Below are 88,317 nucleotides of genomic sequence, written 5' to 3'. Positions count from 1 at the left end.
GCGGCCCCGCCGGCCGCCCCCGGGGGCCGCTTTATCACACTGGGTCCTCCTAACGCCGGGCCCGGGGGGGGGGGGCGGGGGGGGCGGGGCCGGGGGGTCCCCCCGCGGCCCCCCGCCCACTCGTTCGGGAAGGCCCGCTCAGTGGTTGACGGGGCGGCGGCCGGGGCGGAAGGCCTCGGCCGCGAGCAGCCCGGTGTCCGGGTTGTCCGTGAAGATGCCGTCGATGCCCTGTTCGAAGTACGTACGGAAGGCGCCGAAGGCGTCCCCGTACGCGGCCGGGTCCGTGCCCTTGCGGAAGTCGGCCGGCAGGAAGCTGTTCTCGTTGCGCGCGGTGTAGGGGTGCAGGACCAGCCCGCGGGCGTGGGCGTCCGCGACCAGCGTGGTGGGCGCGCCGAGCTTGCCGGCCGCGTCGCGCGGGAGGATCAGGTCCATGGTCGGGCCGATGCCCTGGGCGAAGCCGGCGATCCACTTCAGGCCCTCGGGCTTGACCAGGTCCGCGACCGTACGCGGGTCCTTGGCCTGTTCGAAGTCCCACGGACGGGTGTTCGCCGCGGAGAGCAGGACCACGCGGGGAGCCGAGACCAGCCGGGAGAGCCGCTGGATGCTGGAGGGCTCGAAGGACTGGAGGAAGAGGGCGGCACTCCGGCCGTCGCGCCCGTAGCGGCGCAGCAGCTTCGCGAGGGGCTCCTCCAGGCCGAGGCCGAGGGCGCGGAAGTAGCTGGGGTGCTTGGTCTCGACGTGCAGCCAGACCCGCTTGCCGCGCCGCTTGCCCTCGCGGTCGGCCCAGCGCAGCACCTCTTCGAAGGTGGGTACGGCCCACTGGCCGTCGTAGAGGGTGTTGCGCTGGCGGACGGCGGGGATACGTTCCTTCGCGCGCAGGGTCTTGATCTCGGCGAGGGTGAAGTCCTCGGTGAACCAGCCCGTGACGGAGACGCCGTCGACGGACTTGGTGGTACGGCGCGAGGCGAATTCGGGGTGGTCGGCGACGTTCGTGGTGCCGCCGATCTCGTTCTCGTGGCGGCACACCAGGTGCCCGTCCCTGGTCGGGACCAGGTCCTGCTCGATGACGTCGGCGCCCAGGTCGAGGGCGAGCTGGTAGGAGCCGAGCGTGTGTTCCGGGCGGTACCCGCTGGCGCCGCGGTGGCCGATCACCGTCGGGTACGGCAGGTCCCGGTAGCCGTCCGCGCCGTGGCCCGCGCCGGATGCGGCGGCCGTTCCCGCCGAGAGTGCCGTGATCCCGCTGCCGGCCGCCAGGACCGCCGCCCCCAGGACCGTGCGCCGTGCTGCCCCACCCTGTGTCATGAGTGCCACTCCTCGCTGCGAAAGGCCCGAATCGGCGTGCCGATCGTAGGCAAGGGGCGGTAGCGGCCGGGGGTGCGGAGGTGGAACATGGCGGAAACGTGCGTCAACACTGCGTATCCGACTCGTGAACCCGATGTGCGATCAGGCCCGACCCGCGAGTATCGTCCTCACCTGCACTACCGCCGTGTGGTGGGTGCGAGAACCGCTTTTCGATGCCGGAGGGCCCACGTTGTTCCGTACGCGCCTCATCAAAGCCACTGTCGGACCGGTCATGCGCCTGATGTTCCGCACCCGTGTGGAGGGCATCGAGAACATTCCGGGCGACGGGCCTGTGATCCTGGCGGGCAATCACCTCACCTTCATCGACTCCATGATCCTTCCGCTGGTGTGCGACCGTACGGTCCACTTCATCGGCAAGGACGAGTACGTGACGGGCAAGGGCATCAAGGGTCGCGCCATGGCCTGGTTCTTTTCCGGCTCCGGCATGATCCCCGTCGACCGCGACGGGGCCAACGGCGGAGTCGCCGCCCTGATGACCGGCCGCCGGATCCTCGAAGAGGGCAAGATCTTCGGCATTTACCCCGAGGGCACCCGCTCCCCCGACGGCCGGCTCTACCGCGGCCGCACCGGCATCGCCCGCCTGACCCTGATGACCGGCGCCCCGGTGGTCCCGTTCGCGATGATCGGCACCGACAAGCTGCAGCCCGGCGGCGCCGGCATGCCGCGCCCGGGCCGGGTCACGGTCCGCTTCGGCGAGCCGATGGAGTTCTCCCGCTACGAGGGCATGGACCGCGACCGCTACGTGCTGCGCGCCGTCACCGACTCGGTGATGGCCGAGGTCATGCGGCTGTCGGGCCAGGAGTACGTGGACATGTACGCCACGAAGGCCAAGGCCGCGTAGCGCTCACTGCCGTCTGAGTGACCGGCTGACGCCCGCCGCCGTGGTGGTGGCGAGGATCCAGCCGGTCACGATCAGCAGGTACGACAGCCACTGGTACCAGCCGCTCGGCGCGTAAGCGGACTCCTGCCCGAAGCCGATGATCGGCAGCATCAGGTCGATCGTGTAGAAGACGGCGTTGAAGTCCGGCGCCTCCCCCGCCTTCAGCGGCCGGGGCGGCGCGAGCGTGTAGGCGATCGTCCCGGTCAGCAGCAGCGCCAGCAGCCAGCCCGCCGCGCGCAGCGGCCGGAAGCCGTAGCCGACCGTGCCGTCCTGGAGCAGCCCCCACAGCCGGGTGTGCCGGGGCAGGGTGCGCCGGTGGCGGCGCAGTTTGGCGAGCTGGACGGTCCGCGCGGCCGCCTCGTCGCCGACCGTACGGTAGGCCGCGGCGAGCTGTTCGTAGGCGTACGGGAGGTAACCCGACTCCTCGCGCTCCAGTGCGGGCAGCCGCTCCTCGGCCGGCAGGTGCGGGGCGAGGGTGCGGTAGGTCAGGCCGTCTATGCGGATCTGCTGCGGCCAGGTCTCGGGCGGCATGTGCAGCAGGTCGAACTGGGAGCGCCGCAGGTTCACCCCGCCCTGGATGGTCTCGCAGGAGCGCAGCCACACCTCGCCGATCGTGCAGCTGGAGGCGCGCAGCGCGACGCCGCCGGGGTTCACGAACCGGGCATAGGCGAGGTTGAGCTGGCCCGGTATGCGGGATCCGGTGAGGTTGATCCGGCCGTGCAGCTGCGCGCGCATGGCCCGTACGTCGGTACCGACGGTGAGGGTCTCGGCGTGCAGGGCGGTGCCGCCGGGAGCCAGCAGGCGGGCGTCGTCCAGGTTGATCTGGCCGCCGACGGTGGTGCCGTTGATGCGGGTCTGGCCGTGGACGGTCAGTTCCATGGCGATGACGTCGGTGCCGATGTCGGCGTGGTTGATCTGGAGCGGCGGCTCCTGGGCCTCTTCGGGAGCGCCCTCGCCGGGCGGCGTCCCGATGACCGCCCTCCGCAGGAAGAGGCCTCCGGCTATCCGGGCCCCGGACAGCCGGACCGGTCCGGTGATGCGGCAACAGGACAGCTTGAGCCAGACGTCGACGCGGACGGAGTTGGCGGTCAGTCCGGGAAGCGTCGAGTCGTTGACCACGAAGGTCCGCAACTGGGCCCCGAAGAGCAGGGGTTTGCGCTCGAACCAGCAGGCGCGCACGCGGATCGGGTGCTCGATGACCGCGTACCGGAGGTTCAGCTTGCCGGTGATCCGGGCGCCCCTGATGTTGAGCCCGGGGACCTGTCCCACGATGCGGGGCCCGTTCAGCAGGAGCTCGGCGAGCACGTCGGCGCGCAGGGTCCGCTCGGGGCCCCAGGACTCGCCGCCTTCGCCGGTCTCGTCGGGATCCGTCCGGAAATCGACGCCCTCACCCCGCGGGAAGGCGTCCCATACGCGGCGCTCCGCCGGGGTCAGCTCGTTGATCTCCATCGCGGGGATGGTGTCCCGCGGTTCGACGAACTGTCAACTCCGCCTGGGACACCACCCGCTGGTGGGGCGTCAGTGTTCGATGCCGTCCTGGAGCTTCTGGCCCTTGAGCAGGAACCAGGCGGCCACGGCGGTGGCCAGCAGGACGGCCGCGCCGACGCCGGAGGCGAGCCTCAGGCCGTCCACGAAGGCCTCCTGGGCGGCGCCCACCATCTGCCCGGCGGTCTGCGGATCCAGCGTCTTGGCCGCTTCGACGGCGCCGCCGAGGGATTCGTGCGCGGCGTCGGCGACGGCGCCCCCGACGGACGCCGGGGCGGTGAAGCCCTGGTAGACGCCGGTGACGATGGAACCGAGCAGGGCGATGCCGAGGGCGGCGCCGAGTTCGTAGGCCGTCTCGGAGACGGCCGAGGCCGAACCGGCCTGCTCCTTGGGCACGCTGGAGAGGATCACGTCGGCGGTGACGGTGAAGGAGAAGCCGGCGCCGAGGCCGACGACGAGCAGGGCCGCGCCGAGCAGCGGGTAGCCGCTCTCCTTGTGGAGCACGGTCAGCGCGGCGAGGGCCAGGCCGATGGCGCCGAGGCCGCCGGCGACGATCGACCGGACCGAGTACCTGCGGGCGTACCTGCCCGCGACCAGACCGGTGGCCACCGCGCCGATGGCGGCGGGCAGTTCGGCGAGGCCGGCTTCCAGCGGCTCGCGGCCCTGGACGAGCTGGAGGAACTGGGAGAGGAAGAAGACCAGTCCGGACAGGCCGAAGACGGTGAGGAGGTCGGCGAGGACGGCGCCGGAGAAGCCGCGGTGGCGGAAGAGCCGCATGTCGAGCAGCGGGGACGGCAGGCTGAACTGGCGGCGGACGAAGGCGTAGAGCGCGCCCGCGCCGAGCCCCGCGGTCCCCGCGACCTCCCAGGTCAGGCCGTGGGTGGCGGCTTCCTTGACGGCGTAGACGACGCTGATGACACCGACGAGGGAGAGGCCGACGCTGACCAGGTCCCAGGGGCCGGCGACCGGGTTCTTGGACTCGGGCAGCAGCTTGATGCCGACGATGACGAGGGCGGCCATGACGGGCAGGTTGATGAGGAAGACCGAGCCCCACCAGAAGTGCTGGAGCAGGGCCCCGCCGACGACCGGGCCGACGGCCGCGCCGGCGGAGGCGGTGGCGCCCCAGATGCCGATGGCGAGGCTGCGCTCCTTGGGGTCGTGGAAGATGTTGCGGATCAGCGCGAGGGTGGACGGCATCAGGGTCGCGCCGGCCACGCCGAGCAGGGCCCGGGCGACGATCATCATCTCGGGGCTGGTCGCGTAGGCGTTGAGGACCGAGACGGCGCCGAAGGCGGTGGCGCCGACGAGGAGCAGCTTCTTGCGGCCGATGCGGTCGCCGAGGCTGCCCATGGAGACCAGGAGTCCGGCGATGACGAAGGAGTAGATGTCGCCGATCCACAGCAGCTGGGTGCCGGACGGCTTGAGGTCCTCGGAGAGGGAAGGGGTGGCGAGACCGAGTACGGTGGCGTCCACCGCGACCAGCAGCACGGCCAGCACGAGCACGGAGAGCGCCAGCCAGCGCCCGCGCCCGCCGCTCTTGACCCCCGTCTCCTCGATCGGGCTCGACTGCTTGGTACCGCTCATCACTCCACGCTCCGTCGTGCGCCACCGAGCAGCAGCTCGGTGATCATGTACTGGAAGTCCTTGGCCGCGACCCGGCCGTCCATGACGGCCCAGGCGCAGGTGCCGATGAGGCCGTAGAGGGCCTCGGTGAGCCAGGCGGGGCTCAGGTCGATCCGGATGTCGCCCTCTTCCTGGCCGCGCCGGAAGAGCGCCCCGACGCGGGCGTCGAGGCGGGCCCAGCCCTCGTTGACCTGGTCGCCCTCGAAGAGCTGGTTCTCGGTGACGAGGAAGGCCAGCAGCTCGGCGTTCGGCTCCGCCTCCGCGACGAGCCTGCGCAGCGCGTCGACCGCACTGCCCTCGTCGAGGCGGGCGTTGTCGAAGGCCACCTCGAACTCCCGGATGCCCATTTCTTCGAGGGCCCGTACGAGGGCGTCGCGCCCGGCGAAGTGCCGATGGAGGGTCGCGCGGCCGATTCCGGCGGCGCGGGCGACCTCGTCCATCGTGGCGGTCGATTTGCGGGAGAGCAGGGCGGCCGCGTCGCGCAGCACCTGGTCACGATCCATGGCCATGAGACAAGCATAACCCGAATGAGACGTCACTGTCTCATTCGATCGACAAAATGAGCTGCCGAACGGGCGGCCGAGAGGAATCCTGCCGAGATGAAGCCGACGAAACCCCTCCTGCTGATCGACGTCGACGGACCGCTGAATCCCTACGCGGCAAAGCCCCAGCGCCGCCCCGAGGGGTACACCACCCACCGGATGCGGCCCACGGGCTGGAGGGAGGCCGAGAGCGCCAAGCCCCTGCGGGTCTGGCTGAACCACGGCCACGGCGCGGAGCTGCTCGCGCTGGCGGACGCGTACGAGCTGGTCTGGGCCACCACCTGGAAGGACGAGGCCAACGACTGGATAGGGCCGCACCTGGGCCTGCCCCGGCTCCCCTTCATCGACTGGCCGGTGATGCACGGCCGGGCGCCGCGCGGCACGTTCTGGAAGACGCAGTACGTGCTGGAGTACGCGGGCGGCCGGCCCTTCGCGTGGATCGACGACGACATCACGGCCATGGACCGCGAGTACGTGGACCTGCACCACCCGGCGCACGCGCTGCTGCTGCGGATCGACGAGCAGATCGGGCTGACCGGGGAGGACTTCGGCGCTCTCGCAGCATGGTCTGACTCACTGTGATTCGATGACTACTACCCGTGTTCGCGCGGATGATGCGAAGTCGTCAACGGGCCGGGCCGAGAAATCCCCCATCGAACGAACGCTCCCCCTTTCGGCGGCTCTGATCATTTGGAGTGATCGTGCCCGCAAGGTCTTCCCCGGCCGGTGCGGGAAGCGGGAGGCTCCTCTCCAGTGGGCCCTTACCCGGGGCGGGTTCACCTGCACTGAGTCCATCTTTTCGGCAGGGAGAGAACCATGAACGGATCAAGGAAGCTGGCCCTCGGGGCCGCGGCGGTGGCACTGACGGTCGGCGGCGTCGTCGCCGTGTCCTCGGCGTCGGCAGAGCCGCACCAGGCGGCCCGGGCGGCGGCCACCACCACCGCCTGGGCCAAGATCGCCGCGAACGGACAGTTCCTGGGCGCGCAGGGCATCACCGGGACCGTCAACCACTTCGGCAACGGCCGCTACAACATCACCACCACGTCCAACATCAACAATTGCGCCCTGCTGGGCACCATCAACACCAACGGCGGCAGCGACCCCGGACCGGGCAGCTCCTCCATCCTGGTCGGCCAGGTGAACGCGAACACCCTCTTCGTCCGCACCGCGACGCCGTCCAGCGGCGGCAACGCCGCCGTGGACTCCGACCGGCCGTTCTCGATCACCATCGTCTGCTGATTCCCCGCAACGCCGGAGGGGCGGGGGAGCCGATCGGCTCCCCCGCCCCTCCGGGCAGGCGCAGGACAGGAACTACTGCTTGTGGGCCGCCCAGGCGTGTTGGATGACCAGGTCCGCCTTCAGCTCGGTGAGCTGGACGGCGACCGCCGAGGGGGCGGTGCCGCCGCGGCCGTTGCGCGAGGCCAGGGCGCCGGGGACGTTGAGGACGGTGCGGACCTCGGGGGTCAGGTGCTCCGAGATCTTCGCGAACTGCTCGTCCGTGAGCTCGTCCAGCTCGATGCCGAGCCCCTCGCACTCCTTGACGCACTCGCCGGCCACCTCGTGCGCCACCCGGAACGGAACGCCCTGCTTGACCAGCCACTCCGCGATGTCCGTCGCGAGCGAGAAGCCCGCCGGAGCCAGCTCCTCCATCCGCTCCCGGTTGACCGTGAGGGTGGCCATCATTCCGGTGAAGGCCGGCAGCAGGACCTCAAGGGTGTCGCAGGAGTCGAAGACCGGCTCCTTGTCCTCCTGGAGGTCCCGGTTGTAGGCCAGGGGCAGCGCCTTGAGCGTGGCCAGGAGCCCCGTCAGGTTGCCGATGAGGCGGCCCGACTTGCCGCGCGCCAGCTCGGCGATGTCCGGGTTCTTCTTCTGCGGCATGATCGACGACCCGGTCGAGAAGGCGTCGTGCAGGGTCACGAAGGAGAACTCCTTCGTGTTCCAGATGATGATCTCCTCCGCGATCCGGGACAGGTTGATCCCGATCATCGCGGTGATGAAGGCGAACTCGGCGACGAAGTCGCGCGAGGCCGTGCCGTCGATCGAGTTGCCGACCGAGCCGCGCTCGAAGCCCAGGTCGGCGGCGACCGCCTCCGGGTCCAGGCCCAGCGAGGAGCCGGCCAGGGCGCCCGAGCCGTACGGGGAGACCGCGGTCCGGGTGTCCCACTGGCGCAGCCGCTCGGCGTCCCGGGACAGGGACTGCACGTGGGCCAGTACGTGATGGGCGAAGAGCACGGGCTGCGCGTGCTGGAGGTGGGTCCGGCCCGGCATCGCCACGTCCGCGTGGCTCTCGGCGAGGCCGACCAGCGCGTCTTGGAGGTCGGCGATCAGGGCGCCGATGGTCCGGGCGTGGTCGCGCAGGTACATCCGGAAGAGGGTGGCGACCTGGTCGTTGCGGGACCGGCCGGCGCGCAGTTTGCCACCGAGGTCGGCGCCGAGCCGCTCCAGCAGGCCGCGCTCCAGGGCGGTGTGCACGTCCTCGTCGGCGACGGTGCCGGTGAAGGAGCCGTCGGCCACGTCGGCTTCGAGTCGGTCGAGGCCGGCGATCATGCGCTCCAGCTCTTCGGCCGTGAGCAGACCCGCCTTGTTCAGCACGCGCGCATGGGCGCGCGAGCCGGCGATGTCGTAGGGCGCGAGGCGCCAGTCGAAGTGGACCGACGCGGACAGCTTCGCGAGGGCCTCGGCGGGGCCGTCGGCGAAGCGGCCGCCCCAGAGCCGGACGTCACCGTTGTTGCTGCTCACAGCTACTGCTCCTCAAGACTGCATGGCTTCGGGTGTGCAACGGCCTCCCCGTCGCGGAGGTAACGGGGAGGCCGTCTCGGTACTGCGTGGGACGACTCAGGCGAGGTCGCGGCGGGCGGCGATCTTCGAGGACAGCTCGAAGATCTCGATCAAGCCTTGATAGGCATAACTATGCACTACTCCGTATGTTTCGTCAATCGAGGTCCTCGCCGCACCGCTGACCAGCCCTTATATCGAAGGCGCCGCCCATGGCGGCCACCTACGATCGGCGGACGAGCCATCCGGGGAGGGCACATGGGGGACACGCGACGGGACACGCATCGGGGGCAGGAGTCCGCGGCGGCGCTCCTGGGCGCGAACACCGGCCTCGTCGCCGGCCTCCACCCCTGGAACGGGCCGCAGGCCTGGATCGCCTACGACCAGGAGGTGCGACGGCGCCTGCGCTCCCGGTCGGACGGGGCCCCGCAGAGCAAGCGGACCGAGATCCGCCTGTGCGACCCCGACGGCCGGATCCGCGCGTCCGCGCTGGCCGCGTGGCGCCTCCCGACGCCGGAGCTCGTCGTCATCCGGTGCGCCGACTGGGTCCCGGCCGTACGGGAACGCGCCCGGCGGGTGCTCGGCCGGCTCGTGGCCAAGAACCCCGAAGAGGTCCTGGTCAGGCTCGCCCCGCTCGTCCTCCACCTCGGCCGGCGCGAGCACGGCGCCTGGGCGCGGGATCAGTTGGAAGCGGCCCTGAGCGGCCGCTACTCCCTCCTCGCCGCGTGGTGGCGCCCCGGGCGGGCCTCGACGACCTGGAGCCTGAACTCGCTGACCGCCCGCCGGCGTGACGCCGTCCTGGACCGCCTGCGCCTCGGGAACGACCTGCCGGCCCGGCGGTTCGCCGCCCGGCTGTCGGTGGAGGGCGGCCGGACCGGCGTACGGGAACTCGCCGCGCGCGCCCGCGTCGAACGGGACCGGGTGACGAGCCGGATCTGGACGGACGGCGCCCTGGCGGCCCTGGCCGCCGGCGGGCCGGACGACGCGGCGATCGACGAACTCCTCGCCGGGAAGCTGCCCCTGGTCCGGGCCTCCGGGCTCACCGCCCTGCGCGCGGCCGGGCGGGCCGCCGAGGCCGCGGACCACCTCGCCGACCGCTCCGGGCTCGTCCGCGCCCGCGCCCGCTCGCTGGTCCGGCAGGACGGCGGGGACCCGTACGCCCTCCACCGCGCGCTGGTCGAGGACCCGGCCCGCGTCACCCCGTACGCCGTCGCCGGCTTCGCCGAGTGCGCCCGCCGGGAGGACGCCCCGCTGCTGCGCACCCTGTCGGCGCACCCGGCGGGCGCGGTCCGGGCCGCCGCCGTGGCCGGGCTGTACCTCCTGGAGGCCACCGACGACGCGCTGCTCCTGCCGCTGCTGGACGACCCCTCGCCGGCCGTGGCCCGCGAGGCCGCCCGCGCCCTGCGCTTCTCGATCTACGCCCTGCCCACCGACCGGCTGCAGTCCCGCCTGGTACCCGGGTGGCCCGTCCACACCCGCCGGGCCGCCTACCGGCTGCTGCTCCCGCGCGGCGGCATCACCGCACTGCGGGCCGCCGTGGCGCTGGTGAGGGACGAGGACCCGGTCCTGCGGGAGGCCGCCGCCCGCCACGTCCAGCTGCTGTGCTCCCGGCGCGGTGCCTTCTTCCTGCCGAAGCGGGACCCGGAGGTCGCGGCCCTGCTGGACCGCTGCGAGGGCGTGTTCGACCGCTTCGTCATGGGCGGGATGCGCGGACGGGTCGGCATTCCCCGCGCGAAGTCCAAGCGCGGATAATGATCAGCATGGGAAAACTCCACGAACGCATAGACGGCCGGCTGCGCAAGTTCATCGAGGAGCAGCCGGTCTTCTTCACGGCGACCGCCCCGCTCGCGGGTGACGGTCACGTCAACCTGTCCCCCAAGGGCCGCGCCGGCACCCTCGTCGTCATCGACGAGCAGCGGCTCGCCTACCTGGACTTCGGCGGCAGCGGCGCCGAGACCATCGCCCACGTCCGCGAGAACGGCCGGATCACGCTCATGTGGTGCGCCTTCAGCGGGCCGCCGAACATCGTGCGCATCCACGGCGAGGGCGAGGCCGTCTTCCGCGACGACCCCCGCTGGGCCGAGCTGATCGGGCTGTTCGGGGAGGCCGACGGGCCCGCCGCGCGCGCCATCATCCTCGTCCACGCCCGGCGGATCGCCGATGTGTGCGGGTACGCCGTCCCCTTCATGGAGTACCAGGGCGAACGCACCCTCCACGCGGAGTACTTCGGCCGCAAGACGGACGAGGAGTTCGGGGAGTACTGCGAGAAGAAGGTCGCTACGAGCCTCGACGGCCTGCCTGCGCTGCCCATGCCCCTTCCCCCGCGTACCGTCTGACATGTGCTGCGTACCGCTCTTGTCACCGGCTCACTGATCGTCACCGCCCTGCTCCCGCAGGGCCCCTGGAGCCACGATCCGCTGCCCGCCCGCCTCGCCGACACCGGCGGCGGCAGCCAGCTCATCACCGCCGTCGCCCCCGCGCCGGGCTCCACGACCGGACGCCTGACGTGGTGGGACCGGCGGGCGGGGCTCTGGTTCGAGGCCGGGAGCGCGGAGGCCCGCTTCGGGGCGAAGGGCCTGACCGAGGGCGCGACCCGTACGCAGGGCACCAACACCACGCCGACCGGCCTGTACGACCTCCCGTACGCCTTCGGGATCCGGCGCGCGCCGGCCGGGACGGAGTACCGCTACCGGCGGGTGACCGGTGACTCGTGGTGGTGCCAGGACAACGCGTCCGCCGCCTACAACCGCTGGGTGGAGCCCCTGCCGGCGGACTGCGCGCCGGGCGAGGCGGAGCACCTGCTCGCCTACGAGTCCCAGTACGTGCACGCGCTGGTCATCGCCTTCAACTACGACGAGCCCGTACGCGGCCGGGGCGCGGGCATCTTCCTGCACGTCAACGGCAGGGGGGCGACGGCCGGTTGCGTGTCCGTCCCCAGGAGGGCCATGCGGGAGATCCTGCGCTGGGCGAACCCGCGCCGCCACCCCCACATCGCGATCGGCACCGAGTCCGGGGCCCTGGCAGTCACCCGCTACTAGCGGCCGCCGACCGCCGCTAGCCCTCCTTCTGCGCGAGGCGCAGGAGGTGGTCGGCCAGGGCCTGGCCGCCCGCCGGGTCGCGGCTGATCAGCATCAGCGTGTCGTCGCCCGCGATCGTGCCGAGGATCTCGCGGAGTTCGGCCTGGTCGATCGCCGAGGCGAGGAACTGCGCCGCGCCGGGCGGGGTGCGCAGGACCACGAGGTTCGCGGAGGCCTCCGCCGAGATCAGCAGTTCCCCGGAGAGGCGCCGCATGCGCTCCTCCTTCGCCGACTCCCCGAGCGGGGCCTGCGGGGTGCGGAAGCCGCCCTCGCTGGGCACCGCGTAGATCAGCTCGCCGCCGGTGTTGCGGATCTTCACCGCGCCCAGCTCGTCGAGGTCGCGCGAGAGCGTCGCCTGGGTGACGCTCAGCCCGTCGTCGGCGAGCAGCTTGGCCAGCTGGCTCTGGGAGCGGACCGGCTGCCGGTTGAGGATGTCCACGATCCGGCGGTGGCGGGCGGTGCGGGTCTGCGGGACGGCCTGTCCGCCGTGCTCGTTGTCCTGCGCCTGACTCATCGTCGTCTCATTCTCCGGATCGGTCCCCGTTGGCTGCGTCGAGGATGCCGGGCAGGGCCCGGAGGAACGCGTCCACCTCGGCCTCGGACAGTACGTAGGGGGGCATGAGCCGTACGACGTCGGGGGCGGGCGCGTTGACCAGGAAGCCGGCGTCCTGAGCCGCCTGCTGCACCTGGGGTGCGAGGGGCTCGGTCAGCACGATACCCAGCAGTAGACCGGCACCGCGGACGTGGGAGACCAGCCCGTGCCCGGAACCCTCGATTCCGGCGCGCAGCCGCTCGCCGCGCGCCTTGACCCGGTCGAGCAGGCCGTCGGCGGCGATGGTGTCGATCACGGCGAGGCCGGCGGCGCAGGCGACCGGGTTCCCGCCGAAGGTGGTGCCGTGCTGGCCGGGCTGGAGCAGGTCGGCCGCCGGTCCGAAGGCGGCCACGGCACCGATCGGCAGACCGCCGCCGAGCCCCTTGGCGAGCGTGACGAGGTCGGGTTCCACGCCCTCGTGGGCCTGGTGCTCGAACCACTGGCCGCAGCGCCCGATGCCGGTCTGCACCTCGTCGAGGACGAGCAGCGCGCCCTTGGCCCGGGTGATCTCGCGGGCGGCCGTCAGGTACCCGGCGGGCGGGACGACGACGCCGTTCTCGCCCTGGATCGGCTCGACGATCACGAAGGCCGTCTCCTCGGTGACGGCGGCCCGCAGGGCCTCCACGTCGCCGTACGGGACGTGCGTGACGTCGCCGGGCAGGGGCAGGAAGGGCTCCTGCTTCTTGGGCTGGCCGGTGAGCGCGAGGGCGCCCATGGTCCGGCCGTGGAAGCCGCCGGAGGTGGACACCATGTGGGTCCGCCCGGTCAGCCGGCCGATCTTGAACGCGGCCTCGACGGCCTCGGCGCCGGAGTTGCAGAAGAAGACCTTGCCGGGACGGCCGAAGAGCTGGAGCAGCCGCTCGCCGAGCGCGACGACCGGCTCGGAGGCGAAGAGGTTGGAGACGTGGCCGAGCGTGGAGATCTGGCCGGTCACGGCCTCGACGATCGCCGGGTGGGCGTGGCCGAGGGCGTTGACCGCGATGCCGCCGACGAAGTCGGTGTACTGCCGGCCGTCCGCGTCCCAGACCTGGGCGCCTTCGCCGCGTACGAGGGCCAGCGCCGGGGTGCCGTAGTTGTTGGTCAGCGCACCCTGCCAGCGGGCGCGGTACTCCTCGTTGCCATGGCCGGTGGTCACCGGGGCTCCCCTCCCTGTGCGTCGGGCACGACCATCGTGCCGATTCCCTCGTCCGTGAAGATCTCCAGCAGGATCGAGTGCTGGACCCGCCCGTCGATCACCCGGGCGGTGCTGACGCCGCCGCGCACGGCGTGCAGGCAGCCCTGCATCTTGGGCACCATGCCGCTGGACAGTTCCGGCAGCAGCTTCTCCAGCTCGCTGACGGTGAGCCGGCTGATGACCTCGTCGCTGTTGGGCCAGTCCGCGTAGAGGCCCTCGACGTCGGTGAGGACCATCAGCGTCTCGGCGCCGAGCGCGGCGGCCAGGGCCGCGGCCGCCGTGTCGGCGTTGACGTTGTAGACGTGGTGGTCGTCGGCGCTGCGCGCGATGGAGGAGATGACCGGGATCCGGCCGTCCGCCAGCAGCGCCTCGATCGCGCCGGTGTCGATGGCGGTGATCTCGCCGACCCGCCCGATGTCGACGAGCTCGCCCTCGATCTCGGGGGTGTGCCGGGTGGCGGTGATGGTGTGCGCGTCCTCGCCGGTCATGCCGACGGCGAGCGGCCCGTGCCGGTTGAGCAGCCCGACCAGCTCGCGCTGGACCTGGCCCGCCAGCACCATCCGTACGACGTCCATGGCCTCGGGGGTCGTGACGCGCAGGCCCGCCTTGAACTCGCTGACCAGGCCCTGCTTGTCGAGCTGGGCGTTGATCTGGGGGCCGCCGCCGTGCACGACGACGGGCTTGAGGCCGGCCTGGCGCAGGAAGGCCACGTCCTGGGCGAAAGCGGCCTTGAGGTCCTCGTCGATCATGGCGTTGCCGCCGAACTTGATGACGATGATCTTGCCGTTGTGGCGGGTGAGCCACGGCAGCGCCTCGATGAGGATCTCCGCCTTCGGGAGTGCGGTGTGCTTCCTCGCGGTGCTCATGAGCTGTAGGCGCTGTTCTCGTGGACGTACTCGGCGGTCAGGTCGTTGGCCCAGATGACGGCGGATGCGCTGCCGGTGGACAGGTCGGCGGTGATGCGGACCTCGCGGTCCTTCATGGAGACCAGGTCGCGGTCCTCGCCGACCGAGCCGTTCTTGCAGACCCACACGTCGTTGATGGCGACGTTGAGGCGGTCCGGGTCGAAGGCGGCCCGGGTGGTGCCGATGGCGGAGAGCACCCGGCCCCAGTTCGGGTCCTCGCCGTGGATGGCGCACTTGAGCAGGTTGTTCCGGGCGATGGAGCGGCCGACCTCGACCGCGTCGTCCTCGGTGAGCGCACCGATGACCTCGATGCGGATGTCCTTGCTCGCGCCCTCGGCGTCGCCGATCAGCTGGCGGGCGAGGTCGTCGCAGACGGCCCGTACGGCCTCCGCGAACTCCCCGTACGCCGGCACCTGGCCGGAGGCCCCGGAGGCGAGCAGCAGCACCGTGTCGTTGGTGGACATGCAGCCGTCGGAGTCCACCCGGTCGAAGGTGGTGCGGGTGGCCGCGCGCAGCGCCTGGTCGAGGGTGGCGCTGTCCAGGTCGGCGTCGGTGGTGAGGACGACGAGCATGGTGGCCAGGCCCGGGGCGAGCATGCCGGCGCCCTTGGCCATGCCGCCGACGGTCCAGCCTCCCCCACCCTCCGGGCGGGGGGACCCCCAGGAGACGGTGGCCGTCTTGTGCACGGTGTCGGTGGTCTTGATGGCGATGGCGGCGGCCTCGCCGCCGTCGGCGGACAGGGCGGCGGCAGCGGTCTCGATGCCGGGCAGCAGCTTGTCCATCGGGAGCAGGACGCCGATCAGCCCGGTGGAGGCGACCGCGATCTCGCCGGCGTTGAAGGGGTCGCCGAGGGCGTCGGCGACCTTCTCGGCGGTGGCGTGGGTGTCCTGGAAGCCCTTGGGGCCGGTGCAGGCGTTGGCGCCGCCGGAGTTCAGGACGACCGCGCTGACGGTGCCGCCGCGCAGGACCTGCTCGGACCAGTGCACGGGTGCGGCCTTGACGCGGTTGGAGGTGAAGACGCCCGCGGCGGCGAGACGCGGCCCGTTGTTGACCACGAGGGCCAGGTCGGGGTTGCCGTTTGCCTTGATTCCGGCGGCGATGCCCGCCGCCGTGAATCCCTGTGCTGCCGTGACGCTCACGGTGCCACTCCGATCGTGGAAAGCCCCAGGCTCTCGTGGAGCCCGAGGGCGATGTTCATGCTCTGTACCGCGCCGCCTGCAGTGCCCTTGGTCAGGTTGTCGATGGCGCTGATGGCGATGATCCGCCGGGCGGACTCGTCGTAGGCGACCTGGACCTGTACGGCGTTGGAACCCTGGACGGACTTGGTGGTCGGCCACCGGCCCTCGGGGAGGAGCTGGACGAAGGGCTCGTCCTCGTAGGCCTTCTCGTAGGCGGCGCGGAGCGATTCCGCGGTGGTGCCGGGGAGGGCCTTGGCGGAGCAGGTGGCGAGGATGCCGCGCGCCATGGGAACGAGGTTCGGGGTGAAGGAGACGGAGACCCGCTCCCCGGCGAGCGGGGTCAGGTTCTGCACCATCTCGGGGGTGTGCCGGTGCATGCCGCCCACCCCGTAGGGGGTGACCGTGCCCATGACCTCGGAGCCGAGCAGGTTCGCCTTGAGGGCCTTGCCCGCGCCGGAAGTGCCGGTGGCGGCGACGATCACGGCCTCGGGCTCGGCGAGCCGCGCCTGGTAGGCGGGGAACAGGGCGAGCGAGACGGCGGTGGGGAAGCAGCCGGGGACGGCGACGCGCTTGGCTCCCGCGAGGGCGGCGCGGCCGCCGGGGAGCTCGGGGAGGCCGTAGGGCCAGGTCCCGGCGTGGGTGCCGCCGTAGAACGCGGCCCAGTCGGCCGGGTCCTTGAGCCGGTGGTCGGCGCCCATGTCGATGACGAGGACGTCCTCGCCGAGCTGGGCGGCGACGGCGGCGGACTGGCCGTGCGGGAGCGCGAGGAACACGACATCATGTCCGGCGAGGACCTCGGGCGTGGTCGCCTCCAGGGTCCGCCCCGCGAGGGGCCCGAGGTGCGGTTGCAGGTTGCCGAAGAGTTCTCCGGCGTTGGAGTGGCCGGTCAGCGCGCCGATCTCGACCTCGGGGTGGGAGAGCAGCAGGCGCAGGACTTCACCGCCCGCGTATCCGCTCGCTCCGGCCACCGCTACACGTACCACCATCGGACCCTCCTCCTCGATGGCATGACTATACGTATCCCTGCAGGTTTATGCAAAGCCTCGGATTCTTCCTTTGCGCCCCGATGATCACCCGGATAAGGTCCCCGGGCACGTACCGGGGGAACAGGACAGGTGGGGGACATGGCCGAGGACAACGACGCGTCCAACAGGGGCGCACGCGCGTGGGGGCAGGCCCTCGCGGCGGTGGTGCTGATACCGGGCCTCGGTTTCGGGATGTGGGCGTGGGAGGAGTACAAGGAGTCGCTGCCCCCGGTCGACTGGGGCCTGGAGAAGCCCGCCGCCTGCTCGGGCGGGGAGCGCGAGAAGGGCTATCCCCACCCCTACCTCTCCGGCGCCGAGCTGTGCGAGGCGCTGAACCGTCCCGACCTCGCCGATCTGCTGGGCACTCCGGGGGAGCGCGCGAAGAGCGCCGGCGGCAGCGGCGGCTCCTTCAAGACCAGCGGCGGCCGGGAGATCGCCATGCCGTCCGCCCGGGTCGAGTTCGAGACCTACACCGTGACGCTGGGGGCCTCCTACGGCAACCTGCCGGTGGCCCGGTCGGCCACCCTGCTGGGGGACACCGCTCCCCCGCGCACCGTGCTGGGCCGCCCGGCGGCCCTCTACTCGGACCGCACCATCCAGCTCAGCTTCCGCCTCGACGGGAGCGACTCCAGCAGCGCCCCCGGCGTCCCGGCCCGTGTCCTGACCGTGGCCCGGGACGCGAGCGACAACGGGGACTCCTTCGATGTGACCCTGTGGCGCAAGGACGGCGCCCTGCCGGACGACGCGGTGGTGCTCCGCGTCGCGGAGACCCTCCTGCCGACCGTCCCGCGCTGGACGCCGGCGGGCTGACCCGTCCGCTGCCCCGTCCGCACTACGCGAGCCGGTGCCGGACCCATACGTTCGGCTCCACGTACACCGCGTAGCCCTGCTCCGGGTCGCAGTGGACCGGCGCGAGGGCGCCCGGGACGCGGACCGGGCCCGGGGTGGCGAAGGGGAGGCCGGTCCACCCGCGCCATTCGGCGAGCGAGGCGGTGACCGTCATCGAGAGCGGGGCGACCGAGTCGATCACCGCGCCCGCGCGGACGTGGACGCGCAGCCACGGGTCGTGCGGGAGGCCGTCCTCGCGGGTGCGGTACGCGTACTCGTGGATGGAGGTGTCCGGCTCGGCCGGTTTTCCGCTGGGCCGGACCGGGGCCACGACCTCGGCGAAGCCGCGGGCCCGGGCGTTGTCCCGCATCGCGGCGAGCATCCGCCCGGACAGGCCCTCGCCCTGCCGGTCGGTGGCGACGCTGATCTCGATCGCGCTCACCGTGTCGGGCCGCACCCCGCGCCGCAGGTCGGAGAAGGCCCACATCAGGACCCGGTCCCAGCCCTGCGCGGGCAGCGCCCCGTCGCGGCCGGCCGCGTGCTGCGCGAAGGGCACGCTGAATCCCCGGGCGACGACCGTGTCCCCGTCCGTGGCGACCAGCACGTACTCCGGCAGTTCCGCCACCATCCGCGGGTACAGCAGCCAGGCCAGCGCGTCGTGCTCGGCGAAGGCGGGCCACGAGTCCTTCATGTCCCAGAGCCGTCCGGCCAGTTCGGGCCGCTGTGCGATCGTGGTGATGATGATGCCGGTCATCTCCGCAGGCTAGGCACGGCGCGGCCCGGGTCTCAAACGGTTTACACCGGGGCCTGCAGGGAGAGGTGCCAGCGCCCGGACCAGCCCGTCAGGGTCATGGTCGACAGCGGCCGGACGTCCACGTTCCAGTAGGTCAGCGGCGGTGCCTTCAGCGCGTAGACCAGGGCGGCCCGGACCACGGAGGGCTCCGCCACCGCCACGATCGCGCCCCCGTCGTCGGCGGGCCTGGTGTCGAGCCAGCCGCCGATCCGGGAGATGAAGGCGAGCAGCGACTCGCCGCCGTGCGGGGCGGCGCGCGGGTCGGTGAGCCAGAGGTCCACCGCCCCCGGCTCGTACGCGGTCACCTCGGCCAGGGTCAGCCCCCGCCAGCGGCCCATGTCGCAGTCGCGGAGCGCGGGCTGGGCGAGGGGTGCGTACCCGAGGGCCTCGCCGGTGGCCCGGCTGCGCGGGGTGGGCGAGCAGTAGCGCAGTTCGGCCGCGCCCAGCGGGACGAGGCCGGGTGCGGCGGTCTCCACCGCCTGCCAACCGGCCCCGTCGAGCGGGCGGTCGTCGTCGAAGCGCTCGGCGAGCAGCGAGGAACTGCGGGCTGCGGCGACGAGCGAAAGCCGAACGTGCATGCGGTGATGGTGAGCCGCCCGACGCGCGGGGTCAAGCGTCGGGACCGACCCCGCCGACCAGGCCGGCCCGCATCCGCTGGACCGCCTCCACCAGCTCTCCGGGGCCCGACACCCCGGCGAAGCTCATCCGGACGTACGGCCCGGGCGGTTCCGCGCAGAAGTACGGGCGGCCGGGCGCGACGGCGACCCCGGCGCGCAGGGCCGCGGCGGCGAAGGCGGCGTCGTCTCCGCCGCCGGCCGGCCGCACCCACAACTGGTATCCGCCGGACGGCAGATGGGGCAGCTCCAGGGCGGGCAGCTCGCGCCGCAGGGCCCCCGCGAGCACGTCCCGCCGGTGCCGCAGTTCGGCGGCCACGGTCCGCAGGTGGCGCGGCCAGGCGGGTGCGCCGACCAGTTCCAGGGCGGCTTCCTGGAGTGGCCGGGGCACGAAGAAGCTGTCCACGACCTGGATGGCGCGCAGCCGGTCCACCACCGGGCCGCGGGCCGCCAGCGCGCCCACCCGCAGGCTGGGCGAGGTGGCCTTGGTCAGCGAGCGGACGTGCACCACCACCCCGTCGGGGTCTTCGGCTGCCAGCGTCGCGGGCAGCGGCCCCGCGTCCTCGTGGGCCAGCGCCCGGGCGTAGTCGTCCTCGACCACGAAGGCCCCGGCGGCCCGCGCGATCCGCAGGACCTCGGCCCGCCGCCCGGGAGCCAGCACCGCCCCGGTCGGGTTCTGGAACAGCGGCTGGCATACGAAGACCCGTGCCCCGGTGGCTTCGAAGGCGGCGGCGAGCAGCTCCGGCCGGACCCCCTCGGCGTCCACCGGGACCGGCACGGGCCGGCATCCGGAGGCGCGGGCGATGGCCAGCAGCCCGGGGTAGGTCGGCGACTCCACCAGGATCGGCGCCCCGGGCGGCGCGAGCGCCCGCAGGGCGGTGGCCAGCGCGCTCTGCCCGCCCGCGGTGATCAGCACGTCGGCGGCGCCGACGGCCAGTCCGGCGCCGCCGATCTCGCGGGCGAACCAGTCGCGCAGCTCGGGCAGCCCCTCGATGGGCGGCCGCCCCCAGGCTCCGGGCCGCCGCCCGGCCCGGGCCAGCGCGGCCGCCATGGCCCGCTCGGGCTGGAGGGAGGGGTGCAGGTAGCCGCCGTTGAGCTCGATGACCCCGGAGGGCGGCACGGCCAGCGAGCCGACCACGCCGGTGGCGTCGACGGAGCGCGGGACCACCTCCCCGACGGCCTCCGCGCTGAGGGCGACCTCCTGCCAGGAGGTGTCCCCGGAGGCGGGGGCCGAGGTGCGCGGGCGGGCGCGGAAGACCCCGGCGCCGGGCCGGGTGACGACGAGGCCTTCGGCGGCGAGCTGCGCGAGGGCTCGGGAGACGGTGACGGGGCTGACGCGGTAGCGCTCGACCAGGGCCCGGCTCGACGGGAGCTTTCCACCCACCGAGTAGCGGTTGAGTTCGGACCGGAGGGACTCGGCCAGTTCCGCCACACTGCTACGCTCATACATGACAGCACAGAATAGCGCTACTCGCCCGACATCGATAGCGGTTGGCGGATCCGCCACCGGGACCCGGCCCCAGACCCGGGGCACCCTCCTCGCCCTGCTCGGTGTCGTCGCCTTCTCGCTGACCTTCCCCGCCACCGCCTGGGGCCTGGAGAGCTTCGGCCCCTGGTCGCTCGTCGCCCTGCGCAGCGTTCTCGCGGCCGTCATCGCCGGCGGCTTCCTGCTGGCCGCGCGGGTGCCGCTGCCCGCCCGCGAGCACTGGGCGGGCCTGGCTGTCGTCGCGGGCGGTGTGGTCGTCGGCTTCCCGCTGCTCACCACCCTCGCGCTGACCACCTCCACCACCTCGCACGCCGCCGTCGTGGTCGGCCTGCTCCCGCTGACCACGGCCGCGCTCTCCGCGCTGCGCACCGGGGCCCGGCCCTCGCGCCGGTTCTGGGCCGCGGCCCTCGCCGGGGCCGCGGTGGTCCTCGCCTTCACCGTCGCGCAGAGCGGCGGCTCCCTCTCCGCCGGCGACGCCTACCTGTTCGCCGCCCTGCTGGTGTGCGCCGCCGGATACACCGAGGGCGGGCGCCTGGCCCGGGTGCTGCCCGGCTGGCAGGTGGTCGGCTGGGCGCTGGTGCTGTGCCTGCCGCTCACCGTCGCGGGCTCCGCGCTCGGGCTCGCGTACGAGCCGGTGCACCTGACCGGCCACGGGCTGGCCGGCCTGGTGTGGGCGGCGGCCGGCTCCACCTTCCTCGGCCTGTACGTCTGGTACCGCGGCATGGCCGAGATCGGCGCTCCGCGGGCCAGCCAGCTCCAGCTCGCCCAGCCGCTGCTGACCCTGGTCTGGTCGGTGGCCCTGCTCGGCGAGCACCTGTCGCCCGCCGCACCCGTGGCCGCCTGCGCGGTCCTCGTCTGCATCGCCGTGACCCAACGGGTCAAATAGCAGCGGAACGACCTAAACTGCTAGCACCGGATCGGACCGCCACCGAGGAGGTCAGTTATGCGCGCGACCGAGGGCGACCAGCTGGTGCAGCACGGCAGGATCGTCGGGCAGCACGACAAGGTGGGTGAGATCACCCAGGTGCTGGGCGAGAACGGAACTCCCCCGTACCGGGTCCGCTTCCAGGACGGCCACGAGGCCCTGATGGCTCCCGGACCCGACTGCACGGTCCGCCACCCCTCAGAGCCCGAGCACTGAGTCAGCGCGGGGGTACGACCGACCCGTAGTGGTCGGCGACGACCCTGGCCATGGCCCCGTTGGGGTCCGCGGCCACCTGCTTCGCCGAGAAGTAGGCATGGCCGCGGACCTCGGGGTACTGGCGGGCGAACCGCACGTGCCGGGAGAGCTCCGCCGGATCGCGCCAGGCCGCGGTCGGGCTGTCCGCGTCGCAGCGGTACAGCGCCTCCCCCACGTACAGGTCCACGCCCGTGCCCGCGACCGTCCGCGCCCACCACGGGACGATGTCGGCGTAGTCGGCGGTCGGGTGCCCGATCTGCCAGTAGGCCTGCGGCACGATGTAGTCGATCCAGCCCTCGGTGACCCACTTGCGGGTGTCCGCGTACAGGTCGTCGTAGGTGCCCAGGCCCGCCCGTGTGGGTGAACCGCTCGGGTCCTTGTCGGAGTTGCGCCAGACCGCGAACGGGCTGACCCCGAAGCGGGCCGCGGGCCGGACCTTGCGCAGCCGCTCCGACATCTCGCGGACCAGGGTGTCGGTGTTGTTGCGGCGCCAGGCCGCGCGGGTGGGGAAGTCGGCCCCGTACTCCTCGTAGGCCTCGTCGTCGTCGAAGTACTCGCCGTCCGCCGGGTACGGGTAGAAGTAGTCGTCCCAGTGCACCCCGTCCACCGGGTAGCGGGAGACGGCGTCGAACATGGCGTCCTGGACGAAGAGCCGCACCTCGGGCAGACCGGGGTTGTAGAAGAGCTTCCCGCCGTACTCGACGGTCCAGTCGGGGTTGAGCCGCGCCGGGTGCTCGGGCGCCAGCCGGTCGGGGTCGGTGTGGTTGGCCACCCGGTACGGGTTGAACCAGGCGTGCAGTTCCAGCCCGCGGGCGTGGGCTTCGGTGACGGCCGTGCCCAGCGGGTCCCAGCCGGGATCCACGCCCTGCTCCCCGGTCAGCCACTGCGACCAGGGCTCCAGCTTCGAGGGCCACAGCGCGTCCGCCGCCGGCCGGACCTGGAGGATCACGACGTTGAGCCGGCGCCGCACGGCACTGTCGAGGAGGCCGATCAGCTCCGCGCGCTGCTCCCGCGCCGACAGCCCGCTCTCGGAGGGCCAGTCCACGTTCGACACGGAGGCCACCCACATCCCCCGGAACTCGGCGGTCGCCGCCCCCCGGGCGGGCCCGGGCACGCCCCGCTCCCCGGCGGGCCCCGGCCGCTGCACCGCCCGCGCCGCGCCCGCCCGTCCCGCCGAGACCGCGGCCAGCGCTCCCGCGGCTCCCGCCAGCAACCCCCGACGTCCGATGTACGCCATGTGACGACTCCCTCTCTCTCCGTGACACAACCCCGCGAGTTGACAGCATGCCCGCCCCGGCCGGCCGGAGAGGTCAAGGTCGGGGGTAACGTCGGGGGGCGTGGCGGGCGCCGGAATCGCACGGGGGACCCGCCTACGGATGAGCAGCGAAAGGCACGAAGTGACTGACCTCCCTTCCGACATCACCCGAGTCGGCGTAGTGGGCTGCGGCCAGATGGGCGCCGGCATCGCGGAGGTGTGCGCCCGCAGCGGTCTTGAGGTGAAGGTCGCCGAGACCACGGGCGAGGCCCTGGAGATCGGGCGCACCCGGCTGCACAACTCCCTGACGAAGGCCGCCGAACGCGGCAAGATCACGGAGGAGGAGCGGGACGCCACCCTGGCCCGCCTCAGCTTCACCACCGACCTCGGCGAGTTCGCCGACCGCGACCTCGTCATCGAGGCGGTCGTCGAGAACGAGCAGGTCAAGACGGAGATCTTCCAGGTCCTCGACCAGGTGATCACCCGCCCGGACGCGATCCTCGCCTCCAACACCTCCTCGATCCCGCTGGTCAAGCTGGCCGTCGCGACCTCGCGGCCCGACCAGGTCATCGGCATCCACTTCTTCAACCCGGCCCCGGTGCAGAAGCTCGTCGAGCTGATCCCTGCGCTGACCACGGGCGAAGAGACCGTCAAGCGCGCCGAGGCCCTGGTGCGGAACGTGCTGGGCAAGCACGCGGTCCGCGCCCAGGACCGGTCCGGGTTCGTCGTCAACGCGCTCCTGGTCCCCTACCTGCTCTCGGCGATCCGGATGTTCGAGTCGGGCATCGCGAGCCGCGAGGACATCGACAACGGCATGGAGCTGGGCTGCGCCCACCCGATGGGCCCGCTGAAGCTGTCCGACCTGATCGGCCTGGACACCATCGCCTCGATCGCCGACTCGATGTACGCCGAGTACAAGGAGCCGCTGTACGCCGCTCCCCCGCTGCTCCAGCGGATGGTCGACGCGGGCCGCCTCGGCCGCAAGACGGGCTCGGGCTTCTACCCGTACGGCTGACCGCCGGCGGGTGTCCCGCTAGCCGAGCCGCAGGTGATGCAGCAGGAGCAGCCCGGCCGCCATGTTGGCGGCCGGGATCTCCCCGCGCGCGATCATGTCCGGTACGAGCTTCAGCGGGACCCATTCGCGGCGTGAGGACTCGAAATCGTCCTCGGGGTGGCCGATGTAGGTGGCCCCGTCCGCCCAGTAGAGGTGGTGGCGGGCATCGGTCAGCCCGTTGGACGGCTCCACGGTCATCAGGTGGTGGAGCGGCCCGGGCCGCCAGCCCGACTCCTCCTCCATCTCCCGCGCGGCGGCCGTCTCGACGGACTCCCCGTCCTCGACGACCCCGGCGGGCAGTTCCCAGCCCCAGCTGCCGGTGATGAAGCGGTGCCGCCACAGCAGCAGCACCTCGTTGGCCTCGTTGACGGCCGTGGCGACGGCGACCGGGCGCAGCCGGATCACGAAGTGGTCCAGGTGCCGGCCGTCGGGGAGTTCCACGTCGGCGAGATTCACGTCGAACCAGCGGTTCTTGTACACAGTCTGCTCACTCAGGTTCATCCACTGCACGGCTGTGCCACCTTCCGATCGGGTTGGTGGCAACATGGCAGCAGTTCGAGCCGTCACAGGGGAACGCGCAAAGCCCCGTCGATGAGCTGGGCGGTCTCCTCCGCACCCGAACAACCGCTGGTCAGCAGCTGTTCGCGGACCGCCCGCAACCGGTCGCGCAAGCGCAGCGACTCCATTCCCTTGGCCCGCTCGGCCATTTCGGCCGCGGCCGCCACCGCCCGGTCCGCCTCGCCCTGGCGCAGCTGGATCTCGCACAGCATCGCGAGCCGGTGCACCCGGCCGCGGTCGTGCGCGGGGGTGCCGACCGCGGCCGTCGCCTGCTCGTGGGCCGCCGTGAGGTACCCGAGGCTGAGCAGCGCCTCGGCGACCTGGACGTTGACCAGCCCGGGCTGGACGTAGCCGGTCTCGTCCGGTTCGGTGCCCGGGTGAATCCGCTCGGCGGCCTCCTCGGCGTGCCGGATGCAGGCCAACGCGGCGCGGGTGTCGCCGAGTTGGGCGTACGCCTTGGCCTGCATCGCGTACAGGTCGGCGGCCAGGGCCTGGGTGGTGTGCCGGCCGGCGGCGCGCAGCGCGGCCTCGGCGAAGGCGACGGCCTGGCGGTACTCGCGCAGGTGCAGGGACTGGTTGACGATCAGCGCGATGACGTACGCCCCGAGCCCGCGGTCCCCGCTCGCCTTGGCCAGGCGCAGGGCCTGGTGGAAGTAGCGCTGGGCGAGCCCGTGGGCATCCGAGTCGTACGCGCAGATCCCCGCCACCGCCACGAGGGACCCGGTGGCCCGGTGCAGCCGGCGGCCGAGCGCGTCGGGGTAGCTCCCGCGCAGCATGGGGGCCGTCTCGCTGCCCAGGAAGCGCACGATCCGGTCCCGGGTGGCCACCCCGCCGGCCCGGCGGTACATCAGCTCGTAGTGGGCGCGGGCGGCCCGCAGGATCTCGATGTGCTCGGGCCCGATCCGGTCCGGGCCCTCCCGGGAGACGTCGGCGTCCTCGGGCGGGTTCTCCCACTCCCAGACCGGGATGACGGCGGGCGTCCCGGTGACCGCCTGCGCGATGAGCAGCTGCGGCCTGGCCTGCCCGTCGGAACGCCACAGGGCGGCGGCCCGGTCCACGAAGCCGCTGAGCGGGGAGGCGTGCGGGGACACCGGCAGGCCGGGCACGCCGAGCCCGATGTCGTCCAGCCCCAGGGGCCGCCGCAGCCGGCCGCCGAGCACCTCGCAGATCAGGTCGGGGACCTGGCCGCGGGGGCGCTGGCCCTTCAACCACCGGGCGACGGCGGTGTGTTCGTAGCGCAGGGCGAGTCCGCGGGTGCGGCCCGCCTGGTTCACGTAGGCGGCGAGTCCGGCGTGTGACATGCCCGCCTCGGCGAGGAGGGCGTCGAGCAGGACATTGGGCTGCATGGGCCGCTCCAAGGGCTCGTCGGTCTCAGGCTAATGGGTGCGCGGTTCACACGGGGTGTGAACCGTGTACGCGCATAAATGCGATACGCACTCTGCCGCCGGGGCCCTCGCGAGCGCTTCACTTAAGGGCCTCGCCAAGAGGCAGCTCGGGTCGTCGGCTCCCCCTCGTACAGTGCGACGACCCGTCACCGCGCCGCCCGTTCTGCTGTCTGCCCGACACTCCACGGCAGGCGGGCGGCGTGTTCCGGCTCCGCCGGGGCCCGGTTGGTCGCCGGGCCCCGGCGGAGCCGGCCTGACGGAGCCGGCCTGACGGTCAGGACCGGTCGTCGCGGAGCACGAGGAGGGCGACATCGTCGGCGAGCCGCCCTCCGGTGTGCCGGAGCAGGGCCGCGTGCACGCCCGCCACCAGCCGCGCGGGCGTTCGCGGTGCCGGGGCCTCTGCGAGGACGCTCCGCAGGGGGAAGAACGCGCCGGCGGTGTCGCGGGCCTCCTCGGCGCCGTCGGTGTGCAGGAACAGCGTCTCGCCGGGCCCCAGTTCACCGACGTGCTGCGGCTGGACGTCCGTCGGCACGGGGACCACCCCGAGCGGGGGCAGCGTCTCGCCGTCCAGCGCCTGCACGTACGTGGGCCGCTGCGCGGGGCCTCCCCCACCCCGCCCCTTCCCGAAACTGGGGCTCCGCCCCACACCCCGTACGGCGCTACGCGCCCGCGCCTCAAACGCCGGCGAGGCTGGAAATGCCGCTGCACGGCAATCCAGCCCGCCAGGCGGCACCTTCGAGCCCAGCTCGGCCAAGTCCAGCCCCGCCGGCGTTTGAGGCGCGGGGTCTGGGGCGGAGCCCCGGCTGCGCGGAGCGCAGTGCTCTGGGCTCAGCAGGTACGGCCAGGGGTGGCCGCAGTTCAGGGCCAGCAGGGTGCCGTCCGGGGCGATCTGGAGGAGCAGCACCGTCACGAACTCCTCCGCCGCGGGCGACTCCGGCTCGGAGGGGCAGGACGCAGGGTGCTCGGACCGGGCCCGGTCACGGACATGGCGGTCCAGGGCCCGTTCCATCCGCCTCAGCACACCCCCCAGCGACGCCTCGTCGTACGCCGCTTCGCGGAAGGCTCCGAGGACCGCCGCCGCCGCGCCCAGCGCCGGCAGCCCGTGGCCCCGTACGTCCCCGATGACCACCCGCACCCCGTACCCCGTCGGCACGGCCTCGTACAGGTCCCCGCCCACCACCGCACCCCGGCTCGCGGAGAGCTGGGCCGCGGCCAGCGTCAGGCCGGCGATCCGGCCCGGCAGCGGCCGCAGCAGGGCCCGCTGAGCCGCGCCCGCGATCTCCTGCGAGCGGCGCAGCTCGGCCAGCAGCCCGTGCCGGATGTGCAGGGCGCAGCCGGTGGCCAGGATCAGGAAGGCGGCGCACGTCGCCAGGCTCGGCACCAGCCGCCCGGGGGTGGACAGCTCCCAGGACACCGCGGCGCCGCCCCAGGCCAGCACGCACACCCGGCGCACCTGGGGCATCTCCCCTCGCGTGAACATCCGTAGGACTCCCCTCCGGCCCCCACGATTGTTGCGACCGGCCCGTGCCCCCGACACGGGTCACCGGGGTTCTCACCCGAATGAGTGAGGGGCGCATCCGGTGGTCCGGATGCGCCCCTCAACTGGCCTTACTCGGGTGCGCTACGCGCCCCGGAGCACCGCCCCGGTCCGCTCGCCGGCCAGGGCCACCGCCGCGTCGCGCGCGGCCGTGGACTCCTCGGCGGTCAGCGTCCGGTCGGCCGCGCGGAAGCGCAGCGCGTACGCCAGGGACTTCTTGCCCTCGCCGACCTGCTCACCGGTGAACACGTCGAACAGCCGCAGCGATTCGAGGAGTTCGCCCGCGCCCTTGCGCAGCGCCGCCTCGACGGAAGCCGCCGGGACCGACGCGTCCACGATCAGCGCGACGTCCTGGGTCGCCACCGGGAAGGAGGAGATCCGGGGCGCCTGGAGGGCCTCGCCACCGGCCGCCGCGAGGCGGTCCAGGTCGAGCTCCATCGCGCTGGTGCGGGCCGGCAGGCCCATCGCCTTGACCACGCGGGGGTGCAGCTCGCCGGCGTGGCCGATGACCTGCTCGACGCCGTCGATGGTGACGACCAGCTCGGCGCAGCGGCCCGGGTGCCAGGGGCCGTACTGGCCCTGGCGCACCACGAGCTCGGTACCGGCCTCGACGGCCAGCGAGCGGGCGGCCTCGACCGCGTCCGCCCAGTCGGCCGGGCGGCCCTTGCCCCACCAGCCGGCCTGCTCGCGCGCACCGGCCAGCACGACCGCGGCGTACCGCGGCTGCGCGGGCAGGGCCGCGTTCAGGGTGGCGATCTCCTCGTCCGTGGGACGCCGGTCGACGGGCAGCCGTACGGCGACGCCCGGCTGCGCGGCGGCCCGGAAGACCGAACCGGTCTCGAAGAGCGCGAGGTCGTGGCTGCCCCGGCTGTCGTTGCGGCGCAGCGCGCCGAGCAGACCCGGCAGCAGCGTGGTGCGCAGTGCCGGCTCCTCGTCGGAGATCGGGTTGACCAGCTTGACGACCTGGCGGGCGGCGTCGTGGGCGGGGAGCTGGAGCTGGTCGAAGACCTGCTCGCCGATGAACGGGTAGCTCAGCGCCTCGACGTAGCCGGCGCCGGCCAGCGCGCGGCCGACCCGGCGGTGCAGCTGCTGCCGGGCGGTGAGGCCGCGGCCGGAGGGCACCTGCGGGAGGGTCGACGGGAGGTTCCCGTAGCCCTCCAGCCGGATGACCTCTTCGGCGAGGTCGTTGGGCGCGGCGAGGTCGGGCCGCCACGACGGGACGGTGACGACGAGCTCGTCCTGGCCGTAGACGTCGCAGCCGATCTCCTGGAGGCGGCGGACGACGGTCTCGCGGCCGTACTCCATGCCCGCGACCCGGTCGGGGTGGTCCGCGGCCATGGCGATGGTGCGCGGGGCGCCCGGGGCGATGACCTCGGTGACCCCGGCCTCGGCGGTGCCGCCCGCGAGGAGCACGAGCAGGTCGACGGTCCGCTGCGCGGCCGCGGCGGCGGCCTGCGGGTCGACGCCCCGCTCGAAGCGCTTGGAGGCCTCGGAGGAGAGCTTCAGGCGGCGGGCGGTGCGCGAGATCGACACGGCGTCGAAGTGCGCGGCCTCGATGACCACCTCGGTGGTCCCGGTGACGGCGCCGGTCTCCGGGTCGGTGACGGAGTCGGCGATCTCGGTGTTGGCGCCGCCCATGACACCGGCGAGCCCGATCGGGCCGCTGTTGTCGGTGATCACCAGGTCCTCGGCGTCGAGCGTGCGCTTGACGCCGTCGAGGGTGGTGAACTTCTCGCCCTGCTCGGCGCGGCGGACACCGATGGTGCCGTCGATGCTGGAGCGGTCGTAGGCGTGCAGCGGCTGGCCGAGTTCGAGCATCACGTAGTTGGTGATGTCGACGGCGAGCGAGATCGGGCGCATGCCGGCCTTCTGGAGGCGGCGGGTGAGCCAGATCGGGGAGCGCGCGTCGGGGTCGAGGCCGGTCACCGTGCGGGCGGTGAAGCGGTCGCAGCCGGCCGGGTCGTCGATCTTGACCGGGTAGCCGTACGAGTTCGGCTGGGGCACGTCGAGCAGCGCCGGGTCGCGCAGCGGCAGGCCGTAGGCGGTGGCCGCCTCGCGGGCGACACCGCGCATGGACATGCAGTAGCCGCGGTCCGGGGTGATGTCGATGTCGAGGACCTCGTCGACGAGCTGGAGCAGCTCGATCGCGTCGGTGCCGACCTCGTGCTCGTGCGGCAGCACGATGATGCCGTGCGTGCCGTCGTCGCCCATGCCCAGCTCGTCGCCGGAGCAGATCATGCCGTGCGAGGTGCGGCCGTACGTCTTGCGCGCGGCGATCGCGAAGTCGCCGGGCAGGACGGCGCCGGGGAGGACCACGACGACCTTGTCGCCGACGGCGAAGTTCCGGGCGCCGCAGACGATCTCCTGCGGCTCGCCGGTGCCGTTGGCCTGGCCGACGTCGACCGTGCAGAAGCGGATCGGCTTGCGGAAGCCCTCGAGCTCCTCGATGGTCAGCACCTGGCCGACGACGAGCGGGCCCTTGAGCCCGCCGCCGAGCTGCTCGACGGTCTCGACCTCGAGGCCGGCGTCGACCAGCTTGGCGGCCACGTCACGGCCGGTCTCACCCGCGGGGAGGTCGACGTACTCCCGCAGCCAGGAAAGCGGGACGCGCATCAGATCTCACTCCCGAACGGCCGGGTGAAACGGACGTCACCCTCGACCATGTCTCGCATGTCTTCAACGTTGTGGCGGAACATCAGCATCCGCTCGATGCCGAACCCGAAGGCGAACCCGCTGTACTTCTCCGGGTCCACACCGCAGGCGACGAGCACCTTCGGGTTGACCATGCCGCAGCCGCCCAGCTCGATCCAGCCCTCGCTGGAGCAGGTACGGCACGGGCGGTCGGGGTTGCCCACCGACGCGCCGCGGCACACGTAGCACTGCATGTCCATCTCGGCGGACGGCTCGGTGAAGGGGAAGAAGTGCGGGCGCAGGCGGGTGGTGGTGCCCTCGCCGAACAGCTCCTGGACCATGTGGTCCATGGTGCCCTTGAGGTCCGCCATGGTCAGGCCCTCGTCCACGGCGAGCAGCTCGACCTGGTGGAAGACCGGGGTGTGCGTCGCGTCGAGCTCGTCGGTGCGGTACACCCGGCCCGGGCACACGATGTAGACGGGGGGCTTGCGCTCCAGCAGCGAGCGCGCCTGCACCGGGGAGGTGTGGGTGCGCAGCACGACGCCGGACTCGTCGCCCTCGGTGCCCTCGGGCCCCTGGACGAAGAAGGTGTCCTGCATCTGGCGCGCCGGGTGGTCGGGCGTGAAGTTGAGGGCGTCGAAGTTGAACCACTCCGCCTCGACCTCGGGGCCCTCGGCGACCTCGTAGCCCATGGCCACGAAGATGTCCGCGATGCGGTCCATCAGCGTGGTCAGCGGGTGCCGGGCGCCGGCGGGGGTGCGGTCGTAGGGCAGCGTGACGTCCACCGCCTCCTCGACCAGCACCCGCTCGTCGCGCTCCGCCTCGAGCTCGACCGTGCGGGCCCCGAAGGCCTTGTTCACGGCGCCGCGGGCCTGGCCCACGCGCTTGCCCGCCTCGGCCTTGGCCTGCGGGGGCAGCGCGCCGATCTCGCGGTTGGCGAGCGCCAGGGGCGAGCGGTCGCCCATGTGCGCGGTCTTCGCCTCACGCAGCGCGTCGAGGTCGCCGGCGGACGCGAAGGCGGCGAGCGCCTCGTCCCGCATGCGCTCGATCTCTTCCGGTTTCAGTGCCTCGACCTCGACAGGGTCGTACGACTTGTTCGGTGCCGACATCTCTTCCCGTACTTCCGATGGCTGGCTGGTGGTCCCCGTACGGCACGATCAGACCGATCGACACAGAGACACAAAGGTGCCAAAGGACGAGTCTAAAGGTCGCCGGGGGTGAAGGAGCCCGTGGGCCGCCTGGCGAGACGCTCCGCAGTGCTACTGCGTGAGGTAGGCCGGGGCGCTCACGGGCAGGATAAATCGGAACTCGGCGCCGCCCCCGGGGCCGCGGCCGACCGTGATGGTGCCGCCGTGGGCCTCCACGATGCCCTTGACGATGTACAGGCCCAGGCCGGTGCCGCCGCGCTTGCTCCCCCGCCAGAAGCGGGTGAAGACGCGGCCCATCGACTCCTCGGGGATCCCGGGGCCTTCGTCGGACACGGTGACGGCGGTTCCCTTCTCATGCGGCGATACGTCGATGGTGACCGTTCCGTCTCCATGGCGCACCGCATTTTCGAGGAGGTTGCCGAGGATCTGGTCGATCTTGTCCGGGTCGGCCCAGCAGTCGGGGAGCGCGCGGCTCACTCGTACGAGGAACCGCTCGGGGGCCTGGCCGTTCGCGGTGAGCGCCTGGACGTGGCGGCCGACGGCGGTGGCGAGGTCGACGGGCTGGCGGCGCACCTCCAGGCGGCCGGAGTCGATGCGGGAGATGTCGAGGAGCTCGGCGATGAGGCGGGTGACGCGGTTGGCGTCGGCGTCGACGGTCTCCAGCATCAGCCGCTTCTGGTCGTCGGTGAACCGCTCCCACTTGGCGAGCAGGGTCGCGGTGAACCCCTTGACGGAGGTGAGCGGGGAGCGCAGCTCGTGCGCCACGGTGGCGATCAGCTCGGCGTGGCTGCGCTCGGTGCGGCGGCGGGCCTCGGTCCCGCGGAGCGTGACGACGAGCCGCCTCAGCGGGCCGGTGGGGTGGGTACGGACGTAGCTGGCGGAGACGAGCACCTCGCGCCCGCCGGGCAGCAGCAGGTTCCGCTCGGGCTGCCCGCGGCGCGTGGCCAGACCGCCGTACGGGTCGGTCAGCGCCCACCAGCGGCGGCCCTCCAGGTCCTCCAGCGGCAGTGCGCTGTCGATCCGGGTGCCGAGCGCCTGGCCGGCGGTGAGTGCGGTGATCCGTGCGGCGGCGGCGTTGAAACAGATCACCGTCCCGGTGTCGTCGGCGACGACGAGCCCGTCGGGCAGCTCGTCGGGGTCCACCCCGAAGCCGAAGCCTTCGCCGCAGGCGGGCGGTGCCGGGGCGCGGTCGCCGGCCGGGGCGGGCTGCGTCGGTGCGCGGTCGGCGCCCGCGGCGGGCGGAGCCGCCTGTGGCGGTACGCCGCGCAGCCCTGCGACGGGGGCCGGGGGTTCGGGGGCGCCCCGGAACCGCGCCTCGGCCGCGTGCGCGGCCTCCGCGGTCCCCGGTGAGCTGTTCGTACCGACGGTCATGTCCCCGTACCCCACATCTCCGAGTAGCGCAGTGGGCCCCCCGGGCCGCCACATTACTAGCTGGGGGTCACGGAGCGGCACCCTCCGGGCGCCCGCTGTGCACGCGCGGACGCGTAGAGGCACACCGCGGCGGCCGTCGCCAGGTTCAGGCTCTCCGCCTTGCCGTGGATGGGGACCCGTACGACGGCGTCCGCCAGCGCCCGCGTCTCCTCCGGCAGGCCCCAGGCCTCGTTGCCGAAGACCCACGCCGAGGGGCCGCCCATGGTGCCCGCGTCCAGCTCGGCGTCGAGGTCGTCCTCGCCGGCCCCGTCGGCCGCCAGGATCCGTACGCCCGCCGCCCGCAGCCCCTCGACGGCCTGCTCCACCGGGACGCCGACCGCGACCGGGAGGTGGAACAGGGAGCCCACGGAGGCCCGTACGGACTTGGGGTTGTAGAGGTCCACCGAGGCGTCGGTCAGCACGACCGCGTCCGCGCCCGCGGCGTCCGCGCAGCGCAGCACCGTACCGGCGTTGCCGGGGTCGCGGACGTGCGCGAGGACGGCGACCAGCTTGGGCCCGGCGGCCAGGATGTCCTCGAAGGGCGAGTCCAGGAAGTGGCAGACGCCGACGAGCCCCTGCGGGGTGACGGTCTGCGAGACCTCCGCCAGCACCTCGTCGGAGGCGTAGTGCACCCGGGCGCCCGCGTCCAGGGCGGCGTCGATGATCTCGGAGTAGCGCTCGGCGGCCTCGACGGTGGCGAACAGCTCGATCAGGGTCGACGCGCCGCCGGCCGCGCGGTGCTCGACGGCCTCGCGGACCGCCTGGGGGCCCTCGGCGATGAACCGGCGCTCCTTGGTGCGGAAGTTGCGCCGCGCCAGTCGCCTGGCGGCGGCCACCCGCGGGGATCGGGGGGAGATCAGCTCGGCGGGGGTGCCCATGTGTCTGCGGTTCTCTCTCGGGGTCCGGAGCGGTGCGACGGGAAAACGGGGAAGCGGGGAAGCGGGGAAGCGGGGAAGCGGGGAAGCGGGGAAAGCACACGGACCCGCAGGCGAGAGGCCTGCGGGTCCGTGGGGGCCGGCCGCGCGGAGCGGCCGGCTAGCCCTTAGGCAGCAACCTTGGGGGCGTTGACGTCGGCCGGGAGGGCCTTCTGCGCGACCTCGACCAGCGCGGCGAACGCGTTGGCGTCGTTGACGGCCAGCTCGGCGAGGATCTTGCGGTCCACCTCGATGTTGGCGGCCTTCAGACCCTGGATGAGGCGGTTGTACGTCATGCCGTTCTGGCGGGCAGCGGCGTTGATGCGCTGGATCCACAGCTGACGGAAGTCGCCCTTGCGCTTCTTGCGGTCGTTGAAGTTGTAGACCAGCGAGTGGGTGACCTGCTCCTTGGCCTTGCGGTACAGGCGCGAACGCTGACCGCGGTAGCCGGAGGCCGCCTCGAGGATCGCCCGGCGCTTCTTGTGGGCGTTTACTGCCCGCTTGACGCGTGCCACTTTTTAACTCCTTGTAGCGGGGCCGTGGTTGTCTTCACACGGCCCGAATTCGATGGGGTCCCGGTCTTGACGCTCATCCGCTCCCTGCGCGGGAGCGGAGAACATCACTTGCCGAGAAGCTTCTTGATCTTCGCGGCGTCGCCGGGGGCCATCTCCGCGGTGCCGGTGAGGCGGCGGGTGACACGGGACGACTTGTGCTCGAGCAGGTGGCGCTTGCCGGCGCGCTCGCGGAGCACCTTGCCGGAGCCGGTGATCTTGAAGCGCTTCTTGGTCCCGCTGTGCGTCTTGTTCTTCGGCATAGCGCCGTTATCTCCTCGTCGGTGGCGCTCCCACCGGTCCGGTTCGGGACCGGCTGACGGGAGCGTCATGTTGTGTCGGTGATTCGAGACAGGCTGCCTCGGAATCAGGCCTCGGCGTTCGCCTCGTCGGCGGCGGCCTCGGTGACGTCGGCATCCTCGGTGATCGTCGCCTCGACTGCGTCGGTCTCCTCGGAAGGAGCCTCCTCGTCGGTGGCGGCGACACCCTGGCGCTCCGCCTTGCGGGCGGCCTGCGCCTCGCGGGCTTCGGCCATCGCCTCGGTCTTCTTCTTGTGCGGACCGAGGACCATGATCATGTTTCGGCCGTCCTGCTTCGGGTTCGACTCGATGAACCCGAGGTCCTCGACGTCCGAAGCGAGACGCTGCAGCAGTCGGTAGCCGAGTTCCGGCCGGGACTGCTCGCGACCACGGAACATGATCGTGATCTTGACCTTGTCGCCCTGCTTGAGGAACCGAACGACGTGACCCTTCTTGGTGTCATAGTCGTGCGGGTCGATCTTCGGCCGGAGCTTCATTTCCTTGATGACCGTGTGCGCCTGGTTCTTGCGCGCCTCACGGGCCTTCATGGCCGACTCGTACTTGAACTTGCCGTAGTCCATGAGCTTGCAGACCGGCGGGCGTGCGGACGCCGCGACCTCGACCAGGTCGAGGTCGTACTCCTGCGCGAGCTCAAGCGCCTTGGCAAGCGGCACGATGCCGACCTGCTCGCCGCTGGGACCGACGAGTCGTACCTCGGGAACGCGAATCCGGTCGTTGATGCGGGGCTCGGTGCTGATGGATCCTCCTCGGTAGCACCACACGGCTGCCTGGCAGACAGCCGCTGACGTGTATTTCCGTCAGACCGACCACAGCGGGAGAATGAAAAAAGCCCCGCCGGGCACAGGCAGGGGCTCCAATACAACCGGAGCACCGCCGCGTGCGAACCGCGGGGCGCAGACTCGGGCAGCTTTCCATCGTCCGTACGGAACGATGGATGCCGCCTGACCGGTGACCCGCCGCCCCGGAGGGTGGTCGGGTGGGAGATCGGAGCCTCCACTTGTGGGCCGGGGACACAGGTCTCCGGCCGGTCGTAGCCCAATATAGCATTCCGCGCCAGAGCCGCTCACCCGGTGCTCCGGTCGGGGGCGACCCCCGACCGGCTTATCGTGTGGAGCATGACTGACGCGACCCTCCCCACCGACCCCGCCGCCGACGAGGCCCCCGATTACGACGCGATGACCCGCGACATCGCGGACGTCCCCGCCGTCGAGGTGATCACCACGGTGGCCGTGCACCTGCTGAGCGCCGCGGCGGTCAACCTGGGCCTGGACAAGCCGGACTCCGAGCACAAGGACCTCGACGAGGCCCGCAAGCTGATCACGGCCCTGGCGGGCCTGGTCACCGCGAGCGCCACCGAGATCAGCTCCTTCCACGCCGCCCCGCTGCGGGACGGCCTGAAGTCGCTGCAGCTGGCCTTCCGCGAGGCGTCGATCGTTCCGGACGAGCCGGGCCAGGGGCCGGGCGAGAAGTTCACGGGTCCCGTTTACGCCTGATCGCACGACGAAAACCCCTGAGGCGGGTCTCTCCGAAACGCTGCGAACGTTTCGGAGAGACCCGCCTCGTTTTTGTCGTTCAGCGGGTGAACAGCGCCTCGCCGGGCGGGGCCGGGGCCTCCGGCGGCAGCAGCGCCAGGTCCAGCCCGCGGACCAGCCGGGCCCGCAGGGTCGCGTCCGCCGCCAGGGCCTCGGCCACCCGGCGGGCCGCCGCCGGGGCCTGCTCGCCGGCGGCCAGCACGATCGCGAGGATGCCGTCGGCGTCGGCGCCGCCCGGGCCCAGGTGGGCACGGAGCACGGCCGGTTCCGCGGACACCGCGGCCCGTACGGCCTCCCGTACGGCGGGATCGGCCAGCGGGCCCGCGTCCGTGCGGCCCTCGGCCAGGGCGAGCAGCGCGGGGCCGGTCAGCTGGTAGGTGACGGGGCCGGCCAGGTCCAGGACCACGGTGTCGGCCTTCTCGTGCGCGGCGGCCGCCAGGGCCTGGTGCAGCGGGACCGCCACCGGCCGGGCCGCCGGGTCCCAGAGCGCCAGCGAGGCGATCGAGGTGAAGGCGGGCAGGGCCCGCCGGTCGCCCGCCCGCAGGGTCGGGACGGCCATGTCGCTGGTCTTCTCGCGCTTGAGGCCCGTCTCCGGATCGGTCTCCACCTCGCCGAGCACGGCGACGACCGGGACCAGCAGGCGGGCGTCCTTGAGGGCGGCCAGCACCTGCGGCTCGTTCGCCCGGTCCTTCGACCACGCGGCCAGGGCCGCGCTCAGCCGGGGATCGGCGGAGCCGTCGTCGTCGGAGAAGCCGGGGTCGGGAATGTTCTTGTTCGCCATGTTCGCCACAGTTACCCGACCCTACTGTGCCGGGCGCGACGGGATCGTGAGGGGTTGGCGCTCCCGCGCCCGGGTGCCCCGCCGCGGGCGCCGGGCCAGTACGGCGGCCAGTACGAGCAGCGCCGCCCCCGCGGCCGCGGCCTCCGGAGCGCCCAGCCGGGCCTCGCGCTCGGGCGGGCGCACCGGGTCGGGGCCGGGCCCGAAGTAGGGCTGCCCGGCCGCGGCAGGTACCGGAGCGGCCGCCTCCGGCTGGACGGCCCCCGCGACCTGGAGGGCCGCGACGGGATCCACCAGCCCGTGGCCGCGCGCGTCGTCGCGGCCTCCGGCGGGACTGTCGGAGGCGGTGTCCTCCAGCAGCTTCTTGATCTGGGCCGGGGACAGGTCCGGGTGGGCCGCCTTGACGAGGGCCACCGCGCCGGAGACGAAGGCCGCGGCGGCGCTGGTGCCCCAGCCCTCGTAGTACGAGCGGTCGGGGTCGGCGATGACGATGTCGACGCCGGGGGCGCTGACGGTGGCGTACCAGTTGCGGGTGGAGAAGCGCGCCTTCCTGCCCTTGCGGTCGACGGCGGTGACGGCGATGACCCCGGGGTAGGCCGCCGGGTAGGAGACGCGGTCGCCGCTCTGGCCGCCGTTGCCGGCGGAGGCGACGACGACCACGCCCTTGCCGAGGGCGTACTGGACGGCCTCGTCCTCCCCCGCCTCGTGGTGGGCGGAGTCGCTGTCGTCGCCGAGGGACAGGTTGATCACGTCGGCACCGTGGTCGGCGGCCCAGCGGATGCCCTCGGCGAGGGCGCCGCCCTTGCTGTCGCGGGCCTGGGCGCGGCCCGGGTCGCCCTCCTCCAGGATCACGCGGACCGGCAGGATGCGGGCCTGCGGGGCGACGCCGAGGACGCCCTGGCCGCGGCTGGAGCCGTGGCCGTGCCCGGCGATGATGCCGGCCATGGCGGTGCCGTGGCGGGCCCAGGCGCGGTCGCCGCGGCCGGCGCCCATGCCGACGAGGTCGGTGCCGTCGAGGACCTGCCCGGCGAGGTCGGGGTGGGAGGCGTCCACTCCGGTGTCGAGCACGGCGACCGTGACCCCGTCGCCGCGGGTGGTGCCCCAGGCCTCTTCGGCGCGCAGGGCCAGCAGTCCCCACTGGCGGTCGCGGATGGTGTCGGCGACCGCCGGGGGTGCGGCGGCGACCGCGAGGAGGGCGCCGACGGCCAGGGCGGCGGCGCCCCGGCCGAAGGCCCGTCGCAGGCGGGTCGGGCGGGGCCGGTGGGGCCCGGGGGACCGGCGGGGCGTCATCGGGCGGCCTCCGGGGTGGGCGTGACGGGCGGTGCGGCGAGGAGCGCCAGGCCGTTGCCGATGCGGTCGGCGACCGCCTTGGCCTCGTGTCCGAGGCCCGCCTGGGCCACGGCTCCCGTGGCGTCCTTCTTCATCGCGTCCTCCGCGGGGCGGGGAGCGTCGAGGGAGCGGCCGTCGGCGAAGGCGGAGACCGTGTAGACGACGACGGGGGCCTCGGCGCGCACGGAGGCGGTCCAGGCGGCGCGCTGGCCGTCGGCGAACCCGTAGGCGGGCGGGGCGGTGAGCCGGGCGGTGAGGGCGGCCGTCGCGGGGGCGTCGGCGGGGGTGAAGACCATGCCGACGGTGATCAGGGAGCTGCGGGTGGCGTCGGTGTAGGTGGCGCGGAGCACGCGGGTGCAGCCGGTGCCGGTGGCGGCCAGCAGTCCCTGCCAGTCGGGCGCGAGCGCGGCCGGGCAGTCGGCGTCGGGGGCGAGGGCGATGCGGGTCCAGACGCGGTTCGACCCGCCGGGGCCCGTCGCCTGGCCGGCGAGGACGGGCGGGAAGAGGCTGTCCACCGGGGCGGAGCGCCACAGCGAACCGGCCTTGCGGTAGACGGCGTCGGCGGGCAACGGCCGGTGCGCGGCGCGCTGTTCGACCCAGGTGCCGATGCCGGCTCCGCCGAGGAGACCGAGGCCGAGGAGGCCGCTGAGCACGGCGGCGAAGAGGCGGCCGCGGGGCCGGTGCGTCCCGACGGGCAGGGGCGGGGTCGGGGGCGGGGGCGGATCGGGCTCGCCCAGGACCGCGGTCCGCGGTGTCGTCGTGGTCATCCGGCGGCTCCGCCCCCCGTTCCGTACGGCTGCCTGCCCGTACTCTACGGGGTCCCTGGGCGGGGGCTGAGCTCAAGGCAGCGGCCTGCCGGCCGCCCCGGGGCTCCGCCCCGTACCCCGCGCCTCAAACGCCGGCGGGGCTGGATTTCGCTCCCGCCGTCCGCGAAGTGCGACTGGAGTGCCTGCCGGGCAAATTCAGCCTCGCCGGGCACCATCCAGCCTCGCCGGCGTTTGAGGCGCGGGCCCGCGCAGCGGGATCCGCGGCCGGGACCCCTACCCATCGGTACAACCGTCTGGCAGGCTCCCGCCATGAACTCCCCCGCCGCCGACCGCGCCCGGTACGACCGGGCGACCGCGCACCTGGACGCGCCGCTGGCCATCGTGGATCTCGACGCGTTCGACGCCAACGCCGACGACCTCGTGCGCCGCGCCGGCGGCAAGCCGGTCCGGGTGGCCAGCAAGTCCGTACGGTGCCGTGTGCTCCTCGAACGGGTCCTGGCCCGGCCCGGGTTCGCCGGGATCATGTCGTACACCCTCGCCGAGTCGCTGTGGCTGGCCCGCTCCGGGTTCGAGGACGTGCTGCTGGCCTACCCGTCCGCCGACCGGGCCGGCTTCGGCGAGCTGGCCGGCGATCCCAAGCTGGCCGCCGCCGTCACCGTCCTGGTGGACGACCCGGCCCAGCTGGAGCTGATCGACCGGGCCCGGGACGGCGGCACGCAGGAGATCCGCGTCTGCCTGGAGCTGGACACCGCGCTGCACCTGTTCGGCGGGCGGATGCGCGTCGGGGCGCGGCGCTCACCCCTGCGGGAGCCCGGGCAGCTGGCCGAGCTGGCCCGGACGATCGGTTCCCGGCCGGGGTTCCGGGTGGTGGGGCTGATGGCGTACGAGGGCCACGTCGCCGGTGTCGGGGACGCGCTGGCCGGGCGGCCGGTGCGGTCGCGGATGATCCGGCTCATGCAGAGCGCGGCCCGCAGGGAGCTGGCGGCGCGGCGGGCCGAGGTGGTGCGGGCCGTGCGGGAGGTGGTGCCGGACCTGGAGTTCGTCAACGGCGGCGGGACCGGGAGCGTGGCCGAGACGGCCGCCGAGGAGGCGGTCACGGAGATCGCCGCCGGGTCGGGGCTCTACGTGCCGCGGCTGTTCGACAACTACACCTCCTTCAGCGGGCGTCCGGCCGCGCTCTTCGCGCAGCCCGTGGTCCGGCGGCCCGGCGTGGGCGTGGTCACGGTGCTCGGCGGCGGCTATCCGGCCTCGGGCGCGGCGGGCGCCGACCGGCTTCCGGTGCCGTACCTGCCGCAGGGCCTGCGCTACGACCCCCGGGAGGGCGCCGGCGAGGTGCAGACCCCGCTGCTCGGCAGCCCGGCCGACGATCTGCTGATCGGCGACCGGGTCTGGTTCCGCCACGCGAAGGCGGGCGAACTGTGCGAGCGCTTCGACACCTTGCACCTCGTCGAAGGCGACCGGGTGACGGCCGCCGCCCCGACGTACCGGGGCGAGGGCCGCACCTTCCTCTAGGGGCTAGAAGACCGTGTCCGTCTGGTCCGGGATGACGCTCGTGTCACCCCGGCGGACGGGTCCCGCCGTGCCGTCGTGGTCGACGTAGCCCGTCGTGGAGCACGGGTAGGGGCCGCTCTTCTGCTTCTTGGGCTCGATGAACATCGGGTTCACGATCCACTTGCCGTCGCTGTTGTCGTAGGCGCGGCACATCAGCTCGTTCTTGTTGCGGTTGACCACCAGCCGCAGGGCGGTGGCGTCGCGCAGGAACGAGATGTCGGTGTCGGAGTCGCCCGCGGCGAACACCTGGCGGCGGGCGGCCGGCTGGACCTTCTCGGCGGCCGCGCCGCGCACGCCGAAGATCTCCTTGTTGATCCAGCAGCGCTTGCCGTCGATGTACGTGATCATCGTGTCGGCGCCGTCGGCGACGGATCCGCAGCCCTGGAGGTGCGGGGTGTACTTCCCGCCCCGGGTCGTGGTGTTGCGGATGCCGATCACGTGGTCCGCCGGGATGCCGACGCCCTGGGCCCAGACCTCGACGACCGGCTGCGGCGAGGCGGAGCTGATCCACACGTCGAAGCCGGCCTTCTGCAGGCCGCCGATGAGGTCCTTCTGCTGGTCGTAGTAGCGCACCCAGCCGGTGGCGGTGCCAGTGCCCACCTGCTGCTTGGTTCCGATGGGCGCGGCCAGGTTCTCGGTGCGGGCGGCGGCGGCGAAGCCGCGGATCTCGCGGGCGGTCCAGCCCTGCATCAGCTGGGGCAGCCAGGCGTACGCGGGCTCGGTCGTACGGCGGTCCCAGCCGGCGAAGGCCGCGGCGGCCGTGCGGGTCGCGCCGGTGCCGTAGACGGCGGCCAGTTCGTCGGCGCAGGCGGCGCCCTCGGGGGTGCCGGTGGGCAGCGGGGCGCCGGGGCGGGCGAGGGTGCCGCAGGCGGCGGCCAGGGCCTGGGCGGCGGCCGGGGTGAGGTGGCGGCTGGTGGTGGACCAGTCGCCGCCGGCGGGCCGGCGGATCTTTCCGTTGCGCAGCAGCCAGTACATGGTGGCGTCGCCGACGTCGTTCTTGACGACGGTGTTGTCCCAGTCGAAGACGGCGACGGGCTTGGTGCGGCTGGGCCGGTACGGGTTGCAGCTGCCGTACTGGTCGATGAGCTGCTGGAGCCGGGCCTGGTTGTCCCCGTACCAGCCGGCCTTGAGCTGCGGGGTCGCGCAGTGTCCGCCGGGGCGGGCCGCCTCGGCGGCGGGCGCGGTGGCGAGGAGGGTGCCGGCGGTTATCGCGGCGGCGGCTACGGCCCGGAGCCGTCGTGTGGTGCTGAGGCGGGTCACTGAGGTAGTCACTCCTGACTCTGATGAAGATCGTCGCGGACGGTAGAGCACGACAGCCGGGCGTCGTGCGACGCCCGGCTGTCGGGAAGGTGGAGCGGAGATGAACGCTTACAGGGGCGTCACGTACGCGCCGGAGATGCCGCCGTCGACGAGGAAGTCGGTGGCGTTGATGAAGGAGGAGTCGTCGCTGGCGAGGAAGGCGACCGCGGCGGCGATCTCGGTGGGCTCGGCGAAGCGGCCCAGCGGGATGTGCACGAGCCGGCGGGCGGCGCGCTCCGGGTCCTTGGCGAACAGCTCCTGGAGGAGCGGGGTGTTGACGGGCCCCGGGCAGAGGGCGTTGACGCGGATGCCCTCGCGGGCGAACTGGACGCCGAGTTCGCGGGACATGGCGAGGACGCCGCCCTTGGAGGCGGTGTAGGAGATCTGCGAGGTGGCGGCGCCCATGATGGCGACGAAGGACGCGGTGTTGATGATGGAGCCGCGGCCCTGGCGCTGCATGTAGGGCAGTGCGGCCTTGCAGCAGAGGTAGACGGAGGTGAGGTTGACGTCCTGGACCCGCTTCCAGGCCTCCAGGCCGGTGGTGAGGATCGAGTCGTCGTCCGGGGGCGAGATGCCGGCGTTGTTGAAGGCGATGTCGACGGAGCCGTAGGTGTCGAAGGCGGTCTTGAAGAGGGCCTCGACCTCCTCGGGGCTGGTGACGTCGACCTTCACGAAGGTCCCGCCGACCTCCTCGGCGGCGGCCTTGCCGGCCGTCTCGTCGATGTCGCCGCAGACGACGTTGGCGCCTTCGGAGGCGAGGCGGCGGGCGGTGGCGAGGCCGATGCCGCTGCCGGCTCCGGTGATGACGGCGGTGCGGCCGACCAGGCGGCGGCAGACGATCTCTTCAGGGGTCTGGCTGGTCATGTTCTTCAGGCCTCCGTGCTGATGAAGACGTTCTTGGTCTCGGTGAAAGCGGTGAGGGCGTCGGGTCCGAGCTCGCGGCCGAGTCCGGACTGCTTGTAGCCGCCGAAGGGGGTCCAGTAGCGGACGCTGCTGTGGGAGTTGACGGACAGGTTGCCGGCGGCGACGGCTCGCGAGACGCGCAGGGCGCGGCCGATGTCGCGGGTCCAGAGGGAGCCGGAGAGGCCGTATTCGGTGGCGTTGGCCAGGCGTACGGCGTCCTCCTCGTCCTCGAAGGGCAGGACGACGGCGACGGGGCCGAAGACCTCCTCGGCGGCCACGGGCGCGGTGGGGGCGACGTCCGTGACGAGGGTCGGCGGGTACCAGAAGCCGGGGCCTTCGGGGGCGGTGCCGCGGATCGCGGTGAGGTCGTCGGTGACGTAGGACCGTACGCGCTCCAGCTGCGTGCGCGAGATCAGCGGGCCCATCTGGGTCTTCTCGTCGGCGGGGTCGCCGACGACCACGCCCTCGATGCCCGGGGCGAGGAGGGAGAGGAAGCGGTCGTAGGCGGAGCGCTGGACGAGGATCCGGGTGCGGGCGCAGCAGTCCTGGCCGGTGTTGTCGAGGAAGGCCATCGGAGCGGCGGCCGCGGCGGCTTCGAGGTCGGCGTCGGCGAAGACGATGTTGGGGCTCTTGCCGCCGAGTTCGAGGGTGACGCGCTTCACCCGGTCGGCGCACTTGGCCATGATCTGCTTGCCGACGCGGGTGGAGCCGGTGAAGACGATCTTGGCTACGCCGGGGTGCTCGACGAGCGCGTCGCCCGCGACCGCCCCGTGGCCGGGGAGCACCTGGAAGAGGTGCTCGGGGATCCCGGCTTCGAGGGCGAGTTCGGCGAGGCGCAGGGCGGTGAGGGGGGTGGTCTCGGCGGGCTTGAGGATGACGGCGTTGCCGGCGGCGAGGGCCGGGGCCAGGCCCCAGGCGGCGATCGGCATGGGGAAGTTCCAGGGCGCGATCACGCCGATGACGCCGAGGGGTTCGAGGAAGGTGACGTCGATGCCGCCGGCGACGGGGATCTGGCGGCCGGAGAGGCGCTCCACTCCCCCGGCGGCGAATTCGAGCAGGTCGCGTACGTTGCCGGCTTCCCAGCGGGCGTTGCCGATGGTGTGGCCGGCCTCGCGGACCTCCAGCTGGGCCAGTTCCTCGATGTGGCCGTCGACGACCGCGGCGAAGCGGCGCAGCAGCCGGGCCCGGTCGGCGGGGGCGGCGGCGGCCCAGCCGCGCTGGGCGGCGGCGGCCCGGGCCACGGCGGCGTCGACGTCGTCCCGTGTGGCGGCCGGGACGACGGCGACGGTTTCCTCGGTGGCCGGATTCAGCACCTTCAGATCGAGGGGGGCCAGCTCATCGGACACGTGGTGCCTCACAGACTTTCGGTCGCATCGGTCGGATCGATCGGGATCGGTGGGAGCGGTGGGAGCGGTGGGAGTGCGGAAGGGGTTACAGGCGTTCGAAGGAGCGGCGCAGCTCCCAGTCCGTCACCGCGGAGTCGTACGCGTCCAGCTCGACGCGGGCCATGTTGCGGTAGTGGGCGACCACTTCGGGGCCGAAGGCGGCCTTGGCGATCTCGCTGTTCTCCCACAGCTCGGCAGCCTCGCGCAGGGTGGCGGGGACGTGGGCGTAGTCGCCGGTGTACGCGTTGCCGGCGCAGGCCTCGGGCAGTTCCAGGCGGTTCTCGATGCCGTAGAGACCGGCCGCGACCAGGCCGGCGACGGCGAGGTAGGGGTTGACGTCGCCGCCGGGGAGGCGGTTCTCGAAGCGCATGGAGCGGCCGTGCCCGACCACGCGGAGCGCACAGGTCCGGTTGTCCACGCCCCAGGCGACGGCGGTCGGGGCGAAGGATCCCGGCCGGAAACGCTTGTACGAGTTGATGTTGGGGGCGTAGAGAAGGGAGAAGTCGCGCAGTGCGGCCAGCTGGCCGGCCAGGAAGTGCCGCATCACCGCGGACATTCCGCCCGGCCCGTCCCCGGCCATCGCGTTGCGTCCGTCGGCGTCGTTGAGCGAGAGGTGGATGTGGCAGGAGTTGCCCTCGCGCTCGTCGTACTTGGCCATGAAGGTGAGCGAGACACCCTCCTGGGCGGCGATCTCCTTCGCCCCGGTCTTGTAGACGGCGTGCTGGTCGCAGGTGGTCAGCGCCTCGTCGTAGCGGAAGGCGATCTCGTGCTGGCCGAGGTTGCACTCCCCCTTCGCCGACTCGACGATCAGGCCCGCGGCCTGCATCTCGTTGCGGATGCGGCGCAGCAGGGGCTCGATGCGGCCGGTACCGAGGATGGAGTAGTCGATGTTGTACTGGTTGGCGGGGGTCAGGCCGCGGTAGTTGGCGTTCCAGGCCTGCTCGTAGGTGTCCTGGAAGACCATGAACTCCAGCTCGGTGCCGACCATCGCGGTGTAGCCGTGCTCGGCGAGGCGCTCCAGCTGGCGGCGCAGGATCTGCCGGGGCGCGGCGACGACGGGCGAGCCGTCGTTCCAGGCGAGGTCGGCGAGGAGGAAGGCGCTGCCGGGGTTCCAGGGGAGGCGGCGCAGGGTGGCGGGGTCGGGGTGCATGGCGAAGTCGCCGTAGCCCCGGTCCCAGGAGGACATCTCGTATCCGTCGACGGTGTTCATGTCGGTGTCGACGGCGAGGAGGTAGTTGCATCCCTCGGTGCCGTGCGCGAGGACCTCGTCGAGGAAGAACTGTGCGGCGAACCGCTTGCCCTGGAGGCGCCCCTGCATGTCGGGGAAGGCCAGGACGACTGTGTCGATCTCACCGCTGGCGACGAGGGAGCGGAGCTCCTCGGGCGCGAGCGGCGGCTTGCGGTCTACCACGGGAATCTCTCCTTCGGTGAGCCGAGGAGGCCTAAGGTATTGAATAGAACCATTGCTTGGGAAGGGGAGGAGCCGAGATGACCGACACGGCGAGCGAGGGCGACGCGATCGCGCGGCTGAATCCCGTACTGCGACAGGTGCGGGCGGGCAACGGTTTCGAGGAGGCGCTGGAGCAGATCCTCCAGGTGGTCCGGCTGGGCCTGGTGCCGGGCGGGGAACGGCTGCCGCCCGAGCGCGAGTTGGCCGAGCGGATGGGCATCAGCCGGGTCACGCTGCGCGAGGTGCTGAAGGTACTGCAGGACCAGGGGCTGGTGGAGGCCCGGCGCGGGCGGTACGGCGGAACGTTTGTGCTGCCCCGTCCGGACACCCCGGCGGGCGGCGCCGAGCAGGAGCTGCGCCGGCGGGTCGCGGGGGTGGACATCGAGGACGCCCTGCGGTTCCGCGAGGTCCTGGAGGTGGGGGCGGCCGGGCTGTGCGCCTCCCAGGGGCTGACCGACGAGGACGCCGACCGGCTGCTCGCGGCGCTGGCCGCCACCCACGACGCCCCGCTCGCCGACTACCGCCGCCAGGACACCCTCTTCCACCTGACCCTGTGCGAACTGGCCGGGTCCGCCACCCTGACGGCCCAGTACGCGGCCGTCCGGGCCACCGTCAACGACCTGCTCGACTGCATCCCGCTGCTGGTGCGCAACCTGGAGCACTCGCAGCAGCAGCACACGGCGCTGGTGGAGTCCGTCCTGGAGGGGGACGCGGCCGGGGCGCGGGAGACCATGCGCGAGCACTGCTGCGGCACGGCGGCGCTGCTGCGGGGGTTTCTGGCCTGAGGGGAACGGGGAGGCCTGGGGAGGTTTTCGTAACTTCTGTTTAACGCGTGGGTCTTGCGCTCTCCACTCCACTGCGGCAAAGGTACGCCCCACAACCATTGCCCCGAGGCAGGAGCGCACGATGGCCGACGACATCGAGGCACGGCTGACAGCCGTGCCCGCACCCACCAAGTCCCACGAGGGCGGCGGCGACCACGCGGACGACTATCTGGAACGCCGCACGCTGCGCCGCGGCAGCGCCGGCTGGCTGCTCCTGACCGGTCTCGGCGTCGCGTACGTCGTCTCCGGCGACTTCTCCGGCTGGAACGTCGGACTCGACAAGGGCGGCTTCGGCGGCCTCGCCATCGCCACCGTCCTCATGGGCACGATGTACGCCTGCCTGGTCTTCTCCCTCGCGGAGCTGTCCACCATCCTGCCCACGGCGGGCGGCGGCTACGGTTTCGCCCGCCGCGCGCTGGGCCCCTGGGGCGGCTTCCTCACCGGCACCGCCATCCTCATCGAGTACATCCTGGCGCCGGCCGCGATCGTCATCTTCATCGGCGACTACGTCGAATCCCTCGGCCTCTTCGGCCTCACCTCCAGTTGGCCCGTCTACCTCGGCTGCTTCGTCGTCTTCATCGGCGTCCACCTCTGGGGCGTGGGCGAGGCCCTGCGCTTCAGCCTCGTCGTGACCGCCATCGCCGTGGCCGCGCTGCTCATCTTCGCAGTGGGCGCCCTGACCGAGTTCGACGCCGGCAGCCTCGACAACATCCCGGTCGACGCGACCGCCTTCGGCTCGAACTCCTGGCTGCCGCTGGGCGTCCTGGGCATCTGGGCCGCGTTCCCCTTCGCCATGTGGTTCTTCCTCGGCGTGGAAGGCGTGCCGCTGGCGGCCGAGGAGGCGAAGGACCCGGTCCGCTCCATGCCGAAGGCCCTGGCCATCTCGATGGGCATCCTCGCCCTGCTCGCGCTGATCACCTTCTTCGCGGCGACCGGCGCGCAGGGCGCGGACGCGGTCAAGACGGCGGGCAACCCGCTGGTCGTGGCCCTGGAGGGGGACGACGGTCCGACCGCGCTGAGCCGCTTCGTGAACTACGCGGGCCTGGCCGGCCTGGTGGCCTCCTTCTTCTCCCTCATCTACGCGGGCTCGCGCCAGCTCTTCGCCCTCTCCCGGGCCGGCTACCTCCCGCGCTTCCTCTCGCTCACCTCGAAGCGCAAGGCCCCGTACCTGGGCCTCGTCATCCCGGGCGCGATCGGCTTCGCGCTGGCGGCGCTCACCGGCGACGGCGCCCGCATGCTCAACATCGCGGTCTTCGGCGCGACCATCTCCTACGCACTGATGGCCCTCTCCCACATCGTGCTGCGCCGCCGGGAACCCGGCCTGGAGCGCCCGTACCGCACGCCGGGCGGAATCCTGACCTCCTCGGTGGCCTTCGTACTCGCCCTGTCGGCCCTGGTCGCCACCTTCCTGGTGGACAAGGACGCGGCATTCATCGCACTGGCCGTGTACGCCGTCGCCCTCGCCTACTTCGCGATCTACAGTCGGCACCACCTCGTGGCCTCGGCCCCCGAGGAGGAGTTCGCGGCTCTGGCGGAAGCCGAGGCGGAACTGACCCGCGACTGAAACCCTGAGCCCCATCGATCCCTACTGCTCCTGATCGCCATTTCGGAGGTAAGAACGTGCCCAGGCCGCTCATCGGCATCAGCACCTATGTGGAGGAATCCACCCGCTACGGGGTGTGGGACCTGCCCACGTCCCTCGTGCCCACCGGGTACTACGAACTCGTCCAGGCGGCGGGCGGCGCGGCCGTGCTGCTGCCGCCGGACGAACCCGGGGCGGCGGCGGAGGTATTGAGCCGGGTGGACGGCCTGGTCATCGCGGGCGGTCCGGACGTGGACCCGATCCGCTACGGGGCCGCCCGCGACTCCCGTACGGGCGCCCCGGCGACGGTCCGCGACGAGTGGGAGCTGGCCCTGATCGCGGCGGCGCTCGACGCCTCCATGCCGGTGCTGGGCATCTGCCGGGGCATGCAGGCGCTGAACGTGGCCCTCGGCGGGACGCTGATCCAGCACATCGACGGCCACTTCGACACCCCGGGCGCCACCTCCTGGCACCCGGTCCGCCCGGTCGCGGGCACCCGGTACGCGGCCCTGGTCCCGGAGGAGGCGGACGTGCCGACCTACCACCACCAGGCCGTCGACCGCCTGGGCCGCGGCCTGATCGCCTCGGCCCACGCCCTCGACGGCACGGTGGAGGCCATCGAACTCCCCGACCCGACCAGCTGGGTCCTGGGCGTCCAGTGGCACCCCGAACGCGACAAGGACACCCGGGTCATGACCTCCTTGATCGAAGCCGCCGCCCTCCCGGTCCCGGTCGCCTGACCGCCCTCGGCCGGGGCTGGAGTTCGCCCGGCCGGGGGCGGGGACGGGGTGGGGTGTCGGCCGGGACTAAAACGAGATGATTTCGGCGCACACCACCGCCCCGCAAAACAACCGCCCCAGGGCGCCGAACATCGAAGCCCGTCCCGGACGACACCCCACCCCGGCCCCGGCACCGGCCCCGCGAAGCCCCCGCCAGGGGACCGGCCGGAGCCAAACCCAGCCCCGCCGGCGATTGAGGCGCGGGGTCCGGGGCGGAGCCCCGGCAGCGGCGGGGCACCCGAACAGCGGCCGTCACCCCCCGGCGGGAGCCGACTGGCCCCGCGTCAGCGACAGGAGGTCCCGAGCCGGCCCCGCCGGCCGGGAGCCCGCCGGCCAGACGGCACGCAGGGCCCGCCCCAGCGCCGCACCGGCCACCGGTACCTCCACCAGCCGCCGCGCCGCCAGCTCGTCCCCCACCGCCAGTTCCGACAGCACGCACGGCCCCGCCCCGCTCAGCGCCGCCGCCTTCACCGCGGTGGTCGACGCCAGCTCCAGCAGCGGCGCCGCCAGCCCCCCGCACCCGGCCAGCGCGGCGTCCAGCACCTGCCGCGTCCCCGACCCCCGCTCCCGCAGTATCAGCGGCGCCGACGCCAGCTCCGCCGCCTCCACCCCCCGCGACCGCCGCGCCCACGGGTGGCCCGGCGCCACCGCCACCACGAGGCGGTCCTGCGCGATCACCGCCGAGTCCAGCCCGTCCGGCACGGTCAGCCCCTCCACGAAGCCGAGGTCCGCCTCGTGCGTGAGCACCCGTTCCGCGACCACCGAGGAGTTCCCGGCGTGCAGGGACACCGCCGTGTCCGGCCGCTGCCCGCGCAGGGCGATCAGCCACCCGGGCAGCAGGTACTCCGCGATGGTCATGCTGGCGGCCACCCGCAGCCGCGAGTCCCGCCGCCCCCGCAGCGCCTGCGCACCCGCGTCGAAGGCCTCGGCCGCCTCCACCACCCGTCGCGCCCAGTCCGTGACCAGCGCGCCTTCCGCCGTCAGCGTCGACCCCCGCGGCGAGCGGTCCACCAGGGCCACCCCCAGCCGCGTCTCCATCGCCCGGATCCGGCTGCTCGCCGCCGGCTGGGTGATCCCAAGCCGCCGGGCCGCTCCGCTCAGGCTGCCGACGCGCGCGACCGCGAGCAGCAGCTCCAGCGCGCCCAGGTCCGGCACCCGGTGTGCCAGCGGAACCCACTCCTCATTACCCATAACATCAGTTTATGGCCTTATAGAAAGATGACCTCTGCCGCCCGCCCCGCCGCCCGGCGACGCTGGATCCATGGCCACCACCCTCGTACGACCCCGTCCCACCACCCAGCGGACCCCCCAGGCCCACAAGGCCTTCCCGACCCTGCGCCACCTCGGCCCCAACTGGTACGCCTCCGTCATGGGGACCGCGATCGTCGCCAACGCCGGCGCCACCCTCCCCTACCAGCTCCCCGGCCAGCGCGTGGCCTGCCAGATCGTCTGGGCGCTGTCCGCCGTCGCACTCGCGACCCTGCTCACCGCCCGCGCCGGCCACTGGCTCCACCACCGCGACCAGGCCCGCGCCCACCTCCTCGACCCCGCCGTCGCCCCCTTCTCCGGGTGTCTGTCGATGGCCCTGCTGGCCGTCGGCGGCGGCACCCTCATCGTCGGCAAGGACCTCATCGGGACCGGCGCCGCCGTCGCCGCGGACGCCGTGCTGTTCACCGCCGGCACCGCGATCGGCCTGGTCATGGCGGTGGCCGTGCCCTACCTGATGGTGGTCCGGCACAAGGTCGAGCCCGGGCAGGCCACCCCCGTCTGGCTGCTCCCCCTCGTCGCCCCCATGGTCTCCGCCGCGCTCGGCCCCCTGCTGATCCCCCACCTGCCCGCCGGCCAGCCCCGCGAGGCCCTGCTGCTCGCCTGCTACGCCATGTTCGGCATCAGCCTGCTCGCCACCCTGCTGATGCTCCCCCTGGTCTTCGGCCGGCTCATCGTGGGCGGCCCCCTCCCCCTGGCCCTCACCCCCACCCTGTTCCTGGTCCTCGGCCCCCTCGGCCAGTCCACCACCGCCGTGAACCAGCTCGCCGACATGGCCCCCCAGTCGATCGGCGCCCCCTACGCCGGAGCGCTCGGCGCCTTCGCGGTCGTCTACGGGGTTCCCGTGATGGGGTTCGCCCTGCTGTGGCTGGCCCTCGCCGCGGCGATGCTGGTCCGGGCCGCCCGTAACGGCATGGGCTTCGCGATGACCTGGTGGGCCCTGACCTTCCCCGTCGGCACCTGCGTCACCGGCGCCGCCGGCCTGGCCCGCCACACCGGGCTGACCGCCTTCGCCTGGCTCGCCTCGGCGCTCTTCGTGGCCCTGCTCACCGCCTGGCTGCTCGCCGCCGCCCACACCCTGCGCGGCCTGTTCACCGGCAGCCTCCTCCCCCGCTGAGCCTGGCGGCCGATCGCTACCGCGCCTCGCGCAGGGCCCGGGCCAGGACCTCCGGAGCCTCGGCGAGCGAGGGTCCGTACCAGGTCAGGTGCCGCCCGCTGACCAGCGCGGCGGGCAGGCCGGGGAAGGCCTCCGGGCCGTCCCCGGCCGTGAAGCGGTACGGCTCGTCCGGCAGCACCACCAGATCGCAGCCGGCGGCCGCCAGCTCCTCCACCGGGATCCGCGGGTAGCGCTCCGCGTGGCCCCCGTACACGTTGCGCACCCCCAGCCGGGCCAGCAGGTCCCCGGCGAAGGTGTCCCGACCGAGCACCATCCACGGCCGCCGCCACACCGGTACGAAGGCCCGCAGCTCACCGGCCGGCTCCACCCGGGCCCACGCGGCCTCCGCGTCCGCCAGCCACCCGGGCCGCTTCAGCCCCAGGGCCCCCACCAGTACGCGGTCCAGCTCGCGCAGCGCCTGTGGCAGGTCGCGGATCTCGGTGAGCAGCACCTCGATCCCGGCCGCCCGCAGCGCCGCGAGGTCCGGGGCCCGGTTCTCCTCCTCGTTGGCGATCACCAGGTCCGGGCGCAGCCCGGCGATCCTCCGCACGTCGGGGTTCTTCGTCCCCCCGATCCGCACCGCGCCGCCGAGGTCCGCCGGGTGCGTGCACCAGTCCGTGACGCCGACCAGCAGGCCGGGCGCGCTGACGGCCACCGCCTCGGTCAGCGACGGAACCAGCGAGACGATCCGCCGCATGCCGTTCAGTGGCCGGGCGACGGCGGCTCGGACGTCGCGTGGATGTGGTCGCCCACCGCGACCACCAGGATCCGGGTGTCCTCGGTGACGGCCCGCCACCGGTGGCGTACGCCGCCGGACAGGAACAGCGCGTCCCCGCTCTCCAGCCGGTACGCCCGCCCCTCCGCCTCCACCTGGCAGGCGCCCGCGACGACGTACATCAGCTCGTCGTTGCGGTGCTGGTACTCGCGCCCGGCGTCCTGGTCCCCGGTGAACTCCAGCGCGTGCAGCTGGTGGTGCCCCCGGACCAGGGGCCGCACGCCGGGGACCGGGGTGAGCCCGGATTCGTCGCCGGCCCGTACGAGGTCCACGGTGCGCGCGGTGTCGGACGCGGCCAGCAGCTCGACGGCCGTGGTCTCCAGCGCGTCCGCGACCCGCTCGAGGGACCGCATGCTGGGCCGGGCCCGCTCGTTCTCTATCTGGCTCAGGAAGGGGACCGACAGGCCGCTGCGCGCCGATACGGCGGCAAGGGTCAGATGGAGGGCGCGGCGCCGCTTGCGCACGGCCACTCCGACCCGAAGCGGTTCCTTGCCGTCCTTGTCCTTGTCCTTGTCCCTGTCTTTGTACCGTTCCGTGTCCTGGTCCCTGTCGTTCATTTCGGGGCTGCCCTCCCCTTGTCCGTCGCACATCGGTGTGCTGTAAGCACCTTACGCAGCAACGGCCCCAGGTTTCGCGTGCACGGGTGTTCCCGTACAGGACCGCTCACTGTCCGTGGCCCCCGAGCCGGCTTGCGGCATCATCGTCTGCGTGACGACACGACGCCTGATGCTCCTGGATACCGCCTCCCTCTACTACCGCGCCTACTTCGGTGTGCCGGATTCCGTGAAGGCCCCCGACGGCACCCCCGTCAACGCCGTGCGCGGGCTCCTCGACTTCATCGGCCGGCTGGTCCAGGACCACCGCCCGGACGACCTCGTGGCCTGCATGGACGCCGACTGGCGGCCGCACTGGCGGGTGGAGCTGATCCCCTCCTACAAGGCCCACCGGGTCGCGCAGGAGACGGAGACCGGCCCCGACGTGGAGGAGACCCCCGACACGCTCGTCCCGCAGGTGCCGATCATCGAGGCGGCGCTGGACGCCTTCGGCATCGCCCGCGTGGGGGTCGCCGGCTACGAGGCGGACGACGTGATCGGTACGCTAACGGCCCGCGCTGGAGGCCCGGTGGACATCGTCACGGGCGACCGCGACCTCTACCAGCTGGTGGACGACGCCCGGCAGCGCCGGGTCCTGTACCCGCTCAAGGGCGTCGGCAGCCTCCAGGTGACGGACGAGGCCTGGCTGCGCGAGAAGTACGGGGTGGACGGCCCCGGCTACGCGGACCTGGCGCTGCTGCGCGGGGACCCGAGCGACGGCCTGCCGGGCGTCCCCGGCATCGGCGAGAAGACGGCGGCGAAGCTCCTCGACGCCTACGGCAGCCTGGCCGGGATCATCGCGGCGGTCGACGACCCGAAGTCGAAGCTGACCCCCACCCAGCGCAAGCGCCTGGACGAGTCCCGGCCGTATCTGGCGGTGGCCCCGAAGGTGGTCCAGGTGGCCTCGGACGTCCCCCTTCCGGCCTTCGATCCGGCCCTTCCTACGACACCGGCGCAACCGGAACTGGTCGACGCACTAGCCCATCGGTGGGGTCTGGGTGGAGCAGTCTCCCGGCTGAGCAGTGCACTGCGCGCCTGAGGTGCTAACTTAGGTAAGGCTAAGTTTCAGGGGAGTCAGGGGAGACACCGTGGCAGAAGGACGCGCCCGCACCGTCGGCACAGCCGTCGTCATCCGCACCGAGCGGCTGACGCCGCACATGGTGCGCATCGTGCTGGGCGGTGACGGGCTGGCCGGATTCGGCGCGGGCGAGTTCACCGACCACTACATCAAGATCCTCTTTCCGCCGCAGGGCGTCACCTACCCCTCGCCGTGGGACCTGGAGCAGATCCGCGCCGACTTCCCCCGGGCGCAGTGGCCGCGCCAGCGCGCGTACACCGTACGGAGCTGGGACGCGGCGCACCTGGAGCTGACCCTCGACTTCGTGGTCCACGGCGACGAGGGCGTGGCCGGACCCTGGGCCGCGCGGGTCCAGCCGGGCGAGCTCGTACGGTTCCTCGGCCCGGGCGGCGCCTACGCCCCGGACCCGACGGCCGACTGGCACCTGCTGGTGGGCGACGAGAGCGCGCTGCCGGCGATCGCGGCGGCGATGGAGCGGATGCCGGCGGGGGCGCGCGTGTACGCCTTCGTGGAGATCGAGGGCCCGCAGGGCGAGCAGAAGGTCGCCACCCCGGACGGAGTCGTCCCGATCTGGCTCCACCGCGGCGACCGCCCGGTCGGCGAGGCCCTGGTGGAGGCGGTCACCGCCCTGGAGTTCCCGTCCCGGGACGTCCAGGCCTTCGTCCACGGCGAGGCGGGCTTCGTCCGGGAGCTCCGCCGCCACCTCCGCCTGGAGCGGGGTGTCGCGCGCGAGAGGCTGTCGATCTCCGGGTACTGGCGGCTGGGCGAGACGGACGAGGGCTGGCGCGCGATCAAGCGGGACTGGAACGCGGCCGTCGAAGCCGAACAGGAACACGCGACCGCCGCCTAACGGCTCCGCCGCCCCTGCCCCAGCCCCACAGCCGCGGCCCCGCTGCCGGGGCTCCGCCCCCAGACCGCCAGTGCGGCACCGCTGCTGGGGCTCCGCCCCAGACCCCGCGCCTCAAACGCCGGCGAGGCTGGATTTTGGCCGACGCCGTTCGCCAGGCGAAGCCGAGTTGCCCGCAGGGCAATTCCAGCCCCGCCGGCGATTGAGGCGCAGGGGGTCGGGGGCAGAGCCCCCGCAACGGCGCCGCAGCCGGGAACGCGCGCTCCCACCCGTCCGGCAGGACAATGGCGGCATGCGTACCCTCCGCACCGCCGGAGCGGTTGGGGCCGCGTTCCTGCTGGCCACGGGGGTGGCAGCGGCCGCCCCCAGCCCGCCCCCCGCCCCCCAGCCGCAGCTCACCGACGCCCAGGTCGACAAGGCCGTGGCCCGCCTCGACCAGACCATCACCGACCTGATGCGCCGCACCGGCGTCCCGGGCCTCTCCGTGGCCGTCGTCCACGACGACGAGGTGGTCCACCTCAAGGGCTTCGGCATCCGCCGCACCGGCGAGCCCGCCAAGGTCGGCCCCGACACCGTCTTCCAGATCGCCTCCGTCTCCAAGCCCGTCTCCTCCACCGTCATCGCCGGCGCCTTCACCACCCCCGACGAGTGGGACCGGCACGTCACCCTCCCCGGCTTCGCCTTCAAGGACCCCTGGGTCACCGACCACGTCACGACCGCCGACCTGTTCTCCCACCGCAGCGGCCTGCCCGACCACGCCGGCGACCTCCTCGAAGACCTCGGCTACGACCAGTCGTACATCTTCGACCACCTGCGCCTGGAGCCCCTCACCCCCTTCCGCGCGAGCTACGCCTACACCAACTCCGGCCTCACCGCCGCCGCCGAGGCCGTCGCCCGCGCCAAGGGCACCACCTGGCAGAAGCTCAGCGCGGACACCCTCTTCAAGCCCGCCGGCATGACCCACACCAGCACCGAGTTCTCCGCCTACGTCAACGCCCCCGACCACGCCTCCACCCACGTCAAGAACCCGGACGGCACCTGGAGCCCCCGCTACGTCCGCGACCCGGACGCCCAGGCTCCCGCCGGCGGCGTCAGTTCCACCGCCCGCGACATGTCCCGCTGGCTGCGGCTCCAGCTGGCCGACGGCACCCTCGACGGCAAGCGGATCATCCCCGCCGCCACGCTCGCCCGCACGCACGTTCCCGAGATCGTCTCGCAGCCGCCCACCTCCCCCACCGGCCGCGCCGGCTTCTACGGCCTCGGCTGGAACGTGTCCTACGACGACTCCGGCCGGCTGCGCCTGAGCCACTCCGGCGCCTTCGAACTCGGCACCAACGCCAACGTCACGATGCTCCCCCTCGAAAAGCTCGGCATCGTCGTCCTCACCAACGGCGCCCCCGTCGGCCTGGCCGACGCCGTCGCCCTCGATTTCCTCGACGTCGCCCAGCACGGCAAGGCCACGACCGACTGGCTTCCCCTGCTCGCGTCCGTCTACGCGAAGGAGGTCGACAACGCCCGATCCCCCACCGACCACACCCACCCGCCCGCCTCCGCCAAGCCCGCCAAGGACAGCGCCGCCTACACCGGCACCTACGACAACCCCTACTACGGCAAACTCACCGTGACCGCCAACGACACCGGCGCCCTCGTCCTCGCCCTCGGCCCCAAGCCGATGCTCTTCCCGCTCACCCACTACGACGGCGACACCTTCAGCTTCGAGACCACCGGCGAGATGGCGGCCGGCCGCACCGGCGTGACCTTCGCCGACGACACCGTCCGCGTCGAGTACCTCGATGCGAACCACCTGGGCACCTTCACCCAGCAGTGAGCCGCATAGCCTGTCCCCGATGAGACGCAGAGCCCAGCCACCCCCCTCGCCCCTCCCCCAGCGCGCCGGCATCGACCCGGTCCGGCTGCGCCTGCCTCCCGACCCGGAGGGAGCCTGGCCCGATCTCGGCGACTACCTCGCCGCGCACTACGCGGGCGGAGCCGGCGCCGAGGCCGTCGCCCGACTGCTGGCGGCCGGCCGGGTGCTCGGCCCGGGCGGGCGGGTCCTGAGCGCGCACGACCCGTACGAGCCGGGCGGCTACCTGTGGTTCCACCGGGATCTCCCCCAGGAGCCGCCGGTGCCCTTCGCGCCGCGCGTCGTGTACCGCGACCCGCATCTGCTGGTCGTGGACAAGCCGCACTTCCTGGCGACCACCCCGCGCGGCAGCCACGTCACCCAGACCGCGCTGGCCCGCCTCCGCGCGGAGCTGGACCTGCCCGCGCTCAGCCCGGCGCACCGCCTGGACCGGCTGACGGCGGGACTGGTGATGTTCAGCATCCGGCCCGAGGACCGGGGGGCGTACCAGCTCCTCTTCCAGGCCCGCCGGGTGCGCAAGGAGTACGAGGCGCTGGCACCCCACGATCCGGAGCTGGCCTTTCCGCGTACGGTCCGCAGCCGGATCGAGAAGACCCGCGGGGTCATCGCGGCCGCCGAGGTCCCGGGCGGCGAGCCCAATGCCGAGACCCTCGTCGAACTCACCGAGGTCCGGGGCGGCCTGGGCCGCTACCGGCTGACCCCGCGCACCGGCCGCACCCACCAGCTGCGGGTGCACATGAACAGCCTGGGCCTGCCCATCCTCGGCGATCCGGTGTACCCGCAGGTCACCGACCCCGCTCCGGAGGACTACCGGCGGCCGCTCCAACTCCTGTCCAGGCTCCTGGAGTTCACCGACCCCGTCACCGGGGCCGCACACCGCTTCGAGAGCGGGCGCACCCTCCAGGCCTGGGACGACCGCACCGCGTGGGAGGCCGGCGCCGGCGGTCGGTAGGTCATCCGAGGTCGCCGGACAGCCCTCGGTCAGCGGGCGCCGACGCCCGCGACCCGCAGCGCCGCGTCGGCGGTGGCCTCCGCGAAGGCGGCCACGGGGCGCGCCGGATCGGCGCGGTGGACGAGCATGACACCCTCGATCAGCCCGAAGACCAGGTCGTTGCGGAGCGTCAACCCGTCCTTGTCGCCATCCAGTTCGGCACCCACCGCGGTCCCGCCGAGCAACGCCCGGTAGGCGTCCTTGAGTTCCCCGCGCATCCGGCGGAACGGTGCGAACCGCGCGTCGGCCACCTCGGGGAGCAGGTAGAGCGCCCCCAGGTTGTACGGTCCCCCGCACAGCTGCAGCACGTCGGAGCGGCACAGCTCCCACAGGCGCCGCGCGGCGGGCCGTCCGCTGTCGGCCAACAGCTGCCGGGCCAGTACCAGCGAGGGTGCGACCGTGGACTCCAGCAGTTCGGCGAGGAGTTCCTCCTTGCCGGCGAAATAGTGATACATCGTGGCCTGGCGCATGCCGGCCCGTTCGGCGACCGCGCGCGTGGTCGTCGCCGCATATCCCTGCACCGTGAACAGCTCGGCCGCCGCGCAGAGGAGTTCCTCCCGCGGCGGCCGGCCGCTCTCCGGTCTCAGCCGGTCGGCGCGCGGCCGACCGACCCGTCTCGGCCCTTCGTCTGATCCGCCACTCATGGCCAGAATCGTCGCACACAGCACGCCGATTCGATCATGGCAAGAGATGAGACCGGGTCGACCTCCCTTTCGGAGGAAGATCCAAATACGCCTAGCCGACCGAGCTGTAGGCCACTACACCCCGCAACAGCGAGTCGACGGCCTTGCGGGCGTTGCGGGCCACCGTGCTCCCGCTGTCGCCGCCGGCCGAAGGAGCCGCGGCCGCGATCTGCCCCAGCACGTCGATGACCTGCTTGCACCAGCGCACGAAGTCGCCGGCCGGCATCTCCGCCTCGCGCAGCACCTCGTCGAGGCTCTTCTCCGAGGCCCACTGGTACGCCGCCCACGCGAAGCCGAGGTCCGGCTCGCGCTGGCCCACGCCCTCCGCCTGGTTGATGCCGTGCTCCTCCTCCAGCGCGTCGAGCCGGCCCCAGATGTGCACCATCTCGCCCAGCGCCGCCTTCGCCGCGCCACCCGGCACCTTCGGCGCGACCGCGTCGTCGGACTGCCGGGCCTCGAAGACCAGCGCCGAGACGCAGGCGGCCAGTTCGGCAGGGCTCAGGCCCTCCCAGATCCCGGCGCGCAAGCACTCGGAGGCCAGCAGGTCCAGCTCCCCGTACAGCCGGGCGAGCCGCTTGCCGTGCACGGTGACCTCGTCCTCGCGCAGGTAGTCCAGCTCGGTCAGCAGCGCGTGGATCCGGTCGAAGGTGCGGGCGATGGTGTTCGTCCGGCCCTCGATCCGCCGCTCCAGCTGCACCGTGTCCCGCTTGAGCCGGTGGTAGCGCTCCGCCCAGCGGGCGTGGTCCTCGCGCTCGTCGCAGCCGTGGCAGGGGTGCGCCCGCAGCTCGGAACGCAGCCGGGCGATCTCGCGGTCGTCGGCCGCCGCGGCCCGGCCGCGCATCCGCCGCTCCGGCGTGATGTGCCCGGCCTTGGTCCGCAGCTGCGAGGCCAGGTCCCGACGGGACTGCGGGGAACGGGCGTTGAAGGTCTTGGGGATCCGCATCCGGTCGAGCGCCTCCACCGGGACCGGGAAGTCGATCGCGGCGAGCCGCTTGACCTGCCGCTCCGCGGTGAGCACCAGCGGACGCGGGCCCTCGGCGTACTCGTACCCGCGGTGCCCGTTGACCCGTCCGGCCGGCACACCCGGGTCCAGGACCAGTGCGAGCCCGGCGAACTTGCCCGTCGGGACGTGGATGATGTCGCCCGGCTTGAGCTTCTCCAGCGAGCCGGCCGCCTGCGCCCGCCGCTGGGCCGCGCCCTGCTTGGCCAGCTCCGTCTCGCGGTCCTTGAGGTCGCGGCGCAGCTGCGCGTACTCCTCGAAGTTCCCCAGGTGGCAGGTCATGCCCTCCCGGTAGCCCTCCAGGCCCTCCTCGTTGCGCTGCACCTGCCGGGAGATCCCGACGACCGAGCGGTCGGCCTGGAACTGCGCGAAGGAGGTCTCCAGCAGCTCGCGGGAGCGGTGCCGCCCGAACTGGTTGACCAGGTTCACGGCCATGTTGTACGAGGGCTTGAAGCTGGAGCGCAGCGGATACGTACGGGTACCCGCGAGCCCGGCCAGGCCCACCGGGTCCATGCCCCGCTGCCAGAGCACCACCGCGTGGCCCTCGACGTCGATGCCGCGCCGCCCGGCCCGGCCGGTGAGCTGCGTGTACTCGCCGGGGGTGATGTCGGCGTGCTGTTCGCCGTTCCACTTGACCAGCTTCTCCAGGATCACCGTGCGCGCGGGCATGTTGATGCCCAGCGCCAGGGTCTCGGTGGCGAAGACGGCCTTGACGAGGCCGCGGACGAACAGCTCCTCGACGACCTCCTTGAAGGTGGGCAGCATGCCCGCGTGGTGCGCCGCGATGCCCCGCTCCAGGCCTTCGAGCCACTCGTAGTAGCCCAGGACGTGGAGGTCCTCGGTGGGGATGGAGGCGGTCCGCGCCTCGACGATCTCGCGGACCTTGAGCCGCGCGGAGTCGTCGTTGAGCCGCAGGCCCGCGTACAGGCACTGCTGGACGGCGGCCTCGCAGCCGGCCCGGCTGAAGATGAAGTTGATCGCGGGCAGCAGCCCGTCGTTGTCGAGGCGGGCGATGACCTCGGGCCGGGAGGGGGTCCAGATCCGGCCGCGGGAGCGCCGCTCGCGCTCGCGGTCGGCCTCGCGGACCATCTTGCCGCGCCGCCGGTCCTTGGGACTGTAGCTGCGGCTGTTCTCCTCGCGGGCCATGCGCAGCAGGTCGGGATTGACCTCGCGGCGTGCGGAGCCGCGGCCGCCGTGGTCGGACTCCTCCTCGAAGAGGTCGAAGATCCGGCGGCCGGCCATGACGTGCTGCCACAGCGGGACGGGCCGCTCCTCGGAGACGATCACCTCGGTGTCGCCGCGCACGGTGTCCAGCCAGTCACCGAACTCCTCGGCGTTGGACACGGTGGCCGACAGCGACACCAGCGTCACCGACTCGGGGAGGTGGATGATCACTTCCTCCCAGACGGCTCCGCGGAACCGGTCGGAGAGGTAGTGGACCTCGTCCATCACGACGTAGCCGAGGCCGCGCAGCGACTGGGAGCCCGCGTACAGCATGTTGCGGAGCACCTCGGTGGTCATCACGACCACCGGCGCCTCGCCGTTGACGCTGTTGTCGCCGGTCAGCAGGCCCACCTTGTCGGCGCCGTAGCGTTTGACGAGGTCGGCGTACTTCTGGTTCGACAGGGCCTTGATCGGCGTCGTGTAGAAGCACTTGCGGCCCTGCTGGAGCGCCAGGTGCACGGCGAACTCGCCGACGATGGTCTTGCCCGAGCCGGTCGGGGCGGCGACCAGCGCGCCCTTGCCGGCCTCCAGTGCCTTGCAGGCCTCGATCTGGTACGGGTCCAGATCGAATTCGTACAGTTCGCGGAAGGGGGCCAGGGCAGAGGCCTCTTCGGCGGCGCGAATCCGGGCAGCGGCGTACCGCTCGGCGGGAGAAAGTTCTTCGGTCATCTTGAGATCGAGCCTACCCGCCACCTCTGACAACAGTCGCGATCATTTAAGTGAGCAGCCGGAGGGCCCCGGGAACGCACTCGGCGGTCACCGGAAGCGGCCCCACCGGCTCCCCGTCCGCGTAGGCGGTGAGCCCGGCGGCCTCCAGGGTGATCTTGCGCGCCCGGTGGACGGTCACCTTCGGGTGGCCCAGGTGCGTGCCCTTGTAGACCCGCGGGAAGACCTTAAGCAGCGTGGTCCGGCTGCAGTCGCCGACGATCACCACGTCGAAGAGCCCGTCGTCGGGAGCGGCATCCGCGCAGATGCGCATCCCGCCGCCGTAGGAGGAGCTGTTGCCCACCGCCACCAGCGTGGCCTCGGTCTCGATCACCGGGCCGTCGTCGAGGGTGATCCGGTACGGGAACGGCCGGAAGGCGGCCAGCTCCGCGATCATCGCCAGGTCGTACTTGAACCGGCCCGCCGGCAGCCGCATCCGGTTGCCCCGGTCGTTGACCCGCGAGTCGAAGCCGGAGCACAGCACGGTCCCGTACCAGGTGTCCCGCACCCGGCCGAGGTCGATCTCCCGGATCCGCCCCTCCTTGAGGGCCCCGGCGGCCAGCCGGCCCGCCCGCGCGGGTTCCCGTACGGGCAGCCCCAGCGCCCGCGCGAAGTCGTTCCCGGTACCCACCGCGACCACCCCGAGCGGCACGTCCGTCCCCGCCAGCGCCCGGAGCGCCAGGGAGACCATGCCGTCACCGCCCACCGCGATCACCGCGCCGGTGCCCTCGCGGACGGCGGCGCGCAGCCGGGCCAGGGCGTCCGGGGCGTCGGTGCCGACCACGGTCCGCACGGAGAAGCCCGCGGCCCGCAACGCGGAAGCGGCCGGCTGCGCGGCGTGCGCGCCCCGGCCGCGTCCCGCGGTGGGATTGACGAAGAGCGTGATCTCGGAACTCATGCCCGGGGGGCACCTCCCAGCGGTAGCTGGGGGAGAACTTACCTGTCAGGTCGCGTCGTCGTAACCGTTGATCCGCTCACGGCCGCCGTCGGCCTGCCCGGGGAGCGCGGCGGGAGCGGGGACCGCTTCCATCTCGCCAATCGGCGCCGGGGTGAGGTCCAGCTCGGCGGCCTCGTCGTCGTCCAGCCCCGCGTCGGGGTCGTTGCGCCGGCGCCTGCGGTCGTTGAGCAGGCACACGCCGAGCGCGACGAAGTACAGCGCCACGATCGGGGCGGCCAGCGACAGCATGGTCAGCGGGTCGCCGGTGGGCGTCGCGAACGCGGAGAAGACCGTGATGCCGAGGACCATGGCGCGCCACCAGCTCGCCAGCCGCTTCGCGGTCAGCACCCCGGTGAAGTTGAGGAGGATCAGCAGCAGCGGCAGCTCGAAGGCCAGGCCGAAGACGATGACCATGCGCGCCACGAGGTCGAGGTAGTCGTCGACCGGCAGCAGGTTGCGGGCGTGATCGGGGGTGAACTCCAGCAGGATCGTCGCGGTCTGCGGGAGGATCTTGTACGCGAGCACGGCGCCCGCCGCGAACAGCGGCGCACCCACCGCGACGAAGCTCCGCGCGTACTTCTTCTCGTGGTTGTGCAGCCCCGGCGCGGCGAACGCCCACAGCTGGTACAGCCACACCGGCGCGGACAGCACCACACCGGCCATCAGCGAGACCTTCAGGGCGATCGAGAACGCCGAGATGAGGCCGTTCACGGTCATGTCGGCGCAGGGGTGGCCGTTGCGCTGGGTCACCACACCGTTTTTACAGCCGACGGAGTCCAGCATCGGCTGCAACAGGAAGTTGATGATGTCCCTGTAGAAGAAGGCGGCCACGGCGGTGATCACGATGATCGCCAGGACCGACTTCAGCAGGCGGTTTCTCAGCTCACGCAGGTGCTCGACGAGAGGCATCCGCCCTTCGGCGTCCTTTGCCTGTCGTTCTCGCTTCTCCTGCTTGCGGGCAGACTTGAGCAACCCACGTCCCTTGTCTCGTTGCAGATGACTGGCGCGTCCGGCTGGGGTCAGCCCTGGGTGGTGCGGTTCGGCTCGTTGACGGGCCGGGAGCTGGTGACGTCACCGGGCGCGGCCTGGATGGTGCGCGGGGCGACGGGCTGCTGCGGGGCCTGGTCGGCGACCGGAGCCGCGTTGGCCGCGTCCTCGTTCTCGCCGTCCTTCTTCATGGCCTTGGCCTCGCTCTTGAGGATGCGGGCCGACTTGCCGAGCGAACGGGCCATCTCGGGAAGCTTCTTGGCACCGAAGAGCAGCACGATGACAGCGATGATCAGAACGATCTCAAGGGGCTTCAGATTGCCGATCATGTGTGTCTTCCTTCTCACCGAAGCGGCTGGTTGTGGTGGCTCTGGACGGTTCGGACAGAGATCCGGTAACCGCTCAGGCAAGGATCGTAACCCCCGGGGGTAAACGCCCGGCAATCCCCCGGGGTACCTCCGATTGCACGGAGCCCGGCTACGGCCGCAGGTTGTGGCCCGCGCGGGCCAGGTCGGCGGCCGCCCGCTCCAGGTCCCCGGAGGCGTCCGAGATCCGGCGGCCGGCCCGCGCCACCTGGCCGGAGAGCCTGCGCACCTCCACGTAGACCCGTACGGCCAGCACGGCGAGGACGGCGACCCCGAGGAAGCCCAGGGCAATTGCGAGCATCGGCCACAGCATGGGACGAGCCTAGGCCACCGGCCGCCTCAGATGCTGCGCAGGGTGCTCACGCCCCCGCCGGTCAGCAGTTCCACGATGCGCTCACCGGCGGGTTTGCGGACGGCCGCGCCGCATTCGGGACAGGTGAAGGAGTAGAAGGTGGTCCGCCGGCTGCCCCCGATGACCAGTCTCAGGGCGCCCGCGTCCAGTTCGAAGCCGGCGCGGCAGTCGGGACAGGAGGCCTTGAAGCTGACCGGCCCGGCCGCCCCTGCGCCCGACGTGGCCGGCGCCCGCGAGCCGGAGGCCTGCCCCGGCCCGGGCCCCGATGGTGGTCGAGACATCGCTCCCCGCTCTCTCTAGACCTGTTCCCCGTACCCCGCGAGTGCCTCTCGAGCGGCGCTCCGCGCACTTTCCGCCAGTTCTGCGGGGGCCACGATCCGGCCCTCGCGGCCCAGCCGCAGCGCGAGCCGGCGCAGCGAGGCCGGGTCCGGGCTGCGCAGCGTGATCCGCAGTCCGCCGCCGTCCAGCTCCTCGGCGCTGTCGTGCGGGTAGTACTCGGCTACCCAGCGCCCGCCGGGCCCCACCTCGACCACGACCTCCGGGTCCTCGGCGGCCGGCTGGACCAGGCCCTCGGACAGGTCGCGCGGCTCGATGGCGGGCGGCTCGGCCCGCTCGTCGAGCAGTCGGATCTCGGCCACCCGGTCCAGGCGGAAGGTGCGGCGCGCCTCGGAAAGGTGGCACCACCCCTCCATGTACGTGTGGCCCACCGCGAAGAGCCTGATCGGATCGACCTTGCGCTCGGTGAGCTCGTCCCGGGCGGGCGAGTAGTAGCGCAGCCACAGCCGCCGGCGCTCGGCGATGGCCCGGTCGACGTCGGCGAAGACCCCGCCCTCGGACTCGAAGGTCACCGACAGCCGGGAGCTGGCCCCGGCGGCCTCGCCCGCCGCGGCCTCCAGCTTGGCGGTGGCCCGCAGCAGCGCGTCCCGGTCGCCCTCGCGCAGCCCGGGCAGGGTGGCCACCGCGCGGGCGGCGACCAGCAGCGCGGTCGCCTCGTCGGCGGCCAGCCGCAGCGGCTCGGCGGTGGACTCCCCCGAGGCGTCGGGATTGCGCCACCAGATGCGCTCCCCGTCGGTGTCGATGTCGAGGAGGTCCCCGCCCCGGAAGCTGGTCCCGCACATGGGGAGCACGTCGAGGTCCGAGATCAGCTCGTCCTCGGTGATCCCGAAGGCCCGCGCGACGTCGGCGACGTGCGCGCCCGGGCGCTCGCGCAGGTACGTCACCAGGGACAGCATCCGGCGCGTCTGATCGATGGCGTTGGCGGCCATGCTCGTACGTCTCCCCCTCAGGGCGTGCTTTTCGGTTGGTGCGGTCGCGGGATCCCGCCCGCTCTTACGGGGGCTCCCGGCCCCCGTGAGTCCTCGTACGGCCCGGTCAGCCCGCGGCGACGGCGCGCAGCCGGTCCACCACGTCGGCCCTCAGGTCGGCGGGCTCCACCACCACGACGTCGGGGCCGAACTCCACCAGCCAGGCGTCCAGCCCGTGCCCGTACGGGATCTCCAGCTCGTCCCAGCCGTCCCCGCCCTCGCGCACGGAGGTGGCCTTGGCCCGCAGCGGGTAGCCCGCCCCGGCCCGCAGCCGGATCCGCGCGGAGCGGTCCGCGCTCTCCCCCGCCCAGCTCGCCACGGTCTCCCGTACGGTCACCACGTCCGGCACCTCGGCGGTGTACTTCGCGGCGCGGGAGCGGACCTTGCCGGTGATCCGGGAGAGCCGGAACACCCGCTCCGCCCCGCGGTCGCGGTCGAAGCCGGCCAGGTACCAGTGGCCCCGCCAGCACTCCAGCGCCCAGGGCTCCACCTGCCGGGTCTCGGGCCGGGCGGCCGTGGACTTGCGGTAGTCGAACACCACCGGCCGCCGGTCCCGGCAGGCCAGCATCAGCGGCTCGAAGGCCGCCTCGTGGACCGGGATGCGCGGCTCGATGGCACTGTGCTGGCCCTCGTACGGGTCCCCGGCCTCCGGCATCCCGCCCGCGCGCAGCTTCTGCAGGGCGCCGCTGGCCGCGCCCGCGAGGCGCGCCTGCTGCCAGACCTTGGCCGCCAGGCCCAGGGCGGCGGCCTCCTCGGCGTCCAGGGAGACGGGCGGCAGCCGGTTGCTGTCCCGGCGGGCCAGGTAGCCGGTCTCGCCCTCCAGGTTCTCCACCGTCTCGATCACCAGGCCGAGTTCGCGCAGATCGTCCTTGTCCCGCTCGAACATGCGGTTGAAGGACTCGTCGTTGCCGGCCTCCAGGTAGGCCTCGATGGAACCGCGCAACTCGCGCTTGCTGAGCGGCCGGCGGGTCCCCAGCAGACACAGCGCCAGATTCATCAGCCGCTCGGCCTTGGCAATCGCCATCGACGCCGTTCCCCCGCTCTCGACACACACTCGTGACCGTTGACCGTACCGCCCCGGCGCGCCCGGACAAAAGCGAGGGGCCCCCGCCGGACGGCAGGGGCCCCTCGATCGATCGCGGAAGTCCGGATCAGCCGACCTTCACCAGGTCGCAGACGAAGATCAGCGTCTCGCCCGGGGCGATCGCGCCGCCCGCGCCACGGTCGCCGTAGGCGAGGTCCGCGGGGATCACGAGCTTGCGGCGGCCGCCGACCTTCATGCCCTGGACACCCTGGTCCCAGCCGGAGATGACCTGGCCGACACCGAGCTGGAACTGGAGCGCGGAGCCGCGGTTCCAGGAGGCGTCGAACTCCTCACCGGTGGAGAAGGCCACGCCCACGTAGTGGACGGAGACCCGGTCGCCCTTCTTGGCCTCGGCGCCGTCGCCGACCCAGATGTCCTCGATCACGAGGTCCTTGGGGGCCTCGCCCTCGGGGAAGTCGATCTCGGGCTTGCTGAGCTCGTTGCTCACGGAACTGCTCCTCATACGTACGAACTGGGGGACAACCGGGACAGTCTTACATCACCGCGAGGATGTCGAGGCTGAAGACCAGCGTCGAGTTGGCCGGGATGGTCCCCTGCTCCTTGTCCCCGAAGCCCTGGTCCGGCGGGATGACCAGCAGGATGCGGGTGCCGACCTTCTTGCCGATCAGGCCCTCCTTCAGACCCTTGACCGAGAGCTGCTCCATGGGCCAGGTGACCGTGGTGTCGCTGGTGTAGGTGCTCTCGAAGGTCTTGTCGTCCTTCCAGGTCTTGCCGTTGAACTTGACCACGACATTGTCGGTGTCCTTCACCGCCGCGCCGTCGCCCTCCAGGACGTAGTTCGAGACCAGCTTGGCGGGCGCGGCGACGTCCTTGGGGACGGCCACGGAGACTTCCTTGCCGTCCGTGTTCGTGCCGACCTTGGGCAGGTCCTTGTTGTCCTGGGCGACCTCCTTGCCCGTGGCCGAGGCCGGGACGGTGGTGCCCTTGACGATGTCCACGACGAAGACCAGCGTGGCGTTCGGCTTGATCTTGTCGCCCGAGCCCTGCTCGCCGTAGCCGAGGGCCGGCGGGATCACGAGCTCGACACGGCTGCCGACCTTCTGGCCCTCCAGGCCCTGGTCCCAGCCCTTGATGACCGCGCCCGCGCCGATGGTGACGTCGAACGGCTTGCCCTTGCCGAAGCTCTGGTCGAACGGCGCCTTGCCGTCCCACACCTGGCCGAGGTAGTTGACCTGGGCGATGTCGCCCTTCTTCAGCGCCGGGCCGGTGCCCTCGCTGACGGTCTCCACCTTCAGTTCCTTGGGCGGCGTGCCCTTCCCCTTCGACAGGGTGGGCGTCTCCCCGAACTTGGCGCCCTTGGTGATCGCGGGCACCCCGTTCTTCATCTGGGCGGAGTCGGAGCCGCTGTCGTCGCCACACGCTGCTGTCGTCAGCAGCAGAAGGGGTACGACCAGCAGGCCGGCAAGTCGGCGCACGTGTTCCTCAGATCTCAGACGGCAAGGCGGTCGTCGCCACTCTAAGCCGTGCGCAGGGCCCCGTACGAGATGCGTACGGGGCCCCGGCCGAGATCGGTGCGATGTCACACTGTGCACTTCTGTGCGGGCTACATGCCCGCGATCAGCTTCTCCACCCGGTCGTCCACCGACCGGAACGGGTCCTTGCACAGCACCGTCCGCTGCGCCTGGTCATTGAGCTTCAGGTGCACCCAGTCGACCGTGAAGTCCCGGCGCTGCTCCTGCGCGCGCCGGATGAAGTCGCCGCGCAGCCGCGCCCTCGTCGTCTGCGGGGGCACCGACTTGCCCTCGAAGATCTTGAGGTCGTTGCAGATCCGCGCCGCCTGCCCCTTGCGCTCCAGCAGGTAGTACAGCCCGCGCCGGCGGTGGATGTCGTGGTAGGCGAGGTCTATCTGAGCCACCCGCGGATTGGACATCGTCATGTTGTGCTTGGCCCGGTACCGCTCGATCAGCTGGTACTTCATGACCCAGTCGATCTCGGTCCCGATCCGGTCCAGGTCCTCCGCCTCGATCGCGTCGAGGGTCCGGCCCCACAGCTCCAGCACCTGGTCCACCACGCCGGTACGGATGCCCCGGCGCTCGGCGAAGTCCACGGCCTTGTCGTAGTACTCCCGCTGGATCTCCAGCGCCGAGGCCTCCCGGCCGCTCGCCAGGCGCACCTTGCGCTGACCCGTGATGTCGTGGCTGACCTCGCGGATCGCCCGGATCGGGTTCTCCAGGGTCAGGTCCCGCATCACGGTGCCCGCCTCGATCATGCGCAGCACCAGATCGGTGGCCCCGACCTTGAGCAGCATGGTCGTCTCGGACATGTTCGAGTCGCCGACGATCACGTGCAGACGGCGGTAGCGCTCCGCGTCCGCGTGCGGCTCGTCCCGGGTGTTGATGATCGGCCGCGAGCGGGTCGTGGCGGAGCTGACGCCCTCCCAGATGTGCTCGGCCCGCTGGCTGACGCAGTAGACCGCGCCCCGGGGGGTCTGGAGCACCTTGCCGGCGCCGCAGATCAGCTGCCGCGTGACAAGGAACGGAATGAGAATGTCCGCCAGGCGGGAGAATTCCCCGTGCCGGGCCACCAGGTAGTTCTCGTGGCAGCCGTACGAGTTGCCCGCCGAGTCGGTGTTGTTCTTGAAGAGGTAGACGTCGCCCGCGATTCCCTCCTCGTGCAGGCGGCGTTCGGCGTCGACGAGCAGTCCTTCGAGAATGCGCTCGCCTGCTTTGTCGTGCGTGACCAGTTCGGTCACGTTGTCGCATTCGGGAGTTGCATATTCCGGATGCGAACCCACGTCGAGGTACAGGCGGGCGCCGTTCCGCAGGAAGACATTGCTGCTGCGGCCCCATGACACAACACGGCGGAAGAGGTAGCGCGCCACTTCGTCAGGAGACAGTCGGCGCTGTCCCCTGAACGTGCACGTGACGCCGTACTCGTTCTCCAGCCCGAAAATGCGGCGGTCCATGACTGAACATTACGCCTTCTGCCCTCTTCTGAAACCGGGTTCGAGAGCGCCGTTTCGATCAGTTTGGCGAACCGCACCGGCGGAAGCCCGCACGGATCCGCCGATCGGCCCCCGTTCAGCCCGCCGACGGGACCTCGGACCCGACCTCGGACGACCCCTGTGCAGCACCCTCTGACACCCCGTCCGCCGAACCGGCCACCGCCCGGCTCCGGCCCGGAGTTGCCAGCACCCGCTGAGTCGCCGTCAGCACCAGCAGCGCCGCCGCCCCGGCCGCACTCGCCACCCCGAAGCTCGCCGCCGTACCGCCCAGCTCCACCACCGGACCGGCCACCGCCGTACCGATCGCCGCCCCCACCCCGAAGAAGGTCACCAGCCACGAGAACGCCTCCGTCACCGTCCCCGCCGGCGCGTGCCGGTCCACGACGATGAACGCACACGCGATCGCCGGCGCCAGGAACACGCCCGCGAGCGCCGTCAGCGCCGTCATCGCCACCGGGCCCGGTGTCAGCATCAGCGGCAGGTAGCACAGCGCCAGCAGCGCGACCAGCACCCGCAGCCGCCGCTCGGGGGCGCCCGTCCACCGGCGCGCCCCGTACGCCACACCGCCGATCAGCGCACCGAGCCCCAGCGCCGCCATCAGCCAGCCGTACACCGCCTGGTCCCCGTGGTCGTCGGCGTACGCGACGCCCGCCACCGTGATCGACCCCAGCGCCGTCCCCACGAAGAAGAAGGCCCCGAGCAGCGCCAGCAGACCACGCGAACGCAGCGCGCCCAGCCAGTGCGCCTCCCGCGGCTCCGAACGCCACCGGCGCGAAGGCTCGGACACCACGACCGACAGCGCGCCCAGCACCCCGATGGCATTGAGCGCCAGCAGCGCACCGGCCGGCGACCACAGCGCCACGAACAGCGTCACCAGCAGCGGCCCGACGGTGAACATGACCTCCTGGGCCACGGCGTCCATCGCGTACGCGGCGTGCACCCGCTCCTCCTTGCCGCCCAGCACGCTCGGCCACAGCGCCCGCAGCCCTCCCTCCAGCGGCGGCGTGAAGAGCCCCGCGACGACCACCGCGGTGTACGCGGCCACCGCCGACCCGGTGCCCGCCACGGCCAGCCACACCATCCCGAGCGCCGATACCAGCGCGGCGGGCAGCTGGACCCGGGGCTGCCCGTACAGGTCCACGGCGCGGCCGAGCAGCGGCTGCCCCACCGCGTTGGCCACCCCGTACACGGCGGCCAGCGCCCCCGCCAGGCTGTAGCTGCCGCCCTCGGCCCGGGTGAACAGCACGATCGCGATCGGCGCGGTGCCGTTGGGCAGCCGGCCTATGAGCGTGCCCACCAGCAGCCTCGCGGCGTGCCTGGTCCTGAGCAGCTCCGCGTATCCCGCGGCCATGTCCGCCCCCTTCTGCCCGGCTACCACCGGGGTAATACGTATAACGTGACGGGTCATACGTACCATGGCCGCAGGTCACGGGTCCACCCCACCGACCGCGCCCACCCCGCCGACCTTGCACTTCAGGAGCCCCCTGTGACGAGACCCACCAGCCGGGACGTCGCCACCGCCGCCGGGGTCTCCCAGGCCACCGTCTCCCTCGTCCTCGGCGACAAATGGCGCGGCCGCGTCTCCGAACGCACCGCCGGCCTCGTCCGCGAAGCCGCCACCACCCTCGGCTACCGCCCCAACCTCGCCGCCCGCAACCTCCGCCTCGGCTCCACCCGCACCGCACTCCTCGTGGTCCCCGCCCTCACCAACGAGTTCTTCGCCCGCGTCTACACCGGCGCCGCCCGCGTCGCCGCCGAACACGGCTTCGGCGTCGTCCTCTACCCCTCCCCCGACGGCACCGGCCCCGCCCGCGACCCCTTCGCCTCCGCCCGCGCCGCCCTCGACGGGGTCATCGCCTCCTCCATGGCCGCCGACGCCCTCCACGCCCTCGGCGGCGACGGACTCCCCCTCGTCATGCTCGACAGCGACCCCACCTCAGGCACCGCCGCCGCCCACGTCAACCTCGCCATGGCCGACGGCATGCGCCAGGTCACCGAACACCTCCTCGCCCTCGGCCACCGGCGCTTCCTCCACCTCGCCTCCGCCGTCGACTCCTGGACCTTCGAGGTCCGCGCCGAAGCCCTGAGCGCCCTCCTGGGACCCGGCACCGAGCTGCGCACCGTACGGGCCCCGCTCAGCGTGGACGGCGCCCGTACGGCCATGGAGGCCGCCCTCGCGGCACCCGGCACCCGCCCCACCGCCGTCGTCTGCGACGACGACATCCTCGCCGCCGGCGCCTGCAAGGCCGCCCGCCGCCTCGGCCTGCGCGTCCCCGACGACCTCTCCGTCACCGGCTTCGACGACCTCGCCCTCGCCACGGCCGTGGAACCCGAGCTCACCACCGTCCGGCTCCCCGCCGAACGCGTCGGCGAACAGGGCATGACCGCCCTCCTCGCCGTCCTCGACGGCTCCTCCTGGACCGCCCCCGACATCCCCGTCCGGCTCGTCGTCCGCGACTCCTCCGGACCCGCCCCCGACCACCGCTGACACGACGAAGCCCCGGCCCGCCGAGAACGGCAGACCGGGGCCCCTCGCTGAACCGCTCCTACTCGGCGTCGTCCTCCGGCGCCTCGTCGTTCGACACGGCGTCCGCCTGGGCCGCCGCCGGAACGTCTGCCTCCAGCAGCCGCGCCAGCTGCCGGCCGCGGATCCGCTTGAACTTGCGCTGCTGCGCCCGCGTCCGGTCCAGCACCGCGACCTCCAGCCGCTCGGCCGGAATCGTCTTGTCCGCGCCGTTCGCCTGGCTCGACAACGCCTGCACCGCCAGCTTCAGCGCGTCGGGCAGGGTCATCCCGTCCTGGTGACGCTGATCGAGGAAGGTGCTGATCTGCTCGGCATTGCCGCCGACCGCGACCGAGCCGTGCTCGTCCACGATCGACCCGTCGTGCGGAAGCCGGTAGATCTGATCGCCCGCCGCGGTCGCCCCGACCTCGGCGACGACCAGCTCCACCTCGTACGGCTTCTCGCCGGCACTCGAAAAGATCGTGCCGAGCGTCTGCGCGTACACGTTCGCCAGCCCACGGGCCGTCACATCGTCACGGTCGTAGGTGTATCCGCGCAGATCCGCGTAGCGCACACCGCCGATCCGCAGGTTCTCGTACTCGTTGTACTTGCCGGCGGCCGCGAAGCCGATCCGGTCGTAGATCTCGCTGAACTTGTGCAGCGCACGGGACGGGTTCTCGCCGACGAACACGATGCCGTCGGCGTACTGCAGCACGACAAGGCTGCGACCGCGGGCGATGCCCTTCCGGGCGTATTCCGCCCGGTCGGCCATGGCCTGCTGGGGTGACACATAGAACGGAGTCGACACCGGTTATCCGTCCCTTTCTTCTGGGAGACGAGACGAGGAGTGGTCAGAGCAGGGCCGCGCGCGGCCCGTCGGGCTGCTCGAGCCGCCGGTTGGTGACGGTACGGGCGAGTTCCTGCGACTCGTCGTCCGTCAGCCTGCGGAAGCCCTCGTCGGTGATGACGGTGACGATGGGATAGATGTGGCGGTACAGGTCCGGCCCACCGGTCGCCGAGTCGTCGTCGGCCGCGTCGTACAGCGCCTGCACGACCAGCGTGGTGGCCTGCTCCTCCGTCAGATCGGGGCGGTAGAGCTTCTTCATGGAGCCCCGCGCGAAGATCGAACCGGAACCGGTGGCGGCGTAGCCGTGCTCCTCGGAGCGGCCGCCGGTCACGTCGTAGGAGAAGATCCGGCCCTTCTCCTTGGCCTCGTCGTACCCCGCGAAGAGCGGTACGACGGCCAGCCCCTGCATCGCCATGCCCAGATTGCTCCGGATCATGGTGGAGAGCCGGTTGGCCTTGCCCTCCAGGCTGAGGGTGGTCCCCTCCACCTTCTCGAAGTGCTCCAGCTCCAGCTGGAACAGCTTGACCATCTCCACGGCCAGGCCGGCCGTGCCGGCGATGCCCACCGCGGAGTACTCGTCGGCCGGGAACACCTTCTCGATGTCCCGCTGCGCGATCATGTTCCCCATGGTCGCCCGCCGGTCACCGGCGAGCACGACCCCTCCGGGGAAGGTGGCGGCGACGATCGTCGTCCCGTGCGGCGCCTCGACGACACCCTCCGGCAGCCTGCGGTTGCCGGGCAGCATCTCCGGCTGGTGCGCGCCCAGGAAGTCCATGAAGGACGACGACCCCGGCGTCAGGAAGGCTGCCGGTAGACGCCCTGTGCTACGAGTGTTGGGTTCCACAGGTTTCCTTCCACGTAAGCGGCTGCACGCCGTATGACGTCCGGCCGATCCTTGAACTGCCCCAGTGCTGCGTTACAGCTGAAGCACAGTACGCCTCGGACCTTACCCGTCTGATGATCGTGATCAACGTGCTCGGCCGGAGCATCCTGACAGAGCAGGCAGACCCCGCCCTGAGCCGCGATCATGTCATCACGCTCGGCTTCGGTAATGCCGTAGTGGCGCTTGAAGTACGAGGCACGGTTCCGCTGTGCCCGGCACTCTCGGCAGTAGCTGGCCCAGCCGTCCGAACTGGTCTTGTTCCGCTCCCACTCCGAGTGAGGCTTGGTCTCCCCGCATTGGGGACATCTCTTGTGGCCGGACGGCACGGGTACCTTCACCCGCACCGTCCGCCCCTTCGCTTCTTGCCGCTGCTTGTAGTGCTCGGCCTGGCATTCGCGGCAGTACGCCTGAAGACCGTCCCGCATCGCCCGATTGCTCGCGAAGGCCTCGCACGACTGAACGCGCTTGCATCGCGAGCAACGCTTCATACCCTCAGGTGCCACCTCGGCCACCCCGCCCCCCGCACCTTCAATTCGAAGGTCACACGGCCCCTATAGCCCTTACTGGCCACCCTTTTGTACGAATGACCTCACGAAATCCTCGGCGTTCTCCTCCAAGACGTCGTCAATCTCGTCAAGTACGGAGTCGACGTCGTCGGAGAGCTTTTCCTGGCGCTCCTTGAGGTCGGTCGATTCCTCGACCGCCGCCTCCTCGACCTCCTCGGTCGAGCGCTGCGCCTTCTGCTGTCCGCCGCCGGTGTCCTTGGTCGCCATGTCTACCTCACCCCGCTCGGTTCGCACGCTCATGTCGAGAGACCCCGGGATTCGGGATCTCTCAAGATCAGACCCTACGTCGGACCCTACAAGCAGGGTCCGACATTCGTCCCCGCACTCGTTCAAAAGATCCGGCATAACGTCCGGCTGATTTCATGATTCCCGGACCGGAGGCCTTTCAGGCCCCTTCACTGCCCCGAAAGCACCCGCACCAGATCCTCCGCCGTGCGGCAGCGGTCCAGGAGCTCCTTGACGTGGTTCCGGGTCCCCCGCAGGGGTTCCAGGGTCGGGACCCGCTGGAGGGAGTCGCGGCCCGGGAGGTCGAAGATCACCGAGTCCCAGGAGGCCGCGGCGACGTCGTCCGCGTACTGCTCCAGGCAGCGGCCCCGGAAGTACGCCCGGGTGTCCTCCGGCGGCTTGCTCGCCGCCCGCTCCACCGCCGGCTCCTCCACCAGCCGCTTCATCTTGCCGCGGGCCACCAGGCGGTTGTACAGGCCCTTCTCGGGCCGTACGTCCGAGTACTGGAGGTCCACCAGGTGCAGCCGCGCCGCGTCCCAGCCCAGCCCGTCCCGGCGGCGGTAGCCCTCCAGGATCTCCCGCTTCGCGATCCAGTCCAGCTCCCCCGACAGGCTCATCGGGTCGCTCTCCAGCCGGCCCAGCACGTCCTCCCAGCGGGCCAGCACGTCCTTGGTCTGCTCGTCCGCGTCGGAGCCGAAACGCTCCTCCACGTACTTCCTGGCCAGCTCGAAGTACTCCATCTGGAGTTGTACGGCCGTCAGGGTGCGCCCGCTGCGCAGCGTGATCAGGTGCTTGAGGTCCGGGTCGTGGGAGACCTGGTGGAGGGTGCGTACGGGCTGGTCGACGGCCAGGTCCGAGGTGATGAACTGGTCCTCGATCATGCCGAGGACCAGCGCCGTCGTGCCGAGCTTGAGATAGGTGGAGATCTCGGACAGGTTCGCGTCGCCGATGATCACGTGCAGGCGGCGGTACTTCTCCGCGTCCGAGTGCGGCTCGTCCCGGGTGTTGATGATGGGCCGCTTCAGGGTGGTCTCCAGGCCGACCTCGACCTCGAAGTAGTCCGCGCGCTGGCTGATCTGGAAGCCGTGCTCGCGGCCGTCCTGGCCGATGCCCACGCGCCCCGCGCCGGTCACGACCTGGCGGGAGACGAAGAAGGGGGTCAGGTGGCGCACGATCTCCGAGAAGGGGGTCTCCCGCTTCATCAGGTAGTTCTCGTGCGTGCCGTAGGAGGCGCCCTTGTTGTCGGTGTTGTTCTTGTAGAGGTGGATCGGCTGGGCGCCGGGGAGCTGGGCCGCCCTGACGGCCGCCTCGGCCATGATCCGCTCGCCGGCCTTGTCCCAGAGCACGGCGTCGAGCGGGTTGGTGATCTCCGGCGAGCTGTACTCGGGGTGCGCGTGGTCGACGTAGAGCCGTGCGCCGTTCGTGAGGATGACGTTGGCGAGGCCGATGTCCTCGTCGGTCAGCTGGCTGTTGTCGGCGGCCTCGCGGGCGAGGTCGAAGCCGCGGGCGTCCCGCAGCGGATTCTCTTCCTCGAAGTCCCAGCGGGCGCGTCGCGCCCGGTGCATCGCCGCCGCGTAGGCGTTGACGATCTGGGACGAGGTGAGCATGGCATTGGCGTTCGGGTGCCCCGGGACGGAGATCCCGTACTCCGTCTCGATCCCCATTACTCGCCGTACGGTCATGCGGCCCTCCTTGCCCGGCGGCGCTCCCCTGCGGGAGCGGCGCTCAAGTACCGCTGGTGCTCCGGTGCGCGTGCCTGTGCCTGTTCCTGTGCGGTGCCCGTCCCCGCACTGCGCGTCCGGCGGCGGTACGGAAGAGCCTAGAACCACTTCGCGCTCGTGGGGAGATCATTTCCGTCATTGAATTCGCCTCGTCACCGGCTGAAAAGCGGCCGGTAAAGCAGTCGGCTGCGGATGCCCCGGGAGGGCATCCGCAGCCGCTCCGCTTCGTCAGAGGTACTGACCGGTGTTTGCCACCGTGTCGATGGAGCGTCCGGTGTCCGCGCCTTGCTTTCCGGTGACGAGGGTGCGGATGAATACGATCCGCTCGCCCTTCTTACCGGAGATTCGGGCCCAGTCGTCCGGGTTGGTGGTGTTGGGCAGGTCCTCGTTCTCCTTGAACTCGTCCACGCACGCCTGGAGGAGGTGGGAGACCCGGAGGCCCTTCTGGTTGTGCTCGAGGAAGGCCTTGATCGCCATCTTCTTCGCACGGTCCACGATGTTCTGGATCATCGCGCCCGAGTTGAAGTCCTTGAAGTAGAGGACTTCCTTGTCGCCGTTGGCGTACGTGACCTCGAGGAAGCGGTTCTCCTCGGTTTCGGCGTACATCTGCTCGACGACGGTCTGGATCATGCTGTGGACGGTGCCGGGCCGCGAGTCCTGGTGTTCGGACAGGTCGTCCGTGTGCAGGGGCAGCGAGGCCTTGAGGTACTTCGCGAAGATGTCCTTCGCGGCCTCCGCGTCCGGGCGCTCGATCTTGATCTTCACGTCGAGCCGGCCGGGGCGCAGGATGGCCGGGTCGATCATGTCCTCGCGGTTGGAGGCGCCGATGACGATGACGTTCTCCAGGCCCTCCACGCCGTCGATCTCGGCGAGCAGCTGGGGGACGATGGTGTTCTCCACGTCCGAGCTGACGCCGGATCCGCGGGTGCGGAAGAGGGACTCCATCTCGTCGAAGAAGACGATGACGGGGGTGCCCTCGCTCGCCTTCTCGCGGGCACGCTGGAAGACGAGGCGGATGTGCCGCTCGGTCTCGCCGACGTACTTGTTGAGGAGCTCGGGGCCCTTGATGTTCAGGAAGTACGACTTCCCCGCCGCCTGTCCGGTCACCTCGGCGACCTTCTTGGCAAGGGAGTTGGCGACGGCCTTGGCGATGAGCGTCTTGCCGCAGCCGGGCGGGCCGTAGAGCAGGATGCCCTTCGGGGGCCGCAGTTCGTGTTCCTTGAACAGGTCGGGGTAGAGGTACGGGAGCTCGACCGCGTCGCGGATCAGCTCGATCTGGTCGCCCAGGCCGCCGATCTTGTCGTAGTCGATGTCCGGGACCTCTTCGAGGACCAGGTCCTCGACCTCGCTCTTGGGGACGACCTCGTAGACGTAGCCGGAGCGGGGTTCGAGCAGCAGGGCGTCGCCGGGGCGGATGGTGATGTCCAGGAGCGGCTCGGCGAGCCTCACCACCCTTTCCTCGTCGGTGTGCCCGACCACCAGGGCGCGCTCGCCGTCCTCGAGGATCTCCTTGAGGGTGACGATGTCCCCGGCCCGCTCGAATTCCATGGCCTCGACCACGTTGAGGGCCTCGTTGAGCATGACCTCCTGGCCGCGCCGGAGGTTTTCCGGTTCGACGCTGGGGCTCACGTTCACGCGGAGCTTTCGGCCTCCGGTGAAGATGTCGACGGTGCCGTCCTCGTTCGCCTGAAGGAAGACACCGAAGCCTGCCGGCGGCTGTGCGAGCCGGTCGACTTCTTCCTTGAGGGCCACGATCTGGTCGCGGGCCTCACGGAGGGTATTCGCGAGTCGTTCGTTCTGCGCGGAGACGCCTGCCAGATTTGTCTGGAGCTCGACGATCCGCTCTTCGAGAATCCTCGTGTGTCGCGGAGAGTCGGCGAGCTTACGTCGCAGGACGGCGATTTCCTGCTCGAGATAGGCAACCTGGCCGGCGGGGTCCTCAGACCCTCGCCCGGGCCGGATGCCGCGGTTGATGTCGTCGTCGTGGGCTGCCACGGTCCTCACCTCCTCCAAGGGGAGCTGGACGCTTCCTGACCCTACCTGGGCTGGTGGTGATTGAAACCCCTAGATCACAAAGACGGTAGAGGTGTGTCCGATCTTCACCCTTGCGTACTCCCTCACGCCAAGGAAATACCCACCCATCAACATCGGAAAGCGGCCGGTTGTAAGGTCGAACTGTTCAACACCCGCCAGGGCTCGTGCGACTTGCTTCGAGTTGTGACCGGGATGGATCACTCAGAGCAGGGAACGGCAGGAGATATGACCGTGCAGCAGGAGGCTCCCACAGCCGGCGTGAGCGGCGCCGGAGAGCCGCTCGAGGTCTGGATCGACCAGGACCTCTGCACCGGCGACGGCATCTGCGCGCAGTACGCGCCGGAGGTGTTCGAGCTGGACATCGATGGTCTGGCGTACGTGAAGGGCGCCGAGGACGAGCTCCTCCAGGCGGCGGGGGCGACCACTCCGGTTCCGCTGCCGCTGCTCCAGGACGTGGTCGATTCGGCGAAGGAATGCCCGGGCGACTGCATCCACGTAAGGCGCGTTTCGGACGGGGTCGAGGTGTACGGCCCGGACGCGGAGTGACGGTTCAAACACTTGCGGCGGTCGAGTCCGTCAGCTCCTGGCGGAATTTTCCGCCGGTCCAGCGCCACTTGGCGAACTGCTTCACATCGGGTTCGTAGCGCGGGACCTCCGGCGAGGAGTAGCCGAGGAGGCGGGCGGTGACGACTCCGTCGCGCACCGTGAGATCGGTGGCGGTCTGCCGTCGGGCGGCTTCGAGCAGGGTGGCGACGACGCGGGGGGCGGAGCCCTCGGCCCGGTCCTGGGCGAGTACGTAGATCGCGTGGGGCGGGGTGCCGGAGCCGGCGTCGCAGCGGACGGTGGCCACGGTCTCGGGGCGGCCGTCGCCGTCGAGGTCGCCCTGGGCGGTGGCGGTGACGGTCTGCGGGGCGCCCTTGCAGTCGAGGGGGTAGGTGACCGCGGCGGCGTCGGGAGCGGTGGCCTGGGGGCCGTTCGTGCCGGTGGGGTCCGCCGGGGCCGCGGTGGTGCCGGCGGCCGGCTGGACGAGTCCCGCGGCGGCTATGACGGCGGCCATGGCGGTGGCCGTGGCGAGCCAGTGCACGGTCCTGGTGCGGTTGTGCGCCAGGGTTTCCAGTGTCGGCGTCAGCTCGGCGGGGCTGTGCAGCACGCGGGGTGTCTCCTGTGCGAAGGGTGACGGGGAGCCAGCATCGTGCCACACCTCACACGGAGGTGGAACGGCCGGGTCCGGAGCCGGTGGTCCACTCTCTGGTGTGCACTGTCCGTGACAACGAAAAGGCGCTGTGGCGCAGTTCCCGTGTTGCTCGGGGAACTGCGCCACAGCGCCTTCGTGTTGGGCTGCCGGGGAGGTTAGGCGGACCGGTCGCTGCCGGGGCCGTCGTAGTCCTCGCCGTAGGCGCCCTTGGCGGGGCGGCGGCGGCGCATCGGGGGCTCGACGCCGTCGGCGAGGCGGCGGGCGGTGACGAGGAAGCCGGTGTGTCCGATCATCCGGTGGTCCGGGCGGACGGCGAGGCCTTCGACGTGCCAGTTGCGGATCATCGATTCCCACGGCTGCGGCTCGGCGAAGCAGCCGATCTCGCGGATGGACTCGACGGTCTTGGACAGCTGGGTGGTGGTGGCCACGTAGCAGCAGAGGATGCCGCCGGGGACCAGCGCCTTGGAGACGGCGTCCAGGCACTCCCAGGGGGCGAGCATGTCGAGGATGACGCGGTCGACGTCGGTGTCGGACAGGTTGTCCTGGAGGTCGCCCACGGTCAGCTGCCACGCGGGGTGCGGGCCGCCGAAGTAGCGCTCGACGTTGGCGGTGGCGATCTCGGCGAAGTCCGCGCGGCGCTCGTAGCTGTGGAGCATGCCCTGGTCGCCGATGGCGCGCAGCAGGAAGCTGCTCAGGGAGCCGGAGCCCACACCTGCCTCCACGACGCGGGCGCCGGGGAAGATGTCGGCGAAGGCCAGGATCTGGCCTGCGTCCTTGGGGTAGACCACGGCGGCACCGCGGGGCATGGACAGGACATAGTCGGGGAGCAGGGGGCGCAGCGCGAGGTACGCGACGTTGCCCGTGGTGCGGACAACACTGCCCTCGGGAGCACCGATCAGCTCGTCGTGCGGGAAGGAACCCTTGTGGGTGTGGAAATTCTTCCCGGCTTCGAGCGTGAACGTGTAGTGGCGGCCCTTGGGGTCGGTGAGCTGAACCTGGTCCCCGACCTCGAAGGGCCCGCGTCGGCGGGCGGCACCGGTCGGTTCGGACATGTGACCAGTGTATTGGCTTCAGGACCGGGGCCGCGCCATGGCCTTCACGAAGGCCCTTTCGACGTCGGCGGTGGAGAGGACTCCGTAGATCTCGCCGGTGGGTTCGAGGACGAGGTACTCGGTGGCGGGGGTGGTGCGGAGGTGGTCGAGGAGTTCCTCGCCGGTGAGGTCCGCGGAAACCTTCATGCCGTCGGTGAGGTCCTGGGCGACGGTGCTGACGGCGACCCAGGGGCGGCGGTGTTCGGGGACGCCGACGATGGCGGCTTCGCGGACGACGGCGGTGGGGTCTCCGTGGCCGTCGACGACGACGAGGGCGCGGGCGCCGGCTTCGGTGGCGCGGCGCAGCGCCTCGGAGAGGGGGGTGGCGTTCTCGACGGGGATGGCGCGCCGGGTGAGGGCGCGGGCCTTGAGTTCGGGGAGGTGTTCGCGCAGGCGGGCCATGCGGAGGCTGTTGCCGGCTCCGGTCCAGATGATGGCGGCGAGGATGGCGGCGAGCAGGGCGTCCATGACGGTGTCGAAGCCGCCGATCTCGGCGCTGCGGTTGCCGAGGACTCCGGTGTGGGTGAGCAGGGGCAGGCCGAGGAGGACGGCGACGGCGAGGCCGCGGCCGATCCAGGCGGCGGCGACGGTGCCGGTCATGGGCTTGCCGGTGATGCCCCAGATGACGGCGCGGAGCATCCGGCCGCCGTCGAGGGGGAGGCCGGGCAGCAGGTTGAAGGCGGCGACGAGCAGGTTGGAGATCATCAGGCCGGCGAGGAGGACGCCGGGGACGGTGGCGGGGTCGACGGCCTTCATGCCGAGGTAGAAGGCTCCGGCGAGCAGGAGGGAGAGCAGGGGGCCGACGAAGGCGAGGACGAATTCGCGGCCGGGGGTCTCGGACTCCTTCTCGATCTCGGAGACTCCGCCGAAGAACTGGAGCTGGATGCGGCGCACGGGGAGTTTGAAGCGGAGGGCGGCGACGGTGTGCGCGAGCTCGTGGACGAGGACGGAGGCGTAGAAGGCGACGGCGAAGAAGAGGGAGACGAGGTAGCGGGCCGGGCCGAGGTCCGGCAGGACGCGGTCGAGCTGGTCGCCGAAGACCCAGGTGATGAGGGCGGCGACGAGGAACCAGCTGGGCGAGACGTAGACGGGCACGCCGAAGGGGCGGCCCATGAGGAGTCCGCCGCCCGGTCCGGAGCGCCGGCCTGGGCGCTCGCCGGTTTCGTCGGTGTCTGCCACGGCTGTCCTTCGTTCGGTGCTGCTTGGTCCGGTGTGTTCCGGTGTGGTTCGTGGGGTGCTGTCGCGGGTTGTGATGCTTCGATCATGCAGTGCGAGGGGGCTCGGAGTCGATGGTATGCGCGTGCTGTCGGTGGCGGGTCGTAGGGTTTTGTGCATGACGACGAGCTCCGGTGACGGTCCGGCCGATGTGGCGCCCAGTGCTGCGCGGCCCTCTTCGCTCTCCCCTTCGCGGGCGAGCGATTTCATGCAGTGCCCGCTGCTGTACCGGTTCCGGGTGATCGACAAGCTGCCGGAGAAGCCCAGTGCGGCGGCCACGCGCGGGACGCTGGTGCATGCCGTGCTGGAGCGGCTCTTCGACCATCCCGCGCCGGAGCGGACGGCTCCGCGGGCGAAGGCGCTGATCCCGGGGCAGTGGGACCGGCTGCTGGAGGCGAGGCCGGAGCTGACGGAGCTGTTCCCGGAGGGGGACGAGGGGGCGGAGCTGGCGCGGTGGCTGACGGAGGCCGAGGCGCTGGTGGAGCGCTGGTTCACGCTGGAGGACCCGACGCGGCTGGAGCCGGTGGAGCGGGAGTTCTTCGTGGAGACGGAGCTGGAGTCGGGGCTGCGGCTGCGCGGGATCATCGACCGGGTGGATGTCGCGCCGACCGGTGAGGTGCGGATCGTCGACTACAAGACGGGCAAGGCGCCGCGGCCGGAGTATGCCGAGGGCGCGCTGTTCCAGATGAAGTTCTACGCGCTGGTGGTGTGGCGGCTGAAGCAGGTGGTGCCGCGGCGGCTACAGCTGGTGTACCTGGGCAGTGGGGACGTGTTGACGTACGACCCGGTGATCGCGGATCTGGAGCGGGTGGAGCGCAAGCTGCTGGCCCTGTGGGAGGCGATCCGGGAGGCGACGGAGACGGGCGAGTGGCGGCCGCGGCCGACGAAGCTGTGCGGCTGGTGTGACCATCAGGCGGTGTGTCCGGAGTTCGGCGGGACTCCCCCGCCCTATCCGCTGGTCGTCGTTCCGCGTTCGGAGGCGGTGAGCCCGGCGGATTCATGATCGGCCGGTCAGGGCAGAATGGGCGGCGTCCGCCGAAGCCGTCCGACGAATAGAGGTAGACCCCGTGGCGATCCGCGTCCTGCTGGTCGACGACCAGCCACTGCTGCGCACGGGCTTCCGGATGATCCTGGAGGCCGAACAGGACCTGGCGGTGGTCGGGGAGGCCGGGGACGGGCTTCAGGCGCTGGACCAGGTGCGGGCGCTGCAGCCCGACGTGGTGCTGATGGACATCCGGATGCCGCGGATGGACGGGGTGGAGGCCACCCGGCAGATCACGGGTCCGGGGCGGGACGGCCCGGCGAAGGTGCTGGTGCTGACCACGTTCGATCTGGACGAGTACGTGGTGGAGGCGCTGCGCGCGGGGGCGAGCGGGTTCCTGCTGAAGGACGCGCCGGCCAATGAGCTGGTGCAGGCGATCCGGGTGGTGGCGGCGGGCGAGGCGATGCTCGCGCCGAGCATCACGCGGCGGCTCCTGGACAAGTACGCGGGGCACCTGCCGTCGGGTGAGGACACGGTCCCGGACACGCTGGGGACGCTGACCGAGCGGGAGGTCGAGGTGCTGAAGCTGGTGGCGCGCGGCCTGTCGAACGCGGAGATCGCGGCGGATCTGTTCGTGAGCGAGACGACGGTGAAGACGCATGTGGGACACGTGCTGACGAAGCTGGGCCTGCGCGACCGCGTGCAGGCGGCGGTGTACGCGTACGAGAGCGGCCTGGTGCGCCCGGGCGCCCAGTAGCGGGTCCTGCGCCTACGGCAAGGGGCCGGGCGGCCGCGTGGTGCGGCTGCCCGGCCCCTTGCCGTAGGCGGTGGTTCAGCTCTTGCTGATCTCCCAGAAGCGGAAGACGGTGGAGGCGTCCAGGGACCACTGGAGGCCGGTCACGTTCTGGCGGGTGACGGCGTACTGCTTGCCCTGCCAGAGCGGGAGGATCGGGAGCTCGTCGGCGACGATGTCCTGGAGCCGGGTGTAGTCCGGGGTGGTCGCGGTGCGGTCGGACTTCGCGGAGGTCGACGGGATGATGCTCCCGCTGATCTCCTTGTTGTCGTAGTTGTTGTGGAGCACGTTGTCCGGGCCGAAGAACGGCTGGGTGAAGTTGTCGGCGTCCGGGTAGTCCGGCACCCAGCCCTTCACGTAGACGCCGTACTTGCCGTCCTGGATGTCCTTCTCGTACTGCTCGTACTCGACGGACTTCATGTCGGCCTCGAAGAGGCCGCTGTCGTTGAGCTGCTTGGCGATGACCTCGAACTGCTGGTCGGTGGAGGGGCCGTAGCGGGACGGGGTGGAGTACAGGGTCAGCTTGATCTTGCCGTTGATGCCGGCGGCCTTGAGGACGGCCTTGGCCTTCTCGGGCTGCGGGCTGCCGCCGTAGCGCTCGAAGAACGGGGTGGTGTGTCCGGCGATGCCGGCCGGGACGATCGAGTAGAGCGGGGAGGCGGTGCCGGCGTACACGTCCCTGACGAGCGCTTCGCGGTCGACGAGGTAGGCGATGGCCTTGCGGACGGGGAGCTTGCCGACGACCGGGTCGTTGACGTTGAAGACGAGGTGCTCGACCTCGGCGCCGGTGCCCTGGACGACGTCGACCTTGTTGTCGCCGGTCTTGGCGGCGGCGAGGCCGGCGATGTCCTTGGCGGCGAGGCCGCGGAAGGCGAAGTCGACGTCGCCGCTCTCCAGGACCGTCTTGAGGCCGGCCTGGTCGCCGTTGAAGAACTTCAGCGTGACGCCGTTGTTCTTGGCCTTGGCCTTGCCGCTGTAGGAGTCGTTGACGGAGAAGGTGGCGCTCTTCTCGTTGAACGAGTCCAGCTTGTAGACGCCGGAGCCGACGGCCTTGTTGTCCGTGCGGAGCTTGTCGGCCGGGTACTCGCTGTGGTCGACGATGGCGCCCGCGCCCGAAGCGATCTTGCTGGGGAAGGTCGCGTCGGGCGTCTTGAGGCGGAAGACGACGGTCTTGTCGTCGGGGGCGTCGATGCCGGCGATCGACGAGAGCAGCACGGCGGGGCCGTTGTCGTCATTGATCTTCAGCGTGCGGTCGAAGGAGTGCTTGACGTCCTTCGAGGTGAGGGGGTGGCCGTTGCTGAACTTCAGGCCGGAGCGCAGGACGCACTTGAACACCTTGCTGTCGCCGCCCTGGAAATCGCAGGACTGCGCGGCGTCGGGCTCGGGCGTGGTGGCGCCCTTGGGGAAGCTCAGCAGCGACTGGAAGACGTTGTTGAAGAGCAGCCAGGAGCCGGGGTCGTAGCCGGAGGCGGGGTCGGTGGACTTCACCTTGTCGGATATCCCCATGACCACGCCCTTGCCGTTGCCGGCGTTGGAGCCATCGGTCGAGCCGCAACCGCTGAGCAGCGCGGCGGCGGTGGCTGCGCCGAGCGGGGCCGCCAGCCACTGGTTACGTCGTATCACGCGAACGTCCTTCACAGTCGAACTGTTTCGTTGCTCCGGCCTGCGACACCCGCCGCCGGTTGTTGCCGGTCTCAGCCGCTGACACCCCGGCCGAGTTCCCACAGCTGGAGGTCGGAGATGGCGTTGACCGACCACTCCACTCCGGTGAGCCCGTCGCGTGCGGCGACGTACTGCTTGCCCTGCCACAGGGGCAGGACGGGCACGTCCTCGGCGACGATGTCCTGCATTTCCGTGATCGCGGGGACGGCGACGTTGCGGTCGACGGCGCGCCGTGATTCGGGGATGAGCCGGGTGCGCACCGCGCTGTTGGCGTAGGGCGTGCCCAGGAAGTTGTCCTGCTCCAGGAACGGGGCGAGGAAGTTGTCGGCGTCCGGGAAGTCGGGGAACCAGCCGAGCCCGTAGGCGGCGTGGTCGCCCTTCTTCTGCGCGGGGCGGAAGTCGGCCCATTCGCTGCCCTGGACGGTGATGTCGAACAGCTGCGTGGAGTTCAGCTGGCTCTTGAGGGCCTCGAACTCGGCGGCCGTGCCGTCGCCGTAGTGGTCGGACGTGTAGTTCAGGGTGAGCTTGACCGGGGTCTTGATCCCGGCGTCCTTCAGCAGGCCGGCGGCCTTGGCGGTGTTGGCCTCGCCGTACTTGGTGAAGAAGGAGTTGGCGTGGCCGGGCACGGTGGTGGGGACCAGCGAGTAGAGCGGCTGCGCGGACTTGCCGTAGACCTTGGAGATGAGCGCGTTGCGGTCGACGGCGGCGGCGAGGGCCTGGCGTACGGCCTTCTCCTTGACGACCGGGGCCTCGGTGTTGAAGCCGAGGTAGTGGATCTCCAGGCCGGGCATCGGGAAGAGCTTGACGCCCTTGGGCGGCCGGGCGGAGAGCTCGGTGATCTGGGCGGGCGAGAGGGTGCGGGAGACCATGTCGATGGACCCGGCGGTCAGTGCCCTGCTCATGGCCGCGGAGTCGGCGTAGGTGCGCAGTTCGACCTTGTCGTTGCGGAGCTTGAGGTCGCCCTGGTAGTTCGGGTTCTTGCTGAAGACGGCGCGGACGAGCTGGTTGTCCTTGACCTCGGCCTTCATCGTGTACGGGCCGGAGCCGTCCACGGCGAAGCCCTCGCGGAGCTTCTTGGCGTCGTAGTTCTTGGCGCTGACGATGCCCGCGGCGGGGGTGGAGAGCTTGAACGGGAAGGTCGCGTCGGGGGTCTTCAGGTGGAAGACGACGGTGTCGGCGGACTTGACCTCGACGTTGTCGACGGTGGAGAGCAGCGAGGACGGGCCGTTCTCGTCCTTGATGGCGAGGACGCGGTCGATGGAGAACTTGACGTCCTTGGCGGTGAGCGGGTCGCCGCTCGCGAACTTCAGCCCGGGGCGCAGGGTGCAGCGGTAGCTCTCGTTGCCGGTGTCGGTGAAGCGGCAGTCGGAGGCCGCTTCGGGGACGGGCTGGCCGCCGCCGCGCGGGGTGTGCATCAGCGTCTGGACGGTCTGGCGCAGTACGTTCCAGGCTCCGGCATCGTAGGCGTGGGCCGGGTCGAACGGGGCGGGGGCGACATCGGCGGCCTCGAACCGGTCGGTGGTCCCGACGACGATCGCTCCGGATCCTGCTCCTCCGCCGCTCGCGCTGCCGCATGCGGCCAGCGTGGGGGTGAGCAGTCCGGCCGCGGCCGTCAGCACCATGGTCTTGCGGTTCATGCTGGAAGTACTCCCTGTAACCGGCACTTGCTCAAAGCGGCGTAAAGGGCACTTCGCGACGGTCGCCCGTTCAGGGCGGAACGATCGGGCCGGTGGTGTGACGATCGGTCCACGCGATCCCGGCACAGGGGTGTGCATCCGGGATGGCAGAGGTGCGGCGATGTGCCCGCGACGACACTAGTGGCCCGGGACGGGATGGCTGGAACTGGCCGGACTTGGGGCGTATTCGTACCGTGATGGGAGCGGACTGGCTGTCCATGTGGGGCTCTGCCCAGATTCGGTCAGGAGCTGATCAATCCGGACACAAGGGAAGCCGTGCGACCCCCGGGACAGGTCCGTCGGGGGTGTGGCGCGTGACCAAGGTCACCTGGGGCAACTGCCCCGGAGGGGATGGAATTTCAGCCTCCGGGGCCTGGCGCGGAAGATTCTTCCGCAGGACCTTGGTCCTGCCGGGATACGTTCGGTACGGAGCGTGTGCGTTCAGTTCATCGGAGTGATGAGCGAGCGCAGGAACGCCAGGTCCACGTCCTCCAGCGAGCGGACGACCGTACGGCCGGGTGCGGGCGCGATGACTCCGACGGAGGGGACGGCCACGACCCGGCAGCCGGCGGCCTCGGCGGCGGCGACACCGGTGGCGGTGTCCTCGATGACGGCGCAGCGCGAGGGGTGCGCGCCGAGGGTCCGGGCGGCGAGCAGGTAGGGGTCGGGGTGCGGCTTGGTGCGCACCACCTCGTCACCTGCGACGGTCATGGTGAAGCGGTCGCGGCCGAGGGTGAGCAGGATCTGGTCGATGACCCGGCGGTGGGAGGCGGAGACGAGGGCCGTGGGCACGTTGTGCCGGGCCAGCTCGCTCAGCAGCCGCTCGGCGCCGGGCATCAGCGGCACCCGGTCGGCGATGCGCGCCTCGAAGCGCTCGTTCAGCAGGACGCTGAGTTCGGCGAGGGTGATGTCGGCGCCGGTGGACTCGATCAGGAAGGCCGCGCTGCGGGTCATGGGGCCGCCGACGACGACGTCGCGCCAGGACTCGTCGAGCCGGTGGCCGAGCTCGTGGAAGATCTCCGCCTCGATCTCCCACCAGAAGCCCTCCGTGTCGACGAGGGTGCCGTCCATGTCCAGCAGCACCGCCTGGAGGGCCGAGCCGTCGGCCGTGCGGGCGACGGGAGCGGGAACGGTGCTCGTCATGCGTGCGCCTCTCAGAAGGGACGAGAAGGCCGGTCACCTCTTCCCTCGGGGCATGCCCCCGGGGAACAGGCGACCGGCCTGTATGGGACCGACAAGTGTACGTCGGTCTGCCTCAGCGTGCGTTGAAATACTTCGCTTCGGGGTGGTGAATCACGATGGCGTCGGTGGACTGCTCGGGGTGGAGCTGGAACTCCTCCGAGAGGTGGACGCCGATGCGCTCCGGCTGGAGGAGGTCGGCGATCTTCGCGCGGTCCTCCAGATCGGGGCAGGCACCGTAGCCGAGGGAGAAGCGGGCACCGCGGTACTTGAGGTCGAACATGTCCTCGACGGCGGCCGGGTCCTCGCCGCCGAAGCCGAGCTCGGCGCGCACGCGGGCGTGCCAGTACTCGGCCATGGCCTCGGCGAGCTGGACGGACAGGCCGTGCAGCTCCAGGTACTCGCGGTAGGAGTCGGACTCGAAGAGCTTGGCCGTGGCCTCGCCGATCTTCGAGCCGACGGTGACCACCTGGAGGCCGACCACGTCGGTCTCGCCGGACTCCTCCGGGCGGAAGAAGTCCGCGAGGCACAGGCGGCGGCCGCGGCGCTGGCGCGGGAAGGTGAAGCGGGTCCGCTCGTTGCCCTCCTCGTCGAGGATGATCAGGTCCTCGCCCTTGGACACGCAGGGGAAGTAGCCGTAGACGACGGCCGCCTCCAGGAGGTTCTCCGTGTGCAGCTTGTCCAGGAGGCCGCGCAGGCGCGGACGGCCCTCGCTCTCGACGAGCTCCTCGTACGTGGCCCCGCCGGCGCGGGCCTGCTTGAGGCCCCACTGGCCCTTGAAGAGGGCGCCCTCGTCGAGCCAGGAGGCGTAGTCCTTGAGCGGGATGCCCTTGACCACGCGGGTGCCCCAGAACGGCGGGGTGGGCACCGGGTTGTCGACGGCGACGTCGGAGCGGCCGCCCGGCTCCTCCGGCTCCTCGACCTGGAGGACCGGCGTGTCGCGCTTGGCGACGCGGCGCTGCTTGAGCTCGGGCAGGGTGGCGCCGGGGACGCCGCGCTTGACGGCGATGAGGGCGTCCATGAGGCGCAGGCCTTCGAAGGCGTCGCGGGCGTAGCGGACTTCGCCTTCGTAGATCTCGTGGAGGTCCTGTTCGACGTAGGCGCGGGT

Annotated in this window: 84 protein-coding genes; 24 read left to right on the top strand and 60 right to left on the bottom strand. The window is 71.9% G+C overall.

The window, feature by feature from the left end; genetic code table 11:
* Positions 1–138: 138 nt before the first annotated feature.
* The gene (locus tag ACFWBN_RS21695; protein WP_385178524.1) at positions 139–1,302 is read right to left on the bottom strand and encodes a glycerophosphodiester phosphodiesterase; all 1,164 of its coding nucleotides are present in this window, start codon (positions 1,300–1,302) and stop codon (positions 139–141) included.
* Between the two features lie 133 nt (positions 1,303–1,435).
* Here ACFWBN_RS21695 and ACFWBN_RS21690 point away from each other — a divergent pair, with 133 nt between their 5' ends.
* Positions 1,436–2,203: a lysophospholipid acyltransferase family protein gene (locus ACFWBN_RS21690; RefSeq protein WP_385178523.1), complete on the top strand. Its 768-nt coding sequence runs from the start codon at positions 1,436–1,438 to the stop codon at positions 2,201–2,203.
* Between the two features lie 3 nt (positions 2,204–2,206).
* Here ACFWBN_RS21690 and ACFWBN_RS21685 read toward each other — a convergent pair whose 3' ends face one another.
* The 3 genes from ACFWBN_RS21685 to ACFWBN_RS21675 all read right to left on the bottom strand — a co-directional run bounded on the left by ACFWBN_RS21685 (position 2,207) and on the right by ACFWBN_RS21675 (position 5,859).
* Entirely contained in the window at positions 2,207–3,691 is a 1,485-nt protein-coding gene (locus ACFWBN_RS21685; protein WP_385178522.1) for a membrane-associated oxidoreductase, read from the bottom strand.
* 69 nt (positions 3,692–3,760) lie between these two features.
* Complete coding sequence (locus ACFWBN_RS21680) at positions 3,761–5,311, bottom strand: MFS transporter (protein WP_385178521.1); 1,551 nt, start codon at positions 5,309–5,311, stop codon at positions 3,761–3,763.
* A complete protein-coding gene (locus tag ACFWBN_RS21675; RefSeq protein WP_385178520.1) occupies positions 5,311–5,859 on the bottom strand; it encodes a TetR/AcrR family transcriptional regulator in 549 nt (182 codons plus the stop codon). The genes ACFWBN_RS21680 and ACFWBN_RS21675 overlap by 1 nt, the downstream gene beginning before the upstream one ends.
* 90 nt (positions 5,860–5,949) lie before the next feature.
* On the opposite strand from ACFWBN_RS21675, the gene ACFWBN_RS21670 reads away from it, so the two are divergent.
* Positions 5,950–6,474, top strand: coding sequence for an HAD domain-containing protein (locus tag ACFWBN_RS21670; RefSeq protein WP_385178519.1), 525 nt, complete (start codon positions 5,950–5,952; stop codon positions 6,472–6,474).
* A 234-nt stretch (positions 6,475–6,708) separates the two neighbouring features.
* Positions 6,709–7,131 carry a hypothetical protein gene (locus ACFWBN_RS21665; RefSeq protein ID WP_385178518.1) on the top strand — a complete coding sequence of 141 codons (423 nt, stop codon included), beginning with the start codon at positions 6,709–6,711 and terminating at the stop codon, positions 7,129–7,131.
* 72 nt (positions 7,132–7,203) lie between these two features.
* On the opposite strand, the gene argH is transcribed toward ACFWBN_RS21665, so the two are convergent.
* Entirely contained in the window at positions 7,204–8,631 is a 1,428-nt protein-coding gene (argH, locus tag ACFWBN_RS21660; protein WP_385178517.1) for an argininosuccinate lyase, read from the bottom strand.
* Positions 8,632–8,925: 294 nt separating this feature from the next.
* Between argH and ACFWBN_RS21655 the strand changes: the two genes are divergently transcribed.
* Genes ACFWBN_RS21655 through ACFWBN_RS21645 form a run of 3 tightly spaced genes read left to right on the top strand, consistent with a single transcriptional unit; the run spans position 8,926 to position 11,705 of the window.
* On the top strand, positions 8,926–10,419 hold the full coding sequence (locus tag ACFWBN_RS21655) for a hypothetical protein (RefSeq protein WP_385178516.1): 1,494 nt from the start codon (positions 8,926–8,928) through the stop codon (positions 10,417–10,419).
* An 8-nt stretch (positions 10,420–10,427) separates the two neighbouring features.
* Positions 10,428–11,003 (top strand): pyridoxamine 5'-phosphate oxidase family protein, encoded by a 576-nt coding sequence (locus ACFWBN_RS21650; protein WP_385178515.1) that lies wholly within the window; start codon positions 10,428–10,430, stop codon positions 11,001–11,003.
* A 6-nt stretch (positions 11,004–11,009) separates the two neighbouring features.
* Positions 11,010–11,705 carry a L,D-transpeptidase gene (locus tag ACFWBN_RS21645; RefSeq protein ID WP_385178571.1) on the top strand — a complete coding sequence of 232 codons (696 nt, stop codon included), beginning with the start codon at positions 11,010–11,012 and terminating at the stop codon, positions 11,703–11,705.
* Positions 11,706–11,721: 16 nt separating this feature from the next.
* Here ACFWBN_RS21645 and ACFWBN_RS21640 read toward each other — a convergent pair whose 3' ends face one another.
* Genes ACFWBN_RS21640 through argC form a run of 5 tightly spaced genes read right to left on the bottom strand, consistent with a single transcriptional unit; the run spans position 11,722 to position 16,579 of the window.
* Entirely contained in the window at positions 11,722–12,258 is a 537-nt protein-coding gene (locus tag ACFWBN_RS21640) for an arginine repressor (RefSeq protein ID WP_030027366.1), read from the bottom strand.
* A gap of 7 nt (positions 12,259–12,265) precedes the next feature.
* Positions 12,266–13,471 carry an acetylornithine transaminase gene (locus ACFWBN_RS21635; protein WP_385178514.1) on the bottom strand — a complete coding sequence of 402 codons (1,206 nt, stop codon included), beginning with the start codon at positions 13,469–13,471 and terminating at the stop codon, positions 12,266–12,268.
* Positions 13,468–14,376 (bottom strand): acetylglutamate kinase, encoded by a 909-nt coding sequence (gene argB / locus ACFWBN_RS21630; protein WP_385178513.1) that lies wholly within the window; start codon positions 14,374–14,376, stop codon positions 13,468–13,470. Before argB ends, ACFWBN_RS21635 begins: the two co-directional genes overlap by 4 nt.
* On the bottom strand, positions 14,373–15,554 hold the full coding sequence (argJ, locus tag ACFWBN_RS21625) for a bifunctional glutamate N-acetyltransferase/amino-acid acetyltransferase ArgJ (protein WP_385178512.1): 1,182 nt from the start codon (positions 15,552–15,554) through the stop codon (positions 14,373–14,375). Before argJ ends, argB begins: the two co-directional genes overlap by 4 nt.
* Positions 15,551–16,579, bottom strand: a complete 1,029-nt coding sequence (gene argC / locus ACFWBN_RS21620; protein WP_385178511.1) for an N-acetyl-gamma-glutamyl-phosphate reductase — start codon at positions 16,577–16,579, stop codon at positions 15,551–15,553. Before argC ends, argJ begins: the two co-directional genes overlap by 4 nt.
* A 138-nt stretch (positions 16,580–16,717) precedes the next feature.
* Here argC and ACFWBN_RS21615 point away from each other — a divergent pair, with 138 nt between their 5' ends.
* On the top strand, positions 16,718–17,428 hold the full coding sequence (locus ACFWBN_RS21615) for a DUF6215 domain-containing protein (protein ID WP_385178510.1): 711 nt from the start codon (positions 16,718–16,720) through the stop codon (positions 17,426–17,428).
* Positions 17,429–17,450: 22 nt separating this feature from the next.
* Here ACFWBN_RS21615 and ACFWBN_RS21610 read toward each other — a convergent pair whose 3' ends face one another.
* From ACFWBN_RS21610 to ACFWBN_RS21600, 3 genes are read right to left on the bottom strand one after another with little or no spacing between them, the layout of a single operon-like run.
* Positions 17,451–18,200, bottom strand: a complete 750-nt coding sequence (locus tag ACFWBN_RS21610; protein WP_385178509.1) for an N-acetyltransferase — start codon at positions 18,198–18,200, stop codon at positions 17,451–17,453.
* Between the two features lie 41 nt (positions 18,201–18,241).
* Positions 18,242–18,817, bottom strand: a complete 576-nt coding sequence (locus tag ACFWBN_RS21605) for a histidine phosphatase family protein (protein ID WP_385178508.1) — start codon at positions 18,815–18,817, stop codon at positions 18,242–18,244.
* Between the two features lie 31 nt (positions 18,818–18,848).
* Positions 18,849–20,303: a PLP-dependent aminotransferase family protein gene (locus ACFWBN_RS21600; protein WP_385178507.1), complete on the bottom strand. Its 1,455-nt coding sequence runs from the start codon at positions 20,301–20,303 to the stop codon at positions 18,849–18,851.
* On the opposite strand from ACFWBN_RS21600, the gene ACFWBN_RS21595 reads away from it, so the two are divergent.
* A complete protein-coding gene (locus tag ACFWBN_RS21595; protein WP_385178506.1) occupies positions 20,302–21,225 on the top strand; it encodes a DMT family transporter in 924 nt (307 codons plus the stop codon). The genes ACFWBN_RS21600 and ACFWBN_RS21595 overlap by 2 nt on opposite strands.
* A 57-nt stretch (positions 21,226–21,282) precedes the next feature.
* On the top strand, positions 21,283–21,480 hold the full coding sequence (locus tag ACFWBN_RS21590; protein ID WP_319723247.1) for a DUF1918 domain-containing protein: 198 nt from the start codon (positions 21,283–21,285) through the stop codon (positions 21,478–21,480).
* 1 nt (position 21,481) lies between these two features.
* On the opposite strand, the gene ACFWBN_RS21585 is transcribed toward ACFWBN_RS21590, so the two are convergent.
* Entirely contained in the window at positions 21,482–22,756 is a 1,275-nt protein-coding gene (locus ACFWBN_RS21585; RefSeq protein ID WP_385178505.1) for a glycoside hydrolase family 10 protein, read from the bottom strand.
* 139 nt (positions 22,757–22,895) lie between these two features.
* Here ACFWBN_RS21585 and ACFWBN_RS21580 point away from each other — a divergent pair, with 139 nt between their 5' ends.
* On the top strand, positions 22,896–23,789 hold the full coding sequence (locus ACFWBN_RS21580) for a 3-hydroxybutyryl-CoA dehydrogenase (protein WP_385178504.1): 894 nt from the start codon (positions 22,896–22,898) through the stop codon (positions 23,787–23,789).
* Positions 23,790–23,807: 18 nt separating this feature from the next.
* On the opposite strand, the gene ACFWBN_RS21575 is transcribed toward ACFWBN_RS21580, so the two are convergent.
* The 10 genes from ACFWBN_RS21575 to infC form a co-directional block, all read right to left on the bottom strand.
* A complete protein-coding gene (locus tag ACFWBN_RS21575; protein WP_385178570.1) occupies positions 23,808–24,329 on the bottom strand; it encodes an NUDIX hydrolase in 522 nt (173 codons plus the stop codon).
* Positions 24,330–24,391: 62 nt separating this feature from the next.
* Complete coding sequence (locus tag ACFWBN_RS21570; protein WP_385178503.1) at positions 24,392–25,732, bottom strand: transcriptional regulator; 1,341 nt, start codon at positions 25,730–25,732, stop codon at positions 24,392–24,394.
* Between the two features lie 313 nt (positions 25,733–26,045).
* Positions 26,046–27,251: a PP2C family protein-serine/threonine phosphatase gene (locus tag ACFWBN_RS21565; protein ID WP_385178502.1), complete on the bottom strand. Its 1,206-nt coding sequence runs from the start codon at positions 27,249–27,251 to the stop codon at positions 26,046–26,048.
* Positions 27,252–27,392: 141 nt separating this feature from the next.
* On the bottom strand, positions 27,393–29,921 hold the full coding sequence (gene pheT / locus ACFWBN_RS21560; protein WP_385178501.1) for a phenylalanine--tRNA ligase subunit beta: 2,529 nt from the start codon (positions 29,919–29,921) through the stop codon (positions 27,393–27,395).
* A complete protein-coding gene (pheS, locus tag ACFWBN_RS21555) occupies positions 29,921–31,048 on the bottom strand; it encodes a phenylalanine--tRNA ligase subunit alpha (protein ID WP_385178500.1) in 1,128 nt (375 codons plus the stop codon). Before pheS ends, pheT begins: the two co-directional genes overlap by 1 nt.
* A 150-nt stretch (positions 31,049–31,198) precedes the next feature.
* Positions 31,199–32,458: an ATP-binding protein gene (locus tag ACFWBN_RS21550; RefSeq protein ID WP_385178499.1), complete on the bottom strand. Its 1,260-nt coding sequence runs from the start codon at positions 32,456–32,458 to the stop codon at positions 31,199–31,201.
* 56 nt (positions 32,459–32,514) lie between these two features.
* Positions 32,515–33,375 (bottom strand): TrmH family RNA methyltransferase, encoded by an 861-nt coding sequence (locus tag ACFWBN_RS21545; RefSeq protein ID WP_385178498.1) that lies wholly within the window; start codon positions 33,373–33,375, stop codon positions 32,515–32,517.
* Positions 33,376–33,539: 164 nt separating this feature from the next.
* The gene (gene rplT, locus ACFWBN_RS21540; RefSeq protein ID WP_030157251.1) at positions 33,540–33,926 is read right to left on the bottom strand and encodes a 50S ribosomal protein L20; all 387 of its coding nucleotides are present in this window, start codon (positions 33,924–33,926) and stop codon (positions 33,540–33,542) included.
* A 104-nt stretch (positions 33,927–34,030) separates the two neighbouring features.
* Positions 34,031–34,225 (bottom strand): 50S ribosomal protein L35, encoded by a 195-nt coding sequence (rpmI, locus tag ACFWBN_RS21535; protein WP_030157249.1) that lies wholly within the window; start codon positions 34,223–34,225, stop codon positions 34,031–34,033.
* Between the two features lie 104 nt (positions 34,226–34,329).
* On the bottom strand, positions 34,330–35,043 hold the full coding sequence (infC, locus tag ACFWBN_RS21530; protein WP_385178497.1) for a translation initiation factor IF-3: 714 nt from the start codon (positions 35,041–35,043) through the stop codon (positions 34,330–34,332).
* Between the two features lie 354 nt (positions 35,044–35,397).
* On the opposite strand from infC, the gene ACFWBN_RS21525 reads away from it, so the two are divergent.
* On the top strand, positions 35,398–35,775 hold the full coding sequence (locus ACFWBN_RS21525; protein ID WP_385178496.1) for a DUF1844 domain-containing protein: 378 nt from the start codon (positions 35,398–35,400) through the stop codon (positions 35,773–35,775).
* A 79-nt stretch (positions 35,776–35,854) separates the two neighbouring features.
* Here ACFWBN_RS21525 and ACFWBN_RS21520 read toward each other — a convergent pair whose 3' ends face one another.
* From ACFWBN_RS21520 to ACFWBN_RS21510, 3 genes are read right to left on the bottom strand one after another with little or no spacing between them, the layout of a single operon-like run.
* Positions 35,855–36,595, bottom strand: a complete 741-nt coding sequence (locus tag ACFWBN_RS21520; protein ID WP_385178495.1) for an SseB family protein — start codon at positions 36,593–36,595, stop codon at positions 35,855–35,857.
* A 21-nt stretch (positions 36,596–36,616) separates the two neighbouring features.
* Positions 36,617–37,882: a type VII secretion-associated serine protease mycosin gene (gene mycP, locus ACFWBN_RS21515; protein ID WP_385178494.1), complete on the bottom strand. Its 1,266-nt coding sequence runs from the start codon at positions 37,880–37,882 to the stop codon at positions 36,617–36,619.
* Positions 37,879–38,688 carry a hypothetical protein gene (locus tag ACFWBN_RS21510; protein ID WP_385178493.1) on the bottom strand — a complete coding sequence of 270 codons (810 nt, stop codon included), beginning with the start codon at positions 38,686–38,688 and terminating at the stop codon, positions 37,879–37,881. Before ACFWBN_RS21510 ends, mycP begins: the two co-directional genes overlap by 4 nt.
* Before the next feature lie 309 nt (positions 38,689–38,997).
* Between ACFWBN_RS21510 and ACFWBN_RS21505 the strand changes: the two genes are divergently transcribed.
* Entirely contained in the window at positions 38,998–40,200 is a 1,203-nt protein-coding gene (locus ACFWBN_RS21505; RefSeq protein WP_385178492.1) for an amino acid deaminase/aldolase, read from the top strand.
* 3 nt (positions 40,201–40,203) lie between these two features.
* Here ACFWBN_RS21505 and ACFWBN_RS21500 read toward each other — a convergent pair whose 3' ends face one another.
* The 4 genes from ACFWBN_RS21500 to ACFWBN_RS21485 all read right to left on the bottom strand — a co-directional run bounded on the left by ACFWBN_RS21500 (position 40,204) and on the right by ACFWBN_RS21485 (position 45,237).
* Positions 40,204–41,499, bottom strand: coding sequence for a haloacid dehalogenase-like hydrolase (locus ACFWBN_RS21500; protein WP_385178491.1), 1,296 nt, complete (start codon positions 41,497–41,499; stop codon positions 40,204–40,206).
* 108 nt (positions 41,500–41,607) lie between these two features.
* Positions 41,608–42,402: a 3-oxoacyl-ACP reductase gene (locus ACFWBN_RS21495; protein ID WP_385178490.1), complete on the bottom strand. Its 795-nt coding sequence runs from the start codon at positions 42,400–42,402 to the stop codon at positions 41,608–41,610.
* Between the two features lie 5 nt (positions 42,403–42,407).
* A complete protein-coding gene (locus ACFWBN_RS21490) occupies positions 42,408–43,787 on the bottom strand; it encodes an aldehyde dehydrogenase family protein (protein ID WP_385178489.1) in 1,380 nt (459 codons plus the stop codon).
* 85 nt (positions 43,788–43,872) lie between these two features.
* Positions 43,873–45,237: a glutamine synthetase family protein gene (locus tag ACFWBN_RS21485; RefSeq protein ID WP_385178488.1), complete on the bottom strand. Its 1,365-nt coding sequence runs from the start codon at positions 45,235–45,237 to the stop codon at positions 43,873–43,875.
* Positions 45,238–45,314: 77 nt separating this feature from the next.
* On the opposite strand from ACFWBN_RS21485, the gene ACFWBN_RS21480 reads away from it, so the two are divergent.
* The 3 genes from ACFWBN_RS21480 (at position 45,315) to ACFWBN_RS21470 (ending at position 48,422) form a co-directional block, all read left to right on the top strand.
* Positions 45,315–46,061: a FadR/GntR family transcriptional regulator gene (locus ACFWBN_RS21480; RefSeq protein WP_385178487.1), complete on the top strand. Its 747-nt coding sequence runs from the start codon at positions 45,315–45,317 to the stop codon at positions 46,059–46,061.
* Between the two features lie 121 nt (positions 46,062–46,182).
* Positions 46,183–47,664, top strand: coding sequence for an ethanolamine permease (eat, locus tag ACFWBN_RS21475; protein WP_385178486.1), 1,482 nt, complete (start codon positions 46,183–46,185; stop codon positions 47,662–47,664).
* Between the two features lie 56 nt (positions 47,665–47,720).
* Positions 47,721–48,422: a gamma-glutamyl-gamma-aminobutyrate hydrolase family protein gene (locus tag ACFWBN_RS21470; RefSeq protein ID WP_385178485.1), complete on the top strand. Its 702-nt coding sequence runs from the start codon at positions 47,721–47,723 to the stop codon at positions 48,420–48,422.
* Positions 48,423–48,713: 291 nt separating this feature from the next.
* Here the strand turns inward: ACFWBN_RS21470 and ACFWBN_RS21465 are convergent, their stop codons facing one another.
* Positions 48,714–49,652, bottom strand: coding sequence for a LysR family transcriptional regulator (locus ACFWBN_RS21465; RefSeq protein WP_385178484.1), 939 nt, complete (start codon positions 49,650–49,652; stop codon positions 48,714–48,716).
* A gap of 70 nt (positions 49,653–49,722) precedes the next feature.
* Between ACFWBN_RS21465 and ACFWBN_RS21460 the strand changes: the two genes are divergently transcribed.
* A complete protein-coding gene (locus ACFWBN_RS21460) occupies positions 49,723–50,844 on the top strand; it encodes a TDT family transporter (RefSeq protein WP_385178483.1) in 1,122 nt (373 codons plus the stop codon).
* Positions 50,845–50,860: 16 nt separating this feature from the next.
* On the opposite strand, the gene ACFWBN_RS21455 is transcribed toward ACFWBN_RS21460, so the two are convergent.
* Together ACFWBN_RS21455 and ACFWBN_RS21450 are read right to left on the bottom strand one after the other, a co-directional pair.
* Positions 50,861–51,580: a helical backbone metal receptor gene (locus ACFWBN_RS21455; protein WP_385178482.1), complete on the bottom strand. Its 720-nt coding sequence runs from the start codon at positions 51,578–51,580 to the stop codon at positions 50,861–50,863.
* A 5-nt stretch (positions 51,581–51,585) separates the two neighbouring features.
* Positions 51,586–52,215, bottom strand: coding sequence for a helix-turn-helix domain-containing protein (locus ACFWBN_RS21450; protein WP_385178481.1), 630 nt, complete (start codon positions 52,213–52,215; stop codon positions 51,586–51,588).
* Between the two features lie 169 nt (positions 52,216–52,384).
* Here ACFWBN_RS21450 and ACFWBN_RS21445 point away from each other — a divergent pair, with 169 nt between their 5' ends.
* The 4 genes from ACFWBN_RS21445 (at position 52,385) to ACFWBN_RS21430 (ending at position 56,992) form a co-directional block, all read left to right on the top strand.
* Positions 52,385–53,290 (top strand): 5'-3' exonuclease H3TH domain-containing protein, encoded by a 906-nt coding sequence (locus tag ACFWBN_RS21445; RefSeq protein ID WP_385178569.1) that lies wholly within the window; start codon positions 52,385–52,387, stop codon positions 53,288–53,290.
* Positions 53,291–53,339: 49 nt separating this feature from the next.
* Complete coding sequence (locus ACFWBN_RS21440; protein ID WP_385178480.1) at positions 53,340–54,179, top strand: siderophore-interacting protein; 840 nt, start codon at positions 53,340–53,342, stop codon at positions 54,177–54,179.
* A 289-nt stretch (positions 54,180–54,468) separates the two neighbouring features.
* Positions 54,469–56,004, top strand: coding sequence for a serine hydrolase (locus ACFWBN_RS21435; RefSeq protein ID WP_385178479.1), 1,536 nt, complete (start codon positions 54,469–54,471; stop codon positions 56,002–56,004).
* Positions 56,005–56,023: 19 nt separating this feature from the next.
* A complete protein-coding gene (locus tag ACFWBN_RS21430) occupies positions 56,024–56,992 on the top strand; it encodes a pseudouridine synthase (RefSeq protein ID WP_385178478.1) in 969 nt (322 codons plus the stop codon).
* Positions 56,993–57,021: 29 nt separating this feature from the next.
* On the opposite strand, the gene ACFWBN_RS21425 is transcribed toward ACFWBN_RS21430, so the two are convergent.
* From ACFWBN_RS21425 to ACFWBN_RS21365, 13 genes are all read right to left on the bottom strand, one after another.
* Positions 57,022–57,675 (bottom strand): helix-turn-helix domain-containing protein, encoded by a 654-nt coding sequence (locus tag ACFWBN_RS21425; RefSeq protein ID WP_385178477.1) that lies wholly within the window; start codon positions 57,673–57,675, stop codon positions 57,022–57,024.
* A 91-nt stretch (positions 57,676–57,766) separates the two neighbouring features.
* The gene (locus tag ACFWBN_RS21420) at positions 57,767–60,607 is read right to left on the bottom strand and encodes a DEAD/DEAH box helicase (RefSeq protein ID WP_385178476.1); all 2,841 of its coding nucleotides are present in this window, start codon (positions 60,605–60,607) and stop codon (positions 57,767–57,769) included.
* A gap of 46 nt (positions 60,608–60,653) precedes the next feature.
* A complete protein-coding gene (locus ACFWBN_RS21415; protein ID WP_385178475.1) occupies positions 60,654–61,541 on the bottom strand; it encodes a diacylglycerol kinase in 888 nt (295 codons plus the stop codon).
* 45 nt (positions 61,542–61,586) lie between these two features.
* On the bottom strand, positions 61,587–62,552 hold the full coding sequence (gene tatC / locus ACFWBN_RS21410; RefSeq protein WP_385178474.1) for a twin-arginine translocase subunit TatC: 966 nt from the start codon (positions 62,550–62,552) through the stop codon (positions 61,587–61,589).
* A 47-nt stretch (positions 62,553–62,599) separates the two neighbouring features.
* A complete protein-coding gene (gene tatA, locus ACFWBN_RS21405; RefSeq protein ID WP_385178473.1) occupies positions 62,600–62,896 on the bottom strand; it encodes a Sec-independent protein translocase subunit TatA in 297 nt (98 codons plus the stop codon).
* 148 nt (positions 62,897–63,044) lie between these two features.
* Positions 63,045–63,245, bottom strand: coding sequence for a hypothetical protein (locus ACFWBN_RS21400; RefSeq protein WP_385178472.1), 201 nt, complete (start codon positions 63,243–63,245; stop codon positions 63,045–63,047).
* A 26-nt stretch (positions 63,246–63,271) separates the two neighbouring features.
* Positions 63,272–63,565 (bottom strand): hypothetical protein, encoded by a 294-nt coding sequence (locus tag ACFWBN_RS21395; protein WP_385178471.1) that lies wholly within the window; start codon positions 63,563–63,565, stop codon positions 63,272–63,274.
* A gap of 15 nt (positions 63,566–63,580) precedes the next feature.
* Positions 63,581–64,549 carry a helix-turn-helix transcriptional regulator gene (locus ACFWBN_RS21390; protein ID WP_385178470.1) on the bottom strand — a complete coding sequence of 323 codons (969 nt, stop codon included), beginning with the start codon at positions 64,547–64,549 and terminating at the stop codon, positions 63,581–63,583.
* A gap of 106 nt (positions 64,550–64,655) precedes the next feature.
* On the bottom strand, positions 64,656–65,612 hold the full coding sequence (locus ACFWBN_RS21385; RefSeq protein ID WP_385178469.1) for a helix-turn-helix transcriptional regulator: 957 nt from the start codon (positions 65,610–65,612) through the stop codon (positions 64,656–64,658).
* 127 nt (positions 65,613–65,739) lie between these two features.
* Positions 65,740–66,135, bottom strand: coding sequence for an FKBP-type peptidyl-prolyl cis-trans isomerase (locus tag ACFWBN_RS21380; RefSeq protein ID WP_385178468.1), 396 nt, complete (start codon positions 66,133–66,135; stop codon positions 65,740–65,742).
* 31 nt (positions 66,136–66,166) lie between these two features.
* Entirely contained in the window at positions 66,167–67,108 is a 942-nt protein-coding gene (locus ACFWBN_RS21375) for an FKBP-type peptidyl-prolyl cis-trans isomerase (RefSeq protein ID WP_385178467.1), read from the bottom strand.
* A 128-nt stretch (positions 67,109–67,236) separates the two neighbouring features.
* Positions 67,237–68,598, bottom strand: a complete 1,362-nt coding sequence (pafA, locus tag ACFWBN_RS21370; RefSeq protein WP_073920416.1) for a Pup--protein ligase — start codon at positions 68,596–68,598, stop codon at positions 67,237–67,239.
* A gap of 115 nt (positions 68,599–68,713) precedes the next feature.
* Positions 68,714–69,988, bottom strand: a complete 1,275-nt coding sequence (locus ACFWBN_RS21365) for an MFS transporter (RefSeq protein WP_385178466.1) — start codon at positions 69,986–69,988, stop codon at positions 68,714–68,716.
* 135 nt (positions 69,989–70,123) lie between these two features.
* On the opposite strand from ACFWBN_RS21365, the gene ACFWBN_RS21360 reads away from it, so the two are divergent.
* A complete protein-coding gene (locus ACFWBN_RS21360; protein ID WP_385178465.1) occupies positions 70,124–71,125 on the top strand; it encodes a LacI family DNA-binding transcriptional regulator in 1,002 nt (333 codons plus the stop codon).
* A 58-nt stretch (positions 71,126–71,183) separates the two neighbouring features.
* On the opposite strand, the gene prcA is transcribed toward ACFWBN_RS21360, so the two are convergent.
* The 6 genes from prcA to arc form a co-directional block, all read right to left on the bottom strand.
* Positions 71,184–71,948 (bottom strand): proteasome subunit alpha, encoded by a 765-nt coding sequence (gene prcA / locus ACFWBN_RS21355; protein ID WP_329387563.1) that lies wholly within the window; start codon positions 71,946–71,948, stop codon positions 71,184–71,186.
* 43 nt (positions 71,949–71,991) lie between these two features.
* Positions 71,992–72,831, bottom strand: coding sequence for a proteasome subunit beta (gene prcB, locus ACFWBN_RS21350; RefSeq protein ID WP_385178464.1), 840 nt, complete (start codon positions 72,829–72,831; stop codon positions 71,992–71,994).
* Positions 72,783–73,358: an endonuclease VII domain-containing protein gene (locus ACFWBN_RS21345; RefSeq protein WP_385178568.1), complete on the bottom strand. Its 576-nt coding sequence runs from the start codon at positions 73,356–73,358 to the stop codon at positions 72,783–72,785. The genes prcB and ACFWBN_RS21345 overlap by 49 nt, the downstream gene beginning before the upstream one ends.
* A 72-nt stretch (positions 73,359–73,430) precedes the next feature.
* Positions 73,431–73,643, bottom strand: coding sequence for a ubiquitin-like protein Pup (locus tag ACFWBN_RS21340; RefSeq protein WP_133898495.1), 213 nt, complete (start codon positions 73,641–73,643; stop codon positions 73,431–73,433).
* A 188-nt stretch (positions 73,644–73,831) separates the two neighbouring features.
* The gene (gene dop, locus ACFWBN_RS21335) at positions 73,832–75,343 is read right to left on the bottom strand and encodes a depupylase/deamidase Dop (protein ID WP_385178463.1); all 1,512 of its coding nucleotides are present in this window, start codon (positions 75,341–75,343) and stop codon (positions 73,832–73,834) included.
* A gap of 267 nt (positions 75,344–75,610) precedes the next feature.
* A complete protein-coding gene (gene arc / locus ACFWBN_RS21330) occupies positions 75,611–77,377 on the bottom strand; it encodes a proteasome ATPase (protein ID WP_385178462.1) in 1,767 nt (588 codons plus the stop codon).
* 264 nt (positions 77,378–77,641) lie between these two features.
* Between arc and ACFWBN_RS21325 the strand changes: the two genes are divergently transcribed.
* Positions 77,642–77,962: a ferredoxin gene (locus ACFWBN_RS21325; RefSeq protein WP_385178461.1), complete on the top strand. Its 321-nt coding sequence runs from the start codon at positions 77,642–77,644 to the stop codon at positions 77,960–77,962.
* A gap of 4 nt (positions 77,963–77,966) precedes the next feature.
* On the opposite strand, the gene ACFWBN_RS21320 is transcribed toward ACFWBN_RS21325, so the two are convergent.
* The 3 genes from ACFWBN_RS21320 to ACFWBN_RS21310 all read right to left on the bottom strand — a co-directional run bounded on the left by ACFWBN_RS21320 (position 77,967) and on the right by ACFWBN_RS21310 (position 81,127).
* Complete coding sequence (locus ACFWBN_RS21320) at positions 77,967–78,566, bottom strand: hypothetical protein (RefSeq protein WP_385178460.1); 600 nt, start codon at positions 78,564–78,566, stop codon at positions 77,967–77,969.
* A 200-nt stretch (positions 78,567–78,766) separates the two neighbouring features.
* Positions 78,767–79,663, bottom strand: coding sequence for a tRNA (adenine-N1)-methyltransferase (locus ACFWBN_RS21315; protein ID WP_385178459.1), 897 nt, complete (start codon positions 79,661–79,663; stop codon positions 78,767–78,769).
* Positions 79,664–79,681: 18 nt separating this feature from the next.
* Positions 79,682–81,127 carry a site-2 protease family protein gene (locus ACFWBN_RS21310; RefSeq protein ID WP_385178458.1) on the bottom strand — a complete coding sequence of 482 codons (1,446 nt, stop codon included), beginning with the start codon at positions 81,125–81,127 and terminating at the stop codon, positions 79,682–79,684.
* On the opposite strand from ACFWBN_RS21310, the gene ACFWBN_RS21305 reads away from it, so the two are divergent.
* A complete protein-coding gene (locus tag ACFWBN_RS21305; RefSeq protein ID WP_385178457.1) occupies positions 81,036–81,920 on the top strand; it encodes a RecB family exonuclease in 885 nt (294 codons plus the stop codon). The genes ACFWBN_RS21310 and ACFWBN_RS21305 overlap by 92 nt on opposite strands.
* Positions 81,921–81,984: 64 nt before the next feature.
* Positions 81,985–82,656 carry a response regulator gene (locus ACFWBN_RS21300; RefSeq protein ID WP_385178456.1) on the top strand — a complete coding sequence of 224 codons (672 nt, stop codon included), beginning with the start codon at positions 81,985–81,987 and terminating at the stop codon, positions 82,654–82,656.
* 75 nt (positions 82,657–82,731) lie between these two features.
* On the opposite strand, the gene ACFWBN_RS21295 is transcribed toward ACFWBN_RS21300, so the two are convergent.
* From ACFWBN_RS21295 to ACFWBN_RS21280, 4 genes are all read right to left on the bottom strand, one after another.
* Entirely contained in the window at positions 82,732–84,315 is a 1,584-nt protein-coding gene (locus ACFWBN_RS21295; protein ID WP_385178455.1) for an ABC transporter substrate-binding protein, read from the bottom strand.
* A gap of 71 nt (positions 84,316–84,386) precedes the next feature.
* Entirely contained in the window at positions 84,387–85,991 is a 1,605-nt protein-coding gene (locus ACFWBN_RS21290) for an ABC transporter substrate-binding protein (protein WP_385178454.1), read from the bottom strand.
* Between the two features lie 480 nt (positions 85,992–86,471).
* Positions 86,472–87,173, bottom strand: a complete 702-nt coding sequence (locus ACFWBN_RS21285) for an HAD family hydrolase (protein WP_385178453.1) — start codon at positions 87,171–87,173, stop codon at positions 86,472–86,474.
* 112 nt (positions 87,174–87,285) lie between these two features.
* Positions 87,286–88,317, bottom strand: a 1,032-nt coding sequence (locus ACFWBN_RS21280; RefSeq protein WP_385178452.1) for a vitamin B12 dependent-methionine synthase activation domain-containing protein, incomplete at its 5' end; no start/stop codon positions are given.

This window comes from Streptomyces sp. NPDC059989 (genome assembly GCF_042736975.1).
Classification (GTDB): Bacteria; Actinomycetota; Actinomycetes; order Streptomycetales; family Streptomycetaceae; genus Streptomyces.
The sequence above is the reverse complement of the archived record's forward strand: the minus strand, read 5'-3'. Positions and strand labels throughout refer to the sequence as shown.

Coding starts and splice junctions, on each gene's coding strand:
- argB (WP_385178513.1), bottom strand. CDS start 14,376: ATGAGCACCGCGAGGAAGCACACCGCACTCCCGAAGGCGGAGATCCTC.
- ACFWBN_RS21445 (WP_385178569.1), top strand. CDS start 52,385: ATGCTCCTGGATACCGCCTCCCTCTACTACCGCGCCTACTTCGGTGTG.
- ACFWBN_RS21550 (WP_385178499.1), bottom strand. CDS start 32,458: ATGACCGTCGGTACGAACAGCTCACCGGGGACCGCGGAGGCCGCGCAC.
- ACFWBN_RS21595 (WP_385178506.1), top strand. CDS start 20,302: ATGACAGCACAGAATAGCGCTACTCGCCCGACATCGATAGCGGTTGGC.
- ACFWBN_RS21690 (WP_385178523.1), top strand. CDS start 1,436: ATGTGCGATCAGGCCCGACCCGCGAGTATCGTCCTCACCTGCACTACC.
- ACFWBN_RS21415 (WP_385178475.1), bottom strand. CDS start 61,541: ATGAGTTCCGAGATCACGCTCTTCGTCAATCCCACCGCGGGACGCGGC.
- ACFWBN_RS21650 (WP_385178515.1), top strand. CDS start 10,428: ATGGGAAAACTCCACGAACGCATAGACGGCCGGCTGCGCAAGTTCATC.
- ACFWBN_RS21590 (WP_319723247.1), top strand. CDS start 21,283: ATGCGCGCGACCGAGGGCGACCAGCTGGTGCAGCACGGCAGGATCGTC.
- ACFWBN_RS21565 (WP_385178502.1), bottom strand. CDS start 27,251: ATGTTCACGCGAGGGGAGATGCCCCAGGTGCGCCGGGTGTGCGTGCTG.
- ACFWBN_RS21570 (WP_385178503.1), bottom strand. CDS start 25,732: ATGCAGCCCAATGTCCTGCTCGACGCCCTCCTCGCCGAGGCGGGCATG.
- ACFWBN_RS21640 (WP_030027366.1), bottom strand. CDS start 12,258: ATGAGTCAGGCGCAGGACAACGAGCACGGCGGACAGGCCGTCCCGCAG.
- ACFWBN_RS21610 (WP_385178509.1), bottom strand. CDS start 18,200: ATGACCGGCATCATCATCACCACGATCGCACAGCGGCCCGAACTGGCC.
- ACFWBN_RS21285 (WP_385178453.1), bottom strand. CDS start 87,173: ATGACGAGCACCGTTCCCGCTCCCGTCGCCCGCACGGCCGACGGCTCG.
- ACFWBN_RS21460 (WP_385178483.1), top strand. CDS start 49,723: ATGGCCACCACCCTCGTACGACCCCGTCCCACCACCCAGCGGACCCCC.
- pheS (WP_385178500.1), bottom strand. CDS start 31,048: ATGTCGGCACCGAACAAGTCGTACGACCCTGTCGAGGTCGAGGCACTG.
- ACFWBN_RS21305 (WP_385178457.1), top strand. CDS start 81,036: ATGACGACGAGCTCCGGTGACGGTCCGGCCGATGTGGCGCCCAGTGCT.
- ACFWBN_RS21325 (WP_385178461.1), top strand. CDS start 77,642: ATGACCGTGCAGCAGGAGGCTCCCACAGCCGGCGTGAGCGGCGCCGGA.
- ACFWBN_RS21495 (WP_385178490.1), bottom strand. CDS start 42,402: ATGACCAGCCAGACCCCTGAAGAGATCGTCTGCCGCCGCCTGGTCGGC.
- ACFWBN_RS21455 (WP_385178482.1), bottom strand. CDS start 51,580: ATGCGGCGGATCGTCTCGCTGGTTCCGTCGCTGACCGAGGCGGTGGCC.
- ACFWBN_RS21695 (WP_385178524.1), bottom strand. CDS start 1,302: ATGACACAGGGTGGGGCAGCACGGCGCACGGTCCTGGGGGCGGCGGTC.
- ACFWBN_RS21525 (WP_385178496.1), top strand. CDS start 35,398: ATGACTGACGCGACCCTCCCCACCGACCCCGCCGCCGACGAGGCCCCC.
- ACFWBN_RS21480 (WP_385178487.1), top strand. CDS start 45,315: ATGACCGACACGGCGAGCGAGGGCGACGCGATCGCGCGGCTGAATCCC.
- ACFWBN_RS21465 (WP_385178484.1), bottom strand. CDS start 49,652: ATGGGTAATGAGGAGTGGGTTCCGCTGGCACACCGGGTGCCGGACCTG.
- ACFWBN_RS21425 (WP_385178477.1), bottom strand. CDS start 57,675: ATGAGTGGCGGATCAGACGAAGGGCCGAGACGGGTCGGTCGGCCGCGC.
- ACFWBN_RS21655 (WP_385178516.1), top strand. CDS start 8,926: ATGGGGGACACGCGACGGGACACGCATCGGGGGCAGGAGTCCGCGGCG.
- mycP (WP_385178494.1), bottom strand. CDS start 37,882: ATGACGCCCCGCCGGTCCCCCGGGCCCCACCGGCCCCGCCCGACCCGC.
- ACFWBN_RS21315 (WP_385178459.1), bottom strand. CDS start 79,663: ATGTCCGAACCGACCGGTGCCGCCCGCCGACGCGGGCCCTTCGAGGTC.
- ACFWBN_RS21310 (WP_385178458.1), bottom strand. CDS start 81,127: ATGAAATCGCTCGCCCGCGAAGGGGAGAGCGAAGAGGGCCGCGCAGCA.
- argC (WP_385178511.1), bottom strand. CDS start 16,579: ATGGTGGTACGTGTAGCGGTGGCCGGAGCGAGCGGATACGCGGGCGGT.
- ACFWBN_RS21380 (WP_385178468.1), bottom strand. CDS start 66,135: ATGAGGAGCAGTTCCGTGAGCAACGAGCTCAGCAAGCCCGAGATCGAC.
- ACFWBN_RS21575 (WP_385178570.1), bottom strand. CDS start 24,329: ATGAACCTGAGTGAGCAGACTGTGTACAAGAACCGCTGGTTCGACGTG.
- dop (WP_385178463.1), bottom strand. CDS start 75,343: ATGACCGTACGGCGAGTAATGGGGATCGAGACGGAGTACGGGATCTCC.
- eat (WP_385178486.1), top strand. CDS start 46,183: ATGGCCGACGACATCGAGGCACGGCTGACAGCCGTGCCCGCACCCACC.
- ACFWBN_RS21400 (WP_385178472.1), bottom strand. CDS start 63,245: ATGCTGTGGCCGATGCTCGCAATTGCCCTGGGCTTCCTCGGGGTCGCC.
- ACFWBN_RS21545 (WP_385178498.1), bottom strand. CDS start 33,375: ATGGGCACCCCCGCCGAGCTGATCTCCCCCCGATCCCCGCGGGTGGCC.
- ACFWBN_RS21680 (WP_385178521.1), bottom strand. CDS start 5,311: ATGAGCGGTACCAAGCAGTCGAGCCCGATCGAGGAGACGGGGGTCAAG.
- ACFWBN_RS21430 (WP_385178478.1), top strand. CDS start 56,024: ATGAGACGCAGAGCCCAGCCACCCCCCTCGCCCCTCCCCCAGCGCGCC.
- ACFWBN_RS21420 (WP_385178476.1), bottom strand. CDS start 60,607: ATGACCGAAGAACTTTCTCCCGCCGAGCGGTACGCCGCTGCCCGGATT.
- ACFWBN_RS21510 (WP_385178493.1), bottom strand. CDS start 38,688: ATGACCACGACGACACCGCGGACCGCGGTCCTGGGCGAGCCCGATCCG.
- ACFWBN_RS21505 (WP_385178492.1), top strand. CDS start 38,998: ATGAACTCCCCCGCCGCCGACCGCGCCCGGTACGACCGGGCGACCGCG.
- ACFWBN_RS21615 (WP_385178510.1), top strand. CDS start 16,718: ATGGCCGAGGACAACGACGCGTCCAACAGGGGCGCACGCGCGTGGGGG.
- ACFWBN_RS21340 (WP_133898495.1), bottom strand. CDS start 73,643: ATGGCGACCAAGGACACCGGCGGCGGACAGCAGAAGGCGCAGCGCTCG.
- ACFWBN_RS21520 (WP_385178495.1), bottom strand. CDS start 36,595: ATGGCGAACAAGAACATTCCCGACCCCGGCTTCTCCGACGACGACGGC.
- ACFWBN_RS21450 (WP_385178481.1), bottom strand. CDS start 52,215: ATGAACGACAGGGACCAGGACACGGAACGGTACAAAGACAGGGACAAG.
- ACFWBN_RS21435 (WP_385178479.1), top strand. CDS start 54,469: ATGCGTACCCTCCGCACCGCCGGAGCGGTTGGGGCCGCGTTCCTGCTG.
- pheT (WP_385178501.1), bottom strand. CDS start 29,921: ATGCGCGTCCCGCTTTCCTGGCTGCGGGAGTACGTCGACCTCCCCGCG.
- ACFWBN_RS21385 (WP_385178469.1), bottom strand. CDS start 65,612: ATGGCGATTGCCAAGGCCGAGCGGCTGATGAATCTGGCGCTGTGTCTG.
- ACFWBN_RS21290 (WP_385178454.1), bottom strand. CDS start 85,991: ATGAACCGCAAGACCATGGTGCTGACGGCCGCGGCCGGACTGCTCACC.
- ACFWBN_RS21670 (WP_385178519.1), top strand. CDS start 5,950: ATGAAGCCGACGAAACCCCTCCTGCTGATCGACGTCGACGGACCGCTG.
- ACFWBN_RS21390 (WP_385178470.1), bottom strand. CDS start 64,549: ATGGCCGCCAACGCCATCGATCAGACGCGCCGGATGCTGTCCCTGGTG.
- ACFWBN_RS21675 (WP_385178520.1), bottom strand. CDS start 5,859: ATGGCCATGGATCGTGACCAGGTGCTGCGCGACGCGGCCGCCCTGCTC.
- ACFWBN_RS21665 (WP_385178518.1), top strand. CDS start 6,709: ATGAACGGATCAAGGAAGCTGGCCCTCGGGGCCGCGGCGGTGGCACTG.
- pafA (WP_073920416.1), bottom strand. CDS start 68,598: ATGGACCGCCGCATTTTCGGGCTGGAGAACGAGTACGGCGTCACGTGC.
- ACFWBN_RS21345 (WP_385178568.1), bottom strand. CDS start 73,358: ATGAAGCGTTGCTCGCGATGCAAGCGCGTTCAGTCGTGCGAGGCCTTC.
- ACFWBN_RS21605 (WP_385178508.1), bottom strand. CDS start 18,817: ATGCACGTTCGGCTTTCGCTCGTCGCCGCAGCCCGCAGTTCCTCGCTG.
- ACFWBN_RS21395 (WP_385178471.1), bottom strand. CDS start 63,565: ATGTCTCGACCACCATCGGGGCCCGGGCCGGGGCAGGCCTCCGGCTCG.
- rpmI (WP_030157249.1), bottom strand. CDS start 34,225: ATGCCGAAGAACAAGACGCACAGCGGGACCAAGAAGCGCTTCAAGATC.
- tatA (WP_385178473.1), bottom strand. CDS start 62,896: ATGATCGGCAATCTGAAGCCCCTTGAGATCGTTCTGATCATCGCTGTC.
- ACFWBN_RS21580 (WP_385178504.1), top strand. CDS start 22,896: ATGAGCAGCGAAAGGCACGAAGTGACTGACCTCCCTTCCGACATCACC.
- ACFWBN_RS21585 (WP_385178505.1), bottom strand. CDS start 22,756: ATGGCGTACATCGGACGTCGGGGGTTGCTGGCGGGAGCCGCGGGAGCG.
- ACFWBN_RS21685 (WP_385178522.1), bottom strand. CDS start 3,691: ATGGAGATCAACGAGCTGACCCCGGCGGAGCGCCGCGTATGGGACGCC.
- ACFWBN_RS21365 (WP_385178466.1), bottom strand. CDS start 69,988: ATGGCCGCGGGATACGCGGAGCTGCTCAGGACCAGGCACGCCGCGAGG.
- ACFWBN_RS21600 (WP_385178507.1), bottom strand. CDS start 20,303: ATGTATGAGCGTAGCAGTGTGGCGGAACTGGCCGAGTCCCTCCGGTCC.